Genomic DNA, 115,343 nt, shown 5'->3' with positions numbered 1-115,343 from the left:
CAGTTCCAAATGCATCATTTACATAAGCATCTCCAAGTTTAGAAAGCTTTTCTGCAAAGGCAGCATCTCCTTTCTCTTCTTCATTATGAAAACGTACATTTTCCAATAACAAGATCTCTCCCGGTTTAAGTTCAGCTGCAGCCTGCTCTGCTTTTTCACCGATACATTCATCAACAAACTTTACTTCACGTCCTAAGACATTGGAAACTTCGCTCACTATATGTTTAAGAGAAAATTCATCTTTAACCTCTCCCTTTGGTCTTCCCAGGTGGGTAATTAAGATGACAGAACCACCATCATTAAGGATCTTATCCACTGTAGGTTTTACAGCAACAATTCTTGTATTGTCTGTCACTTTCAGTTGATCATCCTGCGGAACATTGAAGTCCACTCTTACCAGAGCCTTCTTATCTTTAAAATTAAGATCATTGATTGTTTTCATAAATAGATTTATTTTTTTCTAAGCCTCATGAAACTGCCGTGCTCAAATCCGTTTTAGCTTCCTGGAAAGTCTCGCATGAACAATTTCATAAATTTCACTGAATTTTTGTTTCACAAATGTAAGGTTTTAAACTTTTTCAACAGTTTGATTAAAATAAAAGTTTTCAAAAACTTTCCCCGAACCCAATCACCCATTAATCAACAATTTTTTCTCTTTTAAAAAAAAGAATAATGTAGTTGTTGTTGAGTATTGTTAGTTTCGGGGATAAGTTTCAGGCCGAAAGTTGGTAACACTCAACTTTTATTCAATTCATATTTAACTCACAATATAAATCCTTGTAAACCCGCTGTTTCACACACTTATTAACAAATGTTGATAACTTTGAAATAAAGCAATTCTTAGTTATTTTATTATGGAAAAGACTGGGGATAGCTGAAGAAAACATCTGGAAAGTTGTGGTTAAATTTTGCAGAAAGGTTTTCTATTACGAAATAAATTGATCTTTAAAAATAGAAAGTTGATAAAAGTTTTCCACAGTTATTCACAGACCTTTTCACAATTAACTCCCGGTTTACTAACACGAATTGTTATTATTCTTAACTTTGTAAGGAAATAGAATCTAAAAAAGCTTAATAAGAGTATTATGAAAAGAAAAATTGCTGTTGCAGCGGACCATGCAGGCTATGAATATAAGGAGATTGTTAAAAACTACCTTTCAGAACATTTTGAAGTTCAGGATTTTGGAACGTTTTCCACAAACAGTGTGGATTATCCGGACTTTGTGCACCCTGCCGCTACTTCTGTGGAAAACGGAGAAAATGAACTGGGAATTTTGTTCTGCGGAAGCGGAAACGGAGTTCAGATCACTGCCAACAAACATCAGAAAATAAGATGCGCCCTTTGCTGGATGCCGGAGATTGCAACGCTGGCAAGACAGCATAATGATGCCAACATGATTTCGATACCGGCGAGATTTATATCAAAGGAACTGGCCATTGAGATTGTAGATAAATTTCTTTCAACAGACTTTGAAGGTGGAAGACACCAGAACAGAGTTGACAAAATTGCATTTTGCTAACATATAATAAGGCTTGTAAATCGTTTTACAAGCCTTATTTATTTTTTATTCGTACATTTGCAGTGTCCAATAGAAATAATACTCTATTATTCTCTAAAGCCTTTTTTATATTGGAAATATATTTAACAGAAGGTTTTTCTCTTTTCTTCTCCAGAATTGTATTAAATTTATACAAAACTAAAGCTCCCGTTGTTAGCAAACTGAAAGATAATTTCTGATGATATACGGAAAGAATCTATGATGAAATTGAATAACCTTATATAAGGAATAAGGAAGATTTAGAAAAAGGTTTTATTTGAATTGAGATAAGGCCAAACATTTAAAAAAGAAAATTAACATGCCAAAAAAAAGAAAATATATAAGTCATAAAAATGATTTAAAACTGATGGAGATCGGAAGACTGATCCTCCGTTTTATGAATGCAAATTCATCCAAAATTTATAATTACAAACAAATCGCTGATGGTATAGATTACAAAAATCCAAGACAGAGGGAACTTGTTATCCAGGCACTGCATAAACTTCAGGCATCTGAAAAGATCAAAGAAGTGGAGCGCGGAAAATATATTGTTAACCTGAAAATAGCAGGAACACTAACCGGAATTATTGACTTTAACCAAAGCGGAAATGCCTACGTAAGTGTGGAAGGAATGGAAGACGATATCTTCATTCATGCCAAAAATGTGAAGGATGCACTGCAGGGAGATAAGGTTCTTATTATAACTTATCATTATAAAGGAAAGAAACTTGAGGGCTCAGTTCTGGAAGTTTTGGAACGTAACAGAACAGAATTTGTAGGGACATTTCAGAAGGTAGCTCACAAAGATTTCGGGTTTGTAGTTTGTGATAAAAAAACAATCAATACGGATATCTTTATTCCCAAGACCAAGTTCAATAATGCGGAAGATGGAGATAAGGTGATCGTAAAAATGACAGAGTGGAAACCAGGGGATAAAAATCCTGAAGGTGAAATTATCCAGGTACTGGGTGCTCCGGGTGAACATGAGACAGAAATCCACTCTATCCTTGCAGAATATGGTTTACCGTATGAATTTCCACAGGAAGTAGAAGCTGATGCAGATAAAATTGACAGAAGTATTACTGACGAAGAAGTTGCAAAACGCTGGGATATGCGTAAAATATGCACTTTTACAATTGACCCTAAAGATGCCAAGGATTTTGATGATGCCTTATCCATAAGAAAACTGGAAAACGGAAATTGGGAAATCGGGGTTCATATCGCAGATGTATCTCATTATGTGGTTCCGGGAACTATTCTTGATGATGAAGCCTATCAGAGAGCTACTTCGGTATATCTTGTTGACAGGGTTGTACCAATGCTTCCGGAAGTATTGAGCAACGATGTCTGTTCCCTGCGTCCAAACGAAGATAAATATACTTTTTCAGCAGTCTTTGAACTGAATGATCAGGCGGAAATCCAGAAACAGTGGTTTGGAAGAACAGTAATCCACTCAGACAGAAGATTTACCTATGAAGAGGCCCAGGAACGTATAGAAACCGGACAGGGAGATCTGGCGGAAGAGATCAATACTCTTGACAGGCTGGCAAAAATTATGCGTAATGAACGTATCAGAAAAGGAGCTATTACTTTTGACAGAAGTGAAGTAAGATTCAACCTGGATGAAAATAATGAGCCGGTTGGGGTTTATTTTAAAATAAGTAAAGATTCCAATCACCTGATCGAAGAATTCATGCTTTTAGCCAACAAAAAAGTATCGGAATTTGTATCTCTGACAAGGAAAGGTGAAATCACCAATAATACATTTATTTACAGGGTTCATGATGATCCGGACCCTGCAAAACTGGAATCACTGAGAGACTTTGTAGCTACTTTCGGATATAAAATGAATCTTGCCAATACCAAAAAAGTTGCTGAATCCCTGAATAAGCTTCTTCATGATGTAAAAGGTAAAGGTGAAGAAAACATGATCGAAACGCTGGCCATGAGAAGTATGAGTAAAGCGGTATATTCTACAGAACCTATCGGGCATTACGGATTAGGTTTTGAATATTACAGCCATTTTACCTCTCCTATCCGTCGTTATCCGGATTTATTGGCCCATCGTCTTCTTCAGCATTATCTGGATGGAGGAAAATCTCCAAACAAAGGTGAGCTTGAAGAAAAGGCAAAACACTGCAGTGCCATGGAAAGACTGGCAGCAGATGCGGAAAGGGATTCTATCAAATACATGCAGGTGAAATTCATGGAAAAACATTTAGGAGAAACTTTCAAAGGTGTGATTTCCGGAGTGGCAGAATTCGGATTCTGGGTAGAAATTCCGGAAAACGGAGCGGAAGGTCTGATCAAACTGAGAGATCTTGTTGATGATTCGTACATGTTTGACACCAAAACACATGCTGTATATGGAGTAAGACATGGTAATAAATACCAGTTGGGAGACGAAGTTCAGATCAAAGTGGTGAAAGCCAATCTGATTCAGAAACAGCTGGATTTCCAGATTGTGAAGTAAATAATGTCTCCAAAGACAGTAAATAAAAAGGCTGATGGTTCAATAACGATCAGCCTTTTGTTTTTTCATATTAAGAGCTTTTTAATATGCTCCCTCTCCTATTTCTTAAAATTTTTATATTAAACTCTGATTAAAATCCACTTGATATATCACAACTTTATTGAATAATTAAATCATAAAGTCTAACTTTGTATTAAACGAAATGAATTTTTTTTCATTTTAAAACACCACTTAATGCTAGAACTTGTACTATCTGCCATCATATTAGGATTTATGCTGAGCCTGGTTTTCATAGGACCTATTTTTTTCCTGTTAATCGAAACCAGCTTTTCCAGAGGCCCCAGACATGCCCTATCACTGGATCTTGGCGTTATCACAGCAGATTTGTTATGCATTGTAGCGGCGTACTATGCCAGTACAGATATTGTAACTTTAATAGATAAGCATCCCGGATTTTACAGAATTACTTCCATTCTTATTTTCATCTACGGGATTGTGATGCTGGTTACCAAAACCAAAATGCATATGCCTGGTGAAGAAAAGATCATTGGCCAGAATTATATCAAGACATTTTTCAATGGTTTCTTCTTTAATCTTCTCAACGTTGGTGTTATCCTTTTCTGGCTGGTAACGGTAATTTCCGTAAGGAATCAATACCCGGACACCAGCAGTTTTATTTTATACATCAGCATAGTGCTGGCCACTTACCTATCTATAGACCTTGCGAAGATATTTCTTGCCAAGCAGTTTCACGATAAATTGACACAAAAATTAGCCAACCAGATCAGACGGGTGGTTGGCTGTATTCTTATTATCTTCAGTTTCTTTATTTTCCTTCAGAGTTTCAAAAAATTCAACCAGTTTGACAGACAGCTGGAGGAAGCAGAAAAGAAAGAAGTAAAATATCAAAAAACAAAATGAAAAAAATGATCTTTCCAAAGTCTCTTAAAAAAGGAGACAAAATAGCTGTTATTTCCCCTGCAGGTGCCGTAGATGCCTCACAACTGGAAAAAGGGATTGAAATGATTAAAAGTAGAGGTTTTGAACCCGTTCCGGGGGAACATCTTTACACTAAATTTTCAAACGGATACAATTATGCCGGAACAGAAAAGGAAAGAATAAAAGATATCAATTGGGCTTTAAATGATAAAGAAATAAAAGCCGTATGGGCTTCCAGAGGAGGTTATGGATGCCAGCACCTGATTCAGCATCTGAAACTGAAAAACTTTACAGAAAGCCCGAAATGGTATATCGGATATTCCGATAATACTGTAATTCAAAGCTATCTTTTGAAAAAAGGCTTCGCTTCTATCCATGGCCAGACCATTAAAACATCCAGTTTTGGAGTTACGGATAAAAGTTATGATCTTATTTTCGATATCCTGAAAGGGAGAACGCCCAAATACAGCCTTGAATCTCATCAGTTTAATAAGGAAGGGAATATCAAGGGTGAGCTGGTTGGAGGCAATTTAGCCCTTATCTATGCCCTTCTGGGGACCAAATATTCTTTTGATTTTAAGGATAAAATCTTGTTTATTGAAGATATTGGTGAAAATTTCTATGCCCTTGACCGTATGATCATGAGCCTGGAGCTGGCAGGAGTTTTTAACAAAATTAAAGGACTCATTGTTGGGGGTATGACCAATATGGGAGATGAAAAAGAAAACAAAAGCTATGAAGAAAGCTTTGACGAGTTTGCTTACAAGCTGATTTCTGACAGAATTTCAAAATATAAATTCCCTGTGGTATTTGCCTTCCCGAATGGACATATCAAAGACAACCAGCCATTAATTATCGGAAGCGAGGTTAAGCTAAAGGTTGATAATAAAGTAAAAATTGATTTTTAAGTAGGTACCTCCCTCCTATCTCCAGACTCTTAAATACTGAATATGGCAAACCATAACGATTTTGGAAAAATGGCAGAGGATCTCGCTGTTGAGCATCTCAAGAAGTGTGGCTATAAAATCCTGGTCAGAAACTTCCGTTTTCAGAAAGCTGAAATTGATATTATTGCTGAAAAGGATAATCTGATTATCATCGTGGAAGTAAAAGCAAGATCTACTGATGCATTTATGCTCCCACAGGAAGCTGTAACCAAAACAAAGATAAGATCTATTGTTTCTGCTGCCAATCATTATCTGGAACAATTTAATAAAGATAACGAAGTAAGGTTTGATATTATTTCCGCTCTTCCTGACGACAACAAAAATTTAATAATTGAACATATTGAAGACGCCTTTGAGGCGTTTGATGCCAATTAGATATGTCTTATCTTTGAGTATAAATAATTAAAATTTACCATATGCCCTTTGTAAGAATTAGCCTGCCTGAAACGCTGAAACAAGAAGAGAAAGATCAGATTTCCATTTCTGTACATCAGGCTCTTATGAATGAATTTAATATCCCGGCCGATGATTATTTTCATGTTATAGAAGAATTGGAATCACACCAGGTTAAATTTCCTCAAAGCTATCTGGACATCCCTCATACAAAAGAAATCATCTTTATACAGATAACTGCAGGAAAAGGAAGGGATTTTGAAAAGAAAAAAAGGTTATATGCTTCTATTGCTGAAAAAATAGAAGCATCAACTACAATTACAAAAAATAATATCATTATTGTATTAACTGAGAATAACGGTCAGGAAGACTGGTCGTTTGGAAATGGTGGAATACAGGGGGCAAAGCATATCATTTAAGAGAAAAAAAATATGAAGACAATATTGATCACCGGAGCTACTTCCGGTATAGGAAAAGCTACTGCAGAACTTCTTGCAAAACAAGGAAACAGAATAATTATTTGCGGAAGAAGAAGTGAAGTGCTGGAATCTGTAAAGACTGAACTTTCCCAATTTACCGAAATATTTAGTTTAAAGTTTGATGTAAGAAATCTTGAAGAAGTGGAAACAGCCATCAATTCTCTTCCTGAGAACTGGAAAGATATTGATGTTCTGATCAATAATGCGGGGAATGCGCACGGATTAGATCCGCTGTCGGCTGGTAAAACGGATGACTGGGATTCTATGATAGACGGAAATGTTAAGGGATTGCTCTATGTATCCAAAATGGTCATTCCGATCATGAAAACTAAAAATTTAGGTCATATTGTAAATGTCAGTTCCGTAGCAGCAAGACAAACTTATGCGAATGGAGTAGTGTACTGTGCGACGAAAAAAGCAGTAGATGTTATTTCCGAAGGGATGAGGCTGGAGCTTACTGAATTTGGAATCAAGGTAACCAACATTCAGCCAGGCGCTGTAGAAACGGATTTTTCCCTGGTAAGATTCAAAGGAGACAGCGAGAAAGCTTCAACGGTGTATGCAGGCTATGAAGCATTGAAAGCGGAAGATATTGCAGACGCAATTGCTTACTGTGTGAATGCTCCGAAGCATGTTACCATTTCAGATATGACCATCTATCCAAGTGCCCAGGCAGAACCGAGAACAATTTATAGAAAATAGTCCAAAATAATGGAGTAAATTTGCAGAACATTAAAGCGGTTTGCCTTTTTGTAATTTTGCAGTTTAGCTTAAAAGAAAAAAATGAAAATTCTATATCTGGAAACATCATCTAAAAACTGTTCAGTAGCAGTCTCAGATAATGAGAAGCTGTTATGCCTTTGTGAAGAAGTTTCCGAAAACTATAAACAGTCTGAAAGTTTACACACTTATGTTGAATGGGCATTGGAAGGAGCAGGTATTTCTCTGAAAGAGATTGAAGCGGTTTCTTTAGGAAAGGGACCGGGCTCCTACACCGGCTTAAGAATCGGAGCTGCTTCGGCAAAAGGATTTTGTTACGGGCTTAGAGTTCCTCTGGTAGCTGTAAATTCTCTTGAAAGCATGATAGAGCCTTTTTTAGGCGATAACTATGAGCTCATAGTGCCTTTGATCGACGCGAGGAGAATGGAGGTTTATACAGCTGTTTATGACGGTAAGACAGGAAAAGAATTGTCAGCCACTGAAGCCAAAATTTTAGATGAAGCTTCTTTTGAAGAATTCAAAGATAAAAAAGTCCTGTTTGTAGGGGATGGGGCTAAAAAAGCAAAAGATATCCTGAATCTTCCGGATGCAGCTTTTAAAGAAGATGTTTATCCCTCTGCACAATATCTGATCAGGAAGACACTGGAAAAGATAAAGCATAAAGAATTTGAAGACATGGCGTACTTTGAGCCTTTTTATCTCAAAGATTTCCATGGAGTAAAGAAAAAGAAAAGCGAAGAATAAATCTTCGCTTTTTTATTTTATTGAGGTCTTGGCGGGATTTTCGACCCTGATTTTGTTTCGTTTGTTTTCTTAGGATTTTGCTGCCCGGGATTTTGTTGTGGAGCCGTATTATTCATATTCGGATTCTGATCGCTGTCCAGCTTCTGGATTTTCCCGTTATTCATTTGTGGAATACCTGTATTCTGGGCATTGGGCTGTACGGGAGCTCCTGAAGGCTGCTGAGGGATGGTATTTCCTTTATTATCCGTTGCCTGGAAGCTTAGATCACTTTTCAGGTAATTCAGCATTTCTTTCGCTCTTACACCTTCCGGGGTTTTGGAATAGTTCAGCGCAATCTGTTCAAGCTGCAGAATCATTACCTCCTTACCACTGGATTTTCCAGCATTGAAAGCATTCAAAAGATATAGTTTAGGAACCAGTGCATCCTTCGGGAACTTCTGGATGGTCTGATCGATCACCTCTTTACTTTCCGTAAACTTTTCCGATTCAAACAGGGCATATGCCTTTTTATATTCGTTTTCAACTTCCTCAGTTGATTTCACAAATGATTTGTTTTTAGGATTTCTTGCAAACTCAGCATATGAAGTATAAGGATAATCAGCTAACAGAATTTGTTTTGCTCTTTCAGAAGCCTGGGGATTTTTTTCATAATTCATGGCAAAAATCTCATACAATGCCTGTAGCATTACCTTTTCTTCCGGCTTCACATCTACAAGGTCATAAAGCGTTTTAGTCGCCAGGGGAGTGTTGGTAAAATAGTTCTGATACATAATACCAAGTCCCAAAGAAGCGGTATCCCTGTCCTTTTTTAACTGGGACAATTTGCCCTGATCGGTAGGAATCTGTTCAATATAATAAGCAGGTTCAAAACGTCTTGGATTAGGTGCTGAAGTAACTCCCAGAGCTTCATTTTTCATATCTTCAATAGAGGCCATCTTCTTGGAAGAACGCCAGTTGTCGGCAAGAGCACGGTCTCCCCAGATCTGCTTAAATGAAGAGGTTCCTTTGCTTACAGTTCCTGTATTGCTGAAGTAAAAACCTTTTGTAGTTACTCCAAAGTCTTCAAAAGAATTACCACTGTTGGCAAAAATAGAATTGGCGCTGTAATCTCCTGTATCAAAACCTTTACTTCTTTCAGCACGTCTTCTTTCCTGTTCTGCTTTTTCTTCTTTAATCTTTAATTTTGCAATATATTTTGTGAAATAATCAGTCTTCTGGGCATCATCCATCCTTGCCAGAGAAAGAATACTGTCATTCTTTTTGATCAGATAGTAGTTTTTGGAAATCTTTTTAATGTATTCGGATTGGTCTTTCAACAAGACTTTTGACGGTTCATAAGTCATTACGGCAAGTGCAGAATCGTAATAGCTTCCTGCCCCTATATAATCATTCTTATCAAGGTAGCTTTTTCCTATTTCATAATAAGTCAGCCCACGGATCTGAGGGTCAGAAACCTTCTCAAACAGTGATTTTCTGAAGAATTGCTTTGCTTCATCTTTTTTTCCGGCTTTATTAGCCATCAAACCTAAGGCATAGTAAAATTCATTCTTTCTGGAACCATAAGTTCCTTTTTTACTGATTCCCTCCAGGTAATTTTTTGCCCCGGCATAATCTCCTTTACCGTTAAAGGTTTTAGCAATTGCAATCTGGGATTTTACTTCGAATTCGAAATCATTGGCATATTTGTATGCCGCAGCATAGCTTTCTCTTGCCTTATCATTCTGGTTCAGTTCTTCATAAACCTGACCTCTCAGATAAGCGATTCTGCTTTTGACCTTTCTGTTGTTATTCAGTTCAAAAGCATTGTCAAGTTCCTTGGCTGCCTCTTCTTTTTTTCCTGCATCAAGCAGAGATTCAGCATAGTAAATACTCAGCAGCTTTGCGTAGCTTTTATTTATATCTTCTCCTTTCAGTTTGGCAAAAGTCTCATGTGCTCTGTGGTAATCTTTGATTTTATCATAAGCAAGCCCCTGATAAATTCTTGCCAGTGCAATTCTTTTATCATCTTTCATGTGTGTGAAGACATAATTGAGCGCATCCAGAGCTTCCAGGGATTTACCACGGTAAATTCTTGCCTGGGCAAGGATCATATAGGCATCAAAAATCTGCTTGTTTTTCTCTTCACCATTTCTGGTTACCGAATATTTATTAATAGCTTTTAAAGCTTTGGCTTCTGCAATTTCAAGGGTGGTAGCGCCTTTGCTCTCCTCACCGTCCGGTCTTGATGGCCCGCCTCCCGGAGGCCCGCCAGGAATATTCGGAACTCCCGAATTACCTCTTCCGGAGGGTCTGTTGGCTACTTCGGCCATCTTCATAGAATTTTCTGCAAAAGCTTCAGTCTGCCCAAGGTCACTCCCCAAAGGCTGTTCCTCGTATGTCAGAATAGGAATATAAGGAGCATAGAAATTGTCCTTGTGCCCTTTGTCCCTGGCCGTAAATTCACTGTTTAATGCATCTTTCGCATTAAACAGAGTATTGTAATATGTGGAAAATCCTTTCAATACCCTTGAACGCTGCTCCGGCTTTTTGGTTTTGGTAGCACAGGAAGCAACAAGGCATATGACTAAAAGGAATAATATATTCTTTTTCATTATTCAATATAACTCGCTAATCTGCTTTTTATTATCAGCAGTTTGATGATTTTGTAAAAATAATAAAATTTTATAATGAATAATATTTATATTTCCGCAGGAAATATTTTATTTCTTCTTTAACAGATATCCGGAATTCTAAAAATCTTTTAAATCAAAGCGGTTTTTTTCAAAATTTTGTAAACGAGGTGGGTAGGGAGTCCCATAATCGTATAAAAGCTTCCTGTAAGGCTTGTGATCTTTGCCATTCCCAGCCATTCCTGGATGCCATAGCTTCCTGCTTTATCGAAAGGCTTGTAATTTTGCACATAATAGTTAATTTCTTCATCCGTAAGCACATCCAGAGCTACATCGGCTACATCTGTTTCCGTAAAAGACTGATTGGCAGTTCTGATGGTAATTCCTGTATACACCTGATGCTTTCTTCCTGAAAGGCTCTGGAGCATTTTAAAGGCATCTGCTTCATCTTTAGGCTTGCCTAGAATCTGATTATCAATAGCTACCACTGTGTCAGCAGTCAGAAGCACTTCGTCCCCTTCCAGACTTCTGAAAGCATCCGCTTTTAAATCGGAAAGATACGCTGCGGCTTCTTCTATTTTAATGTGCTGAGGAAGTATTTCTTCACAATCTATTTTGACAACCTCAAATTCAAAACCAAGGCTGGAAAGAAGTTCCTTTCTTCTTGGGGATTGTGATGCTAAAAGTAATTTCATGCCGTTAATTATACAGATTGGGTATTATCATCATGCCAGTTACCCTGAACTTTCATCACCTGTTCTATCACGTCACGAACCGCTCCTGTTCCTCCTTTTTTAGGTGAAATATAATCAGAGATTCCTTTTACCTCGGGAACTGCATTTTCAGGGCACGCAGCAATAGCCGAACTTTCCATAATATGAATATCCGGAAGATCATCACCCATCGTCAGAATTTCTTCATTTTTAAGATTGTATTTTTTCTTAAAGTCTTCAAAATCATCTATTTTATTGTGAGATTTCGGATAGTAATCCTGAATTCCAAGGTAGTTGATTCTGTGTTTTACCATTTCATCATTTCCTCCCGTAATAACACCAATCAGATAATTGTTTTTTAATGCTTTCACCACAGCATAGCCGTCCAGGACATTCATTACCCTGCACATATTTCCTCCGGGAAGCAGATATACACTTCCGTCTGTGAAAACACCGTCAACATCAAATACAAATGCCTTAATATCTTTTAATTTCTCTTTATAGCTCATACATTTTCTGAATAGAATGATTCATTGTTTTATAAATGTCAAGGCTCTCGTCCTTTAATAACTGTTCATGCAGCTGTAAAATCCTGACATCATTTCTTACGGCAGGTCCGGTTTGTGCCTCTTTAGGCTCAATTGTATGAATTTTCTGAACTGTTTCATCAATCAATGGTAAGAAATAATCAAACGGAATTTCCTGAGAATCTGAAATTTCCTTGGCCCTTGAAAAAAGATGATTCACAAAATTGCATGCAAAAACAGCCGTCAGGTGAATATACTTTCTTTTTTCATGAGTACTTTCCATCACCCTTTCCGAAATTTTTGAAGCAAGATCCAACAATATTTTCTGGTCTTCATCATTTTCAGCCTCTACAAAAAACGGAATTTTTTCGTATTCCAGTTCTTTGGATTTTGAAAAGGTCTGTAAAGGATAGAAACTGGATTTCCGGTATTCGCCGGCAAGAATTTCTTTAGGAAGTGATCCTGAAGTATGCGCAACCAGAAAGTCTTTTCCGGGTATGATCTTCGAAACTTCTTCTACAGAATGATCACTTACACAGATGATATAAAGATCTGCCTTTTCCAGATGATCTGTGGAGTAGGGAATGTTTAATTCTTCGGAAATTTTACTTAATTCTTTTTCGTTCCTCCCAAATAACTGGGCCACAGGAATGCTTTTCAAAGTGAAAGCCTTTGCCAGATGATAGGCAACGTTTCCGGAACCGATAATTACAATTTGCATATAACAAATATAGGATTTTAAGCCGAGCCGGGAAAGGAAGTCAGCTTTGGAAATCATGTACTTCAATACAGGCACGTTTATTGCGTAAGTGTCTCATAATATTTTTAATATTTAAATTGAAAATTGAATAATTAATTTAACTTTCAGTTATTTTTGTAATCCAAAACAATGTAAGGCATCTTATGAAGATTAAGGACGCGGAAATTATTTCGTTGATGCAGAATCCACGGACCCAGGATAAAGGTGTCCGTGCCTTGATGGATGCCTATCAAAGCAGATTGTACTGGCACATAAGAAGAATTATTGTGGACGGAGATCTTGCACAGGATACTTTGCAGGAAACTTTTATTAAAGCTTATCAGAATTTTCATCAGTTCAAAAATGATAGCCAGCTGTATACCTGGTTGTACAGAATTGCTACCAACGAGGCGCTACAGCAGGTCAACAAAATGAAAAAGATGCAGAAAACTGACGAAGACCCGGATTATCACATGCAGAATCTCGTAGCTGATAATACAGATGATGATGCTGAAGAAATACAGATTTTACTGCAGAACGCTATACAGAGCCTGCCCGAGAAGCAGAAACTGGTATTTATGATGCGGTATTATGATGATTTGCCCTATGAAGAAATATCAAAGATTGTAGATATGTCGGTAGGGACTCTGAAAACGAATTATCATTATGCCAAACAGAAAATAGAAGATTATATTAAAGAAAATTACGAAAAATAATTTTTGATCCAACAAAGATGAAAGAGTTCGATATAGAAAAATTAGAACGTAAAAACATTTACACAGTCCCTGAAAATTTGTTTGAAAATATTCAGGAGAGCGTTATGAATGATATAAAGACAAGTAAAAAAGCACCTGTCTTTAAGCTGAACTGGATGTATGCAGCAGCGGCATCACTGGCTTTGATCTTTGGGGCAACTTATGTTTTCAATTCAGATAACGATTCCACGGAACAAATACTGAACTCTAAAACAACGTATGTGGCCAATAACGGAGAACCAAAAACAGAAAGTGAGTTGGCTTATGAAACTTTAAAATCTGATTTAACTTCTGTTGAAAATAATAATCAAACAGTTGAAAATCAAAAAAATAACAATGTGTACGCTTCAAAAAGCGTCCAGGAAACTGAAAAAACAACAGACACACCAAAACCGGTGAAAACTGTAAATAAAAAAGAAGAAACACGAATGAATGACTATCTGGATTCATTTTCTAATTCTGAAATTGCAGAGTTAGCAAGTAATTCAACTCAGGACGTTTATTTGGATATTTATAATTAAAAGAAGATGAAAAAGATATTATTGACGTTTTTGATTATTTACGGCTTTGGTTTAAATGCCCAAAGAACAGATTATGATTGGAAAAAGATGGATCCTAAACAAAGAAAGGAAGTCATCAATAACCTTTCTCCTGAAGAGAGAAAAGAACTTCTGAAGAAATTCAGAAACAATATGATCATGGATAATCTGAATGTTGATCCGGAGGATAAAGCCGAATTTACACAATTGTATAACGAATATCTGGATAGCCAGAAACAGATAAAAAGTCAGTTCAATTCAAACTTTGATCCGGAAACCTTAACGGATGAGGAAGCTAAGGCCAAATTACAGCAAAGCTTTGAAGTGGGACAAAAGCTGCTGGATAACAGAAAAAAATATGCAGACAAAATGCAGCAGGTGATACCCTGCCAGAAAGTTCTGAAGCTGTTTCAATCAGAAAAAATGATGAAGGATAAAATGGATGAAAGAAGACCTCATGGAAACAACAATAATGCTTCAGGACCAAAACAAAACCCATAATAGTTTATTTTTTTAATGTTGGACGGCTCTTACAGATATTTCTGTGAGAGCCGTTTAATTTTGCTTCAAATTCCTATTTTTGCTGTAGTAATAACATAAATTATGAGAAACCTTTTTTTCCTTTTACTTATGTCAGTTTTTGCATCAGCGCAGAAAATAGAAACCATTGATCTTTCAAAATCTATTAAGGATGGCAAAAATTCTATCAAGAGTCTTACGGTAATAGATCAAAGGGAAAATCAGGAAATTGGAATGGTTATGCACCATAAGGATGAGGTGAAAATTATTTTCGAGAACGGTGCCGGCAAAGACATACAGGATTGGTTTTATAAATACAATCCGGTAAGAGGAAATAATGATATGGTCATTCTGTTGGAGAAGTTAAATATTTCAGAAGACAAAAAAGAAAAGTACTCTATCGGAAAGCTTGAATTAAAGGCAAGTACATTTATTAAGAAAGAAGACGGATATCATTTTATTGACAGAAAAGATACTGTAGCAACAGTCTCATCACGAACAACTCCTTATCTGGCACAAAGTCTGGCAAGAAAAGTAACTTTAATTCTTACTGATCTTTTTAAAGAATCCTATAAAGCAACACCTTGGGAACTTAGTATTTCAGAAAACGAGCTTTCAGACTATGTTCCTATATTAAAAGAAAAACTTAGTATTCTGAAAGCAGATGAATTAAAAGAAGGAGTTTATAAAGACTATTACAGCTTTTTTACTCACAATCCTGAACCCGGATTTACTTTGCAGACTAATGATAAAGGAATCGTTACAAAGGCCGTAAAAGGAGAAGAAAAAACGGCAATAAGGCATTTTTATGGTTTTGTGTATAAAGGCATTGCATACAAAAATATCCCCGTGGGTTACACTGAGATTTTCAAAGATGATAAGGGTGTTTTTATTGAGGTAACAAAAGCAGAATTATTTCCTGAAACGGCAACAACGGGGGTTACAATTGGTGCTGCTGCAGGAGGTCTGATTGGTGGCGTTATTGGTGCAGTGATTGATGTCAGTTTATCAGGCAAAAGAAAGAATACTGTAGGACCCAAAGTTTATCTTGATCCTTTTACCGGAAATTATGTGTTACCGGAAGACTTTGGCAAAACAAAATAATATTTGAAAAGGGGGAAAGTTTTGCCTCTCTTCTTATTGTTATCTGTGTTTCAGTTAAAAGAAAGAATTAAGAATGAAAAATTCTCCTGCATTTTCTTATCTTTGCAAACTACAAGATTCTTAAATGAAAAACATACGAAATTTTTGCATAATCGCCCATATCGACCATGGTAAAAGTACCCTGGCAGACCGTCTGTTGGAGTACACGAATACCGTTACCCAAAGAGAACTACAGTCTCAGACGCTTGATGATATGGATTTGGAGAAAGAACGTGGGATTACGATTAAGTCGCACGCTATCCAGATGGATTATGAATATAAAGGAGAAAAATATATTTTAAACCTTATTGATACACCGGGACACGTTGACTTTTCTTATGAAGTTTCCCGTTCCATTGCTGCCTGTGAAGGAGCACTTCTGATTGTGGATGCTGCACAGAGTATTCAGGCGCAAACCATCAGTAACCTGTATCTGGCACTGGAAAATGATTTGACAATCATTCCGATTCTGAATAAAATTGACCTTCCGTCTGCCAATCCTGAGGAAGTAACCGATGAGATCATGAACCTGATCGGGTGCGACTATGAAGATGTACTGAGAGTTTCCGGAAAAACAGGAGAAGGTGTTCATAACCTTTTAGAGCAGATTGTTGAAAGAATTCCTGCACCGGAAGGAGATCCCGATGGTCCGCTTCAGGCTTTGATCTTCGACTCTGTTTATAACCCTTTCAGAGGTATTGAAGCGTATTTCAAAGTAGTAAACGGAAGCATTACTAAAAATGAAAAGATCAAATTCTTCGCTACAGGAAAAGAATATGGGGCTGATGAAGTAGGAACATTAAAACTGAAGCAGGTACCTAAGAAAACAATCCATTGCGGAGACGTGGGTTACCTGGTGTCCGGGATCAAAGATGCCCGTGAAGTAAAAGTAGGGGATACCATCACTTCTTTTGACAGACCTGCAGCTACTCCGATTGATGGATTTGAGGAAGTAAAGCCAATGGTATTTGCCGGTATTTATCCAATTGATTCTGAGGACTTTGAAGAGCTGAGGTTCTCTCTTGAGAAATTAAGACTGAATGATGCTTCCCTGGTTTTCGAACCGGAAAGTTCTGCCGCTCTTGGTTTCGGTTTCCGCTGCGGATTCCTGGGAATGCTTCACATGGAAATCGTACAGGAACGTCTTGACAGAGAGTTTAATATGAATGTGATCACTACGGTACCGAACGTATCTTATTTTGGATATTCCAAAAAAGAACCTGAAGTTCCGATTCTGATCAACAACCCTTCTGAAATGATGGATCCGTCTATTATGGACAGAGTGGAAGAACCGTTTATCAAGGCTTCTATCATTACCAAGTCTGATTTCGTAGGTCCGGTAATGACTTTATGTATTGAAAAAAGAGGAGAAATAGTTAATCAAAGCTATTTAACTTCTGAAAGAGTGGAATTGGTGTTCAATATGCCGCTTGCTGAGGTTGTTTTCGATTTCTATGACAGGTTAAAATCGATCTCTAAAGGATATGCTTCATTCGATTATCATCCAATTGGATTCAGAGCTTCCAAGCTTGTAAAAATGGATATCCTGATCAATGGTGATATGGTAGATGCACTTTCATCTTTGATTCATGACAGTAATGCGTATCACATTGGTAAAAAAATGTGTGAAAAGCTTCGTGAGCTGATCCCGAGACAACAGTTTGATATTGCTGTTCAGGCTGCTTTGGGTACGAAAGTAATTGCAAGAGAAACCATTAAAGCCTTAAGAAAAGACGTTACCGCAAAATGTTACGGTGGAGATATTTCCAGAAAGCGTAAGTTATTGGAAAAGCAGAAAGAAGGTAAGAAGAAAATGAAGCAGATTGGTAGGGTAGAAGTACCGCAATCAGCGTTCATGGCTGTATTAAAGCTGAATGATTAATTCATTATAAAATAAAAACCGCTTCTGATGAAGCGGTTTTTTGTTGATTATTTCTTACGGGTGTATTTTATTTCCATGGTTTTGTACTCTTTTCCTGTCTTGGAGTCCGGGCCGTACATTTCCAGCCTTTGGGTATTGTCATCTACAAAAGTGAAAACTTCCCTGAAATCACAATCTTTTCCGGGTCTTGAAGGATCTGTCATTTTTCCTTTGAATTCAACCGATTTTGTAGAAGGATTCCATTCTCCTTCACCATGCATAATGCCGGTTCCCATATTGTCGATCCAGGAACTGATAAATTTCTTTTTGGAATTGTCATAACCCACAATGCTCATTCCTTCAAAAGGCATTCCCATAAAATTTCCTTTGTGATTACTGATCTGATAGCGTCCGTCATACATCATTTTATTGGTAGTCTCAGATTTACTCATCATAGGCTTTCCTCCGTCTTCCATCCACATGGTGGTTTCTCCTGTCCATATTCCGTCGGATTTTGCCAGCATTTTATGCATTTCTCCCGGAGTAGAGTACTCCATCCATGCTTTCATGGCTGTCGCAGAATCTACTGGTTTCCATTCAGATTTTGCAGCTGTGGAATCGGCTTTATCAGTACTATTGGCTGCTGTTGTTTTTCCTTTCTCACAAGCCGTTAATAAAAAAGCTGCGACAAGAATAGATAATAAATTTTTCATAATGGTTTAGTTTTAAGATGGTTAGAATGATAACTTAAAGATAAGAACTTTTATTATACCTCTAATTATTTTTTACTATGCGCATAAATTGTAATTTTGTGTATTCGTAACGCAAATCAATTTTATGGAGTCTCCAAAAAAATTACAGGATATAAAAGTGGCTGTAGATGCCGTCATCTTCGGATATTTTGATAAAAAAGATCTTCAGATCCTTCTGATTAAAAGAAATATTGAACCTTTTAAAGGAGGATGGGCACTGCCCGGAGGGCTTGTTCTTGATGATGAAAGTGTGGATGACGCAGTAAAAAGAGAACTATATGAAGAGGCAGGTATAAGACCCGATTTTCTGGAACAACTGTATACATTTGGTGATCTGGGCCGGGATCCGAGAAACAGAGTTGTTTCTGTGGCTTATTTGGGACTTGTGAACCCATCTTATCATGAGCTTTTCGCAGACTCTGATGCTGAAGATGCACAATGGTTCAGCATTAATAAGCTTCCTTCATTGGCTTTCGACCATAAAACGATCATTGATACTGCCTTAAAAAGACTTCGTACAAAAATTCAGTATCAGCCGATCGGATTCAATCTTCTCAACGAAGAATTCCCTTTTTCAGATCTTGAAAACCTTTATAAAACCATTATAGGACAGGAAATCGACAGAAGAAACTTTCGTAAAAAAATTATGAGCTACGGGCTGCTTAATGAAACCAATAACGTTAAAAAAGAAGGCAGCGGAAGACCTGGAAAACTTTTTACTTTCAATAAGGAAAAGTATAAAGAGCTTGAAGAACAGGGGTTTTATTTTGAAATTAAATAGATTTTTAAACACAAATTTCACGAATGTTTTGCAAAAATATCCACTCATATTTATGACATTTTTGAAGCCACAGTATAAATATCAATTGAAAACATTCAACAGGAACGGGCTTTAGCCCGTTTTTTTATGATCAATTCGATCGGCTTTAGCCTAAACATCTTAAAGATGGTACCATTTGTGATACAAATTTATGTTTTATAAAATAAATTTTTATCTCTGTAAATCAATTGGTTACAATTATTAGCGTAAATTTAACACAAATAAATTTGGAAAGGGAAATGATATTGCTTTAAATTTGTGTAAAAATAACGCAATCATGAAATACAATTTGCAGAATATAAAAGAACGCTTTCAGAAAAAAGAAAAGATAAAATTACTCTTTTTCTGGGGCCACACGGCAAAAGATGCCGTTACCAAATCATGTTTCAGTCAGTGGTTTCCCGGAAATTTTGAAGAAAACGGGATCATTTATAAAACGGCAGAACATTATATGATGGCAGGAAAGGCCAGATTATTTAATGATCATGAAACCGAAGAGGGGATTTTAAAAGCAAATACCCCTAACCAGGCAAAAGCTTTAGGCAGAAAAGTAAAAAACTTTGATCCTAAACAGTGGGACAAACATAAATTTGAAATTGTAACGCAGGGAAATCTTTTGAAATTCTCTCAAAATCAGAAATTTAAAGACTTTCTTTTGTCAACCGGGGACAAAGTTTTGGTAGAAGCGAGTCCTTATGACAGAATCTGGGGAATCGGAATGCTGGAAACAGATCACAGAGCAGAAAATCCTTTACTATGGAACGGAGAAAACCTGTTAGGATTTGCTTTGATGGAAGTAAGGGATGAATTAAGAAGGTAAAAACATAACCAGGCACAAAATATTAATTATGGAAAAAATAGAATTACACCCACAGATATTTCTGATTGAAGATTTTCTGACCGAAGCAGAATGTGATCATTATATCAGTCTTTCACTGGAAAAAGTGTTTGAAGAAGCAAAAATCAATGTATTCGGCCGCCAGCAGATGAATAAAGGAATCAGAAATAATGACCGATTGATGATCTTTGATACAACAATTGCTGAGGAGCTTTTTAACAAGGCTGTAGAGTTTTTGCCTCAGGAACAGGATGGATACCAGGTCCTTAACTTTAATGAAATGCTCAGGATTTATAAATATGCGCCCGGACAGCAGTTTAAAATGCACAGGGATGGAAGTTATATCCGGAATGAAAATGAAAAAAGCTTTTACACCTTTATGATCTATCTGAATGATGATTTTGAAGGAGGAGAAACAGAATTTGAGAACTTATTTACTGTAGTTCCAAAGAAAGGATCAGCCCTTATTTTTTATCATCCCCTGAGACACGAAGGAAAGACTTTGATCAGCGGGCAGAAATATGTGTTGAGAACAGATGTAATGTACCTGAAAAAATGATCATGAAAAAAATATATGTTTTTGGAAATGGAAATATATCCTGGGATAATTTTCATCGGTTTTATATAGAACCTATAAAGGAATGTAATCTGTCAGAATGCGAATTTCTGATTGGAGATTTTACTGGAACAGATACCTTAATGATGGAATTTTTAAAAGATAAGACCTCTAATGTGACTATACTTTCATATAGGCGAGAAACCAAGATATTCTGTAAATACATTCAATTGCCAGGCGGAAAACTGGAAAACAATTGGAGGATTTCAAACGGATAAAGAAAGAGATCAATATGGCATGACAATGTGCACTCATTTTTTAGGTATTGATTTCAATTCTGATGAGAGAAGGAAAAGTGGAACCTTGAAGAACATTAAGGCATGCTTTGATTTAGGAAAAATAAAAATATAAAACTATGCCTTCTATTTTTTGCGTAATACAAACACAAATAAAAATATTTGATTATGGAAGATGAATTAAAACCCAGATTTATCGGATCATTACAAAGAAATAATGATCAGATCAGAGAAGACCGGGCAAGGATCATCGGAGCAGATTCCGAACTGATCTACAGACGCAGCGTCGAAGATATCGAACTTAAAATTAAAAGACTCGAGCGTGAACAGGAAGGGCTTATTGATATCAGTCCTTTGGACAGAAACAGTCTGACTTTTGTGGATTTCAATCCGGAAGCATTTGTTCAGAAAGACATGGAATTATCATTAACAATCAGAAATCTGAATATTCAGCTGGAAGTAACCCAGAGAAGATTTGAATATTTATTTGGAAAAACATTATAGTCATGGGAAGTACAAGATATGATTTAGAGGCTCGTTATGACAGAGCAAGAAAAGCAGGTTACGGAACAAAATCCGCGGGAGAAATTTTCACCCAGAATGCCAAAAGAATGGCTCATGAATCCATGAATCCTCACGGGATTTCTTTCAGGGAATCCAGAGACTCGGAAGTTCACCCTAACTCGGTTCCGATTATTTTGGGGCTGGATGTTACCGGAAGTATGGGACATATTCCTCATGAACTGATCAGAGATGGATTGCCTAAGCTGATGGGCGGAATTATCCAGGGAGGCGTTCCTGATCCGGCCTTATTGTTCCTTGGAATCGGAGATCATGAATGTGATGGCTATCCGCTTCAGGTTGGCCAGTTTGAATCGGGTGATGCAGAACTGGATATGTGGCTTACCCGTACTTATATTGAATCGGGTGGAGGAGGAAACGCCGGTGAAAGCTATCTTTTAGCTTGGTATTTTGCTGCATTTCATACGAAAACAGATGCCTTTGAAAAAAGAGGACAGAAAGGATTACTGTTTACTGTAGGTGATGAACCTTGTTTAAAAACACTTTCCGCATCTGCCATCAGGGAAATTATGGGAAAGGGACAGCAAACCTATACCCATTCTGAGCTGCTGGAAGAGGCAAAGAAAAAATATGAAGTATACCACATCAGTGTTTTGCATTCCGATCAGGCATTGAGAGCGGACAGGGACTGGAAAGAATTATTAGGACAAAACTGTGTATCTATAACAGATCACAGGGAAATTCCGAATGTTATTAAAAACATTATCTGTGATAAGTTTAAAAATCAAAGTTTCGGAACAATGGGAACAGGAGGTTTAGATCAGTTTCAAATGCTTTAAAAAACTGTCAATGTCATGAGCAAATAAGAATGACAGTGACAAAATATTAAAAAAATAAAAAGTCATGAAAAAGGCACAAATAGTAATAGGACTTGGTTTTGGTGATGAAGGAAAAGGAATTACCACAGATTTCCTGGCTTCTCAGAATCCGGAGGCTGTTGTAGTTCGGTTTTCAGGCGGTCAGCAGGCTGCTCATACTGTAATGATTGATCATAGAAAGCATGTGCATTCCAGTTTTGGGAGTGGATCTCTTCGCGGATTACCTTCTTACTTCACGGAGCATTGTACCATCCATCCGGTTTTTCTGCTCAATGAAAGAGAAGAATTAAAAGCAAAGAATGGAAATATTGAGGTCCATATTCATCCACTGGCGAAAGTTACGACTCCATTTGATGTCTGGCAGAACAGAAATAATGCGAGAAACCTGGAACACGGAACCTGTGGAAAAGGAATAGGAGCCACGATGAAAAGACACGAAAGCCCTTATAAACTATTTGCTGCAGACCTGATTGCGCCCAGAGAGATGCTGATGGAAAAGCTGAAAGGAATTGCCTATTATTATGGCTTTATAGATGAAAACGAAATTAGTGAACTTTTAGACCCTTTTTTAGAAGCTATTGACTGTATTGATTGGAGAATAAATGATTATACCTGGTTGGCTTCATTCAATCATCTTATTTTTGAAGGAAGCCAGGGTATTTTACTCGATATGGATCATGGCATTTTTCCCAATGTGACCTATGCGCATACCACTTCAAAGAATGCCTGTGAAATCTGCAGGCTTTTGAAAATTGAAGACATTGAAATGTATTATGTGACCAGAATTTATTCAACCCGCCATGGAAACGGCTGGATGAGCAATGAAAAAGAAATGAAACTGAGAAACAATGAAGAGGAAACCTGTACATTTAATGAGTATCAGAAGGAGCTGAGAACAGGAGAAATAGATTATAAACTTCTGGATTATGCCTTAAAACTGGATGGAGCTTATGTATTTCCGGTTAAAAAGAACCTTGTCATTACCTGTCTGGATCAGATTGATGAAGAATTTAAAGTGGAAAATCTCGATATAGAATTTGACGCTGTGTATGGATCTTATTCTCCGTATTCAAAAGATTTTAAACAGATTTTTTAATTTCAAAAAGGAACTCAGGAATAAGATAAAAAAAGCATTAGTTTTATATTGAATGATAGAATAGAAAATGATTAATGATTGAGAAATAATAACCATGAAAATAATACAATATATAAAAGGAGATGCTACCCGTCCCAATGCCGAAGGAAATATAATAATTGCTCATATCTGCAATGATATAGGAGGCTGGGGAAAGGGATTTGTCACTGCCATTTCCAAAAGATGGAAACAACCGGAAAAAGAATACAGAGAGTGGTTTAGAAACAATAAAAATTTTAATCTTGGAGAAATCCAGATCGTTCAGACAGAGAATGATATCTGGGTATGCAATATGATTGCTCAGCATAAAATTATCACTCATTCAGAAGTTCCACCTATCAGATATGATGCTGTAGAAGAGTGTTTATTAAAACTCGCGCATGAAGCTATCCTACAAAAAGCTTCGGTGCATATGCCGAGAATCGGATGTGGACTGGCAGGAGGAAAATGGGAAGAGATAGAACCTATTATTGAAAGAGCACTGCTTGAAAAGAATGTGGAGGTGTATGTATATGATTTTGAATAAATTAACAAGCAATGAAAGAATTTGAAATAAGAGCAGACTATAAAAATGATACTCTCATCGTTTACCAGGCTTATAATAAAGCCATTGCACAATCAGCTGTGGAGCATCAGAAATTTACTCCTCCGTTTTCGTTCAACAGGATGACCTGGATAAAGCCTTCTTTTCTCTGGATGATGGAACGCAGTAACTATGGACAGAAATCTAATCAGGAATGTACTCTGGCAATACATATTAAAAGAGAAGCCTGGGAAAAGGCTTTGGGCAAAGCGATTCTTACTTCACCAGAAAAAAGAGTCTATCCCGATCCTAGAAATTGGGAAAAAGATTTTGAAAATGCAGAGATTTATGTGCAGTGGGATCCTGAAAGGAATATTAAAGGGACAAAACTGAATTACCGCTCCATTCAGGTCGGGATCAGCCGGTCGCTGATTGAGGAATTCAATGAAGAATGGATTGTAAAAATAGAGAATTATACTCCTTTGGTTAAGAAAATCCTGAATCTTACCAAATCGGGAGAATTTGACAAAGCAAAGAAACTGCTGCCTGTAGAAAAAAACTATCCTCTGTCAGAAGAACTGGCTCACAGAATTGGAGCTTCAGTGTAATAAAAAAAGAAAACATCATGAAAACAACAACATTATACAGACCGGTAGGAGAAAAAGAAATGATATTGATTATGGAAAGCGGATTTAAAAAATTTCCTCCAAGACTGGAATGGCAGCCTGTTTTTTATCCTGTTCTTAATGAAGAGTATGCTTCTGAGATTGCTGAAAAATGGAATACCAGAGACGAAACCGGAAACTATCTCGGTTTTGTAACCAGGTTTGAGGTGTTGGAAGAAGTCGCGGATCATTATCCTGCACAGAATGTTGGAGCCAGGAACCATAATGAATTATGGGTCCCTTCTGAAGAGCTGAAAAGCTTTAATGAGGCGATTGTAGGAGATATCAAGGTAACCAAAGTATTTATAGGAGATGATTTTAAGAAAGCCGGAAATACTGGACTGGAAGAGCTGATGTTAAACATAAAAAAACTAACTATGACCAATAAAGGAATGGCAAAAGATACCTTAGATATCCTTGCCAGAAAATATTATATCAACGAACATAACGAGAAAATAAATATAGAAAACGAACTGGAAATCAGTAAAAAAGAAACGGTTCTTTTCACTCCGGAACAGCTTTCAGAAATGGCAGAATCCTCAATGCCGGAAAATACTTTCGAAACACAGTTTGAAACAAGAAACTGCAGTTCTTTAAAAGCAATTTTAGAATTGGCTGAAGAAGAAAACCAGGAAAAACTCATGTGTCTGAACTTTGCTTCGGCAAAAAATCCTGGAGGTGGATTTATCAACGGAGCGGAAGCTCAGGAAGAAAGCCTGGCAAGAACTTCCGGACTATATGAAAGTCTCCTTCAGGCATGGGACTATTACACGATTCACCGGGCAATGGAATCCTGTTTTTATACGGATACAATGATTTACAGTCCTAAAGTTCCGGTGTTCCGAAAAGATAAGGGAGAATTACTGGATAAGCCCGTTCTGTGCAATTTTATTACTTCTCCGGCTGTTAATACAGGCGTGGTAAAGCGCCAGGAACCGGAAAAGGCTCATGAAATACTTGATGTAATGAATCTCCGGATGGATAAAATGCTTTCCCTTGCCTTGCACGAAGGAAATGAGGTATTAATTTTAGGAGCCTGGGGCTGTGGCGTATTTAAAAACGATCCAAAAGAAATTGCAGGATTGTTTAAAAAGCATCTTCAGGGGAAATATAAAAATAAATTTAAAAGAGTGGTTTTTGCAGTGCTTACCAGGAAAGAAGAAATGCTGAAACCGTTTGAAGAAATCCAATGAAAATTAAACTAAAAAAATATAAAGAACAGCTTCTGGAATGGCCTCAACAAGGGTATCATATCATGGCTCAATATGATGATGAAAAAATTGTAGTATATCAATCCTATAGAAACGAGATAGGAGAATTTGCCGTTAAAAACCAATTTTTTGGTGGAGGTTTCAGTTTTGAAAGAATGACCTGGATAAAACCTAATTTTCTTTGGATGATGTATCGCAATGGCTGGGGAAGAAAAGAAGATCAGGAGTGTGTTCTTGCAATTCATTTGAAAAAAGATGCATTCAGAAAATATCTGGAAAATGCAGTATATTCTTCTTACAATAAAAAACTTGGAATCTCAAGAGAAGAATGGCAGGATCAGGTGAAAGAATCCTCAGTAAGGCTCCAGTGGGATCCGGATCATGACCCATTTGGAAATAAACTTGAACGAAGAGCAATCCAAATAGGTTTACGAAATGAATTTACCCGATCTTTTGCCAAAGACGATATTATTTTAATTGAAAATATTTCAGATTTTGTGAAAGAACAATACCAGTTCGTTTTAAATGATGATTTGGATAATCTGATTGTTCCTGAAGAAAAACCATTATTATTTGATGAAGTTTTAAATAAAAAACTCAATTTAAGATAAAAGAATTTTAAAGTGAAAAAATATAATTTCAGATTTGTAGATCAACCTGAAGACCCTAACATAGGACTGACCAATGAAGAAATTGCTTTTCTTCAGAAAGAATTAAATCTGCAGTTTCCTGAAAACTATATTTATTATCTTCAGAAAGCAGGGAAAAGATCAAATGTTTTTCCTGTGGAATATAATATTACAAAGCTGGAAAAATATCAGAAGCAACTGAAAAAGGCTTTAAAAGAAAGGAATCTGTTGAGTACTGAATGTCTTTTTTGTTTCCAGCATCATATTGAGTATGAACCTCTGGTTGGGCAGGATTTTGAAACCTTTTATTTTTTCGATTTATCCGATCCTAAATCTCCTGATTTGTATGTTTTTGGAGATTTTATCACAAATTTTGACTGGAGGGGATATGAAAAGGAGCTTATAAATAAAGAAAATTTTGTAGATTTTATCAACTACAAAACGAAAGAAAAATTTAGAATAAAAGAAAAAATAGGAATAAAGGATATTCTTGTATGGATAATATTAATTCCTGTTTTTATAATCATTTTGATCATTATTATTTTTCAGAATGTAAAAGAAAAAATTAAAAACCAATGAAAAAACTAACCATATTAAGCGGCGCCGGAATCAGTGCCGAAAGCGGAATAAAAACCTTCAGAGACGGAGACGGTCTCTGGGAAAATCATAATGTAACGGATGTGGCAAGTCCGGAAGGATGGAGAAAAGACAGAGCGCTGGTTCTGGAATTTTACAACCAGAGAAGACGCCAGCTGCATGAAGTACAGCCCAACGAGGCTCATCAATTACTGGCAGAACTGGAAAAATATTTTGAGGTTCAGATTATTACCCAGAATATTGATGATCTTCATGAAAGAGCAGGATCTACCAATATTCTTCATATCCATGGAGAACTGTTCAAATCATGCTCATGCAACAATAAAAACCTGGTTTATGAACAAAAAGATGATATTAAAATTGGGGATAAAGCCGAAGATGGGGCACAGTTAAGACCTTTCATCGTCTGGTTCGGAGAAGATGTTCCTTTGTATCAGACTGCACGGGAAATTGTTAAAGATTCGGATATTTTGCTCGTAATAGGAACTTCTCTGCAGGTATATCCGGCAGCCGGACTGATTCATGATATCAAGGATGACTGTCTTCTGATCGTGATCAATCCTAATGAAACAGGATTTGGCTACGGACAGAGAGCCGTAGTCATGAAAGAGCCGGCAACTAAAGGAATGAAATTGTTGTTTGATAAACTGGTCAACCTTGCCTGATGGAAAATAAAGTAAAAGCAGGAATTATGGGCGTGTGCATCGGTGATGCCCTTGGTGTTCCGGTGGAATTTAAAAGTAGAGAAGATTTAAAACGTTTTCCGGTAACAAAAATGCTGGAATATATGTCCTGGAATCAGCCCAAAGGAACCTGGAGTGATGACAGCTCTCTTACACTTTGCCTTGCTGATGAACTTTCCAAAGGATATGATCTGGAAAAAATAGGACAGAGCTTTGTGAAATGGAACAAATATGGGCACTGGACTGCTCATGGAAGGCTTTTTGACATTGGGGGAACAACAAGACATTCCCTGGCGAGATTAATTAAAGGTGAAAGTGCGAAGTTTTCAGGAAATATTTTTGAAGAAGACAACGGAAATGGCTCTTTGATGAGAATTCTTCCCCTTGCTTTTTATCTTGAAAAAGAAGATGATATTCAGAAGCTCTATCTGACGGTAAAAGAGGTTTCAGCAATTACTCACGGGCATTTCCGTTCTGTTTTTGCCTGTTTCATTTATGTCATTTTTGCCGTTCAGCTGCTGAAAGGGAAGAATAAAAGAGAAGCATATGAACAAACACAAAATATCACTCTGAAATACGCTGAAGAGCAAGGTTTTAACCCAAAAGAAATTGAACTTTTCAATAGGGTTTTAAAAAATGATATTTCCGGATATGCTGAAGATGAAATCAGGAGTGGCGGCTATGTCCTTCACACCCTGGAAGCTTCTCTATGGTGTTTTCTCAACTCAGAAAGCTATCCTGAAGCCGTTCTAAAAGCGGTTAATCTCGGAGAAGACACCGATACCACAGGAGCCATTACCGGAGGAATTGCCGGAATTTATTATGGATATGAAAATATTCCTGAAGAATGGATTGCTGAGCTGGTGAGAAAGGACGATATTGAGAAGCTGTGTGAGAAATTACACCAAAAGTTAATGAATTAAAATGCACAAACCATGAACGAAATAGAAAAGAAAAAAATAAGTAAATTTTTAAGCCTGATCCTACGGCATCAGCCAGAAAGTATAGGCCTTACACTGGATGAAAACGGTTGGGCAAACGTGGAAGAGCTGCGGGAAAAATCAGCAAAGAAGAGAATATATTTTACTCCCGAAGAATTGGATGAGGTGGTAGAAACCAATAATAAAAAGCGTTTTGCTTTTAACGAAGATAAAACCATGATCAGAGCCAGCCAGGGACATTCTGTTGATATAGACCTTGCGTTGGAAACAAAACAGCCTCCGGAATTTCTGTACCATGGAACAGCAGAAGCTAATATTGCTTCCATTTTAGAAAAAGGAATCGAAAAAAGGACCCGCCAGCATGTACACTTAAGTGCTGATAAAGAGACGGCTGTAAAGGTAGGGATGAGACATGGCAAACCCGTGATTCTTACGATCAGAACCGGAACAATGTATCAGGAAGGATTGTCTTTCTACCAGTCTGCAAATGGAGTATGGCTTACGGATTTTGTTGATGTAAAATACATTTCTAAGTAAAAATGAGCAGAACATTAGTAATAGGTGACATTCATGGGGGATTTAAAGCTTTACAGCAGGTTCTCGAAAGAGCAACAGTAACACCTGATGATCAACTGATCTTCCTCGGAGATTATGTAGACGGATGGAGCGAATCTTCCAAAATCATACAGTTTTTAATGGATCTCTCCAAAAAGCAGGAATGTATTTTCATCAAAGGAAACCATGATGCCTGGTGCGAAGATTGGCTGGCATCAGGCAAAAGTCCTGATGTATGGCTTTTCAACGGAGGAAAAAGTACCGTAGAAAGTTATAAAAACTATCTCCCGGAAGATCTTGATATTCATCTTGGGTTCTTTCAAAAAATGAAAAACTATTATATCGACGATCAGAACCGCCTGTTTATTCATGCGGGGTATGCTTCTATGCACGGTCCTGAGAGGGAAGTTTATTCCAGTAATTACCGCTGGGACAGAACCCTTTGGGAAACCGCTGTTGCAATGGATAAAAAGCTGCAGAGAAATTCAGCATTATATCCCAAAAGACTACTATTGTACAAAGAAATATTCATCGGACATACGCCCACTCTTGATATTGGAATTAGGGTTCCTGCCAATAAAGCCAATGTCTGGAATATGGATACCGGAGCAGCTTATACCGGAGCTTTATCCATCATGGATATTAATACCAAAGAATTCTGGCAAAGTGATCCGCTTCCCTCCTTATATCCTAAAGAAAAGGGCAGAAATTAATACTGTCGAGAATAAACCTAACAGGTTTTCAAAACCTGTTAGGTTTTTATTTTAAAAGTAATTTTGCATTTTCACTTTTTCGCAATTTTGCCTGCTAACACATTCCCATTTCTCACAAAAGATAACTACTTTTAAAGTCTGAAAATATGACTTCAATGAAACTGAAATACCTTTTATTCACCCTGAGTTCTACCTTATTTTTTGCACAGAAATCATTTCAGACTCCTTTTGAAAAAGGCAATGGTAATCAGACGGTTACCTATGATGAAATGAACAGCTACTATCAGGATCTGGCTAAGAACTTCAATACCATTCAATACCTTAAAAAAGGAGAAGATGACAATGGAAAACCGATATATGTCGTTATTTATAATCCTTTTCCTGAAAAAGACCTTGAAAGATTAAGAAAAGAAAAAGCAATTCTCTTTGTCAACAATGGCATTCACCCGGGAGAACCGGATGGAATAGATGCTACCATGATGCTGATGAGAGATCTTGCCACCCAAAAGATCAAAACCCCGCAGAACTTTATTATTGCTGCCATTTCTGCTTACAACGTCAGTGGAATGCTCAACAGAGGCTCCTATTCCAGAGCCAATCAGAATGGACCGGAACAATACGGTTTCAGAGGAAATGCAAGGAATTATGACCTGAACAGGGACTTCGTTAAGGCAGATTCCAAAAATGCCAGAAGCTTTCAGGAAATCTATCAATGGCTGAAACCGGATGTTTTTATTGATAATCATGTCAGCAACGGAGCGGATTATCAGTATACATTTACCTATATTTCCACTTTTAAAGAACGTCTGGGAACCACTCTCGGAAACTATTTCTACAATGAGTATCAGGCTAAAAATCTTGAAGACATGAAGAAACTGGGGTATGAAAGTACTCCTTATGTAAACATTCACGGAGATGTTCCGGAAGTTGGATTTGCCTCATTTGAAGACTCTCCCCGATATTCCACAGGATATACTTCCCTTTTCAATTCTTTAGGAACTGTTCCTGAAACCCATATGCTGAAGCCTTATGACAAAAGGGTTGATGCTACTTACAAATATATGCTGGTGAATCTGCAGAATTTAGATAAGGACTATCAAAAAATAAAAAAGCTTCGCATTGAAAACTTAAAACAGTATCAGGCTGGGAAACAATACGGAATCCGCTGGAAAATTGATTCTACGAAATTTTCTACGATGGATTTTAAAGGCTATGAAGGAAAATACAAGCCAAGTGAAATTTCAGGTAAGCCCAGACTGTATTATGACCGAAATAAACCTTTTACAAAAAATATAAAACTCTTTACTACTGCTGTCCCAACGGGATATATTACTATTCCTAAATATTATGTGATCCCTCAGTCACAGTACCGGGTTCTTGAAGAGTTCAAAAGAAATCATATTCAGATGAAGCCGATTCAGAAGGACAGTACTTTAGCGGTTCAATCTTATAAAATCAAAGATTTCAAAACCGTTAAAAATCCTTATGAAGGGCATTATCTGCATTTTGAAACGACTGTGGATGCTTCCACTAAAAACATAACATTTTCTGCAGGTGATTATCTGGTTCCTACCAGTCAGCCGGGCGTAAAATACATTATAGAAACGCTTGAGCCTGAGGCATTAGACTCTTTCTTTAACTGGAATTTCTTTGATGGAATATTGGCACAGAAAGAATATTATTCTGCCTATATCTTCGAAGATACAGCCGCTGACCTTCTGAAAAAAGATAAAAAACTGAAAGAGGCTTTCGAAACAGCCAGGGCATCAGATAAAAAATTGTCGGAGGACGGAACTGCACAGCTGGATTGGATTTACAGACACTCTCCTTATTTTGAAGAAAAAACATTCAGGCAATATCCTGTTTACAGAGTGTTGTAAATGTTTGTTAATTAATAAGTAAACTAAAAAAGACGTTTCCGGAGAAACGTCTTTTTTTATTATCTTGGTAAACCTCTTTTCAAGGCTAGCTCAGCTCTTTTAATGGCCATTTTCTCTTTCCAGTCCATGTATTTCTTTTTGAAATTGGACTTCATAATGTCGTCAAATTTACGCTGTACAGTAAGGTTCCACAGAGAGTGTGCTTTTACGGCCCATGATTTGTCCCATGCCCTTAAAGAAATAGAGAAACTTCCGTCCAGATATTTCATCCAGTGCCACCATCCTGTAGGCATAAATAAAGTATCACCATGCTCAAGATAGCACTCAATGCCTTCTACACCATCCAACGCCGGGAATTTGGTGAAATCCGGGTTTTCAATATCATAATCTTCCAGTGCATAGGTTGCATATGGAATCTGGTAAAGCCTTTCTTTCCACTTATAATCAAACAGAAGAATATGTTTTCTGCCGTTGAAGTGAGTATGGAAAATATGAGCCATATCAATATCAAAGTGAAGGAACGTCACTGATCCCTTACCGCCAAAGAACATATTGGGGTACTTATCCAGGAAACCTCCCATTAATTCTTTGGGAGAAATATAATCTTCCAGAAGTTTAGGGGCATATTTTATCGGGTCAAAAAGGAAGATTCTGAGATCAGTCGGCTCTCTTTGTATAAGATCAATATAATCTCCAAACTTCATTTTTGCTGCAGATGCATTGATGGGAGCAGAGGGATCTGCCTTTGAGCTGTCATATAGCGGGACCTCCACATCTCCTACAACCTCCTTCATGTATTCCATCGTCCATTTTTGATAAGCAGGCCATTTTTTTGCCATATTTTTGATGACAACGGGCCTTCTTGGCTTCAGATATTTTTCGTAGAAATCTTCTTTCGAAATATCATCTACAACATCTATAGGCTTTAAAATAATTCCCATTTTATAAATTTTATGTTACAAAATTATTAAATATATATTGATGTACCAGTTTTTAATTTTTTTTTAATCTATGATTCAAATCAGATTTTACTATTTGGAACAGATAAAAATATCAAAATTTCTATTATTGTTAAGAATGTTCCTTTATTGATTTAATAAGACAAAATACATAAAGATTTTGTTACAGGATTTAAAAAAATAATCAGGCTGCGTTTTTATAAAATTGATATGCCAAATATAGTTTTTAAGAAAAATAATCAGTAGTGTAAAGATCTATAAGTTATGATGAATTGATTTTTAAATGCATATTTTATTGAAAAAATCAAAACTTTAATAAATATCACTACATTTGTAGTGATAAATGATTTAACCTTTATCCATAAAATTCATCTTTATAAAAAGTGTAACAAAAACCAATAACCATTAACTAATTGAGCAAATAATAAGTATGAAAAAAAATATTTCCTTATTTCTGATGCTTTTCTTTACGGTGCTTACTTTCGCACAGAAAACGGTTTCAGGAAAGATCACTGATGATGACGGAGTGGCGATACCAAGTGCCAGTGTGACGATAGAAGAGCCTGGAAAAGATGCTATTCTGGCTTACGGAATTACGAATTCCAAGGGGGAATATAAAGTGACCTTTACTTCAGCAGAATCCAATGTGGATCTTAAAGTGAAGGCCTTTAACCAGAAACCCCTTACAAAACAGATCAGCAACAGCGACCAGACCCTGAATTTCAAAATGCAGTCTGAAGCAACAGAAATTAAAGAAGTACAGCTGAAAACGAAAATGATCACCGCAAGAGGAGACACGATCTCTTACGATCTTAAAGCGTTCAACAGCAAAAACGACAGAACCCTGGCAGATGTAATGAAAAAGATTCCGGGGATTGAAGTCAACAATGACGGAACAATCCTGTACCAGGGGAATGCCATCAATAAATTTTATGTCAACGGAAAAGACCTTATGGAAGGAGGTTATGGAACCATCAACAACTCTCTTCCAAAGGATGCGGTACAGAAAGTAGAAGTTCTCGAAAATCACCAGCCGGTAAAAATCCTGCAGGATAAAGTGCCTTCAGATCAGGCAGCCATCAATATCAAGCTGAAAAATTCTGTAACCATGACAGGTAGAGGAGAAGTGGGATCCGGTTTCGGAGATCCATGGCTTTGGAATGTAAAACTGACTCCCATGTTTTTCGGGCAGAAAAGCCAGTGGGTGGTCAATTATAAAACCAATAATATGGGTGAGCAGGTGGAAAATGAAGGAAATATTCTGGCATTCGGAAGCTCATGGGAAGGAAGAAGAAGTAATATTTCTCAGAATAACTGGTTGAGTGTAGAGAATGCAGAGACTCCTAACCTTCCGGTAAAAAGATATTTAATGAACAGTGTTCATTACCTTTCTGCAAATTACCTTACCAATATTGATAAAAAGAAAGAATGGGAGCTTAAGGCCAATGCAAACTATACTAATAACGCAGTAGAAAGAGAATCAAATAGTGTTACCAGAGATATCCAGCAGGGAACACAATACACAACAAGGTTCCTGAATAATTTCTATACGGATAAACTAAAAGGAGAATTGATCTTTACAAAAAATGCTAAAAAAGGTTTTTTTAAAAATACAACTACATTTTCACAGTTTTGGAACGGGGATAGGGCTTTTGCAGAAAGAAATGATAAAAATGGTTACAGGATAGGAAATGAAGCTTTGGAATCACCCACAACATCTTTCCAGAACTCTCTGAGTACCATTATTCCATGGAAGGAAAAAATGGTAAACTTTAAATCTTATATTAATTATCAGAATGACAGGCAGACCTTAGAAATTTCTCCAGCCGATTATTTGCAGTTTCCTTACAAAGAATCAAATAGTACAGACTTAACTACTATTAAATTCACGCCAGGAAGTACTGTTTTGCAATATTTCAGAATTAAATCTTTAGATACTTCGCATTCTGCAAATATCAGTTTTTCTTCTAAGGGTTGGACTTTTACACCGCAAGTAGGACTCGACTTTTCAACAGATAAACTGATAACAAATTTCGATGGAAGTACAGTTAATGATAAACCAGACTTTGCGACATTAAACTACGAAAATGACTTAAAGTTTACGAGAATTAATCCATCTGCTTCAGTGGGAATTAATTATAAATCTGAATCATGGAGCTTATTTTCAAGTTTTCCTGTTAATTTTAATAATATCAAAGCTGAAGATGCTTTCAGAAATGTTTCGAAATCTCTTAGCAAAGTAACATTTACTCCTAATATTTTTGCACAATATTCATTTGCTTCATTCTTCAAAGCCAGTGTGAATGGAGGAATCAGTAACAATTTTGGAGATATTCAGACTGCTTATGCCGGCTATATTTTAATAAGTCCAGGTGGATTTAATAAAATGAATCCTAAAAATCCAATACCTGAAACCAATACAAAAAATGGAGGATTGCGATTGGAGTACAGAAATCCGCTGAATAATCTATTTTTTAATGTAGGCTATAGGCTAAGTGATACAAAAAATAACCTTTTGGCTTCAAGCATAGTTAACGAATCAGGATTTAGTGAAATTGAGTATATAGAAAAAGAAAACAAAAGAACAAACAACAGTTTATATGCAGAAATTGGAAAATATTTTCCGAAGTTTAAAACCAATGCATCATTCAGCTATAATAATAGCATCTCAAAATCTCAATCTATAAGAAACACAGATCTTATTGATACTAAAACTAATGGTAATACATTAGGATTTAAATTCAATAATACCTATTTCTCGTGGATGAGTGTTGATTTCAATATGACCAAATCATGGAATAAGCAAAGTAATGGAATCATTCAGAATGATCTTGGTAAAACGGAGGGATATACTCATAATTTAAATGTATTTTTCTATCCTTTGGAAAATCATACTATTGGTTTTTACTGGGATCAGATCAATTCAAAATTAGGGCAAACAAAATTAAACAATGGGTTTTTTGATGTTTCATACCAATTCAGCTGGTCTAAGAAAAAAGTTGATTTTGAATTAAAATGGATGAATATTGCAGATAGAAAAGTATTTGAAAAAATAAATGTTGGGGATGCAACTATTACCCAGACAACTATGCAACTCCGCCCAAGCCAGGTTATGCTAACCGTAAAATTCAACTTTAAATAAAATAAAAACCAATCCATGCGGATTGGTTTTTTGTTGAGATATACTTAGATAGTAATTAAAAACTTTGCTGGTCTGCTGAAGGCCCATAGCTTCCTGGCAAAGGAATATTATTCAGTCTGTAATATACGCCCAGCTGGGCCCTGTGATGGGTAATCTGGTTTAAAGCGTGGCGTATGGCCCCGTATTTACTCCAGCTTGCCAGCTCATGGCCGTCATTTTTAATGGTCCAGCTTGGTTTCAGATCCTCTTCAGTACTGTTTTCCAATGCTGTCTTTGCTGACTGATAGTCTTCTTCCAGCTTTTTCATAAGATCATCTTTGGTGGAAAGAACTGTTGGTTTGTAGTCTCCTTTGGCAAAATCAAGTTCGGAAGTCTTCAAAATAGTATTCGGCCATTCAAAAACTTCTACAAGGTGTGTGGCAAGAGGCATCATTTTCATGCTTTTTTCATGGGGAGCATAATCATTTTTTCCCTCAGGGAATCGTTCAATAAATTTTTTTGTGGTTTGGAATTCTCCCTCCAGTTCGGATTTTAATTGAGATAAAGTATCCATAATATTTTGTTTTTTAGAAACTTAAAGGTAAGCGTTTTAAAAATGAAAATGTTTTAAGAGAATCATAATTTTTTAAGTTGTAAAGATTGAAACGGAAGAATATTTTTTACTGGAAAATAAAATTTGAAAAAAATTGTAACAAAATAAAACATGCGGTTACTAATTATATAAACTTGCTACAATGAAAAAGTTATTCTCCATATTTCTTATTGCACTTTTTGCTTTTGCAGGAGCTCAGGAATCTAAAGAGACAGCCAACCGTTTCTTTTATGAACTGACTTTTAAGCCTAAGAAAGATTCAGCGAAACTGGATAAGATTATTACCATTCTTGATATTACACCCAAAAAATCAATTTATCAGGATTATACTATGCCGGCTCAGGATTCTATCATTAAAGTACAGATAGAAGAAATGGAGAAGACCAAGTCTTTTAAAGATATGACTAAGCTGATAAAATGGCCGAAATTCTCTTATAAGATTATTAAAAGTTATCCGGACATGAAGGTTCAGTATGTAGACAGAATCAGCAGAAACCTGTTCTCATATGAGGATGATCCGAAATTACAATGGAGCATTTTGCCAGATAAACAAAAAGTAGGAGAATATAATGCTCAGAAAGCAACTACTGAATTTGGTGGCAGAAAATGGACAGCATGGTTCAGCTCAGATATTCCTTTTCAGGATGGACCGTATAAATTTAAAGGTCTTCCAGGTCTGATTGTAAAAATTGAAGATGCTGATAAAAACTATTCTTGGCAACTGAGCGGAAATAAGAAGATCGAAAACTATGATGAATTGTCATATGCAGATAAGATCAATGCTAAAATGGGAATGATGAGCAATACAATAACTCCTACATCTAAAGAAAAGTTCTTGAAATCTTATGAAGGATACAAAGCAGATCCTTTCGCTGAATCTCGTCCATATATGACAGCAGAAAATATGAGCAGGCCAATGCCTGGAACAGATGGAACAGTAGGAGACTTTATGAAAAGACTTGAAAAACAGGTGAAAGATTTCTTCGGATCCAATGACAATCCAATAGAAAAAGAACAACCTTCTGACAAGAAGAAGAAATAGACTTCATATCAACTAAATTATATTTTGAATCACCCCAGATACAGCAATGTGTTTGGGGTGATTTCTTTTATGATAAAACGTTATTTAGATTAAATTTAAATAGCGTATATTTGCAGGACTAAAAATTAGGCTTTGAAAGAGAACGGATTACATAAATTAAGTGGATTCCCTAAAAATAAAATGGGGAAGATATTGGGATATGATAACGACCATCTTAAAATGCCCAATAAAATTATTGAAATGGGACTTCTTCCGGAAACCACTTTCAGGATTTTGTATCAGGCTCCGTTCAGCGGCCCCATGTATGTAGAGTTTGGAGCTGAAAAAAGCCGGATTGCTCTTCGTGAGGAAGAAGGAGATTACATCATTGTTGAAGAATTGAATTAATGCAGGAAAACAAGAAAAAACAGATACTTTTAGTCGGGAATCCTAATGTAGGGAAGTCAACGGTTTTCAATACACTTTGCAACAAAAAGCAGAAAACCGGAAACTACGCCGGCGTTACCGTTGCCAGTCATTCGGGGAACTATGTTTATAAAAACGAAGAAGTGGAGGTGATAGACCTTCCGGGTTCGTACAGCGTATACCCGAGTTCAGAAGATGAAGCTATTTTTTCCAAATACCTGATTGACGAGCAGGAAAACTATGCGGGGGTTGTTTATATTCTTGAAGCATTAAGTTTAAAAAGGGGCCTGCTTCTGTTTCAGCAGATCCAGGACCTCGGAATTCCGATGATTCTGATTGTTAATCAGATTGATCAGGCAGAAAGAAGAGGTATTACTATAGATATTCAAAAGTTTTCAGAAGCACTGGGCATTAAAATTATTCAGACCAATGCCAAAGAGCAAATAGGAATTGATGCAGTAAGGGAAGCCGTTTACAGCAATGAATTTGTAAAAACAGATAAAGTTTCTTTTGAAACACCAAACGAACATAGGGATTTTATTCAGAAGCTGGCAGCCCATAAAGGTTTTGACAATGAATATAAAGCCTGGATGAGCCTCTCATTGGGGACAGATCTCGGAAGAATAGGCTCGGTAATGGAACTGCTCAATGAGCCTGATTCCAAAAGCCTGGTTCCTAAAAGATTACAGGTTCAGGAAACTGTCAGAAGATATCAGAATGTAGACAAAATCCTGGCTGATATTATTTCTAAAAAAGCTCAGTTCAAAGAATTAGTTACTGAAAAGCTGGACAAAGTTTTAGTTCATAAATTCTGGGGATACGTAGTCTTTTTAGCGATTCTCCTGATTATTTTCCAAAGCGTTTTCTTCCTCGCAGAATATCCGATGAGCTGGATTGAAGATACTTTCTCCTGGCTGGCCGCATTTACAAGTGAGCATCTTCCCGAAGGACCAATTAATTCATTGATTTCAAATGGAATCGTTCCCGGAATAGGAGGAATCGTAGTTTTTGCACCACAGATCGGAATCCTGCTGTACTTCCTTTACCTGCTGGAAGATTCCGGATATATGGCAAGGGTTGTATTTCTGATGGACAGACTGCTGCGTCCTTTCGGGCTAAACGGTAAAAGTATCGTTCCGCTTGTATCAGGTACTGCCTGTGCTATCCCGGCAGTGATTTCTACCAGAAACATTGAGAATGTGAAAGAAAGGCTGCTGACGATATTGGTAACACCCTTTATGACATGCTCGGCAAGACTTCCTGTATACAGTATCATCATCGGACTGATTATTTCAGAAGGAACATTTTTAGGAATAAAATATAAAGCACTGGTCTTAATGGGAATGTACCTTCTGGGCTTCCTGGTCGCTTTATTCTCAGCATCAATTCTTAAAAGATTTATTAAAAGTAAAGGAAAAACGTACCTGGTAATGGACCTTCCGGCCTATAAAAAACCACTTTTCGGATATGACTTTAAAATGGTTTTAGGAAAAGTATGGGATTTCATTACCGGAGCCGGAAAAATAATCTTTATTGTCAGTATCATTATCTGGTTCCTGAGTTACTTCGGGCCAAGCCAGAAAGCAGATCAGTTCGTCGCTACCGATGTTCACCTTGATCATTCTTACCTTGCGAAAATGGGTAAAGGAATAGAACCTGTTATTGCTCCGCTCGGCTACGACTGGAAAATGGGGGTAGGAATCCTTACCAGCTTTGTGGCAAGAGAAGTTTTCGTAGGCACAATGTCTACACTTTACAGTCTTGAAGATGATGCCCCGGAAGTAAAAGTAATTGATAAAATGAGAAGAGATGTAAAGCCCAACGGAGAAAAAGTTTTCAGCTTTGCAACCGGAATTTCGGTTCTTCTTTTCTACGCATTTGCAATGCAGTGTGTTTCTACACTGGCAGTAGTCTACAGAGAAACCAAAAGCTGGAAATGGACCGGCTTTCAGGTGGTCATGATGACAGGTTTGGCATATTTTGTGTCGATGATAGTATATCAGATTTTAAAGTAATGGACTCATCATTAATCATTCAGTATGTACTTGTTATACTCATTGTAGCATTCGCCTGCTACTCTCTGTTTAAAGTACTAAAAAAGAACTTTGCTCCTAAGAAATTCAGTTCCAAAAGAACCCACTGCGATAAAGATTGCGGCTGTTCTTAATATTGGGTTCATCGGATAATTAAAAAAAATGTAGTAATTTCATTTTTCTAATGTAAATTATTAATTTGAATTTCTTAAAGACAGGATTACCTATATTATTTTCTTTATTTGTCCTTCAGGTAAAGGCACAGTCAGATACTGTCAATACCAAGTCTTATGCAGACCAGGTAATGATTCGTGTGAATCTTGATACTAATATTGAGAGCTATGTTTTTTCAGCAGGAGAAGGTAAGGATGCGTTCAGGATGGACCTGTCAATCAACAATAAAACGAAAACATCCCTTTCTGTCGATTATAGAATCATAAGTGCGACGGTATCATTTGCGCCCAGGTTTTTAGATGGAAATAATGATGATGAAATGAAAGGAAAAAGTTCTTATACCGATCTAAGCTTCAGATTTTTCCCCGGAAGATTTATCCAGAACGTTTATTATAAAAATGTAAGGGGCTTTTATGTAGAAAATATGAAAGACCTTTCCCCAGGATGGCAGGAAGGACGAGATCCGTACATTCAGTTTCCGGATCTGAGGGTGCAAACCTTTGGCGGTTCAACATCCTATATTCTCAAGGAAAATTTTTCAGCAAGAAGCATCTACACCCAGGGAGAATGGCAGAAGAAAAGCAGTGGCAGCTGGATTCCGTTTGTGGATTATGATCTTACCATTTTCAGAAATACAATTGACGGCGTCAAAAGCAAGGAAATACAGTATAATATCGGAGGAAATATCGGGTATTTCTATAATTGGGTGATTGGAGATAAGGTTAATATTTCACCTTATCTGACCGTCGGGATCGGAGGAAAGTTCTCCAGCTACACGGATATTGAGAACGGAAGTGCTAAAAAAAATGCGCAATATGCAACCATAAGAATGCAGGGAGGCCTTCATATAGGCTATAATACTGACCGGTTTTTATTCGGAGGTAAAATGAATTTTAAAAGCTATGCATACGACCAGAAAGATAACCAGACTGTGGAAAATAATAACCTTTATGGACTGTTATATATAGGCTATCGCTTTGCACCACCGAAAGTTGTAAAAAATACCTACGATAAAATTCAAAAAAAGATTCCCGTTCTATAAGTTCAAAGGTCTTTTAAGTATCTTTGCGATGGAAAATTTAGAAAAACAAAATAAAAAACATCATGTCATTAATAAAATCTATTTCCGGAATTCGCGGAACCATTGGAGGAAGAGTAAATGATAACCTGACACCGCTGGATGTGGTAAAATTCGCATCCGCCTTCGGAACATGGCTTCAGAATAATAAAAACAAAAAAGATCTTACCCTTATCATTGGAAGAGATGCCAGAATTTCTGGACAGATGGTTTCTTCCCTGGTTACTGCTACTTTGCAGGGACTGGGAATAAATGTAATAGATCTTGGTCTTTCTACCACGCCAACTGTTGAAGTAATGGTTCCTGAGCTGAATGCAGACGGAGGAATCATCCTTACTGCTTCCCATAATCCAAAACAATGGAATGCCCTTAAATTATTAAACGAAAAAGGAGAATTCATCAGCGGGGAAAATGGAGCAGAAGTACTGGCTTTGGCAGAAAGTGAAGACTTCAACTATGCAGAAGTAGACGATCTTGGGAAATATGAAACAAGAGATGATGCTTTTGATATTCATATCCAGCAGATTCTGGATCTGCCGATGGTAGATGTGGAAGCAATCAAAGCGAAGAAATTTAAGGTGGTTCTGGATGCTGTGAACTCTACAGGAGGAATCGCGATTCCTATGCTTTTGGATAAATTAGGCTGTGAAACCATCAGATTGTATTGTGAACCAACCGGACACTTTCCACATAATCCTGAACCTTTGAAAGAACATTTGGGAGATATCTGTGAGCTGGTAAAAAAAGAAAATGCAGACTTAGGAGTAGTGGTAGATCCGGATGTAGACCGATTAGCCCTTATTGATGAAAAAGGAGAAATGTTCGGAGAAGAATATACGCTGGTAGCCGTTGCTGATTACTTATTGAAACATAAAAACGGAGTGGCTGTTTCCAACCTTTCTTCAAGCCGAGCTTTGAGAGATGTGGCACATGCACACAACTCAGAATACTTTGCAAGCGCAGTAGGGGAAGTAAATGTAGTTACTCTGATGAAAGAGAAAAACGCAGTGATCGGAGGAGAAGGAAACGGAGGAATTATCTATCCAGATTTACATTACGGAAGAGACTCTTTAGTAGGAGTTGCCCTGTTCCTGACTCATTTAGCCAAAGAAAACAAAACCGTTTCTGAACTAAGAGCAGGCTATCCAAGCTATTTTATGGGTAAAAAGAAAATAGAACTTACGCCGGAGATTGATGTAGACGCTATCTTAAGTAAAATGGAACAGGAATATCAGAATGAAGAAGTTTCTACTGTTGATGGTGTTAAAATAGACTTTGAAAACAATTGGGTTCACCTTAGAAAATCCAATACAGAGCCAATCATCAGAATTTATACTGAAGCTAAATCTCAGGAAGAAGCAGATCAGTTGGGAGATGATATCATTGCAAAAATCAAGAGTTTAATCTAAAAAATATACGAAGAACGGACAATGCGTCCGTTCTTTTTTATATCAGGAATGTTTGAACATATCAAAGACAGGTTTCCTTTCCCCAAAGAAAAATGGAGAAAATTTGTAAGCGGCTTCGAACGTATGGAAGTTCCTGCCAAAACTTTGCTTTTACAGGAAGGGGAGATTTCCTGTAATGCCTATTACATAGAAAAAGGAATGGCAAGAGCCTGGTATAATAATGACGGAAAAGACGTAACATTCCAGTTTTTTCTTGAAAATACGATGTTTTCTTCCCTTGAAAGCTTTAAAAAAGGCTCGCCAAGTATGGTATCGTTCGAGACCATAGAACCTTGTATTTTATATAAAATCAGCAGATCTGATGTGGAAGCTTTCCTGGAAGAAGTTTATGAAAAACCCGAACTCAGAAATCTCTTTATGGATGCTCTTTTTGAAAGAATATTTGATTATATGAAGCATTTCTTTTCATTCATTAAAGACACACCGCAGCAACGATATTTGAATCTGGTAAAGCAAAAACCGGAGATTATCAAAAGAGTCCCCCAGCATTATATTGCCTCCTATCTCGGTATTACCACCGTACATCTCAGCAGGATCAAAAGCAAAATATTGAAAGAAAGACTGGAATAAGCAGGAAGATGGAAGCCGGAAGTTTAAAAAGAAACTGCATAAATTCTGACTCATCTTAAATGCAATGTTCGCAAAGAATAATAGGTATTGTTGAAAATGTTCGCAAAGGCGTTCCTCTCAGTGATGTTAACTGTTATTTGCTGAACGAAGTGCCCTTGCGAACAAATTAATACTTGCTCTTCTATTTCCTGGCGTCCTCTGCGTTTTAATCTATTGCCCGCTTATAAACTTCCAGCCTTCTGCTTCCGGCTTCCTTTCTTAAAATGATAACAAATGTTATCGTTCCATAGCATTCACTCCTCATAATTTTGTTTAAAAATTAAAAGAATGAAAGCAGCAGTAGTATTTGAAAAAGGAAATATTCCTCAATACACCGATTTTCCTGAGCCTGAAGCACAGGAAAATGAAATTATAGTTACAGTGAAAGCCGCGGCTATTAAAAACCTTGACAGAGCCAGAGCTGGTGGAAATCACTATTCAACAGATAATCAGGAACACCAGCCAACAATTATCGGGACAGACGGAGCAGGATATCTGGAAAACGGAAATAAAGTCTATTTTTTCAGTAAAAAAGGAACCGTAGCAGAAAAAGCAGCAGCAGATAAAAAAATGATCATTCCGATTCCTGAAAAACTGGATTTCTCTATAGCAGCTGCATTGCCCAATGCGGTGATGGGCTCTGCAATGGCATTAAAATTCAAGGCGGGATTACGACAGGGTAATACTGTTCTGATCAATGGGGCAACAGGAATTACGGGTAAAATTGCGGTTCAGGTTGCCAGGCTATACGGAGCGGGTAAGATTATCGTTACCGGAAGAAATGAAGAATCGCTTTTAGCTTTACGTGAATTAGGTGCCGATGAGGTGGTTTCTCTCAAACTGGAGGAACATGATTTTAAGCAAAAAATAAAAGAAATTCACAGGGAAAGGCCTATAGATATTATTTTGGATTATATCTGGGGACATTCCGTAGAAATGATATTATCTGCCCTTAAAGGAGATGGCAGCTTTTCCCATAAAACAAGGCTGGTAAACGTAGGAGGAATGAGCGGAGATGCCATTCAGCTGTCTTCACAGGTTCTGCGGGGGACTGATATTCAGATTTCCGGATCGGGATTGGGAAGCTGGACGAAGGAAGAAACAGTACTTTTGTTCTCAGAAATTATTCCCGGAATGTTTCAGGCCGCCGTAGATGGAAAAATAAAAATGGAAACACAGGACATTGATATTAAAAATATCGAAACTGTATGGAACGCTGAGATACAAAGCGGAAAACGCCTGGTCATAAGAATTTAACCCCAATTTCCGTTTTTTTATCCACAATCCTTTTATCGGTTTTCTTTTTTTACTATTTTTATAATAGAAATTTATGAAATGGAAAATTCAAAAAAAAGTTGCAACTTTGCATAAATATTTGAATATCAGTTTCAGATGTATTATTAACTAAACGTTTGCCGAGGTTTGTAAGTAAATTCAGACATCAGGCCGACAAAGAGGACACTATTGGAAGAGTATTTTGGAAATGAACTTGTAAAAAAGTTCGAGGAAATGATGGAAAACAATGACGAATTCTACTTCGATACCGAAGAGCTGGAAGACATTATTGTTTATTATTTGGAGCTTGGTGATTTTAATTACGCAGATATGGCGGTTAATTATGGGCTTAAGCTTCACCCTAATTCGTTGGATATTAAGATCAAAAGACTTGAGATCCTTCTGGAGTGGGAAGAGTATAATACGGCGAAAGAACTTATTGACGAACTGAAAGGTGCTTCTATGGAGAATACAGACTTTTTGGTTTGCTACGCCAAGTATTATTCGAACTTAGGAAATCCCAGAAAATCCATTGAAATCTGCAAAAAAGCTTTGACATTAGAGGAAGAAGAAAACTTTCTCCACAACTTTATTGCGGATGAATATGTGAATCTCGGAGATCCTTTTAACGCTCTTAAGCATTACAGGAAAGCACTGAAAGAAGATCCGGCGGATGAATATGCGCTGGAAAACTGTATGGTATGCTTCAGTGACCTGAATAAGAGTGAGGAGGCAATTGCCTTTCTTAATGAATATTTAGATGAATTCCCTTATTCTGAAACCGCCTGGTTTGAATACGGACAATTCTATTTCAACAGAAAAAATTATGATGAAGCGATAAGAGGGTATGATTATTTATTGGCAATCAACTCCAATTCAGTAGGAGTATATGCTAATAAAGCAGCCTGTTATGAAGCTTTGGGACAATATCAGAAGGCAATCGACACTTATGAAGAAATGCTGGAGCTGGAATATACAAAAGCATTTACCTTCTATAAGATCGGATTATGCAACAAGGCTTTAAAACAGCCTATCCTGGCTTTGAATGCATTCCAGAAATCATTGAGAGAAGACCCTCAGTTTTATCTTGCCATGATGGAACAGTCTTATCTTTATGAAGAAATGGGCGGAATGTCCGAAGCATTGCATTTTGCCAAAGAAGCTACCCAGCTGAATGAAAACAACCTTGATTATCAGAAGAGACTGGCGTTTTTATTCATCGATTCCGGGAAGTTTGAAGAAAGCCTCTCATGTCTTAAAAAGCTGGTAGATGCAGAGCCTTCAAGGTTTTACAACTGGTATGCCTATTCAGAAGTTTTGATGTTGGTAGGAGAATATGAAGATGCGGTGACGGTTTTGAATAAAGCTATTAAAAGGCATCACAGGGCTGAACTGTTTTATCAGTTAAGCAACTGTTATTTCAATCTGAAAGAGCAGGATAAAGGAATGGAATCACTTCAGAAAGCACTGGATCTTGATCCGTCTTTGGTTAAGGATATGCAGAAAAAATATCCTTTCATTAAAGATGAAGTAAAAAAGGTTAAGGCCGGTAAAGTGAAGAAAAAGAACTAGATTTATCTGAAAAATAACAAAAAACCTGCAAAACTGCAGGTTTTTTTATTGATAATTATATTCGTAAAAAAACTTATCTGGTGTACTGCTGTTAGGGTTTCCGTTCGCGTCAAGAGACTGTCTGCTTTCTTCAGATGGATAACCGGCAGTATTAAAAGTTGTTGTATACTTATGCTGAGTTGTTCCGGTGGCTGTTCCCCCTCCGGCTGTGGAGCTGGTAAACTCTCCCTTATAACTGCTTAAGCTGTTTTTTATATTCGAAAATAACATGCTGACACCATCACTGCTCTCATTTCCATTGAATATGATCTTATCAAAACCTTTCACATTTTTAAAAGGATAATTTTTATCCGTGTAAGTATAGGTTTCTTTTTCTGTATAATTAACTGTATTTCCATTTACGGTTCCTGTCCCTGAACCTAGACTGCTTACCATATTTCCGTTGCTGTAGGTAAACACGCTGTTGATGGTCGAAGAACCGGCAGTTCCCGAATTCGTCTGTCTTTTTACATTGATTTCTGTATTACTGGTGTAGGTGTAGGTAAATGAAACAGTGTTTTGTAATGTTCCGGTAGTGGAATATTCCTTAATGACTGCTGACGACATGCGCCCACTGGAATAGCTATACTCAGCAGTACTTTCAAGAACATTATTTTCGTAATTTTTGATACCTGTAATGTAATCGTCAGTATAGGAAAACTCCACTCTCTGACCATGGTTAATGTTATTGATCATGCTGATGATCTTCGTTCCGTTGTAATTGACTTTCATGACAATACCATCTATTGTCATTTTAGTAGGAAGTATCACATTCTGAGCCGAAGGGTCGCTGTTGTCAAAAGAGATGTTGTCTGAATCAGAACAGGATAGGGTAAACAAGGCTATGGAGCCATAAAGTAGAAGTTTTTTCATAGCTATAAGTTAAATCGGCCCAAATATAATTTAATTTATAACATCATATTACTTTTTAGGATTTGTTCTTAAAAATATCAGTCCGCCTATGATGATTCCTGCTCCTGTAAATTGTAAATAAGTCAGCTGTTCGCCATCAATAATCCCCCAGATAATGGCTACAATGGGCATTACCAAAGTTACAGTTGAAGCAAAAAGAGGGCTGGAAACTTTCAGTAAACGGTAATTCATCATCATCGCCAGGCCCGTTCCGAAAATAGATAAAAGGCTGACGAACATCAGCCCCAGCAGATTATCCTTCGAAAAACTGAATTCAGAAAAAAAACCTGTACATGTCAATGCAATAATAGAAGGAAATATCAAAACAAACGAGAAAACAAAAGCAGACAAAACAGTGGAGGAGACTTCCATAAGTTTTGATTTTACAGTTGTTGTACTCAGGGCGTAGCATAAAGTAGCTAATAAAAGCAGAAGAATCGGAATCATTTTAAACTCTCCGCTGTCACCACCTCCAAATGCAAGGATACAGACCCCTGTGAAGCTTATTAACGTTCCGATGATCTGTTTTTTGGTTGTTTCAAACTTCCACACCAGTGCGCCGACAATGATCACGAAAATAGGCATCATGGAATTGATAATCCCTGCAATGCTGCTGCTAATCTCAGTTTCAGCAATCGGAAACAGGAACATTGGAATGAAATTTCCGGTAAAAGCTGCCAGAATCAACCATTTCAGATGTTTTTTAGGGAAAAGCTTATAATTGGAAATGGCAACCGGAAGTAAAATGATCCCGGCAATAAGCACTCGCAAAGACCCTACCTGAAAAGGATTGAAATGTTCCAGTGATTTTTTGATTAAAATAAAGGATGATCCCCAGATAATACTCAGGACAATCAGAAGAACCCATTTTTCTTTATCTGCGTTCATTATTTTCGTGTAAGATTTTTAGAAATTCTTTTTTAGGAATCATTTTTGCCCCTAAGCTTTCAAGGTGCTCTGTATGGGATTGACAATCAATCAATTCAATTGTATTTTTGTTACTTTCTACAAAATGGATAAACCCGGCTTTGGAAGCATTGCTCACCTTGGCAAACATACTTTCTCCACAGAACACATTCCCGATCTGCAATCCGTAAAAACCTCCTACAAGCGCCCCATCCTGCCATACTTCCACGCTTCTGGCCAGCCCATACTCATGAAGCTGGATAAAAGAATCCATCAGCTCATCGGAAAGCCATGTACCTGACTGTCCCTTCCGGGTTGCCTGCTGGCAGTTTCTGATCACCTCCCTGAAATTCTTATTCTCAGAAAAAGTAAAAACATTCCTGTTCAGGATTTTTCTCATGGATTTTGAAACCCTCAATTCTGCAGGAATTAGCACGAATCTTGGATCCGGACACCACCAAAGAATCTCCTCTCCGGGATTGTACCAGGGAAAAATCCCCAATTGATAGGCAAACCAAATACGTTCTACGGAGAGGTCACCTCCAAAGGCAATCACTCCCTCATGACCGTCATACAGTTCAGGGTCTGGAAATGAAATCTCGTTCTCGTCTAATCGGACCATTTTTAGAAAAAAAATCCCACTTCAAAAAGCAGGATTTATATTGATCTTTATTCTTTAATTAAAAAGGCAAATCATCATCGTCATCACCAGCAAACGGATTCTCATTTGAAACTGGAGAAGCAGATTGCTGAGGCATTGCCTGAGTAGGTTCTGAAGCATTATCAAATACTTTCTCTACTCTCCATCCTGTAATAGAGTTGAAATATTTAGTCTCACCCTGAGGAGAAACCCATTCTCTACCTCTGATGTTGATTCCTACTTTTACATTTTCTCCTTCCTTAAGGTTATCTAATAAACTGATTTTATCAGATAAAAATTCTATGTTTATCGGCTGTGGATACTGTTCCTGGGTCAAAATAACCATTTCTCTTTTTTGAAACCCGCTCGCAAATGTTTGAGCATCAAAAAGTTTCTTTACCGTTCCTTGTAATTCCATATCGTAAATATTAACGTTGTAAAAGTAAGAAAATGAAATGTAATAAAAGGTGCCGTGAAAAAAAAATGTGGAAATTTTAATTTTTTTTCCTGAAAAGTTTGGTACTAAAGGAAATTGTCCTATATTTGCACTCACAAAAACGAAGCAAGCTCTTTAAAACTTACAATATAAAAAAACCAGCGGATGTGGTGTAATTGGTAGCCACGCCAGACTTAGGATCTGGTGCCGTGAGGCGTGGGGGTTCGAGTCCCTTCATCCGCACTATGCGAAAATAGCTCAGCTGGTAGAGCACAACCTTGCCAAGGTTGGGGTCGCGGGTTCGAATCCCGTTTTTCGCTCCACACCATGCCCTGGTGGTGGAACTGGTAGACACGCAGGACTTAAAATCCTGTGTCCGCAAGGACGTACGGGTTCAAGTCCCGTCTGGGGTACAAGACCCTCTGTAATATCTTACGGAGGGTTTTTTGTTTTAATAGAGAGTGTTCTTTAAATAAAATTTTTATATTTGTAAGAAATATAGCCTGAATCTGTAAATTCAGATCAGCAAACCAGCGGATGTGGTGTAATTGGTAGCCACGCCAGACTTAGGATCTGGTGCCGTGAGGCGTGGGGGTTCGAGTCCCTTCATCCGCACTATGCGAAAAACTCTTTGGAGTTACCGGAAGATTGGAACTTTTGTTCGAATCTTTTTTTTTCGCCCTTCACCATGCCCTGGTGGTGGAATTGGTAGACACGCAGGACTTAAAATCCTGTGTCCGCAAGGACGTACGGGTTCAAGTCCCGTCTGGGGTACAAGCCCTCCGTATGATAGTACGGAGGGCTTTTCTGTTTTATAATCTTCAAACTTTTTGCAAAGTCCATAAGCTGATGCTTTCTCAGTTGTTGAGCAGATCCGTTTTCTTTTCCAGTTTTTCCAGTCTTTCAAAAATGCTTGTGAAAATATTTTTCTCAGCAGTTGAAACATACCCTACAATCTTATAATATTCCTGATTGTTTATAGACTGATGATCAGTTGCATACTGAAGATTTTTGTTGGTGTACACCAGCAAATTGTTAATGGAGTCCGTTTTCGGATCTGTTTTATTCAGAAATAAAATATCACCGGATTGATATTGAGGAAGTGGAGGTTTTTCAGAAGTAAATTCATAAACGAGATCAACCGATGCTAATATTTTTTGCCATATTGAAGTGTAAAGAGGGGCTTTCTCTGTTTCTACGCTGCTTTGCATCATTAATTCAGGAAAAAGTATATGTTGATCAGTATCAGAAACACTTTTCAGCTGTTTTTCCCGGACAGGTTCAGTCAGCAGTTGATTAAGGGTAAGATTAAAATGATCGGCAACCTTTAGTATAGTTTCAATTTTAGGTTCTGCACGCCCTTCTTCATAAGAACTTATCACACCCCTGTTGAGACCGAACAGATCGGCGAAAGCCTTTTGGCTCAATCCTTTAACCTGTCTTATTTTCTTAATATTAGTTCCGAAAAAGCTCATCCTGTCCAAAATTTTTTGCAAATATAAAAATGCAAAACACCTTATGCTAAATATATTTGCATGAATGCTGTTTCGGATAGAATCAAATTGTTCTGAAAAAAGGAAGATAAGTTCCTTTAAAAAATCTGTACCCATAATATTGTATAGTTCTGTATCTGTATCCAAACTTAAATACTCCATAATTTTGTTTGGCTAAAGAAGAAAATATGGAAACAATGGTTCAACATCAGAAACAGTTTCAATATGTTGAAGCTTATATATCAGACATGCTGGTGCTGAAAAATATTTTTCTGGAAACACAGCATCTGAAGATCGCAGATAAGAATTTCGGACTTCCTTTTCTTTTGGCTAAGAATGGAGGGGAAGTAGTTGCTTTTGCCAGTCTCATCGTAAATGAAAAGAATGAAATTTCCTTTAAAATATATGATAAAAGAAAAATGACTGATGCTGAAAAGCGGAACTTCTTTTCCTGTGCAGAAAGATATTTTAAAAATAATAATACACCTAACTTCAAGGATCCGGAACAATTAAAAAGCAGTATCAGCAGTATGATCAGCTGGCTTAATCCTTAATAAAGATGGGAAAAATTGTACATTTACTTAAAACCCTGATTCTATGTCCAAAGATGTTCTGTACCTTAAAATAGCCAATTCTGTCACAGAGCAGATCAAGAGCGAAACCCTGCAGTTTGGAGACAGGCTGCCTTCGCTGAGAAGCGCCCAAAAGCTATATAATGTAAGCCTGAATACGATAAAACAGGCCTATATGGAGCTTGAAAGCCGTTCTCTGGTAGAATCACGGCCTAAATATGGGTATTATGTAAGCCAGTCTTCCCAACGGAAACTGGCCCTGCCTTCTGTAGCTCAGATGAAACATTCAGAAGGGGAGAATACGCCTCAGGATCTTTTTGACAAGGTATTCGGAACTATTGCCGGTACGGATGTCACACAGTTTGCGTTGGGAATTCCTGGGAAGAGCCTTCTCCCGGTAGCCAAGATGAAGAAATGTATGATTGATGTGGTAAAGAGGAAAAGTGACAGCGGTGTCCATTACGAATCAGTGCAGGGCAGCGAGCAGCTTCGGCGTGAAATTGCCAAATGGTCAATTGTGATGGAGGGAAAAATCACAGAAGATGATCTGGTGATTACTTCAGGGGCGATGAATGGAGTTTATCACGGTCTGATGGCGGTTACGAAACCGGGAGATTGTGTAGCGGTAGAAAGCCCGGTATATTTTGGAATCCTGCAGGCTATCCATCTGTTGGGGCTCAAGGCTGTGGAAATTCCAACCCATCCTATTACAGGGGTTGATCTGGATGCTCTAAAAAAAGTGCTTCCAAAGCTTTCCGCCTGTTGTTTTGTGGTGAATTACAATAATCCGTTAGGGTTCCAGATGCCTGATGAACATAAAAAGGAACTGGTGAAAATGCTTACTGAACAAAATGTGCCCCTTATTGAAGATGATGTCTACGGAAACATCTATTTCGGGGCAGGAAGACCAAAGCCCTGCAAATTTTATGATGAAGCCGGAATTGTGATGTGGGTGGGATCGGTTTCCAAGACCCTTGCTCCCGGTTTCAGGACAGGATGGGTGGCCCCGGGAAAATTTAAAGAAAAAATTATCCGTCAGAAGCTGGTTCAGACGGTTTCCAGCCCGTCGCTATTCTCAGATGTAATTGCGGATTTTCTGGCCCATGGAAGGTATGACCATCATTTGAGAATGTTCCGGAAAAAGCTGTATGCCAATTATCTTCAGATCCAGAAATCGGTAGCCGAATACTTCCCTGACAATACTAAAATCTCAGAACCTAAAGGAGGCTTTATGCTGTGGCTGGAACTGGACAAAAGAATTTGTACCGAAGACCTTTATGATGTGGCTTTTGAGCAGAAAATAAACTTTGCTCCGGGAAGAATGTTTTCACAATATAATCAATACCAGAACTGCATGCGGCTGAATTACGCTTTGGAATGGACCGACAGAGTGGAAAGCGATCTTGAGAAGCTGGGTAAAATGATAAAAAACAGAATTTAATAAACATTACAGCGATGAATGATAACAATAATGAAGTAAAAATCGTAGCGTATAAACCTGAATATAAAGAAGCTTTCAAAGCTTTAAATGAAGAATGGATTAAAACATTCTTTGTCATGGAAGCCGGTGATTATAAACTGCTGGACAATCCTGAAGAGCATATTTTGAATAAAGGAGGACATATTGTTTTTGCTTTGTTAAATGATGAGCCTGTAGGAACCTGCGCATTAGTAAAAACCCAGGATTATCCCCTTACTTTTGAGCTGTCAAAGATGGCGGTGAGTCCAAAGGCCCAAGGGAAAAAGCTTGGATATCTGCTGGGGAAAACTTTGGTGGAAAAAGCGGGAGAATTACATGCAGAAAAAGTCTTTTTAGTAACGAATTCTATACTTGTTCCGGCAATTAAACTCTATGAAAAACTGGGCTTTATCCATACTCCTGTTAGCAATGCCGGATATGATCGTGCAGATGTTCAAATGGAGCTGGTTTTTAACAGATAAGCCATTGTTTCTTGATAAAATATTGATTTTAAAACAATTAATGGTAAGGAGTTCTCATTTTAGGTGAAAATTTTCCGGTTGTACCTTTTTGTCTATCCGAGGAAAATTTCCCTATTTTTGTAAAACTCCTTATTTCATTTATGAAAAAAATTATTCTTATCGAAGACGAGACCAGTGTAGTCTCTTTCATTAAAAAAGGACTTCAGGAAAACGGATATGAAATTTCTGTAGCTTTTGACGGCCGTACAGGAGTGCAGCTGGTGCAGGCTAACGATTTTGACCTGGTCATTTTAGACATCATGCTTCCGGAAATGAACGGACTGGATGTGTGTAAAGAGATAAGAAAAACCAATCAGAGTGTTCCTATTCTGTTTCTGACCGCTTTGGGGACTTCTGAAAATATAGTTCTGGGGCTGGAAAGCGGCGGAGATGACTATCTGGTAAAACCTTTCAAATTTATTGAGCTGGTAGCGCGCGTGAAGTCTTTGCTGAGGAGAAGCAACAACAACGGTCCACAGGAAACCGCTGAACCGGAGCCGGATAACGAACATGTATTTCAGTTTTCGGATCTGACAGTGAATGATTATACGAAGAAAGTAACACGCGGAGGCGAAGAGATTTCACTTACTTCCACAGAATATAAATTACTGCTGTATTTTTTAAATAACCCTGAAAAAGTAATTTCCAGAGCTGAGATTCTTGATGCGGTATGGGGAGTAAACTATGAGCTGGGCACCAATGTAGTGGATGTGTACGTCAACTATTTAAGAAAAAAGCTGGACAATCAGGAAGATAATAAACTGATTCATACCGTGATAGGAATGGGCTATGTATTGAAAAAAGCATAATGAATGTTTAATAAAGTCATTACAAATCAAACCAAAACGATGGTGCTTTTAATGTTGGTTTTTACAGCCATCATTTTGCTGTTCAGTGGTTTGGTGTACTTTTCTATCGTCAATTTTTCACATCAGCGATTCTATGAGCTGCTGAAAATCAGGACAGCAACCATTGTCCAGATTGAAAAAAGTAAAGATCATCTCGATCTTCCGGAAAATTATATTCTCAACAGCCTGAATGATGAGGAGCTTCCGATGGAAAAAGACTATGTTTTTGCGGTTCCCACCGATTCCAATTTCAAAAAAATATCCCAGGAAGTTCATATTCCGGACTATTTCTTTAAAAATATCATTAAAGAAGGTGAATCCAATTATAATGACAAAGAATTTTACTACATCGGGCAGAGTTTCAGGTATGATGATAAGGATTATATAGCGATAGCTTCTGCAAAAAATCACTATGTTGTCTATTATCTCGGGTTTCTGAAAAGAACACTGATTACGTGTATCGTACTTTCCCTGTTCTTCAGTATGATCTTTTCTTTTTATCTGTCTAAAACCTTATTCAGACCTATCTTAAAAATCACAGGAAAGGTAAAGGAAATAAGTTCTGAAAATCTTCATTTAAGACTGGAATCACAACCTGATAATAAAGAGCTTAATGAGCTGGTAGATACCTTCAATGATATGCTCAACCGTATTGAAACTTCCTTTGAAACCCAAAATCACCTCATTGGAAATGTTTCCCACGAGCTGAGAACACCTCTTACTTCTATTATGGGAGAAGCAGATGTTGCGCTATCGATCAGCAGAACAGCCGATGAATACAAAGAAACCCTCGGAATTATTCTGGACGAAGCCGAAAAGCTCGATAAAAAGATCAAAGCTTTGCTAATGATTGCCCAAACCGGATTCGACGGAAAGATCCAGAAAATGGATAAGGTAAGAATTGACCAGCTGCTTTGGGACGTTATTGAAACCCTGCGAAGAATTGATTCCAGAAATAATATCTATCTGGACATCAGCATGCTTCCTGATAATCCGAAAAAACTGAAGGTCCAGGGAAACGAGCAGCTATTACATCTTGCAGTAGCTAATATCATCAGCAATGGCTGTAAATATTCTAATTTCCAGCAGGTTAAAGTTTCTTTGGGAGCCACCAATACCGATGTTTATATCATTGTAAAAGACAATGGTATCGGAATCCCTGAGGAAGAAATGAATAAAATCTATGATCCGTTCTTCAGAGCATCCAATACGAACAACTACGAAGGTTACGGCATCGGGCTTCCGCTGGCCAGAAATATTGTGAGAATGCATCACGGCGAACTGATCGTCAGTTCACACGAAAATCAGGGAACAACCGTACAGATGCGCTTCCCTAATTTCTATAGTATGCAGAAAGAAGAAGAAGTTAAAGGGTAAGCCGGAAACAATAGGTAAAATCGCAAACGGCAAATTTGCGAAAGGCTCTTTTATCTTTTTGCTATTTCACTTTTTCGCCATATTAACTCCTCTTAACAATTTTCTAATCTCATTTTAATCTCTTTAATCACATTTTAATTCCGTTCCAAAGATCTTCTAATACCATCGTTCTAGTTTTGTATCATCAAAAAAGATAAACACAATACAAAATAATAAAGAACATGGCTAAAACAATTTTAATTGCAACAGATTATTCTCTTGAGTCATTGAATATATTGAAAAAGGTACTTAAAGAGAAAGATGCAGCAGAAGATCAGAACCGGTATAATATTCTTCTGACTTCAGGATATGATTCCGGAGATTCTATCAGGGAACTTTTATTCAGCACCAAAACATCGGTTTTCAATAAAATAAGGCCGAAAGAGTTCTGCGATGCCTATGGAATCATCAGTAATAAATACCCCCATCTGATTAATAAAATCATCTGTGACATTTTTACAGGGAGCTTCCAGAGAACATTCAACCAATATGTAAAGGCTGAAAATATTGAAGAGGCTTATTATTCTCCATCTATAAGAAGCAAGGGGAATGGAAAATTTGACCTGATTCCTTACATCAGAAAATGCAAAGAGCTTCAGTCTCATGAAATTACCATTGAAGCAAGAGAAAGGCTCCCGGAAAGAGGCAGGCTGGCAGAGATCTTCGTAGAAGTCTAAAAGTAACAGTAAACACAATTTAAAAAAAATAAAAATGTTAAGAAATTATAGTAACAGCAGGACACTGGGAGACAATATCAGGTTGGGGACGCTGACTGCCTTCACCGCAGGTACTATAAATATTGCTTCCCTGTTGATATTTCTCTCTTTTACATCGAATGTAACGGGACACTATGCTATTCTGGCAGCAGAGATCAGTAAAGGGAACTGGACCCAGGTAGCTGTAGTGGGAGCATGGATCTTCCTGTTCTTCTTTGGAAGCTTTGTATCCAACTTTATTGTCATCAATTTTAATAAGAAAAGCAAATATTTTGCTCATGCCATGCCGATTGTGCTGGAAATCATATGCTTGCTTTTTGTAGGGGTATACGGGCAGTTTTATTATCATAAAACCTTAGAGGAAACAGAATATCTGGTAGCACTGATGCTTTTTGCAACCGGACTGCAAAACGGTTTGACGGCAAGTATTTCTAATTTCTCTGTGAAAACCACCCACCTTACCGGAACAACCACCGACCTGGGAATCCTGGTATCAATGTTTACACAGAAAAAATACAGAAAAAACGGTGAGCTGATCGGCAGGGCTAAACTTCTGATGAGTATTATGCTTGCCTATGTCATGGGAGCTGTATTCTCGGGGCTTACCTATTACTATCTGGAATTCAGGGTGTTTTATGTGATCAGTATATGTCTGCTGATTGTGATCGGTTATGATGCCTATAAAATTCACATCCGTCACTTCAATACAAAATACAGATACAACAGGATCTACAGAAAGCCCAATATTTTTGCCTACCTGTATGAGAAAATCCATGGAGCTCCTAAAAAAGAGAAGAAAAGAAAACTTGTCTTTGAGGATTAAAATATAAAAACACACTATTAATTTTTTGTATAAACTAGCTGTAAGTGCCCTTATTTTATCATAGAATAGGGGCATTTTTCTTAAAAATTAACTTCAATATCTATAATTTGATTGTTTTTTGTCCTGTTTTTTATGGTTGTTCAAATAAAAATTATGGAATCAAATCAATGAACTTGCTAACGCCCTTCATTACAAACATTAAAAAAATCAGTTGGGGATAAATAGGGAAAAATGTTGATAATTAAATATTAAATCACGTTTTTGGTATTTTAATTCCCGTTTTCATTGACTATTTTTGTAAGTTGATTTACGTTTTTATGTCAGATATTATTCAGCTTTTACCGGATCATGTAGCCAACCAGATTGCAGCAGGAGAGGTGGTGCAGAGGCCTGCATCCATCGTGAAGGAACTTTTGGAAAACGCTATTGATGCAGATGCAACGAAAATTGAACTGATCATCAGAGATGCCGGGAAAAACCTTATTCAGGTGGTAGATGATGGAAAAGGAATGTCTGAGACAGATGCCCGTATGGCTTTTGAAAGACATGCAACTTCCAAAATCAAAGGAACAGAAGATATCTTCAGGATTGCCACAAAAGGATTCCGGGGTGAAGCGCTGGCCTCTATTGCAGCGGTTTCACAGGTGGAGCTGAGAACAAAACAGAAAGATACTTCCATTGGAACCAATATTTATATCGAAGGAGGAGTTTTCCAGTTTCAGGATCCTGTTCAGACAGCAGACGGATCAAATTTTTTAGTGAAAAATCTTTTCTACAACGTTCCTGCAAGAAGGAAGTTTTTGAAAAATAACAATATTGAATTCAGACACGTCATTGATGAATTTCAGCGGGTTGCATTGGCTCATGAGAATCTGGAGTTTTCCCTTTTCCATGATGATGAAGCTGTTTTCAGGCTCAGAAAAGGAAGCCAGATGCAGCGTATTGTAGATGTTTTCGGCAGAAAGCTTCAGCCGCTACTGATTCCTATTAAAGAAGATATTATCTGGTGTAAGCTTCATGGATTTGTTGCCAAGCCTGAAGGTGCCAAGAAAGCAAGGGGTGAGCAATTCCTTTTTGTCAATGGAAGATATTTCAGAAGTCCGTACTTTAATAAAGCGGTACAGGAGGCTTTTGAAGGACTTCTGCAGCCCGGATATGTACCTTCGTTTTTCCTTTTCCTGGAGCTGGATCCGGAAAAAATTGATGTAAACATCCATCCGCAGAAAACAGAAGTGAAGTTTGAAGATGAGCATCTCATCTTTGCTTTGCTCCGTTCAACCATCAAAAGATCCCTGGGAATTTACAATGTTTCTCCAAGTCTTGATTTCGACAGAGACCCGGAACTGGATGAAATGATGAATAAACCGATTCCCAGCAAAAGCAACAGCGGCGGAAGCAGCGGCGTTATTAAAATGCCTGAAATTATTGTAGATAAAGATTATAATCCGTTCCTGGAAGAAAAAAATGTAGTACATCCGGAAGAAATCCAGAACCTTACGGAAATGTACCATCAGAATATTACAGCAGAACCTTCAAAAATCAATTTATTTGAAGATGAAGATTTTGATGAAGACCTTATGAGGCTTCCAAACGGCTATTGGCTTTTTAACAAAGGAGATGTGACACTTATGCTTGATCTTGGAAGAATGCACAGGCTATTGGTATCTGAAAGCAATAAATCTGTCAGAAAATCAAGCACAAACAGCCACGCCCTTCTTTTCTCTCTGGAGTATCATATGAATGAGATTGAGAAGACAAAATACAATGCGATTAAAAAATATCTTCCGGAATTAGGGTTTGACATGAAAATTGCTCATGAAAGTGTACTTCGTATAGATTCACTTCCTGAAGGGTTAAAGGAAACCCAGGCGATGAAGTTCCTGGAAAACCTTTTTGAGATCCTGGAATACAAGACAGAAGAGGAATTCATGCAGTATTACCACAACCAATGGAATAAAATGCAGTCGAAGTCAAGATTTGATTTTATTTATAAAAAAGATGCGGAACAGCTTATCAAAGATTTTACAGCATTAGGCTTCCCGGAATTTTTACCGGATGGCAAAAGATGCTTTTATGAAGTTCCGTTTAATGACTTTAAAAACAAATTTTAAAAATTATGTTTAACAATATACCGCCCATTACAAGGAATATTATTATCATCAATGTTGTAATATTTATTTTGACTTACTTCATAGGAAACCAGATGATTGGCTACCTTGCGGGCTTTTATCCTTTCTCACCATTTTTCCATTCATGGCAGATTATTACCCATATGTTCATGCATGGAAGTATCATGCATATTTTATTCAATATGATGACACTCTTTAGTTTTGGGCCAATTCTGGAACAGACATTAGGAGACAAAAAATATTTGCTTTTATATTTTGCAAGTGGCTTAGGTGCATTTTTTCTTTTTAATGCATGGAATTTTGTTGAGGTTCAACAACTTTCCCGTGAACTGGAACAGCTAGGGTTCAATGTGAATGCTTATTTGTCCGGAGCAAGTGTTGAATTTGCAGGAAATACGAGCTCTGTTCTTAAACAGAAAGAATTACTGGAAAGCTTAAAAGCTATTGTTGCTACACCAATGGTAGGCGCTTCCGGAGCAATTTTCGGAGTAGTAGCCGCTTTTGCCACATTATATCCGGATGCAAAAATTGGAATCATGTTTATTCCTGTTCCTATAAAAGTAAAATATCTGTTACCTATTATTGTTGTGATTTCAATATATCTTGGGGTTTCAGGAAACGGCGGAGGCATTGCCCATCTGGCTCACGTAGGGGGTGCTCTGGTAGGATGGCTCTTGGCTCTCAACTGGAAAAAACACCTGTACCGGTTCAATTAAAATAATGTTGTGAAGATTTTCCGACTCATAGTATTGATTATCCACCTGGGAATTTTATTTCTATTGTTGGGTACCTTGTTGAATGCCTATGTACCGCCAAAGATGTTTCCGTGGTTTAATCTGCTTTCTTTAGGGTTTCCGGTACTTATTATCTTGTATCTCATTCTGACCGTATTCTGGGTATTCAGCTGGAAAAAAAGAGCGTTTGTATTTATGTTTGCCGGCTTGGCATTTATAAATCCCGTAAAAAGATGGGTTAATTATTCTGATCAGAAAGGAACACCGGAGATAAAGGTTGTTTCTTTCAATACAAGGGCAGGCAGCAGAGGAAACAAAGAAATTGCACCCTACCTGAAATCTCAGGATGCAGATGTTTTTCTTCTGCAGGAGGATGTAGGTAATGAATATCAGTTTGAAGGTTATCAGAAAGCCAATCCCGGAGGAGGCTTAACCATTCTGACCAGACATAAAATCATTAAGCAGCAGATTATAGATCCAAAGGATGAAGGGGTAAGAATTCCCGGTTTGCTGGCTGATATAGAAATTAATGGCAGGACCTATAGGTTCATTGACGTCTATCTCAACCCTTTTCGCTTTGACAAAGAGATGGTGAAACTTAATGGAAATACCGATACCAACGAACAAAAAATAAAAGATGTTATTAAAAGGCTGATTCCCACCTTTAAAAAGCATCAGGAACAAATTGATCTGATTCATGAAGCTATTGAAAATTCACCTTACCCTGTTATTCTTGCAGGTGATTTCAATTCTGTACCTAATTCTTATGAATATTACCATTTATCAGACGGGCTTGAAGATACGTTTTTAACGGCCGGAAAAGGAAGTGCAACAAGCTTTCATGACTATAAATTTCCTATCAGAATCGACTATATTTTTTCTTCAAAATCTTTAAAGGCAATATCTTACAAAGTTGACCGTTCTGTAAGTATTTCAGATCATTATCCTGTCATGGTAAAATTTTCTTCGGAAAGCAAATAATCATAAAAATAGTTAAAATTTTTATGCTTGGTAGGATTTTTGTTGAAAGAAAACCGTACCAAGACCTTTTTTTCATGAAGTCGAATCAGATATTACTATTTATACATATCGTTGTTGCTGTTTTGCTCTTATGCACATTGGGGAATGCATGGATTCCACCCAATATTCTGGGCAATCTGAATCTTCTGTCTCTTGGTTTTCCTTATCTGATTCTTGCCCATGTGATGCTTACCCTGATCTGGATCTTTAAAAAAGAAAAAATTGCAATAGCTTTTGCTTTAGGTACACTTATCTTCTATAACCCTATCAGAAGATGGATCAACTTTTCCCCAAAAACAGAGAATTTAAAAACAATACGGGATATCAAGGTATTAACTTTTAATGTGAAATACGGAGAATATGGCTGGGATAAAGTAAAAGACTATATCAAGGCGCAGGATGCCGATATTATTCTTGTGCAGGAAAAAGATACAAACCGTGTTATAAAACGTGATCTTATAAAGTATCCGTCAGTCATTCTTAAAACAAAGCATAAAATTGTAAGACAGGCAGAATTAATTGATGAGAAAGCGCGTGGAAATTCATTCTACGCTGATATAGATATCAATGGAAAAGTAGTCAGAATTATTAATGTGTACCTTGAGCCCTTCAGACTTAATAAATCGATGTTTACAAAACTGGATGCATTAGGGCTGGGAAATGTTTCAACATTACTTTCTCATATGACTCCTACATTCCAGGCTCATGAAGATCAGGTGAAAAGAATCAGAAAAATGGTTGACTTGTCGCCGTATCCTGTTATTCTGGCAGGAGATTTTAATTCAGTTCCCAATTCATATGAATATTATAACCTTGGCAAAGACCTTCAGGACGCATTCTTGGTAGCCGGAAAGGGTAGTGCAAGCAGTTTCCATGATTATAAAGTACCTTTGAGAATTGATTATATTTTCAGTTCGAAATCAATCATTCCGCTGAGCTATAAAGTAGATCAGTCTGTGAAATTATCGGATCATTATCCTGTAATTGCAGAATTTCTGTTAAATTAGTTCCATGAAAAATTTACCGGCTGCAATTTTTATTTTTGCCCTCTTTTTTACTGCCTGCTCCAAGAAAGAATCACCGGGATTCGGGGCCGAGCAGGATGTTAAAATAAGTTATGATACTACTGCTGTTGACTCCTTTTCTACGGGTGCTGTTTCAGTGGATATTGCACGCAAAATAAGGATGTCTTCTCCCCAGTATATTGATTCGGTAAAACAGGCTAAAAAACTTCAGGACGAAGAAAATAAAATTAAAGCCGAGCTGGAAAAAGAAAATAAAGCAAAGCTGGAGGAGGAAAAGAAAAAGGCAGAAACAGAAAAGAAGCAGAAGGTAGCGGAAAAACCGGCTGCCCAGGAAACTAAATCAGAATAAATTCAAAAAACATTAAACAAATAAATAATATGAAAAAACAAATTTTCGCTGCAGTAGTGATCTCAGTATTCACGGTAGCATGTACAAAATCAACAACAAAAACGGAACAGGTAGAAAATCCTGACGGATCAGTTACTACTACAACCACTACCACTACAGAAACACCGAACGTTGTGGATACAGCAAAGATTAACAATGCTAAAGAAGATGTAAAGACTAAAGTAGATGCAGCTGGGAATAAAATTGACGAAGCTGCTCAAAAGGCGAAAGATAAAATTGATGCTACTGCAGACAAGACAAAACAGGATCTTAACAAAGCCGGTCAGGACATTAAAGCTGAAGCTGATAAAGTAGGAAAAGATGCAAAAGAAGCTGCCAAAAAAGGAGCTTCGAAAGTTGAGGAAGCTGCCAAAAAAGTGCAGCAAGATCTAAGCAAATAAATAATAAAAAAGCCGTAGTTCAACAGAATTACGGCTTTTTAATATGCAATGAGAGTCAGGACTCGCTTATTTATTCATCTCCAGCAACGGATCGATATATTCTCTGTCATTGCTCAGTCTCGGCACCTTATTCTGGCCGCCAAGCTTTCCTTTAGCCTCCAGCCACTGATAGAAAAGGTTTTCTTTGGCGATATGTACAATAGGCCTTTTCAAAGTCATGTTATTGTACCTTTTTGCCTCATAATCTGAATTAATAGCTTTCAGATGTTTGTCGAAAGCATCTATAAAGTTGTCCAGATTATCCGGATGCTGGCTGAATTCAAAGATCCACTCGTGGGCACCGCCTTCATTTCCTTTCATAAAGACAGGAGCTCCTGTGAAATCGGTGATTTGTGCACCTGTAGCTTCACAGGCTTTGGAAAGAGCAGATTCTACATTGGTAATCATGAGTTCCTCGCCAAAAGCATTGATGTAGTGCTTTGTTCTTCCTGTTATTTTTATTCTGAAAGGATTGGTTGAGGTAAAGACAACAGTGTCACCAATCAGGTATCTCCAGAGCCCTCCGTTGGTTGTAATGACCATGGCATAATTTTTCCCTACTTCCACATCTTCCAGGCTTACGACCTTTGGATTTGAAAAATGGAACTGGTCCATCGGGATAAATTCATAAAATATACCATAATCCAGCATCAGAAGCATCTCATCACTGTCTGATCTGTCCTGGATCCCAAAGAACCCTTCGGAAGCATTGTAAATTTCGTAGTAATTGATGTTTTTTCCGATGATCTGTCTGTATTGCTCTCTGTAGGGCTTAAAGCTGATTCCACCGTGAAAAAACACCTCCAGATTAGGCCATAGCTCGGAAATGCTTCCTACATTGGTTTCCTTCAGTACTCTTTGCAAAAGAACCATCATCCAGCTTGGTACGCCAAGGATACTTCCAACGTCCTCATTTTTTACCTCAGAAGTGATTGCTTTCAGCTTACTTTCCCATTCTCCCATCAGAGAAACCTTCTTGCTGGGAGTTGTGGTAATCTCTACCCAGAACGGAAGGTTATCAATTAAAATAGCCGATAAATCTCCAAATTTGGTGTTGAAATCTGCATACAGTTCAGAGCTGCCGCCTAAACGTAAATTTTTATAGTTAAAAAGCTGGTTTTCCGGATGATTGTTGGCATACATGGAAACCATGTCCTTTCCTGCCTTCATGTGGCAGTACTCAAGGCTTTCAGCAGAGATAGGGATAAACTTGCTCCTGGCATTGGTAGTGCCGGATGATTTGGCAAAATGCTTGATGAGGCCTGGCCAGCTTACGTCCTTATGCCCTTGTCTTGCTTTTTCAATATAAGGCTCCATTTCCTCATAAGTGACAATGGGAACTTTATTTTTAAAATCCTGATAGCTTGATATAGAATTGAATCCGTATAATTTACCATATTCCGTGTCCTCTGCATGAAACAGCTGGGAGAAGAGTATCCCTTTTTGTGTTTCAATGGGATGGTCCATGAAATTCTGTATCTGATCAATCCTTTGACGGATAAACCAGTTGACTACGGTGTTGAAAAGTGCTTTGGTTGCCATTCCAACAAATATAATGATATTTGAATTTTCAGAAAATTTTTTACGTGATTAAATAAAAAAACCGTTACAAAATTTGTAACGGTTTGATATTTAGTTGATTGTTTGTTAGCAGTACTCATCGTATGCAGCCTGAAGGTTAGCAGCAATAGCACCTGCAGGGTTTCCTTCAATGTGGTGTCTTTCCAGCATGTGAACCAATTCACCATCTTTGAAAAGCGCTACACATGGAGAACTTGGAGGGAATGGTGCAAGGTGTTTTCTTGCTTCTACCACCGCCTCAGTATCATATCCTGCGAATACGGTTGTTAAATGATCTGGTTTTTTATCTCCTGTTAAAGAGTATACTACTCCTGGTCTTGCCGCACCTGCCGCACAGCCACATACGGAGTTGATTACCAATAATGTGGTTCCGGATTGCTTCAAAGCTTCTTCTACCTGAGCCGGAGTTGTTAAATCCTGGAAACCTTTATCTGTAAGCTCTGCCTTCATAGGCATTACTAAATCTGTTGGATACATATATTTTGTTTTTTATCTGTACAAAGTTAAGCAATTCTTTGCGTTTGTTCAATATATAAAAACTATCAATCGTTTAGTCATATAAAATTAATAGAATATTAATAATGTAATAATATTCAAAAAAAAGTGAATTAAGATTAGGAATAATGAAATATTATTATTAAATTTGAAATGATTCTGAAAAACAAACGACCGTGAAAAAACATTTACAAGCTTTCCCTCAAGCAATCAACAACTTAAACACTGTCTGAAATATGGTAGTATTTTGACGCTTTTTTCAGTTTAGAATCCAACTGACTGATAAACTTTAATATCCAAAGAAATGAAGCCCTGAACCGAACAGTTCAGGGCTTCTTTAATCAAATCGATATGCAAAGGTTGTATATCCTATAGTTATGGTGTGAACTGTGCTGTTTGGTTTCAGAATGACTCTGAATCAAACGCGCAGATCACGGTTTAAGAAAGGAGCTTTTTAGCCATCTCGGAAATACTTTTTCCGTCAGATTTTCCGGCTAGCGTTTTTGACGCCACTCCCATTACCTTCCCTAAATCTTTAACAGATTCAGCTCCGGTTTCAGAAATAATGTTTTTCATTTCTGTTTCCAGCTCCTCAGCAGAAAGCTGTTTTGGTAAAAACTGCTCAATAACTTTCATTTGAGCATCTTCTACTTCAGCAAGGTCATTTCTTCCCTGTGCCGTAAACTGGTCATAAGAATCCTTACGTTGTTTTACCATTCTCTGGAGAATAGCAATTTCCTGTTCTGCTGTTACTTCAGCCCCTACAGCCTCAGTTTTAAGCAGTAATATCTGAGATTTTACAGCACGCAGAGAATCTAAAGCCACTTTGTCTTTAGCTCTCATTGCTGTTTTTATAGCTTCGTTTATTGTATTTTCTAAACTCATGGTTTCAAATTTAACAATGTATCAATGTAGCAGTTTACCAATGATTGATTAATACATACTGTTACATCGGTACATTTCTACATTGTTATATATTAATTAGTCTACATCTTTATTTAAGAACCTGTTTTCTCTGATCTGCATGGAACCGTTGTTATCAGACAGGTATGTATTGATATTCTGGTCCGATGCGTTGTTTCCGTCGATCGAAATATTTTTTCTTTTGAAAGCAGGAACAGATTCAAATTCACTGGTGCTGTCAAAGCTTTGATAGCGGGAGTTGAATTCTTTTAATTTATTTCTTCTTTCGATAACTCTTTCCTGATCGATCGTTTTATTCACAAAAGTGAATTCTGATTCTTCAGTTTTCGGAGTTTCAGTTTTGTTTTCAAAAGCTGGTCTTGTTTCAGCCTTAGGCTCTTCCTGTTTCTGATAGAATGTTTCAATCTTTTGAGCTGGTTCAGCTACAGCAGCGTTTGTTGGGGCATTAAATTCTGCTTTTGGCTGTCCGAAATCCGTATTCGGTTCGTTTCTGACAGGCTCATTTACAAAGAAACTGAATTCAACAGGTTTTTCCTCTGAAAAAGAGCTTGTAAGGGGAGCTCCGGATTGTGGCTCATCTTTTTTATTTTCAAAATCAAATGAGAAAGACTGGATCTCAAGATCGTTAGGATCATCATGCTCCTCATCAATGGAAAATAAGCTGTATTCTTCTTCTCCGCCTTCTTCATTTCTCCAGTTCTGTTCAGGAGTATTGACCGTATCTTCTTCTTTATCAAAGAATTTTATTTCAGTTCTTGGCTGTTCTTCTTCAATGATCATTTTTTTTTCAGTAGACTTCACATTGAAAGAGATGTCGTGGTCTTCGTCATCCAGCCTGAAAAGGTTTTTTCCTCCAAAATCGTGTGTCGTTTCTGTTGCAGATTCTCTTTCTTCTCTTGTTTTGAAAGGAGAATTTTTCGGAGCTTCGAAACTGTCATTAAGACTGATTCTGATTTTCTCTGTAGGACCAGCAAATTTTTTATTATCGTTAGAGAATCCTGTAGCAATAACAAGGACGCTTACCGCATCTCCCAATTCTTCATCAGCACCTACCCCGAAAATAATATCCGCGGTATTCCCGGCCTCTTTCTGGATATGGTCCATGATCACACCGATTTCATCCATGGTAACTTCTTCAGCACCGCTTCTGATCAATAAAAGAACGTTTTTCGCTCCTGTGATCTTATTGTCGTTCAGCAATGGAGAGTCTAATGCCTTTCTTACTGCTTCTTCCGCTTTATTTTCACCTGAAGCAATCCCTGTAGACATCAATGCCGTACCTGAATTCTGAAGTACAGATTTAGCATCTCTGAAGTCAATGTTTACATCAAAGTAACCTGTAATAACTTCTGCCATCCCTTTTGCAGCATTGGTTAATACTTCATCGGCTTTTGAGAATCCCTGCTTGAATCCAAGATTTCCGAACTGCTGTCTCAGTTTATCATTGTTGATCACGATCAGCGAGTCAACATTGTTTCTTAGTTTATCAAGCCCGTTTTCTGCCTGCTCCAATCTTCTTTTTCCTTCAAAACTGAAAGGGACGGTAACAATACCTACCGTCAGAATTCCCATGTCTTTTGCTACTTTAGCAATGACAGGAGCAGCTCCGGTACCTGTACCACCACCCATTCCGGCAGTGATGAACACCATTTTTGTGTTCTGGCCCATAGCGGCTTTGATATCTTCAATACTTTCAATGGCTGATTTCTCACCAACTTCAGGATCGGCACCTGCTCCAAGACCTTCTGTGATAGAAGTTCCCAGCTGAACTTTATTGGCTACCGGGTTATTATCTAAAGTCTGGGCATCTGTATTACAGATCACGAAATCAACGCCGTGAATACCTTTCTCGTACATGTGCTTCAGAGCGTTGTTTCCGCCACCCCCTACACCGATTACTTTTATAATGGATGAATTTCCTTTTGGTAAATCAAATGAAAATCCTTGTGAACCTATATTTTCCATAACTATACTTTTTACAATTATAATTGGTCATTGATTAATGATAATGAATAAGGAAAAGATCGTTTATCGCTTATCACTCATCATTTATAATTTACTCTACTTCTTCAAAGAATTTTTTTACTTTTTCCATCAGCGACTGCCCGAAGGTTAATTTCGCTTTTCTGTTCTCCTGTCTTTCATTTTCAACAGAATGCTGCTCCATGACCGGAGCGGCCTGCTGAACAGGTTGAACGGTTTCTGTCTGTGCTGCAGCAACTTCCGGTTTTGGCTGTTCAGTGACAACTTCTGTTACTTCATCAATACTCTGCTTTTTGTCCCTGATCTTCAAGCTTTCCATCAGCAATCCGATAGATGTAGCAAATTCAGGGCCTTTCAGATACTGATTTTTATCGTTGGCGATATATTCATTCGCAAAACCGATTCTGCTGTCAAAACCTGTAGTATAATTGGCCAGCTGACGAAGGTGTTTTAAATTTGAACCCCCGCCGGTAAGCACGATTCCTGCAATAAGCTTTTTCTTTTGTTCAAAAGCGCCATATGCTTTCAACTCGGTATTTACCATTTCAAGAACTTCTTCTACTCTTGCATTGATGATCTGGGCAAGCGTTTTTAAAGAAATTTCTTTGTCCGGTCTTCCGTGAAGCCCCGGAATTGTTACAAAAGTACTGTCTTTTTCCAATTCGGGAACAGCCGAACCAAATTTTACTTTCAGTTGTTCTGCATGTTTCTCTATGATGGAGCAGCCTTCTTTGATATCTTCGGTAATAATTCCGCCTCCGTATGGAATCACGCAGGTATGACGGATGATATTATCTTTGAAGATCGCGATATCGGTTGTACCACCACCAATGTCAACAATCGCCACACCGGCTTCTTTTTCTTCTTTTGTAAGGACAGCTTCTGAAGAGGCCAATGGTTCTAAAGTAAGGGCTTCCATTTCTAATCCGGCTTCACGAACGCATCTTGCAATGTTTCTGATGCTACCCATCTGGCCCACTACAACGTGGAAGTTGGCTTCTAAACGCTTACCATGCATTCCGACAGGTTCCTGAATCTCCCCCTCGGAATCCACTTTATATTCTTGAGGAAGTACGTGGATAATTTCTTCTCCGGGAAGCATAACCAGCTTTTTTACCTGATCTTTTAATGCTTCGATGTCGTCGTCTGTAATAAATTTATCAGGATGTTCACGCATAATATAATCGGAGTGCTGCAGAGAACGGATGTGTTTTCCTGCAATACCTACCGTGACTTTGCGGATAGGAACTCCGGCACTGGATTGTGCTTCGGATACTGCAGCCTTGATTGAATTAATGGTCTGCGAAATATTATTCACAATACCTTTATGAACACCAAGACTTTTAGCTTTTCCTACACCGAGAACTTCTATTTTCCCGTGTGCATTCCTTCTTCCGACAATCGCGACTATCTTCGTTGTCCCGATGTCCAGACCTACTGAATACTCTTGATTTTCCATTTTATATCGATTTGATTTTTTCTACTTTTCCCTTTTTTTCTATAAGGATATTCTCCTATTTGTGTATAAATGTCCTTTCGGATTTATTCTATTTTTACTTTTGGCTTAGACTTGGTCTGTGCCTTGACGGGGGGCTTTTTTTCTGCTTTTTTCGTTTCTTTTGTATGGTTTTTCGGTTTTGTACTCTCTTGCGGTTTTGCCGTGTTTGAGCTGGCTTTTTTTGATTCCGTTGTTTTGGGCTTAACCTCCGTCTTTTTGGCTGCAGCTGCGGTAGGCGCTTTTGCCAGTTCCATTTTTCCTGCTTTTAAAATACTGTCATTTTCTTTAAAATACGGGTTTAAAGTGGTGACAATCTGATTCTGGTATTTCACAGAAACCATGCTGTACTTCTGAGGATCCTGATATACCAGGTATTTCTCCACAAAGGTTTTGAATCCTTTTACTTTAAAATCAATATTATCAAGATCTCCGATTTCTACTCTGTAGTTCCCTTCACTTGTAAGCAGGCTGTAGCTGTCTTTATTTTTTGAGATTCCGATAAAATATTTCTTGCTGAAATCATCTTTGTCAATCTTTTCTACCAGCTCCGCCAGCTTTTCATATTCATCCGGCTGTACATTTCCTGTGACCAGCATACAAGGATGCGAATAGGTTCTTGAGATCGGGAATTCAACACCTTTTTCATCCACATAAAAGTCTTTTCCATCTTTATTCAATCTGAAAACCGGGACTCTCTGTTTGATATCCAGGTTCAGTTTTCCGTTCAGGTTCAGATAAACATTGGCACTGTCTACTGCCGGTAAAGAGTTGATCTTTTTTTCTAAAGCAGGGATATTAAGATCTCCAACTTTTCCTGACGGGTTTTCTTTTTTTACAATCTCCCTGATGTCTTTTTCATCCACAAAATACACCGGCGTTTTTTCGCTCATCTTTACAGAAATCTTATTGTCCGTAATCTGCTCACGGCTGAATCTCCTCAATGAGAAGCTCAGTAAAAATCCTAAGATAATTACAGTGACAACAATTTTTAATATTCTGTATTTATTTTTCATATTTTTTGTACAATGTAAAAAGTACAGTGTACCTTATATATTTTTCTTAATTATTTTTTCACCGCAATACATTGTACATCTTACATTGTACTTTGTACAGCACTTATCCATTCACAAATAGGATCATACAGGGTGTCTATATTTCCTGCCCCTACCGTAAGGAGGATATCAAAATCTTTTTCTTTTATTTTTTCAAAAGCATCGGATAAAGCCGATACCTCTTTTTTATCTAATGTTACTTTTTCCAACAGCCAGTCTGAAGTAATTCCTTCAAAATTTTCCTGCAGTTCTCTTGCAGGATAAATATCAAGAAGGATAAGTTCATCTGCCTTGCTTAAGCTTTCCGCAAAGCCGTCTGCGAAATCTCGTGTTCTGCTGAAAAGATGAGGCTGGAAGGCTACCAGAAGTTTTTTATCAGGATAAAATGTTCTGATTGAGCTCATTACAGCATTGATTTCTGTAGGATGGTGAGCATAATCATCAATATAAATTTTACCGTTCTGATAAATATGTTTGGTATATCTTCTTTTAATTCCCTTAAAATTGGCAATTGCTTTTTTCAGCGTATCAAAATCTGCGCCTAAATTATGCAGAATAGCCAGTGCTGCAGTAGCATTTTCCACATTATGAATTCCCGGAATTTCCCAGACAAAATCTTTTACTGTTTCAGTTGGGGTATGGAAATCAAAATAAATTTTATCATGATCCATACGCAGGTTGTCTGAGTAATAATCTGCAGGCTCATTGACTGCATAAGTCTGATGTCCTCTGCCGATTTCCAATCCTTTTCTTACAAAAAGCTGTTTATCCTGAGGGACTAAAGCGGCAAACTGTCTGAATCCTTCTTCAATGTGGTTCTTATCTCCATAGATATCCAGGTGGTCGGCGTCTGTAGAGGTAACCACTGCCCAGTCCGGAGAAAGGTTCAGGAAGCTTCTGTCATATTCGTCGGCTTCAACTACAGAATAAGTAGAACCATTGTACAGGAAGTTGGATTTAAAGTTTTCAGAAATGCCCCCTAAAAAACATGAGAAAGGAAGGTTTGCTTCTTTGCATAAATGAGCAACAAGGGTAGACGTTGTTGTCTTCCCGTGGGTTCCTGCAATGGCAATACAGTCTGTATTTTCTGTAATTAATCCCAGGACTTTGGCTCTTTTTAAAACTTCAAACTGATTTTGGTTGAAGTAATCCAATATGCCAAGTGTTTTGATGGCCGGAGTATAGATCACCAATGTATCTTCTTTCTGAAGGGAAGCTATCCTTTCATCAATGAGGTCTTCAAAAACAATATCAATGCCTTCATTCATCAGGTTCCGGGTAAGTTTGGTATTGGTTTTATCATATCCCAATACTTTTTTCCCGGAAGCGTTGAAATAACGTGCCAGTGCGCTCATTCCGATCCCTCCGATCCCGACGAAGTAAAAAGTCTGATATGTTTGTAAAATGTTCATTCTCTTGTTTTGTATTATTGTATTCATGTATAATGTATTCATGAGTTTTTTGTCATTCATACATTTTACAATGGTACTTTTTACAGTTTATTAAATATTTCATCCACAATCTCTTTTGCCGCATTTGGCTTGGCAAAATATTTCAGATTGTCAGACATTTCTTTTCTTATATTTTCATTTTCGCAGATTTCTGATAATGTATTCCAGAACTTTTCCTGCATTTCAGGGTCTTTTACCATTCTGGCCGCGTTCTTTTCTACCAGATTCATGGCATTTTTGGTTTGATGGTCTTCCGCGGCAAAAGGGAAAGGCACCAAAAGTACCGGTTTCTGTGCTACAGCCAGCTCTGAAATGGCAATAGCTCCGGCTCTGGAAACGATGATATCAGCTGCAGAATAAGCCAGTTCCATGTCTTTAATAAATTCTTTCAAATGAATTGAAGCCGGAAGCTGAAGACTGGTTGACAATTCGTTGTAATCCAGCTTTCCTGTTTGCCAAATTAACTGATACCCTTTTTCTTTCAGATTTTCAAGGTTATTTTTCCAGGCATTATTCAATGTTCTGGATCCTAAAGAACCTCCTACTGAAAGAATGGTAAGTTTGTCTTTATCCAGTCCCATTTTCTCTTTTGCCTGAGCGGTTTCCTGCATTCCTGAAATAATAGCTGAACGAATCGGATTTCCCAGAAATTTTATTTTCTCTGTGGGAAAGCCGTCTACTTTCGGATAAGCCGTGAAGACCGCTTTAGCTTTCTTGCTGAGGATTTTATTGGTAACCCCTGCGTGGGCATTCTGTTCCTGAATGAAAATCGGAATTCCCATTTTACTGGCTTCATAAAGAGCGGGGCCGCTGGCAAACCCTCCTGTTCCTACAGCAAAGTCAGGAGCGAAGTTTTTGATAATCCTTTTAGATTTGGACAAGCTTTTCAAAATCTTGAAAGGGAGTCCCAGGTTGGACAGCAGATTTCCTCTATTGATTCCGGCAATATCAATTCCCTCAATTTTATAGCCTGCCTGAGGAACTTTTTCCATTTCCATTTTCCCGTTGGCACCAATGAACAAAAACTCTGCATCAGGAAATCTTTTTCTGATCTCATCAGCAATAGCGATGGCCGGGAAGATATGTCCTCCGGTTCCTCCGCCCGATAATAATATTCTTAATTTTTTGTCCATTTTAAGCGATATCGTTTATTTCTGCTATACTTTGTTTTTTGCCCATTCCTTCTTCGTCATAAATCTGGATCCTTGAGCTTATATTTAAAATAATACCTAACTGTAAATAGGTTACCAGCATTGAGGTTCCCCCATAACTGATCAATGGCAGCGGCTGTCCTGTTACAGGGATCAGATTTACCGCAACAGCTATGTTTACCGATAGCTGAATAAAGATCATTACCCCGAGACTGAGCACGAGCAACGATCCGAAAAATGCCGGCATCTTGCTGGCAATCATGACGATCCTTATTATCATAATGAGGTACAAGCTGATCAGAAAAGCTGCACCGATAACTCCATATTCTTCTACAATAACCGCGAAAATAAAGTCGGAAGCAGATTGCGGAAGCATTTGTTTCAATGCACTTTTTCCTGGTCCCATTCCGGTAATTCCGCCATGTACGATGGCTGCTTTGGCCTGCATTACCTGGTAATTTTTCGCTTTTATGCTTTCATCATCCACATCGGCTGTTTTGGCTTTGCTGGATGTAAATGTTTCAATACGGCTCATCCATGTGTGGACACGGTTGCCTCCGATCAGATTAGTGTTCAGAGCAATCAGAAGAAAGAATACGATGGCTACAAATGATGCGGAAATAAATCCTGCAATGTATTTCCAGTGAAGCTGTCCTATCACAAGAACAATCACAGAAACCATTAAAATCATTAACGCCGTGGAACCGTTATCTTTAGCTACTAAAACAAAAACAAGCAGGATAGGGCCGAAGATATACATTATATTCTCTATCGGAAGCCTTTCTCTTGTAATTTTTTTGGTTAAATATCTGCACAGATAGATAATTAACATTAAAAAAGCAAATGATGAAGGCTGGAAGGAGATCGGTGTTCCGGGAATTTTCAGCCATCTGGAAGCACTGGCTCCGTCAATGGTCTGTCCTGTAAACATCGTAACCACTAATAGGACAATCATCAGGCCGAGCAGGATGCTGCTGAGCTTTCCGATGTATTCATATTTTACGGTTCCTACCAGTCTCATAATACCTAAACCTAAGACTACAAAGAACATATGTTTGATAACGTGGCCTGTTGTGGTTCCGTTATTAACAATGTATTCGAGATTTGAACTCGCAGAGTATACAGGGAAAATAGAGAAGATGGAGATCACAAGGATGACCATCCAAAGTACTTTATCGCCCTTTAGAAATTCAAATCTGCTTTCTGTGTTCTGTTCGTCCATAATTATTGTATTCATGTACTGATGTAAAATGTATTGATGAAATTGATGATCATTAATACGTTAATACATTAATACTTTTACATTTTTACTTTAATACCTGTTGTTTAAACTGGCGTCCTCTGTCTTCGTAGCTTTTGAACAAGTCAAAGCTTGCACAGCATGGAGACAGTAAAACGGTATCACCTTTTTTAGCCAGTGATTTTGAAATTCTCACTGCTTCTTCCATACTTGAAGTGTCATAAATAAATTCTTTTTTATCTTTAAAGAAATCTATGATCTTCCTGTTGTCAACTCCAAGGCAGACAATTGCCTTTACTTTTCTTTTGACTAAATCCTCAATTTCAGTGTAGTCATTTCCTTTATCCAACCCGCCAACAATCCATACGGTTGGTGTTTTCATGCTTTCCAACGCATAATAAGTAGCATTTACGTTGGTTGCTTTGCTGTCATTGATGTATTTTACGCCCTCAATTTCAGTAACAAACTCCAGTCTGTGTTCAACTGCCTGAAAGGTCATCAATGAATGTCTGATGCTTTCATTGTTGATTTCCAGGATCTTACCGGCAATTGATGCCGCCAGGCTATTGGCCACATTATGGTTTCCTAACAAAGACAATTCATCAACTTTCATTGAGAATTCGTCTTTCATTTTTACCACAATTTCATCTTCATTCACAAAACCTCCTTCCGGTAATTTCTCTTTTGTTGAGAAAGGAATCATCTTGGCCTTTATTTCAAGCTTTTCAAGGAGATTTTTACTCATTTCATCATCTTTGTTATAGATGAAGAAATTATCATTTTCCTGATTTTCAGTGATTCTGAATTTTGCCAGTGCATACTCTTCATAGTTGTAGTTGTACTGGTCCAGGTGATCCTGGGACAGATTCAGCAATAAAGAGATATAAGGTCTGAAATTCTGAATGTCATCCAGCTGGAAAGAGCTTACTTCCAGTACATAATACTCATGGTTTTCATCTGCAACCTGCTTGGCAAAGCTATAGCCGATATTTCCTCCTAAACCTACATTTAATCCGTCATTTTTAAGGATGTAATAGATCAGGGAAGTTGTAGTTGTTTTTCCGTTGCTTCCGGTAATGGCAATTATTTTTGCATCTGTAAATTCAGAAGCAAATTCAATTTCAGAGGAAAGTCTGATTCCTTTTTCATGAATTTTATTAATAATTTCTGCCTTTTTCGGAATCCCCGGGCTTTTTACGATCCAGTCAGCATTTAAAATTCTTTCCTCGTCGTGATTTCCTTCTTCAAATTCAATTTCATTCTCGGTAAGGAACTGCTTATAGTTATCCTTAATGGCTCCTTTATCTGAAAGAAATACTTCCAGACCTTTCTTTTTAGCCAAATAAGCAGCGCCGCATCCGCTTTCTCCACCTCCTAAAACAACTATTTTCATATTTATTCTTTTGTAAAATGTAAAATGTAAAACGTACAATGTATCTGGTGTCTTTTTACATTAATACTTTTTACTTTTTACAAAATTTATCTCATTTTTAATGTGATCAGACATACAATAGCCAATATTACTCCGATGATGATCATTCTGTTCACGATTTTGCTTTCGTGGAATCCTTCTTTCTGATAATGATGGTGTAATGGTGACATCTTGAAGAGTCTGTTATTTTGAGCATATTCCAGCCCGTATTTTCTTTTTCTGTATTTGAAAACAACTACCTGAAGCATTACAGACAGGTTTTCAATTAAGAATATTCCGCATAATACCGGAATCAATAATTCTTTTCTTAAAATAATGGCTAAAACGGCAATGACTCCTCCCAACATCAAACTTCCCGTATCCCCCATGAAAACCTGTGCAGGATAGGTATTGTACCAGAAAAAACCAATTACAGCACCTACCATTGCCACGGTAAAGATGGTGGTTTCCCCCATGTTCGGCAGGAACATAATATTGAGGTAATCTGCAAAGATGATGTTCCCGGAAAGGTAAGCGAAAAGAGCCAGTGTGAGCAGGATAATAGTACTTGTCCCTGCGGCAAGGCCATCAATTCCGTCTGTGATGTTGGCTCCGTTCGAAACGGCTGTTACAATGAAGATTACGATAGGAATAAAGACAACCCATGCCCACTCATGGGCATCTTTGTCATTCATCCAAAATAAAATTCCGCTGTAGTCGAATTCATTATTTTTTGCAAAAGGAACGGTGGAAACGGTAATTTTTTCTGTAGGCATAAAGTTTTGCTCTACGTTGTTTCTGTTGACCACCTTAGCATCTGCGTATTTTCTTTTAACGGTAATGTCCGGGTGAAAATACATTGTAATTCCGACAATTAATCCTAATCCGACCTGGCCTACAATTTTAAATTTACCACTTAAGCCGTCTTTATTTTTTTTAATTTTCTTTAAATAATCATCAAGGAAACCAATTGCTCCCATCCATAACATTGAAACCAGCAGCAGGACAATATAAACATTGGTAATCCTTGTAAACAGCAATACCGGAATAATGGTTGCCAGAATAATGATAAGCCCTCCCATGGTAGGAGTTCCTTCTTTCTGTTTCTGCCCATCCAGTCCAAGATCACGTACCAATTCACCCATTTGTTTTGTTCTCAGGTAATTAATAACTCTTTTTCCGTAGACAAGAGCAATAATCAGAGAGAATAATACAGCCATTCCGGCACGGAAGGAAATGTATTTCAGCATTCCTAATCCCGGAACGTGAATTCCATGGTTGGTTAGATATTCGTATAGATAGTATAGCATAGTTTCAATTGTTAATAAATAATCATTGATAATTGATGAGCGTTACGTACCAATTATCATTTGTAATTTACTTGCTCATTAATTTCCAGAGCTCATTAATTACTTCTTTGTCATCAAAATGATGTTTCACACCATTGATCTCCTGATAGGTTTCGTGGCCTTTCCCGGCAACCAAAACGATATCTTTGGGCTCTGCAAATTTTATCGCCATTTTTATGGCTTCTTTTCTGTCCGGGATTGAAGTGTATTTGCTGAAGTTCTGAGGTTCCACGCCTGCTTCAATTTCTTTGATGATCTGTGCCGGATCTTCCGTTCTCGGATTGTCTGAAGTGATGATTGCCAAGGTTGATTTTTTAGTGGCAATATTTCCCATCTCAGGTCTTTTGGAATGATCTCTGTCTCCTCCGCAGCCGAACACGGTGATTAATCTTTCATTTTTCGTTCTGATATCGTTGATGCTGTCCAGGATGTTTTCCAATGCATCCGGAGTATGTGCATAATCTACGATAAAGAAAATTCCTCCATCAGATTTGAGGGTTTCAAATCTTCCGGAAACTCTTTTTAACTTGCTGATAGCTTGAAGAATTTCATCCTGTTCAAAACCTAGTTCAGCAGCAATTCCAAAGACAAGAAGCAAGTTGTATACATTGAATTTCCCGGTTAATGTCGTCCAGAATTCTTTTCCGTTGAAGTTCAGCAGCATTCCGTTGAAATCCACTTCTAAAAGTTTTCCGTGATAATCTGCCATGGTTTTCAGGGCGTAAGACTTCTTTTTAGCCTTTGTATTCTGAAGCATGACATTGCCATTCTTATCATCCACATTGGTGATAGCAATAGCTGTATCTTCTAATTCGTCAAAGAATCTTTTTTTCGTTTTTAAATATTCTTCGAATGTTTTATGATAGTCTAAATGATCATGGGTAAGATTGGTGAAACCCGCTATTTTGAAATGGAGCCCTTCAATCCTGTTCTGGGCAATTCCGTGTGAGCTTACTTCCATGAAAGCAAATTCGCATCCTTTTTCTACGGCTTCAGCTAAAATCCTGTTGATGGTAATCACATCAGGCGTAGTGTGGGTTGCCGGTATAATTTCTTCACCGATTCTGATTTCAACAGTAGAAAGTAACGCAGCAGGATAGCCCAGGTTTTTAAAAACATCAAAAAGAAGGGTAGAAACAGAAGTTTTTCCATTGGTTCCTGTAACTCCTATCAGTTTGAGTTTCTGAGAAGGGTTCCCGTAAAAGTTAGAAGCAAGGTGTCCTAAGGCTTTAGAGGGATCTTTTACCAGGATATACGTTACATTTTCTGCCAATGTTTCAGAGAGTTCTTCGCAAACAATTGCTGCAGCTCCTTTTTCAATAGCGGATGCGATGAATGAGTGACCATCCACTACTGTTCCTCTTATTGCAACATAAAGAGACCCTTCTGTAACTTTTCTGCTGTCGATCACCAATTCAGTAACTTCACGGGTGTTATCTCCGTGAATTTCCAGTACTGGGATTCTGTTTACTAATTCTGTTATAATCATCTTTATCAATAAAGCTTTGCCTTATTTTGTTTTAAATTGCCTTTCCGGGCTTGTTTTTAATTCTGCAGAGATAAATAAATCCTCTGGTTTTTACTGATCGTTGTGCCTTCCAGAGGGAATTGTTCTTTAATTCTTCCTACTCCTTTATAGTCGACACGGTAGCCTAAGTTTTCCAATTGCGGGATTACGTTTTTTCCGATTAATCCTACTACGTTAGGCATCTGTTTATCGTTTACTGCTATTTTGACATTAGGTTCCACCATTTTGCTCAGGTTTACCTTTTTGTCTACCAGCATTTCTTTTTCAATATTCTGAGGCGTCTTCAGGAATGTTTTTCCCGCAATTTCTTTAAACACCGGTGCTGAAACAGAACCTCCGTAAAACCCTTTTGCCGTATTCGGTTCACTGATCATTACATAACAGGTGTATTTGGGTGCGTCTGCCGGATAAAAGCCTGCGAATGATGCGCGGTACTTCATAGGGCCGGGCAGCCAGTACTCAAACCTTGCAGTTCCTGTTTTCCCTGCCATTTTCAGGTTAGGTGTAAAAATGCTTCGTCCTGTTCCTTTTTCTACAGCTTTGGTTAAAGCACTGGTCATCATTTTAATGGCTTTTTCAGAGGCCATTTTGTTGACCATTACCTCCGGTTTTGCCTGATACATCACTTTGCCGTCTTTCATGATTTTATCAATGAATAGAGGCTTAAGCATTTTCCCTCCGTTCGCTACCCCATTATAAAATGTTGTCAATTGAAGCAGGTTGATATTGGAAGAATACCCGTACGAAATGGAGGCAAGGGTTGCTGCGTTCCATCTTTTGTTTTCCGGAGTAACAATTTTTGGTTTTGTAATACCGGGAAGTTCGATGTCCATTTTGTCGAATAATTTCCAGCGTTTCAGGTGATCAAGGAAAATCTGTGGTTTATCCGCATAATATTTTGTGATCAGCTTCGAAGTTCCTACGTTGCTTGATTTGGCTAAAACATCACTGATATCATATGTTCCTCCGCCATGGCCGTCAGAGATTCTCTGCTTTGCATACACCCATACTCCGTTTCCTACATTTACCGTTGTGTTTTCATCAATAAATCCGTCATCCATTGCTGCCAGCAGGGAAATGGTTTTAAAGGTAGATCCGGGTTCAATATTATCTTTCAGGGCATAGTTGTAAGAGTCTTCGTATTCTCCTGATTCCGTTCTTCTTAAATTAACAAGAGCACGTACTTTTCCGGTTTCAACTTCCATCACGATAACGGTACCGTGTTTTGCTTCAAAATTAATTAACTGCTTCTCAAGAGCTGAGTGCGCAATATCCTGAATTCTAAGGTCTAAAGTGGTATAAACATCTTCACCATCTACAGGTTCCTGAACTTTCCAGAAATCAATCGGTTTCCACTGGGAAGAGTTGATTCTTTGTTCCAGTCTTTTTCCGTCAGTACCTGTCAGATATTTTGAAAAAGCGCCTTCCAGTCCGGATTTAAGCTCGCCGTTATCCATACCGATGGTGCCGGCTCCGATTTCTGATGTCGCCAATTCTCTTTTATAGTTCCGGTCAACGATAAATCCTCCTTTATTTTTACCTCTTTTGAAGATCGGGAACTTTCTGATCCTGTCATACTGGTCAAAATCAAGCCCTTTTACCAAGGTGTAATACTGATTTTTCTTTTTCTTCTGTTCGTCAAACTTCTGTCTGAATTCACTTCTTGGTTTCCCGAACATTTTACTCAGGGAATCAGTCAGCGCTCCGATGTTATTGGAATACACCGTATCTTTCATCGTCTTGAAGTCAAGATAGATGTCATACCGCATCACAGTTGTGGCGAGAATAGAGCCGTCGGAAGCAAAAAGATTACCGCGGGCAGCTTTTAAAGTGGCTTCACGGTAGTTTTTATTGATGTAATCATCTTTAATTTCCTGGACATTGGTATTCTGAAGGATCACAATCCTTGCCAAGAACATAACAAACACGCACAAAGCTACCACTGCAAAGAGGTAGCCCCATCGTAACGTTTTTTTACGTTTATTGTCGTATTCATTTTGCTTTTGCATCTGTACTATCCAGTTTTATTAGCAATTTGTGAGGATGGTTTTCCAGGGTCATTAATGAATCCCGTGCTACCTCTTTCCCCAGCTCTGATTCCATTTTTACTTTGATCAGCTTACTTTGAGCGTAAGCATTTCTCGATTTATATTCTTCTGTTTCTTCCTTTAAGGCGTTTACAATTTTAATTTTTTTATTGACGAGATGGTTTGTATAAATCATGGCCATCATCAGAACAAACAGCAGGAGAAAATACTTGTAATGTATTTTGATCTCATCACGGTTCAGAAAGTTTCCTTTTATAATGTCTATAAAAGTGAGTCTTTTCTGGGGGCGATTTGTTGTTCTTTTTGCCAATTTATTATGTCAATTTGCTTTGCAGTGAATTTACTTCGTGTCAATAGTCAATTTATTTTGCGTAATGATTCACTATTGACGATTCATTCATTCACATTTTATACTTTAATTCCTGTTCTCATCTTGGCGCTTCTGGCTCTTGAGTTTTCTTCGATCTCTTTGTCATCAGGGATGATCGCTTTACTCTTGACCAATTCGAATGCCTTTTTATAATTTCCGTAGATATCTCTTTCCGGTTCTCCCTCGAACATTCCGTTTTTCAGGAATCTTTTCACCAGGCGGTCTTCCAGGGAATGGTAAGAAATAACGACTAATCTTCCTTCCGGTTTCAACACATTGTAAGCCTGAACCAGCATTTCTTTCAATACTTCAAGCTCCTGGTTCACCTCAATTCTTATCGCCTGAAAAAGCTGTGCATAGAATTTATTGACCTTGTGAGGAGGAATGTAGCTGAATAATTTTTTCAGATCTTCCGTAGTTTCTATACTTTTTGTTTTTCTGTGATGAACAATTTCTCTCGCCAGCTTTCTTGCTTCCCTTAATTCTCCATAGTGATAAAAAAGATCGGCAAGCTCTTCTTCTTCATATTCATTGATTACTCTTTTGGCATCAAGATTCTGCATCACATTCATTCTCATGTCCAATGGAGCATTGCTTCTTGTTGAAAAGCCTCTGTCTGCCTCATCAAACTGATGGGAAGACACCCCTAAGTCTGCCAGAACACCGTCTACCTGTGAAACACCATACATCAGCAATGAGTTTTCCAGGAATCTGAAATTCTGATTAACCAATGTAAAACGCGGATCATCAATTGTATTTTTAAGTGCATCCAGATCCTGATCAAAACTGAACAATCTTCCTTTATCGGAAAGCCGGCTCAGGATTTCTCTTGAATGGCCTCCTCCTCCAAAGGTGCAGTCCACGTATATTCCGTCAGGATTCGTCACCAAATCATCAACACTCTGCTTCAACAAAACGGGGTTATGATACATGCTTAATTGTGTTTTTTATTTAATACTATCAATTAATAATCTCTGCAGTTATTCTTCATCGAAAGAACCCATCACATCTTCAGCAAGGCTTGCAAAATCAGCTTCGTTGGTAGCAATCACCTTTTCGTAGGCATCCTTATCCCAAATCTCAAAGAGTTCTCCTGCACTGGTAATCACAATATCTTTCTGAAGATTTGCGAAAACCGTAAGGTCTTTGGAGATCTGTAGTCTTCCTGCATTATCCAGTTCCACTGTTTTTACTCCTGCCGTAAACATTCGTATGAAATCAGCATTCTTTTTTATGAACCTGTTCAGTTTATTAATTTTGCCCATCAGCTTGTCCCATGCATTCATAGGATAAACTTCCAGACAAGGTTGGAACACAGATCTTTTGACTACAAACGCCTTATCGTCGAAGTTTTCCATCTGTTTGATTAAAGATGAAGGAACTTTTAAGCGGCCTTTGTCGTCAATTTTACACTCATATGTCCCAATGAAATTTTTCATTTGGGACAAATTTATATAATAATTTCCAAAATTTCCCACTTTTTCCCACTTTTTGACTCAATGTTAATAAGTTTTATTAAAGATTGAATTTCAATAATGTAAAATACTGATATGAAGAGACTTGTTGAAAGTGTTATTTAGACCATAATAAAGCGGTTTTGAAAAAAAAAGTTAAAAAGGAGAATATTATATTATTTTTATCTTAAATTAGGATAATCAAAATTTTTTTGAGGTTTAATTTGTATTTTTGCAGGGCTTTATTAAGGCGTTTTATGATATTTAGTACAAAAAAAGAAAAGAAATATTCCTATATAGAAGCAGGAGAAGGACATCCATTAGTGCTGTTGCACGGGTTAATGGGTGGTTTGAGTAATTTCGATAAAATGGTAGATTTTTTTTCGGAAAAAGGGTTTAAGGTGTATGTGCCTCAGTTACCCATCTATGATCTGCCGGTACTCAATACGAATCTTACCACTATCGCAAAATATATTATCAAGTTTATAGAAAGTCATATTTCAGGACCTGTAACCATTGTTGGGAACTCAATGGGAGGCCATGTAGGACTTATTCTTACCCTGGCAAGACCTGATCTGGTAAAAAACCTGGTTCTTACAGGAAGCTCCGGATTGTATGAAAGAACTTTCGGAGACAGCTTTCCAAGGAAAAATGACCGTTCTTATATAAGAAAGAAAACGGAAGAAGTATTCTATGATCCAAAGATTGCAACAGAGGACCTTGTAGATGAAGTTTTTGGAGTGGTCAATGACAGAATGAAGGGAATAAAAACAGTAATGCTGGCAAGAAGTGCCATCAAACATAACATGCTGAATGACCTTCCGAAAATTATGACACCAACCTGTCTGATCTGGGGTAAACAGGATAATGTAACTCCGCCGGAAGTAGCAGAAGATATGCACAAGTTTATTCCTAATTCAGATTTGTTCTGGATAGATAAATGCGGTCATGCTGCCATGATGGAAAAGCCGGATGAGTTCAATGAAATCCTGTACAACTGGATAAAAGATAAAGTTTAAAAACATATAAATGACCATTAAGAGCTTTTCTTAATGGTTTATTTTTCTAAAATATATTCAAGAAATGATTATCAAGACAGCAGAGTTTGTAAAGAGTAGCGGAAAATGGCAGGAATGCCCTGAACCCAATATTCCCGAGTATGCTTTTATCGGAAGGTCAAATGTAGGAAAGTCATCACTGATCAATGCGATGATGAATCATAAAGATCTTGCCAAAACATCACAGACACCGGGAAAAACCCAGCTGATCAATCATTTTTTAGTGAATGAAAGCTGGTTTCTTACCGATTTACCCGGATATGGATATGCAAAGGTTTCAAAAGTACAGCGAAAGGATTTTGAAAAACTGATCACTAATTATATTCTGAACAGAAGAAACCTGGTGAATCTTTTTGTTCTGGTAGATGTAAGACATACCCCGCAGAAAATTGATCTGGAATTTATCCAGTGGTGTGGCGAAAGCGGAATACCATTCTCAATTGTGTTTACAAAAGCTGACAAGCTGAAACCGAATGCAGTGATCAAAAATGTTGAGGACTATAAGGCTGAGCTTCATAAAACGTGGGAAGATCTTCCTGAGTTGTATATTACCTCAGCAGAAAAGAAAGAAGGTGGCGATAAGATTCTTGATTTTATTCAAAAGACCAATGAGTTTTTAACCCATAATAATATAAGCTTCGATGAGTAATAGTAATATTGTCTGGAAGATCAAAACATTTGATGAGTTTACTGTTCCGGAGCTGTATGCGGTACTGAAAGCACGTATTGATGTTTTCGTTATTGAACAGAACTGCCCTTATCCTGATCTGGATAATTATGACCAGAAAGCAGTCCATATCTGGGCAGAAGAAGACGGGCAGGTTTTAGCCTACTGCCGTATTTTTGACAAAGGAATAAAGTATGATGAAACTTCTATTGGCAGAGTTCTTACCACTGAACTGGCAAGGGGAAAAAGTCTTGGAAAACAGTTGATTCAGTATGCGGTAGAAACCATAGAAAACCGTTTCCATACTTCTGAAATCAGAATTTCAGCACAGGATTATCTGTTAAAATTTTACAGCGGATTCGGATTTGTAGATACAGGAAATAAATATCTGGAAGATGATATTCCGCATACGGAAATGGTAAGAAAATAAAGAAAAAGCGAGGAAATGTATTCTTCGCTTTTTTTAATAGTTAAATATGTTGAGTGTGTTTTTATTTCCCTGAAATCGCTTTTAAGATAATGGGCTCCAGGTTGGAAGGCAGATCTGCAGATTTAATCTGATAATTTTTAATTTTCATTTCTTTGAACCATTTTTCCCAGTATTCTTTAATAACAGCTTCTTCGAAAGGGTTTCCTTTTTCCGGGTTAATTCCTAAAACGATAACTTCAAGGTTACTCAGATTTTCATTTGCTTTTACAAAACCATAGCCATTTTTTTCAATGGTATCTTTAAAACCGGATGTTGTCAGGTTATTGGCTTTTATAAGTTTGGTTGTTAAATAGGAGGTTCTGTATGAATTTTCATTTTTTTCTTCAAACTTGGTGTTTTGATGATACATATACCCGTCGGTTAAAATGAAAAGGATGTTTCTGCGATCATCTTTTATACAGTAATCTTTGACTTTGTTTTTAAAGAATTCCCAGATGTCGGACCCGACATATTTTCCATCTTTAATTGCTGAATTATAAATTTTTAAAGGTAACTCAGAATATTTTTTATCAACAGAATCAAAATAATTTCTTGGAGTATCTTTATTGAAAGAAACTTTTAATTCTTTGGTAAGCTCATTCATTTTAGGGTCTGAAGGTTCCGGATTGAAGAAAACCTGCATCTGATCGTCATAGGTGATGATTCTTTTTGATTTAATATGGTTTAAAAATCCTTTTTCAATGGCTTTGATATACTCTGTGTCCCGTTGATAATATTCCATTGTAGGATTTGGGTTTGTATTAGGATCAATTCTGTCGGATAAATCAATCAAAATGCTGACATTGATATTGTTTGGGTCAGCCACCGCAGAATCTATCTTTCCAGTGTTTGTTCCATCGTCTTTGTTTTTACAGCAAGAAGCCAAAGAAATGAACAATAATAAATAAAGTATCTTTTTCATAATCTGCGCGTTATAAAGATGATAAATACACTAAATTTTGGTTGTCGGAATTAGCGCCTACAGCTTCCAGGCTGGTATTGTAGGTGGCAATGCAGTCGTCAATCATTGTTTGTTTTTCCGTTCTCGACACTGCTATTTTTTCACCGATAAAAGTGATCCAGCCCTGCACGTATTCCGAGGCGTAAAGTTTGTAATCTTTGGTCGGAATAATTACGCCGTCAATAATATTCTGAAGCTCTTCGATTCTACCCCGGGTTTTGATAACAGTTTCTTTTATCATTCCGATGTTGGAAAGGATTTCTTCTATTTCTTTTTTTAAAATATTGACTTTATCCTGAAAGAATTCAATTCTCTTCAGCCTTATTTCCTGTTCATTTTTAATCTTATCTTTTTCACGGTGTTCTTTCATTACAAAGTCAAAGACCAATCCCCAAATAATGTATACAATGAATCCCGCGAAAATTATTCCCCAAAACTGAATTTTGGTAAAAGCAATTTTAATATCAAAGGGCGGAGATTCAAAAGTTTTGTTTAATTCATACAATTTTGACTCAATTTCGTAGGCTAAAATGCAGTCGAAAATAAATGTCACGATAAATAATAAACCAAGCTTGATATAGTTGGCTCTCGTTTTATTCTCCCAGAACATGTGAATCAAGTAACCCAATCCTAGGAATACAAAGGGAATCAGGGTGACAAATGCTCCTTCAATAACTCCTTCGTTCCATGCTTTGCTGAAAGCCTGTGCATCTAAAACACTTTGGATAATCGTACTTTTTGCATCAAAACTTTTAAAAAATGCCGAATAGGAAGTAGAGATATAGAATGTTCCTAAATATAAGGTGATGGGAATCAAAAGAAAAAGTCCGATCCAGAATTTTGCAGAAGCTCCTCTTGTCGCTTTTATATTATATTTTTCCGGGTTTCTGGGAAGATCAAGGATCTCAGCTTTTAATGTTTCAATGGTATGCTGATGATTCTCAATTTCAGTGCTCTTGCTTTGTAATTGTTCTTCTTTGGTCTCCTGTGAAACGAATAAAGCTTTGATTTCAGTTTCCCGGTTTTTCTGTTCGTTTACATAAGATTCTTTAAGATTTTTCTGCTTTTCAACCATTTCTTTTTCTTCATTCTGAAATTTTGAATAAACGGCATCCAAACATATAGATAGGGTCGAGTGATTTCCGTTGGTTCGCGAGCTGTCTCTGTAACCCGATTCGTGGTAGGTCCTTTTTCGGGTTTCTTCGAAAGATTCATCACCCGGAATGACATCACTTTCAGGAAGCTGTTCCTGCTGAGGTTCTATCGGAACGGATTTTAGTTTAAATAAATTTTTTATACTGGTGGTATCCATGATGATTAGTTTTTTAATTCATATAAAATTTCGCTTTTGTTCTTGCCGATTTTTATGGCTTCAATGAGGTAATCTACAATAGCTGTTGTATTTTCTTCCAGAAAACCAAACATCAGAACATACTTTTGCATGGCAGAGTATTCATTCGGAGAAACGACTCCATCAGCCCAGATCATGACAGTGAGATCATATAAATAATCTACTTTTTCTTCGATCGTTTGGGGTACCAATGACTTTAAATTGATCGGATTTAAAAGGATCTCATCTAAATTTTTTGATGAAATCCCTCTTTCTTCTGCACATTTGTAGAGCATTTTTAATTCTAAAGCACTGAAATCGTCATCACAGATTGCCATTTGATAGAGTCTTAGAAAATGGGCTTTGAGGCTTTCTGTTATTTGATTGTTTTCCATGATGGTTATTCTTGTTTTGTTTTTTTGGGATTAATAATTCTGTCTCTGGAAACAGTTCTTTGGTGTATAGGAGGCGGGTGCTCTGAGGTTTCTTCGACAGTTTCGTCTTCTTTTTTTGTGAGCTCTTTTCTTTCTATGAAGTTAATGAGTAAGAATAAAGCTCCTGTTATCGTATCTATCGGGATCCAAATGCTTTTCCGGTACAGATACATAGGAAAAACGGGATTGAAAAGAATCAGGATAACCAGAAAAATTATACTAAAATAGTGCTGCCCGGAACTCAACGTATTGTATAAAACCAGCAAGGCTCCAAGAGAAACAAGAATTCTGAGGAAAGTATAATATTCTATGGGAAGTCTGAAAATGCCGATGAAACAACATAACGCACAAAAGGTGAGAAATGGTTTCATAATTTTGATTATTTTATGTCTTTATTGGAAACATATCCTTTTTTACCGGTTGATTTCACTTGTACTTCATACCATGATCCTTCCTTTGAAAGCTTTATCAGTTTGGCTCCCTTAGGTACCGTTGTTATTACTTTTGATGCAGTGGAAGGTCTCTCATAAATATTTATTGCTGCAATGCCTGCAATGTATCTGTTGTTGGTATTAACATTAACCGTTACCTCATCGATAAAAACTTTTGGAGGTTTACCGGAGTGAGGTTTTGAAGATCGATAAGAATCTGAAGGTTTGTGTTTTTTAGACTTGCTTTTAGCAGAGGTTTTCCCGGAAGAACTGCCCCGGCAAACTCCGCAGCTCCCTCCGCTGCTGCAGTGTCCACATCCTGAGCAATTTGAACAGGCCGTGCAGTATGCAGAACCTGTACATCTTCCGCCATGTCCTACATTGTCATTGGCTTTAAAACAGGAGTTTAAGATAAATATGCTGAAGGTAAGTATGATAAATGGGATTAGTTTTTTCATGTTTTGAATATTAATGGTGAATTGATTTTGGACTTCAGATGAAATTCTCATTCATAGAGATTTCTCTTATAGCCTGTATTTTTACATGATCATTGGCATTTCTGTACTGTCGGAGAGAACTTGATAATGCAAGCACAAATATTTCAGCTTCTTTATAACTTACACGGAGTGAGTAGCTTTTGTTTTGGACTGTCAGTTCAAGACTTCCCCCTCTTGCGTTGTGTGAAATCAATTTGCAGAAAGGGATTTGGAAACTTTTTCCTCCGGCATTGAAAACAATTCTTGAGTTGGTAAGATATAGTGTTCCGGGATGGGTCTCCCTTACATTTTCTTTTACGGGACGGTACCTTCCGCCGCCAATTCTTGCATTGACTCCTTTCATAACCCTGAAAGAAACACCGGTACTTGAGCGTGAATATCCTGCATGAACAAGTTTGTTTTCAATGAGGGTTGCATGAACATTCAAATAACATTGTTCATCTCTGCTTAAAGCTATGGAAGGATTGTAAACAACCGGAAAAATACCATGATCAAGATTCCATAGTAACTTGGCATGCCGTAAGCTTCTAATTTTTCGGTCAGAAAGAAAGGCTGTAATACTCTGCTGGTCAATTTTCAGATTTCTTGTCGCCTGCTTCAGCTCTGTTTCTTTTATTGGAGAAAGGCGGTTATCTGATATCTTTTCTTCAAGTATTCTGTTGAATAATGAAAAAGCGATTTTATTTTTGATCTCTCCTGCTTTATCTAGCGGAAATTGAAGAAAGTTAGCCATGTTTGTAATTTGCTGTTCTTCTGAATCAGTCAGTACATGGTCTGCGTAACATTTCTGCACCAGGTTTTTAACCGTTTTTTCTGAAATCCTGTTTTTCTCAAAGAATATTTGCTGATCAGATAAGTTAAAATAAACCTTAATCTCATTAAGTTTGGCTATTTTGCTCTGGGTGAGATGAAAATCTGCAATGGCAGTACATAAGGTATTATAGTAAATTTTTCTTCCGAATTTTATTTTTTGCTTATCACTTATTACTTTTTTGTGGTTCAATACATTTTGCTGATAGGTGGGTAAAATAGTATGAAGTTCAGAGTAATTGATAGACTGCAAAACTTTATGGGTTCCTGAAAGATTGATCTTCATTATTTTTCTTACAATATAATCCCCAGTTAATGGAACTATAAATGCCGTCAAAATTAAAAGTATAATTGAAGCGCCAAAACTTTGCTCTATTAATAAACTCAACGAGGCAAAAAAGAATACAGCACCCAGCATCCATCGCACAACTTTCAGAATGATAAAAAAAGTTTTCATGATGAGTAATTTTTATGCATAATTTTCCAGTGTCAGATGAAGCTGATCCCTGTAATTATAGATCTCATCAAGGGTATTCAATAAAATCTTTTCTCCTGCTTCTTTTCCGTTGTGGAAGGTTTCCAGATATTTATTTGTTGTATTGAAGTGTAATCTGCAAAGTGGCTTTCTGTTGTTATCATCCAATAAAATCCCGAAATAGGATAAAGTATCCCGATAGGCAATTCTCGAAGAAGGAATTTTCTCTCTCAGAATTGCTTTTACAATCTGAAATCCTTCCAGCTCTTCCTCTGTGGTGATAATCTTAGAATCATTATTTTGATCAATAGACTGTGATGATTTTACATCATCTTCTTTTTTCTCTATCTGTTCATTAATACTCAATGCGGACTTTAACCGGAAACTGATCGATTCATTAATAGAAGTAGTTAATGCTTTTTTAGCATACTCTTTAAAAGAAACCATTCTGTTGGCTGTTAAAGGCTTCTCAAAGAAGCGGTTCACCAGAAGTTTTACCAATTCATCAGATGGATTTTCAATTTCCTTTTCGAATTCCTTTCTGATGGCTTTGATATACTTTAATGCTTCTGCAGAATCAAGTATACTTTCCAGATTATAATCTTTTTTGGTGAAACTTTCCAGAATTTTGATGGAACTGTCTTTTAAATCTTCAATATTGATGGTGAAAAACGGTTTTTCATCCATAATATTGGGCTTTTCCAGATCTGTATAAAAGTTGTACACAATTCCATTGGTCAAAACTCCGAATCTTGTTTTGGAAACATGATAATATCTGTGAAGCTGTGAATTGTGAGCATCGGCGCTTTCTTTCCAATGCTTACATTCAATAATGAAGATGGGCTCATCATTATTTTTGATCACATAATCTACCTTTTCTCCTTTTTTTGTTCCGATATCACAGACATGCTCCGGAACCACTTCCGTAGGGTTGAAAATATCATAGCCCAGGATTTGTATGAAAGGCATTACAAAAGCATTCTTTGTGGCTTCTTCTGTTCCGATCTGGTCTTTAAGGCCTATTACTTTCTGGTGCAGCTGCTCAAGTTTAATTTTAAGTTCCATAGTTTTTAATTTTTTAAAGTTTCATCAACGATTTCTGCTGCCGGAGCATTTGATTTTACAGAAGCTATACCATTCTCCATTCCGGATTTTGAACTGTACATCTGGCTGTTTCCGATAATTTCACCGTTCCTAGCTTTTAACACGAAATAGTCTTTTCCATTTTTTGCAAGTCTTCTGTCGTACCTTGAAAGATCCTGAGAATTGACTTTTACAGATTCAATGCCTTTCTGGCAGGATGCTTTCTGAACATATCCTTCACTGGTTAAAATAATTTCACCGTTTCCGGCTTTCAGATTAAACTGATACTCTTTGTTGATTCTTTGTGTGATTACGAATTTTCCCATGATTAATTTTTTATTTAACTTGTATGACATGCATTTGAGCAGTAATAGCATCCGTTGATGTTGTTTCTTTGAGCTGTAAATAATTTTTTCGCTTCATTTACCGCTTCCTGGCAAGTATAAAAACTGCCTAAATAAATTCTATTTTCAGAAGATGGTAAGTATCTGCATGAGCTTTCATGCACTTCATAATCTCCATTAGACTGCTGTTTCTTATTGAGGTAATATTCCTTTTTCATAATAAAAATTGTTTATTGTTTAACAGTCCAAAAATATGAGCATTAGATTTCAGTCTGTTACGGAAAACCGTAAAACGGGCAAAAAATAAAAAACCTTTCAAAAAATTTGAAAGGCTGTATGTAAGATGAATTGTATACTATATAATCCCGATGTCCTTGCAGAAGGCTACCAGCTGCTCATTGCTGTTTATTTCAAGGTCTTCCTTCAGACTGTTTAATCTCTTCTCAACGCTGCTCAGGCTGGAGGGTTTAATATTTCTTTCTTCGAGGTGGGCAGGAATGTTTTTTTGCAAGATTCCCTTAGAAAGGAGAGAGACAAGGGTGATATCAAATGTAGAAAACTCATAGCTGTTGAACTTTTTCATATCCTGTTTCAGATCAAAAGATAAATAGTTTTCGCCGATATATACAGATGCAATGGCCTTTTTCAGTTCTTTTGAATCATTTCTGGCTTTACGGATATATCCGTTGATTTCATAATCTGAAAAAAGATTTTCTATTACACCCGTTTTATGTTCTGCCGAAAATACAATGATTTTTAAATCAGGCTGTATCTCTTTTGCTTTTCTGATGAGTTCTTTTCCGTCTTTCAGGTTTTGCTCATGATGATCTTCTTCATAATACAGATCTGTAATCAACATGTCATAAGGATATTCCTCCCGTAACGCTTTCTGAATTTTTCCAATAGCATCATCACAGTAATACACATAATCTACTGTGGGAATATTCAGCTCCTCAAGGGTTTTCTGAACAGAAATATTGATGCTTTCATGATCTTCGGCAATTAAAATTTTTTTGAACATGGTTATACGGTTTAATTAAAAAAATTGGTTAAGTCCTCAAAAGTATATTCATTTAATTTTTCGTCATTACGGTTTCACGTAAAAGGGACGAAAAAATGATATTTCAGCAAGCCTGATCAGATGAGGCCAATATCTTTGCAGATGACGATCATCTCAATATTATTTTTTGCGCCGAGACTGTCCCTGAGTTCGCTCAGTCTCCTTTCGATAGACCTGATGCCATATGGGATCATTCTGTGTTGTTTCAGAGAAGTGCTTATTTCACTTTGCTTATAGCCTTTGGCTAACAGCTCAAGCAATTTGATATCATACGCATCAAACTCAGAAGAAATATGACGCATTGTATTCAGAATTTCCTGGGGAATTACGGTTTCTCCGTTAAAGATTTTCCGTATTGTGCTTTTCAGGTCTTGTCCGTCACGCCTTGCCTTGCTTACAAATCCGTCAATCTGATAGATTTTGTAAAGGTCGTCAATTGTTTTTGCTTTCTTTTCAACAGAAAATACCACTACTTTTAAAGCCGGCTGAACTTTTTTTGCTTCAAGAATAAGTTCCTGCCCGGAACGAAGCTTCTGGGGAATATGGTCTTTGTCAAATGACAGATCAGCAATAAGCAGATCATATGGATTTTTCTTTTCCAAAGCTGTTCTGATTCTGCTTAGGGCTTCATCACAATAGGTTACATAATCAAAATCAGGGATATTTAATTCTTTTATTGTATTCAGGATTCCCCGGTTCATGATTTCCTGATCTTCAACGATTAAAACTTTTTTGAACATGGCTGGATGGTTAGGAAACAGGGAATGAAAGATTGACCTTCAGCCCTTTTTCAATTTTCGTGTCAAAAGTAATGGTTCCTTTAATCGCTTCAATGCGGGATGCCGTATTTCGTAAGCCATTTTTATACACAAGGTCTCCCGGAATTCCTATTCCATTGTCTTTGTATTGAATTTCAATAAGATTGTTTATTTTTTCAAATTTAACGCCAACGTGGCTGGCCCGGCTGTGCTTTTTCATATTCACCATCAGCTCACGGACCATTTGGTAAACCTCCTCTTTTACTGTGGGAGAAACGGACTCCCAGATCGCAGGACTGTTTCCTGCGGTAAAGGTTTTTACGGTATCATTATTAAATGAAGCAATAAGCTCTGAGATGACTTTGCTGAACTCTTTTTCTTCTCCAATTTTATCATAGGAAATGTCCCTGGATTTTTCATATACAAATTCCAGTTCGTCAAGCGCTTTATCCCGGTCGAAGTCTTCCTGGTTTTCAATCTTTGTCATCACCTGGTAGATTCCATTGGCAACCACATCATGAACTTTCTTCGACATTTTGAGCTGCGTGTTTTTTACCTCGATTTCTTTTTCTTGTTTTAATTTTAATTGTCTTCTTCTGTAACCAATTATAATAAATATGATTGCAACAATTAATATCACTACTCCAATCAAAAGTTTTAGGATACTATTATCCTTTTCTACATTTTCTCTTTTGAGTTTTTCAGAATCATATCTTTCTAAAGCAAATTGATTTTTAGACTTATTTCTGGCTGTTTCTAAGCTATCCTTCAGATTTTGATATTGCTTGAATGTTTTTTTTATATTTTCAGGCTTTTCTAGTTGTATTATTTTTTGGAGGGCTTCTAATTTATCATCAGGACTATTGTTAATTGAAGCGGTCTCGAACATTTTGTTTGCATAAAAAAGAGCTTTTGTGGGATTGCGATTTTCAAAGTATTCAGTTAAGTGAGAGAAACTGGCATTTAGTCCATCAGTATCTTTTATGCTTTCTCGTATATGTAGGGCTTTGTTCAGTTCATATTCGGCATTATATTTAGGATTTTGTTGAAATTTTGCAAAGGCAAGGTTATCATAAACTTTAGAGAAAATAATAGAGTCAACCTTGGAAGAATTTAAAATACTATTAAAAATATTGATTGCCTTATTATATTCTTTTAAATACACATATGAAACGGCTTTATTATTAAGGAGTGTAAATTGATAGATTGAGTCTTGATTATATATTGCAGCTTGATTATAAAAATGTGCAGCTCTTTTATAATCTTTTAGCTTTTGACATGAAATACCAAGATTATTATAATTGGATACTAATTCTGTTAAATCCTTTTTTGTATCTAAAAATTTAATGGCTGATAAAGCCGTTTCTTGAGCTCCGTAGAAATCTCCTGCGTCACATTGGATTACTCCCATAAGTACTAAGCAATTTCCAGCATAAGAAGGGTATCCTTTTTGGATAAAATCATCTTTTGCTTTATTTAAATATTTAAATGCACTGTCTTTTTTTGATGCCTCTAAATAATCATAACCTTTATCATAATTTATTCGATCGGTTACTGATGGCTTTTTTCTTGAGCAAGAAAGTAGGAGGGATAATATTAATAGAAAAGTTATATGAGCTTTCAATGGTTTTTTTTCAAATTTAATAAAAAAAGCGAAAGATAATTCTTCCGCTTTCTTTGTTATTTTCTTGGAGGTATTATTTGTCCAGTTTCTCCTCCCGTATCGCTTCCCCCACTTTCCCCTGTAGATCCTCCAGGATCCGTAGCCCCACTTTGAGTTTGAGTAGTTTCAGTAGTTGGGTTGTTATCATTTGCAGTTGTTGTATTGGCATTATTGTTTGAGAATGCTAAACCGATTAGCATTAATATGATCTCTATCATTTCCGTAAAATTTTAGAAGTTTTTTGACTGTTTTTCTTCCTCCTGAGAAGTATTTATCTCAGGCTGTACACAATTAAAATTTCGAAGCGCTTCTTAATTTTTTAGGGAAGTGAACCTTCAAAAACGGAGGAGAAACATCTGCTTCCCAATCCGGAGTTTTCCTCCGTTTTATCTGGTGATTTTTGAAATCAGAGTTTTTAGATTTTATTTTTAATGTTTGTAATTTGTCCCTGATTTCTTTTACAAATATCCGATAGTACGTTGTCTTATGTAAGACAGTGAGTAGACAGATAAAGCCATGTAAAATGCTGTGTATTACGGAAAACCGCAATTGTATTGTCTAAAATGTGTCTAATTTGGACAGCAAATTAATCCATTATCGAAATTGTATGTTTGAGAAAAGAAAATTGCTCATAAAAGCAGCATATGAAACCGCAAAAAAAGAACTTAAACTTGAAACAGATGTTTATAGTACTGTATTTGATTTTTTAAGTCAGAAACTAGAAGAGAAATTTGGTTATTCTAAAGATGGAAGAACTTTTGTACGATACTACAATAGATTGATACATGAAAACCGAGACTATTCTATTGACGATCTAACTTTAGATCAATTAAGTTGGTATGTGGGGTATGATAATTTTAAAGATTTTTCTGAGAATTATACAATTAGGAGAGATCATGGAGAGACTCAGATAGAAATGAAAATTGGAAATGATGAAGATTCTTTGTCAGAAAGACTTTCTAAAATAATTATAAACATTACGAATACGCCTGTTTTTAATATTCCACATATGGCAAAAAACGGAATGGGAATAGGAGCTCTCATTCTGATTTTATTTGCAGGTTTTTCTTATGGAGGAAATGGAGTCAAAGAAAATCAATGTATGTACTGGGATGGGGATGAATATAAGCTAACATCCTGCGATGATAAAAACCCCAAACACAAGTTAATACCCGTTGATACTGTCAAGTTGAAGTATTTTAGGAAAATTACGAGACCAGATACTTTAACGGTAGAAAATGGATTGGGTAGTTCTTGGTACACAAAATATGATAATGTGGTAGAGTTTTTTACAATGGATGGAATAAATCCAGATAATGGCAAAAGTTTAAAAAATGCAACGAGCCATATGATCACAAAATACGCCGGGAAAAATTCAGAACCTTTCCTGATTGAAAAATAAATTTCCTTCACAATAATTTTGAACCCAATTAAAGCAAGTCCTCACTCATTTTATGGTAAACAAAAAAGCGAAGAGATTTTCTCTTCGCTTCTGTATTTTATATTAGCTTATAAATGTCAGGATTCCATTTTCTGGAATAATATTAAATATCAGTAGGAGCGGACTTTAGTCCGTTTAAACTGAAATTATACCATCAGATCCGGCTTTAACCAAAACTTAAAAATGTAAGACTTTATTCTGCATTCAGCATTCCCAGTTCTCCGAAATGTTTTTTAAACTTCTGTATTTTAGGACCTACTACAGCACTGCAATATGGCTGTGTAGGATTTTCATTGTAATATCCCTGATGATATTGTTCTGCCGGCCAGAATTTGTCGAATTTCGTTAATTCCGTTACATAAGTACCAGCCCATCTTCCCGATTCCTGAGATACTTTAATGGCTTCTTCGGCTTTTGCCTTCTCTGCATCATCTTTATAGTAAATCACAGAACGGTACTGGGTTCCGATGTCATTTCCCTGTCTGTTCAGTTGGGTGGGATCATGAAGGAAGAAAAATACATCCATTAATTGTTCGTAGGAAATAACAGCCGGATCATAAGTAATCTGTACCACTTCTGCATGTCCGGTTTCACCTGTACATACCTCCTGATAAGTCGGATTATCCTTATGACCTCCCGAATATCCTGAAATAGCAGATTGTACTCCTTTCAGCATATTGAAACAGCTTTCTACGCACCAGAAACATCCGCCCCCGAAAGTAATCTGTTCTAAATTATTGTTGTCCATTGTTGGTAATTATATTGTTTTATTTCTCTTCCTTTACCCGGAAAAAGCTGATCAAAAATAGGAAAAACTTTTTCATTTGAACACGATTTTACGTCTGAAACGTAAATTACAATGATAGATGTGACAAATAGTTCCCAAACACAAATACCACCAATGTTTTCACAAATAAACACTATAAAAATACAAACCCAAATCCGTCGGGAAAACAAAAAAGCACCCTAAAGGATGCTCTTAATTATTTAAAATAGCGTTCAGTTATTTTTCCCAAACCAAAGCACTTGCTCCAAGAATGGCAGCATCTGCTTCGTCAAGCTCACTGAATACCAGTTTTACCTTATTTCTGAAAATAGGAAGAAGGTTTCTTTCCATATGAAGCTTAGCCGGTTTTAAAATAAAATCACCTGCTTTAATCACCCCTCCAAATAAAAGAATAGCTTCAGGTGAAGAGAACATAACGAAATTAGCTAATGCCTCTCCCAGCTTCTGACCCGTATATCGGAAAACCTCAATAGCAATTGGGTCTTCTTTGATAGCACATTCATATACTGTTTTAGAATTGATGGCATCTTCGGGATATTGGTTCAGCATAGATTCCGGGAACTCTGCTCTCATTTTTTTTGCTGTAATAGTAATTCCTGTTGCGGAGGCGTATGCTTCCAGACTTCCTTCAGAACCTGTGCTCCAGTGCTTTCTACCGCCGGGTTTCACTATTGTATGTCCTAATTCTCCGGCAAACCCGTCATGTCCATAGATTAAGCTTCCGTTGGCAATGATTCCGCTTCCTACTCCTGTTCCCAGTGTAATCATGATAAAATCCTTCATTCCTCTGGCTGCTCCGAAGAGCATTTCTCCAAGGGCTGCAGCATTGGCATCATTGGTAACCGTACAAGGCAGACCGAATTTTGCTTTCATCAGCTCAGCAAAAGGAATTACACCTTTCCAGGGAAGGTTGGGAGCCAGTTCAATGGTTCCTTTGTAGTAGTTGGCATTGGGTGCTCCTACCCCGATTCCGTCAAAATGCTTTTCAGCACCATGTTTTTCCATCATAGGATGAACATGTTCATATAAAGCATCGATGAAATCCTCAACTTTGTCATAAGCATCGGTTCTCAGGTTTCCTTTATCCAGAACTTCTCCACGGTGGTTTACGATTCCGAATTTAGTATTGGTTCCGCCGATGTCAACTCCAAGGGCAACTTGTTTTGATAAATCTATTAATGACATTTCTATGATTAAATTCTAAGGGCTAAAATTATAAAAAAGATTGTATTAATGGATTATTAACTGGATTTTATTTAATTCTTTATGCTGTTTTTATTGATTTTTTCTTTTTTCTTCCCCACCAGATCATAAATCCGGTAACCGGGAGAGAAGCACAGATGAGGCTTACAATAAAGGCAATAATCTTGGTTGGAAGTCCTAAGATAGCTCCTACGTGAATGTCATAATTAGCATTTACCACCTTCTCTCCAAAGTTTTTGTCCTTCGGATCATGAGTATGGAGAAGTTCTCCTGAGTTTTCATCAAAGATTAAGCTGCTGCTTTTATGATAAGAATAGGAGAGATGTTTCACATACACTTCAAAGTTAGGATGCTCATGATCATCCATGTGAGGATGACCGAGGTCTACAGCAAAACCATAGGCATCGGGATATTTTGTCTGTACAGTATTAATAATTTTATCAAGCGTTCCTTCTGTTCTCAGTTCAATGGGGGCCTTTGTCCTGATATGTGAGAAGTCAGGATACTTTGTTTCTCCACCGGAAAAGATCACATAAATCATCGCCTGAACGACAAAGAATGCATAGAAAAGCCCTGTAATGGAAAAGATTAAAGCAAAAATGGATGCATAAAACCCTAATACATTATGAAGGTCATAGTTCTTTCGTTTCCAGCTTTTGATATTTTTCCATTTGAAGGAAAAACGCTGTTTTCTGGCTGCTTTGTTTTTGGGCCACCAAAGAATGATCCCGGAAATCAGCATGATGATAAAGATAATAACAGGAATTCCTACCACATACGTTCCCCAGTCCTGTTTCAGCAGATAACTCCAGTGGATCATTTTTACAATATTGAAGAATCCGTTTTTTTCATCATAAACTCTCAGTACCTTTCCGGTGTATGGATTTACGTAAGCCTGTTTGTAAACAGGAAATTCATCAAAATAATTCCAGGCATCCGTATTATGCTCATACCAGAAGAACATGTAGGACATCTTTTTATCGATAGGAACATTGACCCAATGGATCGGATATTTCTCTTTTACCTGTTCTGCAACAGCCTTTTCCATTACCCGGATAGGAAGTACCTGCTTCTGGTCAATATTCTGCTCATGATGGTAGATGACATCTTTTCGGGTGATATTTTCCACTTCATCCTTGAAAACATATAAGGCTCCGGTAATAGAGATAATAAAGATCAGGAAACCTATACCCAATCCAAACCAGAGATGGAGCTTTGCAGACCATTTTTTAATGAATCCCGGTTTCTTTTTATGATGATGTTTTTTCTTCATATCGCAATAAAAGTAAAGCAAATATAAGCCTTGCTCTTTATTTAGTTTAATTAAAATCTGTATTCAACCATGAATGTTCCTCTCAATCCAAGAGCATTGGTAAAATCACTGTCTCTTGCAGTCCACCATGAAATAGCAGGCTGGTACAGTTTATTGAAAAGGTTTTCAATTCCTAATGATACGCTCCAGTTGTTATTAACCTCATAACTTGATTTGAAATTGAAGACAGTATACTCAGGTACATATCCTTCACCATACGCATATAATCCCGTCTTGGCATTAGGCTCAAATCTCTTTTGCTGGAAAGAGTGAAGCATATCAAGCCCCAAGGATAGAGCAGGGATTGGTCTGGCCTGAACATATGCCAAAACCTTAGGGGCAGAAATTCTGCTGTTGTTGATTTTTGTTGAATAATCACCATCATCTTTTACAGAAGTAATTCCTTCCATCCAGCTGTAGCTTCCACCAAACCGGATCCATTTTACCGGGGTAAAGTGTAAAAAACCTTCAACACCGTACACAATTTCAGGAGAGCGCTGGATCATTAATGCTCTGTCCGGACTTTGTACGAATGATGCTCCCAGCTTTGAGGTACTTACATAAGACGTTAATTCATAGTTCATCCAGCTGGAAAGCTGTCCTGTAGTGCCCAATTCGTAATTATTAACGATGATTGGTTTTGTTTCCAGGCTTTTGATCGTTTCAGAAGTTGAGGTTCTTAAAATTCTTCCCAGCTCATTGATAGAGTAGGCCTGAGAAAAGCTTCCGAAAAGGTTGATATAAGGTTCAATATTGTAACGGACACCGATATTTCCTACCAGCGCATTATAATTCAGCTTTCCGCCGGCCACAGGAATGCTTTTGGTGAAAGTTCCGTCACTTTTAAGGGTAGAAAGGGTATTGAAATCATCAACATTTACCCTGATGTTTTCGTAGCGAAGCCCTCCTTTGATGGTGAGCTTCTTAAACAGATCAATTTTTGCCAATACAAAAGGTGCAATATTGGTCATGTTCATATTAGGAGTCCAGAAGCGTCCGTCTTCCAGCTTTTGTACAGTCTCATCATTCAGAATATCAGCTCCGTAGATAATTTCTCCCTGGGAATTGGCAGAATTCCATAGTTGGGTATCAAAATTGAATCTTGCTCCTTTTTTCCGGGAAATAACATTCGACTGGCCACCATTGAAAAAGGTGTCACTGTAGCCATAAACGGTTTTAAAATCCTGATAATAAAGATTCACATTTAAGGAAGTTCCGGCAAACAAATTCTTATTGTCATAGCTCACTCTGATGTTGTGATTCTTCGGAGTTCCCTGTGGGGTTGTTTCCAACCCTTTTCCGATTCCTTCCCCAATGGTAGGCGTAATGCCGTATTTTCCTGTTTTTAAGCCTACGTTCAGATCTGATCTTGAAGAATAACCAATGTAAGAAGCTTCAATCCTTTGATTTTCATTGATATCATACCCTATTTTCAGCAATCCATTGTAATTGTCCATCTTGGCAATGCTGTAAGTCGGACTTATCAAAACGCCGTCACCGTCTTTTGTATAACCTGTTCTTTCGTAAGCTAATGAAAGGGTATAGTCAAATTTGTTGATCTTTCCTGTTAACAGCTGGCTGGCTCTTACTCCCAAAGTGCCACCGTAAGGTTGTCCGGTAATACCAATCTGTGAAATTCCGGAGATTTTTTTATCTGTTTTGTTTCTTTTGGTAATATAATTGATGATTCCTCCGTCTGCTCCGTTACCATAAATGGAAGATGCTCCTTTGATTACCTCTATTCTTTCGATCGCTGAAGGGTCAATGGTCCTTAAATCTCTTGCTCCGTTTCGAAGCGGTGTAGACTGCGGAATTCCATCAATCAAAACAAGAACCTGGCGTCCTCTTAACGTCTGTCCTGTATTGGAAGTCTGCCCGGAATTGGTTCCCAGACTGGGAACGGTGTACTGAAGAATACTTGTAATATCAGAGTTAACAGTCAGCTGAGACTGAATCTGTTTTTCTCCTACCACCGTGATGGAGCTTGGAACTTCTTTGATATTTTCCTTTTTTCTGGAAGCAGTCATTACCACCTCGTCTACATTTTTAGTTTGTAAACTGTCTTTTACCTGGGCAAAAATGGCAGTAGTTCCTAAGCAGGCAGCTGATAAAAGCACTTTTTTCATTATATTTTCTTTCCTTTTTTCTTTCTTTTTCCCCACCAGACCAGGAATCCGGTTACAGGGAGTGACGTACACGTAAGGCCGGCAATAAACCAGATGATTTTTCCAATAATTCCGAAATAGGATCCGGTATGGATGTCATAATTAGCATTGGAGTACTTCTCGGCAGTATTAAGTTTGTGATGAGGTTTGTTGGCAAGTAGTTTACCTGAATATTTGTCGAATGTCAGGCTGTTTCTTTCACTGTATCTTCCGTCCATTCCGTAAACTGTTACCGGAAGATTTTTCAGCTCTTTTCCTTTTTTATTCTTTCCGTTCAGCGTGATTCTGAAGCTTGATGACTTTGCATACAACTTTTCAGTCTGTGCCGCAGCCAGATCAAAAACAGCTTCATTCTTTATCATCAGAGAGTCCGGAGATTTTCTTTCTTTTTCTTTTGGAAGTTCCCATGATCCGGACAAGGCAAATGTGAATGTATTTTTCACGTAAGGATAAGCAAAATAGAGTCCGGTAATGCTTAAAAGCAAAGCAATAAATGATGCATAAAACCCTAGTATGTTATGAAGATCATAGTTTTTACGCTTCCAGTTTTTTACGTTTTCCCAATTGAACCAGAAACGTCCTTTTCTTGCATTTTTATTTTTGGGCCACCATAAAATGATTCCTGTAATCAGCATAATCATAAAAATAACGGTAGGGATTCCTACAGTGTACGGCCCCCATTCAGAATTGAGTAAAAGTCCCCAGTGGATATATTTCAAGATACTGAATACATCATATTTTTCATCATAAACAGCAAGGATTTGGCCTGTATATTGGTTCACATACACTTGCTTATTGATAAGTACCTGCTGAAAATAGTTCCATCCTTTTTTACTTTTTTCATAGTACTGGAACTGATAGGATTTGCTTTTATCCAAAGGGATTTCTACAGCACTTACAGGATACTTTTCATTAAGCTCCAGTGTTATTTTTTCACGAAGCAGACTGATAGGCAGCGGTTTTGTCCCTACATCTTCTTTTTTAAGATCAATGGCTTCTTTTCTAAAGCTATTCTGTATTTCATCCTTAAAAACATATAAAGTCCCTGAAAGAGAGACTATAAATACAATGATTCCAACAGATAAACCCAGCCACAAATGCAGTTTTGCGGACCATTTTTTTGTTGAAGAAACCTTCTTTTTATGATGATGCTTTTTTCTCATAGCAAAAAGTTAACCCCATAAGGGGCTAACCTTTGAATTTTTAAAATTTATAAGTGAAGCTTCCTAATACGTTGGCAAGAGCTTGCGCATTGGCTGTTGTATATCCGCTCCAGTAATGTTCGTTGGTAAAATTGTCTACCTTCACTCCGATTCTGAATTTTTTTGTATCATAAAAGGCATTAGCATTCAGTACCAGATATTTTGGAAGTATGAAAGTTCCCATTGTGGTTGAGTTGACGATCTTATTATCGCTGGCATAATTTCCTCCTACACCAAAACCAAGTCCTTTTAAGTTTCCATCAAGGAACTGGTAGCTCGCATTGAAATTAACCAGCCACGGAGAAGAAGCTGTAGCAGGCCTTCTTCCAATTACAGTTTCATCCGCTTCCGTATATTTCATATCATTATAGCTTACACCGGCAATTACAGAAAATCCTTTGATCAGATAAGCATTTGCTTCCAATTCAACACCCTGACTCGTTAGGGAGCCAGCCTGTCTTTGAATTGCTCTCCCTTGATCAGTATATCCAGCATTCAGAAGTGTATTTTTTACTTTGATATTGTAATAACTTAATGTTGTACTGATTCTTCCTTTGATAAGACTGGCTTTAAATCCGCCTTCGAATTGATTAGCTCGTTCAGGATCAGAAAGGGTTACATTAGAATTTGCATCGGAAACATAATATCCGTTGCTTGTGAAACTATTTTGATAATTTCCAAATACAGATACTTTATCCTGAACAATCTGATAAACAATTCCCAGTTTCGGAGACCATGCTCCCTGGGTATATGCTGCAGTTACATTTTGCCCCGTTTGACCTCCTTTAAAGTCTACACTTTCATATCGCAAAGAGGTAAGGATATTAAGCCCTGCTACAGGAGTTATTACATTGGAAATGTATCCACTGTAAACATCTTTTTTCCCTGTACTGATATAGGTGTTATTTTTTTCAAAATCAGGCTGGTTTCTCAGATTATCATACATGGCTCCCAATGTCTGGCTATTCATATTAGAATAGTCTGTACCTTTAAAAGGAACCCAGTCAAAATTGGTGAACATAAAGTATTGGTTGTCATTTAATCTCATATAATCGAAACCAGCTACAGTTCTGTTTCTTATACTTCCAATATTGAAATCAAAATTAAAATTCTGCTGAAGCTGGAAATAAGTCCTTTTACTGTCTTTGGTTGACTGATCGGCTCTTGCTATTCCAACTTCAGAACTATTTGTAGGATTGGGGGCGAAATAAAAATATGGGCTAAATCCGTCTGAATAAGAATAGGCCGTACTTACATTAGTGGAAGATTTAATATGTTCATTAATCTTATAGTTAACCTGCCCAAAGAAATTTCTTGCTTTACCTACAGTTTTAAGGCCTTCCCCGGTATAAGACTGTTTGTAGTTGTAACCAAGTTTTTCCATTTTGTCCATGCTGTCTGCACCAAGTTGTGAGCTTGGGAAATAAAAGAAAAATGCTGTTTCAGGATATGAATTGGTTTCAAACATTTCCAGCTCTGCATTGATTTCCAAATTATCGGTAGGACGGTAAGTGATGGAAGGTGTAAATGCATAGAATGAATTCTTTGCATTAGTTCTTTGGAAAGTCCCTTGATTTGTATAAGCTGTATTTAATCTGAATAATAACTTCTTATCGTTGGTCAACGGTGCGTTTACATCCGCCTGTACCCTGTAGTAGTTGTAACTTCCTCCTGCAAGAGATATTGCTCCTCCGAAAGTTTCATAAGGCTTTTTGGTAATTCTGTTGACAACTCCACCATAAGAAGTAACATTACTTCCAAATAGCGTTGCGGAAGGTCCTTTTAAAACTTCAATTCTTTCAATATTAATGGCATCCATAGAAGTGGTAATAGGGGCTACCATACCGTTTCTGATAGAGTTTCCTGCTACGAAACCTCTGAGGTTAAGATAAATTCCCCCATCTCCGGATCTGTTGGTTGCACTCCACATCTTTTGTGCGCCCGCCACATTCCTGAAAGCATCATCTACAGTGAATAATAATTGATTTTCCAAGACACCCTTGTCAATAGAAGAATATACCTGTGGATCCTCTATGGCTTTAAGAGGCATTTTATTGGAATAATCACTGTCTTTCTTGACATATGTATTGATAACTACTTCATCTATGTTTTTTGTGGTTAATGAATCTTTTTTTTGGGCAGAAACCATCATTGTCCCCAGTGCGGAAGCACAAATCAGTACATTTTTCATGAAAGCAAAATTTTCTGCAAATATATTATTTTTAACTGTTCTAAATAAATAATAAGATTGATATTTATCATAAATTTATTATATACTGAATAACAAAAAACCGCTATGGTCAATGCCATAACGGTTTTTGAATATTATTATTAAATTTTTCTTAAGAAGGAATTTCTCCTTTGTATAAGAATGAAATAATTTCTTTGTTTAATTTATCGATCATTTCACTGAATAGGTGGAAAGACTCCTGCTTATAGATTACAAGCGGATCTTTCTGCTCATATACTGCTCCCTGTGATGATCTTCTTAAGTCGTCCATCTCACGAAGGTGAAGCTTCCAGTTTTCATCAATAATTGATAAAGTAATGTTCTTTTCGAAATCGTTTACCAGACTTTCACAGTGCGTTTCGTAAGCTTCTTTAAGATCAGCTACAATAGTCATTGTTTTGTGTCCGTCTGTGAAAGGAACCTGGATCATTTTGAACATTGAACCCTGATTCTGGTATACATTCTCAATAATCGGGAATGATTTTTCTTTCAACAGGTCCAGCTTCATTTTGTAATCTTCCTGAGCAGCTTTGAATAGGATATTCGTCAGATCCTGAACGTTTTTGTTATTAAAGTCATTTTGGGAAACCGGAGATTCCATCGTAAATGTTTTAATGATTTCATATTCAAAATCTTTATAATTTCCAGAAGCCTTTCCTTTCGCAACGATAGAATTGGCAACATCGAAAATCATATTCGTGATATCATATTTCAGGTGATCTCCGAATAAAGCATTCTTTCTTCTCTTATAGATAACGTCACGCTGTTTGTTCATTACGTCGTCGTATTCAAGAAGTCTCTTTCTGGTTCCGAAGTTATTTTCTTCCACCTTCTTCTGAGCTCTTTCAATAGACTTGCTGATCATAGAGTGCTGAATTACTTCTCCCTCTTTATGACCCATTCTGTCCATCATTTTAGCAATTCTTTCAGAACCGAACAAACGCATTAAGTTATCTTCAAGAGATACATAGAACTGAGAACTTCCCGGATCTCCCTGACGTCCCGCTCTACCTCTTAACTGTCTGTCAACACGTCTTGAATCGTGCCTTTCTGTACCAATAATTGCCAGACCTCCTGCGTCTTTTACTTCTTTGGTAAGCTTAATGTCGGTACCACGTCCCGCCATGTTCGTTGCAATGGTTACAACTCCCGGACGTCCTGCTTCCGCAACGATCTCTGCTTCTTTTTTGTGAAGCTTCGCGTTCAATACCTGGTGCGGAATTTTTCTTAACTGAAGTGCTTTTGAAAGCAACTGTGAAATTTCAACAGAAGTGGTTCCTACCAATACAGGTCTTCCTGCTGCTGTTAATTTTTCTACCTCTTCAATTACGGCGTTATATTTTTCTCTGTTAGTCTTATAAACCAGATCCTGCTTGTCATGTCTCAGAATAGGACGGTTGGTAGGAATTACCACAACGTCTAATTTGTAGATCTCCCAAAGCTCTCCGGCCTCTGTCTCAGCAGTACCGGTCATTCCCGCAAGTTTGTTGTACATACGGAAATAGTTCTGAAGCGTAATGGTTGCAAAAGTTTGGGTTGCTGCCTCAATTTTTACATTCTCTTTTGCTTCGATTGCCTGGTGAAGACCATCTGAATAACGACGGCCCTCCATGATACGGCCTGTCTGTTCATCAACGATTTTTACTTCACCATCAATTACGACATACTCATCATCTTTTTCAAATAATGTGTAAGCTTTCAACAGCTGGCTCATCGTGTGAACACGCTCAGATTTTTCAGCAAATTCAGCGAAAAGTTTTTCTTTTGCTTCAAACTCTTCTTCTTTAGATAAGTTTTTAGCTTCTACTTCAGCAATCTCAGTTCCGATATCAGGAAGTACGAAGAAATTCGGATCAGAGTTTCCTTGAGACATGTATTCAACACCTTTGTCTGTAAGGTCTACCTGATTGTTTTTCTCCTCGATAACGAAGTAAAGATCTTTATCTACGATCGGCATATCACGGTTGTTGTCCTGCATGTATTGCGCTTCAACTTTCTGAAGCAATGCTCTGTTTCCGCTTTCCGATAAGAATTTGATAAGTTGTCTGTTTTTTGGAAGACCTCTGTAAGCCTGAAGTAATTTGAATCCGCCTTCCTTTGTATTTCCGGCAGCGATTAATTTTTTCGCTTCATTGAAAATAGTAGAAACCGTTTTCTTTTGTACTTCAACGATTCTGTCGATAGAAGGTTTAAGGACGTCAAACTCCTGTCTGTCTCCCTGAGGAACCGGGCCGGAAATGATCAATGGCGTCCTGGCATCATCTACCAATACAGAATCCACCTCATCCACGATAGCAAAGTTCAGTTCTCTTTGTACCAGTTCTGAAGGTGAGGTCACCATGTTGTCTCTCAGGTAATCGAAACCGAATTCGTTGTTGGTTCCGTAAGTAATATCTGAGTTGTATGCTTTTCTTCTTCCGTCTGAGTTCGGCTGGTGGTTATCGATACAATCGATAGACATTCCATGGAACTGATAAAGAGGGCCCATCCATGCGGAGTCTCTTTTCGCAAGATAATCGTTCACGGTTACAACGTGTACTCCTCTTCCCGGAAGTGAATTTAAATAAATAGGTAATGTTCCTACCAAAGTCTTACCTTCACCGGTAGCCATCTCGGCAATTTTACCGCTGTGAAGAATAACCCCTCCGATAAACTGAACATCATAGTGGACCATATCCCAAACTACAGGAGTTCCGGCAGCATCCCATGAGTTTTTCCAAACAGCTGTGTCTCCCTGAATACTGATGAAATCTTTCCCTGCAGCAGCCAACTCTCTGTCCCAGTCAGTTGCTGTTACACGGATTTCTCCATTCTGAGCCCATCTTCTTGCTGTTTCTTTTACCAATGCAAAAGCTTCAGGAAGGATCTGAGTCAGAACTTTCTCTTCAATTTCGTATGATTCTTTTTTTAGAGACTCAATTTTTGAGAAAAGAGCTTCTTTCTCATCAACATTTGTTGAATTTTTTATCTGCTCTTTTATCTGTTCTATTTGAGCTGTGATCTTGCTGGTTGCAGATTTTATATTCTCTTTAAACTCAGCCGTCTTTTGTCTCAACCCGTCATCCGTCAGTTGCTGGATGCTGGGCTCTACAGCCTTGATTTTTGTTACAACTTTTTTTACTTCTTTTAGGTCCTGCGCTTTTTTGTCTCCCAAAAACCCTTTAAGAACTTTGTTTAAAAAACTCATAAATTTTTTGCTTTATGCTTAATGCAAAATGCTTTAAGCGTTTTAAATAACACTTATCGTGTAAATTATATATAAAAAGGGCAAAAAAGCTCTAAGCACGCAGCCTAAAGCTCATCGCTTTATTAATATTCGTCTTCGTTCCAAAGGAAATCCTCGTCAGTAGGATAATCACTCCATACTTCTTCGATAGATTCATAAATTTCTCCTTCGTCTTCAATTGCCTGAAGGTTTTCTACTACTTCCATAGGTGCACCAGTTCTGATTGCGTAGTCGATAAGCTCTGCTTTTGTCATTGGCCAAGGTGCGTCACTTAAATATGAAGCTAATTCTAATGTCCAGTACATAATTTTCTAATTTTTTGCAAAAGTATAAAAATAGGTTGTATAATAAACTTTTTTATACTTGATTTTCAATTCTTTTTATAATTTTTTCTTATAAATGGCTGTCACAAACTGGCTGTCAGCGATGTCAGCAATTTACTTAATGTCGTTTTCTCAAAAACCATTCCACAAATTTTTTTATGCCATTTTGGAAGTCTGTGGCAGGTTTATAGCCTATTAATTCCTTTGCTTTTGTGATATCTGCATTGGTTTTTGTGACATCTCCCGGCTGCATTGGCAGAAATTTTTTAGTGGCAGATTTTTCAAGCGCCATTTCTATAGTAGCTACCATCTCCGATAAAGTCACAACCTGATTTTCTCCCAGATTAAGGATCTCATATACCCCGGTATTATTTTCCAGGTAAAGGATTGATTTAGTAATTCCATCAATGATATCATCTATATAAGTATAATCCCTGGCTGTATTTCCATCACCATAGAAAGGGATTTCCTGATTTTCCGAAATAAGCTTTGTAAACTTATGTATCGCAAGATCGGGTCTCTGTCTTGGCCCATATACCGTGAAGAACCTAAGCTGGATCATATCTATATGGTATAGGTTATGATAAACATGACCTATAACTTCGCCGCTTTTTTTGGTCGCTGCATAAGGAGAGATAGGCCTGTCTACATTATCTGTTTCTGCAAAAGGAATTTTTTCATTATTTCCGTAAACACTTGAAGAGGAAGCACAAATGAATTTTTCTATATGATATTCTTTGCACAATTCCCAGAGGTTCATAGTGCCTCTTACATTCACTTCCTCATATTCCAGAGGGCGTTCAATAGAAGGGCGTACCCCTGCAAGTGCTGCCAGATGGATCACCATGTCAATAGGATGATTTTTAAAGATAGCTTCAAGACCCTTATAATCCCGGATATCCTGCCAATAGAGGGAATATTGATCAGAATGGGAGAGGGAAGCCAAACGACGGATGTCAGTCTCTTTATCCGAGAACTCAAAATCCGAAATTTTACCAATTGACTCTAAAGTATTTTTAATTTTTACCTGATAGTCGTAAAAATCATCAAAATTGTCAATGTTTATGACAGAATGTCCATTTCTTAATAATCGCTCAATTAAATGAGAGCCGATGAACCCGCTGCCGCCTGTTACAAGATAAACCATTTGTATTTTTTATGGGTACAAAAATATAAATTTTACTTTTTGAAAAATATAATCATTAAATTTACTTAAAAAAGTAATATAAATATAATATGCAGTTTCAAGGGCAAATTTTAAAGATGACAAGCTACGACGCCAGGCCAATCCAGTACTATCTCAATCTTTCAGGAGATCTGATTCACATGAATGAGCTGTTTGGAAAGGAGTTAAGCATAAAACATATCGGATTCCAGTGTGTAAATTGTGGTGAGAATAAACCGATTTACAGAATGGGATTCTGCAAAAACTGTTTTTTTGAAAGCCCTTATGCAAGTGATACCATTATCCGTCCGGAACTTTCCACCGCGCACCTGGATATCGCAGAACGTGATCTTGAAATTGAAAAACAAATTCAGCTTCAGCCGCATACTGTTTATCTGGCCTATACAGGAGATGTGAAAGTAGGAGTGACCAGAAATACTCAGATTCCAACAAGATGGATTGATCAGGGGGCAACTTTTGCTTTACCTATTGCAAGAACAGAAAACCGCTATGAAGCAGGAATGATAGAAGTTGCTCTAAAAGAGCATTTACCGGACAAAACCAACTGGAGAAAAATGCTGCAGGATGATTTCGAAGGTGAAGTGGATCTTGCAGATTTCAGACAGAAGATCAAGGAATATTTCCCTGAAGATTTTCAGAAATTCTATAGTGAAGGAGAAGAATTGTGGATGCTGGATTATCCGTTTGAAAAGCCGGAAAAGGTAACTTCATTTACATTAGATAAAAAACCTGAATTCACAGGAAGGCTTACCGGAATCAAAGGACAGTATCTTGGCTTTGAAGGAGGAAATTTCATCAATGTAAGAGGCCATGAAGGATATGTAATCGATCTGGAAATCAGGAATTGATCCGGGGTAAAATAAAATCAAATCACAAAATATGGGAAAATGGGTAAAAAAACTATTGATAAGTTTCGGGATTCTGGCAGGTATCCTTCTTGCCGCAAATTTCGGAGTTAACATATGGCTTAAAACCCGGCTTCCGGATTATATAAAAAAGAATACTGATTATAAAGTATCCTATAAAACCCTTGATGTAGATTTAGGATCAGGAAATATATTCGCAACAGGAATTTCCGTCAACAGTAAAGATCCGCAGAATACTGATGTCATTGGCCTGCAGGGAACAATTGATACCCTGAAAATAAGCCGTTTCGGAATTTATGATGCTGTTTTCAATAAAAGAATCAGCTCTTCGGACCTTTTGTTGGCTAAGCCCAGTTTAAATGTTATTCTTGCAAAACCGGTTGATCGTAAAACCGGCAAAAAGAGAAATCCCGTGCTTTTTGAAAATATCAGGATCAGTGATGGAAAAATTGCTGTTTTCAGACATACCAAACAAAAATTTTTATCTGTAGAGAAGCTCGATCTGTTTGTAGAAAATTTACAGATGACAGAAGAATCCGTAGAGGATAAATTACCGGTCGTTTTTGACAGGTACAGCATTAAAGGAGAAAGATTCTTTTTCCGTCCGGATAATATCTATGCTATTACTATCAGTAAAATCAATACGGAGAACGGACAAATGTCGGTAGATAACTTCAGATTGATCCCACTGCTTTCTTTGACCCGTTTTAAAAAGTTTTATCCTGAAAAGGTTCAGCTATTTGAATTTTCCATTCCTACAATGGAATTTAAAGATGTTGTTTTAAATAAAAACAAAGTATCACTTGCTAATGCGGATTTTAAAAATCCTGTTTTGGCAGTGTACAATACAGGAATAAAGGGGAAAAAAAATGAAAAAAAATCAAATTTTGAAGTTGATTTAAAAAATATTAAACTCAATAATGCCATTGTTCGGATCAATAAACCGGATGGCAATAAACTTTTATCTGTCGGAAATCTTAATTTGAATATCAATCAGCTGATGTTTAATAAAGAAACTTCAGAACAGATCATTCCTGTAGGATATAAAGACTTTACTGTTGCCGGAAGAGACATTGAATACTCAAATCATCAGAATATCACTGTAAGAAGCCTTGCGCTTAAACCTTCCAGCGGTGAAATCCGGGATGTGGTATTATCAGCCGGCACTCCAGAAACAGGAAAACCAATAGAAGGATTAAGAACCGGCCATATTGCTTTTAATATCAATAAGCTGGAATTTATAGATAAAAAACTAAATCTTGACCTTAAAGATCTTCTGATAGAAAATGTAAACGGAACTTTTACGGCAGGTGAAAAAAAGCAGAGCAATGCTGGCGGGCCTGATATTGTAAAATCCATTACCATAAGAAAAGCTTCCTTAAAAAATTCAAATATTATTTATGATAAAGGAAAACAGCCTTTAGCTTTTCATGATCTGAATGCTACCTTTAATGGGATTGAGCTGTCTCCTAAAGCTGATCATAAAGGCCTTTCCTTTACCGTGAAGGATTACTATCTGACAACCAGAAATTTTGCCTACAAAACACAGTTCTATAATATGAGCCTGGGTCTTCTTAAGCTGAATAAAAACAGAATCCAGGTCAATAACTTTGCGATGAAGCCTCTCGTTTCGAGGGCACAGTTTATCAAAATGATACCCGTTGAAAGAGATCTGTATGACCTGAAGGCAAACCGGATAACTGCAGAAGGAACCTGGGAGCTTTTTTCTCAAAATAAAACGGTAAATGCTTCCCACGTGGTTATTCAGTCGGCAGATGCCAATATTTTCAGAAGTAAAATTCCGAAAGACGACCCCAAAATAAAAGCTTTGTACTCCAAGATGCTGAGATCTATTAAAATTCCAATGACGGTCAATAACCTTGATCTGAAAAACTCTGTATTGGTGTATGAAGAAGATACGCCAGAAAGTATGGGACCGGGAAAACTGACTTTCAGCAATTTTAATATGAATGTAAAGAACCTGAATTCAGCCAAAATAAAAGGAAAACCAACCCGGGTAGATATTAAAATCAATTGCTCCTTTATGAACCTGTCGCCGCTTTCCGTAAACTGGAACTTCGATGTAGCCGATCAGAGTGATAAATTTGCAATTTCCGGGAAAACATCCAATCTTCCGGCCAGCGGAATCAATCCGTTTATCAGGCCTTATCTTCATGTAACGGCTACCGCAGGGACGATTCAGGAAATGCTTTTTAATTTTAAAGGAAATCCTGCAGGATTGCATGGAACCTTTAATCTTAAACATAAAGACTTGAAAATTGCCGTTTTAAATAAAAACAACCATGAGAAAAAAGGTTTTCTGACTGCTGTTGCCAATGTATTTCTGAAATCAGATTCAGGACGTTTTCCTGAAGCCGTTACGGTGGAAGATGTGGAACGTGATCCTACAAAGTCTTTCTTTAATCTTTTCTGGCGCGGAATAGAACAAGGATTAAAGAAAACCCTGATTGGTAAAAATGTAGAAAAAACAGAAAAGAAAGTAAAAGATGCTGTCGCTTCAGTAAAAGATATGAAGCAGTCTGTAAAAGAAATTAAACAGGAAATAAAAAATAAAAAAGAAGCCTCCCCGGCGGAAGGAGAGAAAAAAGAAAAGAAAGGTTTTCTTAAAGGAATATTCAGGAAAAAAGAAAATACCCAGGAATAATTCCTTAAACCATTAAGATAGAATGATCATCTGCTCATAGAAACGATATGTAATGATAACAACCTTAATGGTTTAAGGATTAATATAAGAAAGATTCAGTTAAAAATTGAATTCATCGCTTTCCTGAATAGGAATGTCTCGTAAAAATTTATCAAACTCTTCACCCGGATAATTACTGTCTGCTCCATATGAGTCTATGATCATTCCACGGTTTCCGCTATTGTCTTTTACCACATAAAGAACTGCATTATCATCAGGATTACTGTCTCCTTCAAAGCGGTAGGTTTTCAAAATGGTCAGCTCCGAAGGCTGATAAATTTTGTCAGAATTTTCAAATTTCATTTCGCATTTTTCATTCATTCTGAACTCTCTGTGTATTCCTCTTTCAGAAAGCGTTTTCATGACTTGGCTCAATGTCGTCATTCTGTCGATGTTTTCTGGATTTTCCATAATAATATTTTTGGTAATAAGTGCAATAATTAAACCATTGCAATTTCTAAATATAAGAAAAATAACAGATTATAACTTTCTTAAAAATAAAGTTTAATGTTAACAAAATTTATAATCTGAAAAAATAAATTGGGTATACTTTTTGCAATGGTATCAGTAATAAATCAAAGAAAATATGAAAAAAGAAGTTGGAGTTTTACTGGCAGGGGGAGTTGGTCTTTTGGCAGTATTAAGTTTAATAAGCATAAAAAAAATATTGACTAAAAAAGATAAAAAATATAGTGATACCTACTCGGATTATCACAGACACTTTGATGAAAAGAATCATGAAGATGAATATCATGGAGTTGAATTTTACGCAGTGAAGTAGTAAAAAAATATATTTAATTATGTTTAAATCCAACGCTTTTGAAAGTGTTGGATTTTTTTGTGGAAAACTTTAATGTTAAAACTCATTATTTTATGAAAATTCCACTCTAATTTTACACCGGAATGCAAAACGAAAATTTCATAAAAGGTCAGGGAGCTCAGCGAAACGTTATCAACCGTTTCGACAGGTATACCTTTGAACCTGAAGATGAAGATTTCGAACCCATAAAGACCTCTTTTACCGAAGTCTTTCCCAAAACAATTGTCAATCAGGTGAAAAGCGAGGATCTTCCCATGGAGTATTCAATGAATCCTTATCAGGGATGTGAACACGGCTGCTCCTACTGCTTTGCAAGACCCACTCATGAATATTGGGGGTATAGCGCCGGAATTGATTTTGAAAGAAAAATCATGGTAAAGAAAAATGCTCCTGAACTACTGGAGAAATTTTTTCAGAAAAGAGGTTACAAGGCAGCTCCTATTCTCCTGTCCGGAAATACAGATTGCTATCAGCCGGCAGAAAGACAATTTGAAATCACACGAAAACTACTGCAGGTTTGTCTCGATTACAGACATCCTGTCAATATTCTGACAAAAAATGCATTGGTATTAAGAGATCTGGATATTTTAAAGCCAATGGCAGAACAGAATCTTGTTTCCGTTTCCCTGAGTATTCCGACAATCAATGAAGAGCTCAGAAGAAAGATGGAACCGAGAACCAGCTCCGCAAAAAATAAATTAAAAGCTGTTGAAATCCTTTCCGGAAACAACATTCCCGTACATGTAATGGTCGCTCCTATCATTCCCGGACTCAATAGCGATGAGCCGCTGAATATATTGAAAGCCGTCTCGGATGCGGGTGCTTCCAGTTTCGGATATACGCTTGTAAGGTTAAATGATACTGTTGAACCTGTTTTTGTAAATTGGATAGAAGTACATTTTCCGGATAGGGCTCAGAAAGTATTGAATCTTATCCGGTCTATGAGAGGAGGAAAGCTTGGAGATAAAAGATATTTTGAACGACAAAGGGGAGAAGGTAACATTGCGGAAATGATTCACACTACCTTTAAAATCGGAAGAAAGAAATTTTTTGAAGGTAAAGAATTCCCGAAACTTTCAACCGCAAACTTCACCGGAACCCGCGATCAGCAACTGAGATTGTTTGATTAGTCATAACTTCGAAGAAATCATATCATATATAGTATAGGATTTTACAATAGGTTTCGCAATATTGTGCATCATTATAAATAGTATAGATTTTTTCAGGAGCTTCATCCTGCTATCCATTTCTACTCCTCGCGCCGGGGCTTCCCGTCCTCAAGCCCTCTCGCTCCGGCTTCTGCTGCGGGGTAACCATTGCTATCAGGGCTAGGGAAGGAGTTGTTAATGATGAATGATGAATGATGAATGATGAATGATGAATTTCATGGTAGGAGGATATAGTGGTCCGGGTTATTGTGTTGCGAGCTTCGGGTTAGTGAATCCAAGCCTTTATTTCCATTGTGTCATTCCGTAGAAATCCAAACCTCTTGACCAGAGTAAAGGATGTAAGTTAGCAGGATAATGTCTAAAATCTTTTTTAACAGTTGGTATTATCCGTGTCATGCTACGGACAAGTTTTGTCCGGACTCCTGTGGATTGACA

The 115,343-nt window shown here is 37.3% G+C and carries 112 protein-coding genes and 5 tRNA genes (1 of these 117 running past the window's edge); 65 read left to right on the top strand and 52 right to left on the bottom strand.

The features are described from left to right. Positions 1–442, bottom strand: partial view of a phosphoglycerate kinase gene (locus tag ACR1PO_RS09240; RefSeq protein WP_433986580.1) — the beginning only. It extends 749 nt beyond the left edge of the window; 442 of the gene's 1,191 nt are visible here — the first part of the coding sequence; the start codon lies at positions 440–442; its stop codon lies off the left edge, out of view. A gap of 643 nt (positions 443–1,085) precedes the next feature. Between ACR1PO_RS09240 and rpiB the strand changes: the two genes are divergently transcribed. The 8 genes from rpiB to tsaB all read left to right on the top strand — a co-directional run bounded on the left by rpiB (position 1,086) and on the right by tsaB (position 8,233). Continuing rightward, positions 1,086–1,520, top strand: coding sequence for a ribose 5-phosphate isomerase B (rpiB, locus tag ACR1PO_RS09235; RefSeq protein ID WP_002982040.1), 435 nt, complete (start codon positions 1,086–1,088; stop codon positions 1,518–1,520). Positions 1,521–1,857: 337 nt separating this feature from the next. Beyond that, positions 1,858–4,011 (top strand): ribonuclease R, encoded by a 2,154-nt coding sequence (gene rnr / locus ACR1PO_RS09230; protein ID WP_433986579.1) that lies wholly within the window; start codon positions 1,858–1,860, stop codon positions 4,009–4,011. A gap of 234 nt (positions 4,012–4,245) precedes the next feature. Further along, positions 4,246–4,932 carry a LysE family translocator gene (locus tag ACR1PO_RS09225; RefSeq protein WP_002982035.1) on the top strand — a complete coding sequence of 229 codons (687 nt, stop codon included), beginning with the start codon at positions 4,246–4,248 and terminating at the stop codon, positions 4,930–4,932. Further along, positions 4,929–5,858 carry a S66 peptidase family protein gene (locus ACR1PO_RS09220; RefSeq protein WP_433986578.1) on the top strand — a complete coding sequence of 310 codons (930 nt, stop codon included), beginning with the start codon at positions 4,929–4,931 and terminating at the stop codon, positions 5,856–5,858. The genes ACR1PO_RS09225 and ACR1PO_RS09220 overlap by 4 nt, the downstream gene beginning before the upstream one ends. 42 nt (positions 5,859–5,900) lie before the next feature. Next, entirely contained in the window at positions 5,901–6,272 is a 372-nt protein-coding gene (locus tag ACR1PO_RS09215) for a YraN family protein (RefSeq protein WP_433986577.1), read from the top strand. 41 nt (positions 6,273–6,313) lie between these two features. After that, complete coding sequence (locus ACR1PO_RS09210; RefSeq protein WP_433986576.1) at positions 6,314–6,709, top strand: tautomerase family protein; 396 nt, start codon at positions 6,314–6,316, stop codon at positions 6,707–6,709. Between the two features lie 12 nt (positions 6,710–6,721). Beyond that, entirely contained in the window at positions 6,722–7,471 is a 750-nt protein-coding gene (locus tag ACR1PO_RS09205; protein ID WP_433986575.1) for an SDR family NAD(P)-dependent oxidoreductase, read from the top strand. An 81-nt stretch (positions 7,472–7,552) separates the two neighbouring features. After that, positions 7,553–8,233 (top strand): tRNA (adenosine(37)-N6)-threonylcarbamoyltransferase complex dimerization subunit type 1 TsaB, encoded by a 681-nt coding sequence (tsaB, locus tag ACR1PO_RS09200; RefSeq protein WP_433986574.1) that lies wholly within the window; start codon positions 7,553–7,555, stop codon positions 8,231–8,233. 17 nt (positions 8,234–8,250) lie between these two features. Here the strand turns inward: tsaB and porW are convergent, their stop codons facing one another. The 4 genes from porW to ACR1PO_RS09180 all read right to left on the bottom strand — a co-directional run bounded on the left by porW (position 8,251) and on the right by ACR1PO_RS09180 (position 12,803). Beyond that, complete coding sequence (porW, locus tag ACR1PO_RS09195) at positions 8,251–10,824, bottom strand: type IX secretion system periplasmic lipoprotein PorW/SprE (RefSeq protein WP_433986573.1); 2,574 nt, start codon at positions 10,822–10,824, stop codon at positions 8,251–8,253. A 149-nt stretch (positions 10,825–10,973) separates the two neighbouring features. Further along, on the bottom strand, positions 10,974–11,537 hold the full coding sequence (locus ACR1PO_RS09190; RefSeq protein ID WP_433986572.1) for a Maf family protein: 564 nt from the start codon (positions 11,535–11,537) through the stop codon (positions 10,974–10,976). 8 nt (positions 11,538–11,545) lie between these two features. Next, complete coding sequence (locus tag ACR1PO_RS09185) at positions 11,546–12,064, bottom strand: KdsC family phosphatase (protein ID WP_034694018.1); 519 nt, start codon at positions 12,062–12,064, stop codon at positions 11,546–11,548. After that, positions 12,054–12,803 (bottom strand): Rossmann-like and DUF2520 domain-containing protein, encoded by a 750-nt coding sequence (locus ACR1PO_RS09180; RefSeq protein WP_332388777.1) that lies wholly within the window; start codon positions 12,801–12,803, stop codon positions 12,054–12,056. Before ACR1PO_RS09180 ends, ACR1PO_RS09185 begins: the two co-directional genes overlap by 11 nt. Before the next feature lie 182 nt (positions 12,804–12,985). Between ACR1PO_RS09180 and ACR1PO_RS09175 the strand changes: the two genes are divergently transcribed. From ACR1PO_RS09175 to lepA, 5 genes are all read left to right on the top strand, one after another. Continuing rightward, positions 12,986–13,537 (top strand): RNA polymerase sigma factor, encoded by a 552-nt coding sequence (locus tag ACR1PO_RS09175; protein WP_002982020.1) that lies wholly within the window; start codon positions 12,986–12,988, stop codon positions 13,535–13,537. Positions 13,538–13,554: 17 nt separating this feature from the next. Then, complete coding sequence (locus tag ACR1PO_RS09170; protein WP_433986571.1) at positions 13,555–14,097, top strand: hypothetical protein; 543 nt, start codon at positions 13,555–13,557, stop codon at positions 14,095–14,097. A gap of 6 nt (positions 14,098–14,103) precedes the next feature. Then, complete coding sequence (locus ACR1PO_RS09165; RefSeq protein ID WP_002982012.1) at positions 14,104–14,616, top strand: hypothetical protein; 513 nt, start codon at positions 14,104–14,106, stop codon at positions 14,614–14,616. 102 nt (positions 14,617–14,718) lie between these two features. Beyond that, the gene (locus tag ACR1PO_RS09160) at positions 14,719–15,738 is read left to right on the top strand and encodes a hypothetical protein (RefSeq protein WP_433986570.1); all 1,020 of its coding nucleotides are present in this window, start codon (positions 14,719–14,721) and stop codon (positions 15,736–15,738) included. A gap of 124 nt (positions 15,739–15,862) precedes the next feature. After that, on the top strand, positions 15,863–17,659 hold the full coding sequence (gene lepA, locus ACR1PO_RS09155) for a translation elongation factor 4 (protein ID WP_433986569.1): 1,797 nt from the start codon (positions 15,863–15,865) through the stop codon (positions 17,657–17,659). A gap of 47 nt (positions 17,660–17,706) precedes the next feature. Here the strand turns inward: lepA and ACR1PO_RS09150 are convergent, their stop codons facing one another. Continuing rightward, positions 17,707–18,351, bottom strand: a complete 645-nt coding sequence (locus tag ACR1PO_RS09150; protein ID WP_433986568.1) for a DUF1579 domain-containing protein — start codon at positions 18,349–18,351, stop codon at positions 17,707–17,709. Between the two features lie 124 nt (positions 18,352–18,475). Between ACR1PO_RS09150 and ACR1PO_RS09145 the strand changes: the two genes are divergently transcribed. The 17 genes from ACR1PO_RS09145 to ACR1PO_RS09065 all read left to right on the top strand — a co-directional run bounded on the left by ACR1PO_RS09145 (position 18,476) and on the right by ACR1PO_RS09065 (position 31,832). Continuing rightward, entirely contained in the window at positions 18,476–19,171 is a 696-nt protein-coding gene (locus tag ACR1PO_RS09145; protein WP_332388784.1) for an NUDIX hydrolase, read from the top strand. 316 nt (positions 19,172–19,487) lie between these two features. Then, a complete protein-coding gene (ybiA, locus tag ACR1PO_RS09140; protein ID WP_433986567.1) occupies positions 19,488–20,030 on the top strand; it encodes a riboflavin biosynthesis intermediates N-glycosidase in 543 nt (180 codons plus the stop codon). A 28-nt stretch (positions 20,031–20,058) separates the two neighbouring features. Further along, positions 20,059–20,607 (top strand): 2OG-Fe(II) oxygenase, encoded by a 549-nt coding sequence (locus ACR1PO_RS09135; RefSeq protein ID WP_433986566.1) that lies wholly within the window; start codon positions 20,059–20,061, stop codon positions 20,605–20,607. Positions 20,608–20,609: 2 nt separating this feature from the next. After that, positions 20,610–20,882: a hypothetical protein gene (locus tag ACR1PO_RS09130; protein ID WP_433986565.1), complete on the top strand. Its 273-nt coding sequence runs from the start codon at positions 20,610–20,612 to the stop codon at positions 20,880–20,882. 186 nt (positions 20,883–21,068) lie between these two features. Continuing rightward, positions 21,069–21,404 carry a hypothetical protein gene (locus ACR1PO_RS09125; protein WP_332388789.1) on the top strand — a complete coding sequence of 112 codons (336 nt, stop codon included), beginning with the start codon at positions 21,069–21,071 and terminating at the stop codon, positions 21,402–21,404. 2 nt (positions 21,405–21,406) lie between these two features. Next, entirely contained in the window at positions 21,407–22,261 is an 855-nt protein-coding gene (locus tag ACR1PO_RS09120) for a hypothetical protein (RefSeq protein ID WP_433986564.1), read from the top strand. Between the two features lie 64 nt (positions 22,262–22,325). After that, on the top strand, positions 22,326–23,396 hold the full coding sequence (locus ACR1PO_RS09115) for an adenylosuccinate synthetase (protein ID WP_433986563.1): 1,071 nt from the start codon (positions 22,326–22,328) through the stop codon (positions 23,394–23,396). A 94-nt stretch (positions 23,397–23,490) separates the two neighbouring features. Further along, positions 23,491–23,961, top strand: coding sequence for a macro domain-containing protein (locus tag ACR1PO_RS09110; protein WP_433986562.1), 471 nt, complete (start codon positions 23,491–23,493; stop codon positions 23,959–23,961). Positions 23,962–23,972: 11 nt separating this feature from the next. Further along, positions 23,973–24,566, top strand: coding sequence for a DUF4291 domain-containing protein (locus ACR1PO_RS09105; RefSeq protein WP_433986561.1), 594 nt, complete (start codon positions 23,973–23,975; stop codon positions 24,564–24,566). Between the two features lie 17 nt (positions 24,567–24,583). Further along, positions 24,584–25,816: a TIGR02452 family protein gene (locus ACR1PO_RS09100; RefSeq protein ID WP_433986560.1), complete on the top strand. Its 1,233-nt coding sequence runs from the start codon at positions 24,584–24,586 to the stop codon at positions 25,814–25,816. Continuing rightward, positions 25,813–26,445 (top strand): DUF4291 domain-containing protein, encoded by a 633-nt coding sequence (locus ACR1PO_RS09095; protein WP_433986559.1) that lies wholly within the window; start codon positions 25,813–25,815, stop codon positions 26,443–26,445. The genes ACR1PO_RS09100 and ACR1PO_RS09095 overlap by 4 nt, the downstream gene beginning before the upstream one ends. A gap of 12 nt (positions 26,446–26,457) precedes the next feature. Continuing rightward, a complete protein-coding gene (locus tag ACR1PO_RS09090; RefSeq protein ID WP_433986558.1) occupies positions 26,458–27,042 on the top strand; it encodes an SMI1/KNR4 family protein in 585 nt (194 codons plus the stop codon). Next, positions 27,039–27,725, top strand: coding sequence for an SIR2 family NAD-dependent protein deacylase (locus tag ACR1PO_RS09085; RefSeq protein WP_332389000.1), 687 nt, complete (start codon positions 27,039–27,041; stop codon positions 27,723–27,725). The genes ACR1PO_RS09090 and ACR1PO_RS09085 overlap by 4 nt, the downstream gene beginning before the upstream one ends. Continuing rightward, entirely contained in the window at positions 27,725–28,666 is a 942-nt protein-coding gene (locus ACR1PO_RS09080; protein ID WP_433986557.1) for an ADP-ribosylglycohydrolase family protein, read from the top strand. The genes ACR1PO_RS09085 and ACR1PO_RS09080 overlap by 1 nt, the downstream gene beginning before the upstream one ends. A 12-nt stretch (positions 28,667–28,678) precedes the next feature. Next, a complete protein-coding gene (locus ACR1PO_RS09075; RefSeq protein ID WP_291900570.1) occupies positions 28,679–29,221 on the top strand; it encodes an RNA 2'-phosphotransferase in 543 nt (180 codons plus the stop codon). 2 nt (positions 29,222–29,223) lie between these two features. Continuing rightward, positions 29,224–29,952, top strand: coding sequence for a metallophosphoesterase family protein (locus ACR1PO_RS09070; protein WP_433986556.1), 729 nt, complete (start codon positions 29,224–29,226; stop codon positions 29,950–29,952). A 155-nt stretch (positions 29,953–30,107) separates the two neighbouring features. After that, positions 30,108–31,832, top strand: a complete 1,725-nt coding sequence (locus ACR1PO_RS09065) for a M14 family metallopeptidase (RefSeq protein ID WP_433986555.1) — start codon at positions 30,108–30,110, stop codon at positions 31,830–31,832. Positions 31,833–31,891: 59 nt separating this feature from the next. Here the strand turns inward: ACR1PO_RS09065 and ACR1PO_RS09060 are convergent, their stop codons facing one another. Then, positions 31,892–32,773 carry a cupin-like domain-containing protein gene (locus tag ACR1PO_RS09060; protein WP_232722697.1) on the bottom strand — a complete coding sequence of 294 codons (882 nt, stop codon included), beginning with the start codon at positions 32,771–32,773 and terminating at the stop codon, positions 31,892–31,894. Positions 32,774–33,221: 448 nt separating this feature from the next. On the opposite strand from ACR1PO_RS09060, the gene ACR1PO_RS09055 reads away from it, so the two are divergent. After that, positions 33,222–35,933 carry a hypothetical protein gene (locus ACR1PO_RS09055; RefSeq protein ID WP_433986554.1) on the top strand — a complete coding sequence of 904 codons (2,712 nt, stop codon included), beginning with the start codon at positions 33,222–33,224 and terminating at the stop codon, positions 35,931–35,933. 55 nt (positions 35,934–35,988) lie between these two features. On the opposite strand, the gene ACR1PO_RS09050 is transcribed toward ACR1PO_RS09055, so the two are convergent. Next, positions 35,989–36,486, bottom strand: coding sequence for a DinB family protein (locus ACR1PO_RS09050; protein WP_374463554.1), 498 nt, complete (start codon positions 36,484–36,486; stop codon positions 35,989–35,991). 181 nt (positions 36,487–36,667) lie between these two features. Here ACR1PO_RS09050 and ACR1PO_RS09045 point away from each other — a divergent pair, with 181 nt between their 5' ends. From ACR1PO_RS09045 to ACR1PO_RS09010, 8 genes are all read left to right on the top strand, one after another. After that, a complete protein-coding gene (locus tag ACR1PO_RS09045; RefSeq protein WP_332388797.1) occupies positions 36,668–37,567 on the top strand; it encodes a GLPGLI family protein in 900 nt (299 codons plus the stop codon). A 132-nt stretch (positions 37,568–37,699) separates the two neighbouring features. Then, on the top strand, positions 37,700–37,954 hold the full coding sequence (locus tag ACR1PO_RS09040; RefSeq protein ID WP_332388798.1) for a FeoA family protein: 255 nt from the start codon (positions 37,700–37,702) through the stop codon (positions 37,952–37,954). Next, positions 37,954–39,987 (top strand): ferrous iron transport protein B, encoded by a 2,034-nt coding sequence (gene feoB, locus ACR1PO_RS09035; RefSeq protein WP_433986553.1) that lies wholly within the window; start codon positions 37,954–37,956, stop codon positions 39,985–39,987. Before ACR1PO_RS09040 ends, feoB begins: the two co-directional genes overlap by 1 nt. 217 nt (positions 39,988–40,204) lie before the next feature. Beyond that, the gene (locus ACR1PO_RS09030; protein WP_332388799.1) at positions 40,205–41,221 is read left to right on the top strand and encodes a DUF4421 family protein; all 1,017 of its coding nucleotides are present in this window, start codon (positions 40,205–40,207) and stop codon (positions 41,219–41,221) included. 62 nt (positions 41,222–41,283) lie between these two features. Further along, positions 41,284–42,666, top strand: coding sequence for a phosphoglucosamine mutase (glmM, locus tag ACR1PO_RS09025; RefSeq protein WP_332388800.1), 1,383 nt, complete (start codon positions 41,284–41,286; stop codon positions 42,664–42,666). Positions 42,667–42,687: 21 nt separating this feature from the next. Then, positions 42,688–43,296 carry a Crp/Fnr family transcriptional regulator gene (locus tag ACR1PO_RS09020; RefSeq protein ID WP_433986552.1) on the top strand — a complete coding sequence of 203 codons (609 nt, stop codon included), beginning with the start codon at positions 42,688–42,690 and terminating at the stop codon, positions 43,294–43,296. A gap of 327 nt (positions 43,297–43,623) precedes the next feature. Beyond that, positions 43,624–44,592: a quinone oxidoreductase family protein gene (locus ACR1PO_RS09015; protein WP_433986551.1), complete on the top strand. Its 969-nt coding sequence runs from the start codon at positions 43,624–43,626 to the stop codon at positions 44,590–44,592. Positions 44,593–44,799: 207 nt separating this feature from the next. Continuing rightward, positions 44,800–46,182 (top strand): tetratricopeptide repeat protein, encoded by a 1,383-nt coding sequence (locus tag ACR1PO_RS09010; protein ID WP_332388804.1) that lies wholly within the window; start codon positions 44,800–44,802, stop codon positions 46,180–46,182. Between the two features lie 45 nt (positions 46,183–46,227). On the opposite strand, the gene ACR1PO_RS09005 is transcribed toward ACR1PO_RS09010, so the two are convergent. From ACR1PO_RS09005 to ACR1PO_RS08990, 4 genes are read right to left on the bottom strand one after another with little or no spacing between them, the layout of a single operon-like run. Beyond that, positions 46,228–47,094, bottom strand: a complete 867-nt coding sequence (locus tag ACR1PO_RS09005; protein WP_433986550.1) for a hypothetical protein — start codon at positions 47,092–47,094, stop codon at positions 46,228–46,230. Between the two features lie 48 nt (positions 47,095–47,142). After that, positions 47,143–48,021: a DMT family transporter gene (locus ACR1PO_RS09000; protein WP_433986549.1), complete on the bottom strand. Its 879-nt coding sequence runs from the start codon at positions 48,019–48,021 to the stop codon at positions 47,143–47,145. After that, positions 48,008–48,661 (bottom strand): leucyl/phenylalanyl-tRNA--protein transferase, encoded by a 654-nt coding sequence (gene aat, locus ACR1PO_RS08995; protein WP_332388807.1) that lies wholly within the window; start codon positions 48,659–48,661, stop codon positions 48,008–48,010. Before aat ends, ACR1PO_RS09000 begins: the two co-directional genes overlap by 14 nt. Positions 48,662–48,719: 58 nt before the next feature. Next, positions 48,720–49,097, bottom strand: coding sequence for a DUF3127 domain-containing protein (locus ACR1PO_RS08990; RefSeq protein ID WP_041461994.1), 378 nt, complete (start codon positions 49,095–49,097; stop codon positions 48,720–48,722). Positions 49,098–49,276: 179 nt separating this feature from the next. Here ACR1PO_RS08990 and ACR1PO_RS08985 point away from each other — a divergent pair. The 5 genes from ACR1PO_RS08985 to ACR1PO_RS08965 all read left to right on the top strand — a co-directional run bounded on the left by ACR1PO_RS08985 (position 49,277) and on the right by ACR1PO_RS08965 (position 49,889). Beyond that, positions 49,277–49,358, top strand: a tRNA-Leu gene (locus ACR1PO_RS08985). A 4-nt stretch (positions 49,359–49,362) separates the two neighbouring features. Next, a tRNA-Gly gene (locus tag ACR1PO_RS08980) sits at positions 49,363–49,438 on the top strand. 6 nt (positions 49,439–49,444) lie between these two features. Beyond that, positions 49,445–49,528: transfer RNA gene (locus tag ACR1PO_RS08975), tRNA-Leu, on the top strand. Positions 49,529–49,648: 120 nt separating this feature from the next. Beyond that, a tRNA-Leu gene (locus ACR1PO_RS08970) sits at positions 49,649–49,730 on the top strand. Positions 49,731–49,805: 75 nt separating this feature from the next. Then, positions 49,806–49,889, top strand: a tRNA-Leu gene (locus ACR1PO_RS08965). A gap of 83 nt (positions 49,890–49,972) precedes the next feature. Here the strand turns inward: ACR1PO_RS08965 and ACR1PO_RS08960 are convergent. Further along, positions 49,973–50,590 carry a helix-turn-helix domain-containing protein gene (locus ACR1PO_RS08960; protein ID WP_433986548.1) on the bottom strand — a complete coding sequence of 206 codons (618 nt, stop codon included), beginning with the start codon at positions 50,588–50,590 and terminating at the stop codon, positions 49,973–49,975. A 206-nt stretch (positions 50,591–50,796) separates the two neighbouring features. Between ACR1PO_RS08960 and ACR1PO_RS08955 the strand changes: the two genes are divergently transcribed. From ACR1PO_RS08955 to ACR1PO_RS08895, 13 genes are all read left to right on the top strand, one after another. Beyond that, the gene (locus ACR1PO_RS08955; protein WP_332388810.1) at positions 50,797–51,162 is read left to right on the top strand and encodes a hypothetical protein; all 366 of its coding nucleotides are present in this window, start codon (positions 50,797–50,799) and stop codon (positions 51,160–51,162) included. A gap of 43 nt (positions 51,163–51,205) precedes the next feature. After that, the gene (locus ACR1PO_RS08950) at positions 51,206–52,621 is read left to right on the top strand and encodes an aminotransferase-like domain-containing protein (protein WP_433986547.1); all 1,416 of its coding nucleotides are present in this window, start codon (positions 51,206–51,208) and stop codon (positions 52,619–52,621) included. 14 nt (positions 52,622–52,635) lie between these two features. After that, a complete protein-coding gene (locus ACR1PO_RS08945) occupies positions 52,636–53,121 on the top strand; it encodes a GNAT family N-acetyltransferase (RefSeq protein ID WP_433986546.1) in 486 nt (161 codons plus the stop codon). Between the two features lie 140 nt (positions 53,122–53,261). Further along, a complete protein-coding gene (locus ACR1PO_RS08940) occupies positions 53,262–53,969 on the top strand; it encodes a response regulator transcription factor (RefSeq protein WP_332388814.1) in 708 nt (235 codons plus the stop codon). Between the two features lie 3 nt (positions 53,970–53,972). Continuing rightward, positions 53,973–55,385, top strand: a complete 1,413-nt coding sequence (locus tag ACR1PO_RS08935) for a sensor histidine kinase (protein ID WP_433986545.1) — start codon at positions 53,973–53,975, stop codon at positions 55,383–55,385. Positions 55,386–55,606: 221 nt separating this feature from the next. Beyond that, the gene (locus tag ACR1PO_RS08930; RefSeq protein ID WP_332388817.1) at positions 55,607–56,101 is read left to right on the top strand and encodes a hypothetical protein; all 495 of its coding nucleotides are present in this window, start codon (positions 55,607–55,609) and stop codon (positions 56,099–56,101) included. Positions 56,102–56,135: 34 nt separating this feature from the next. Beyond that, complete coding sequence (locus ACR1PO_RS08925; protein WP_433986544.1) at positions 56,136–56,963, top strand: YoaK family protein; 828 nt, start codon at positions 56,136–56,138, stop codon at positions 56,961–56,963. A 317-nt stretch (positions 56,964–57,280) separates the two neighbouring features. Continuing rightward, on the top strand, positions 57,281–59,074 hold the full coding sequence (mutL, locus tag ACR1PO_RS08920; RefSeq protein WP_433986543.1) for a DNA mismatch repair endonuclease MutL: 1,794 nt from the start codon (positions 57,281–57,283) through the stop codon (positions 59,072–59,074). Positions 59,075–59,079: 5 nt separating this feature from the next. Then, positions 59,080–59,808, top strand: coding sequence for a rhomboid family intramembrane serine protease (locus tag ACR1PO_RS08915; RefSeq protein WP_433986542.1), 729 nt, complete (start codon positions 59,080–59,082; stop codon positions 59,806–59,808). 9 nt (positions 59,809–59,817) lie between these two features. After that, positions 59,818–60,807: an endonuclease/exonuclease/phosphatase family protein gene (locus tag ACR1PO_RS08910; protein ID WP_433986541.1), complete on the top strand. Its 990-nt coding sequence runs from the start codon at positions 59,818–59,820 to the stop codon at positions 60,805–60,807. Positions 60,808–60,881: 74 nt separating this feature from the next. Next, complete coding sequence (locus tag ACR1PO_RS08905; protein WP_433986540.1) at positions 60,882–61,853, top strand: endonuclease/exonuclease/phosphatase family protein; 972 nt, start codon at positions 60,882–60,884, stop codon at positions 61,851–61,853. A 4-nt stretch (positions 61,854–61,857) separates the two neighbouring features. Continuing rightward, positions 61,858–62,220, top strand: coding sequence for a hypothetical protein (locus ACR1PO_RS08900; protein ID WP_433986539.1), 363 nt, complete (start codon positions 61,858–61,860; stop codon positions 62,218–62,220). 29 nt (positions 62,221–62,249) lie between these two features. Then, the gene (locus ACR1PO_RS08895; RefSeq protein ID WP_332388823.1) at positions 62,250–62,660 is read left to right on the top strand and encodes a hypothetical protein; all 411 of its coding nucleotides are present in this window, start codon (positions 62,250–62,252) and stop codon (positions 62,658–62,660) included. A gap of 66 nt (positions 62,661–62,726) precedes the next feature. Here ACR1PO_RS08895 and ACR1PO_RS08890 read toward each other — a convergent pair whose 3' ends face one another. The 16 genes from ACR1PO_RS08890 to mraZ form a co-directional block, all read right to left on the bottom strand. Then, the gene (locus tag ACR1PO_RS08890) at positions 62,727–64,241 is read right to left on the bottom strand and encodes a GH3 auxin-responsive promoter family protein (RefSeq protein ID WP_332388824.1); all 1,515 of its coding nucleotides are present in this window, start codon (positions 64,239–64,241) and stop codon (positions 62,727–62,729) included. 105 nt (positions 64,242–64,346) lie between these two features. Then, positions 64,347–64,757, bottom strand: a complete 411-nt coding sequence (locus ACR1PO_RS08885; protein WP_002981903.1) for a BrxA/BrxB family bacilliredoxin — start codon at positions 64,755–64,757, stop codon at positions 64,347–64,349. Between the two features lie 456 nt (positions 64,758–65,213). Next, positions 65,214–65,660, bottom strand: a complete 447-nt coding sequence (locus ACR1PO_RS08880; protein WP_332388825.1) for a GatB/YqeY domain-containing protein — start codon at positions 65,658–65,660, stop codon at positions 65,214–65,216. Between the two features lie 96 nt (positions 65,661–65,756). Then, a complete protein-coding gene (gene ftsZ, locus ACR1PO_RS08875; protein ID WP_433986538.1) occupies positions 65,757–67,664 on the bottom strand; it encodes a cell division protein FtsZ in 1,908 nt (635 codons plus the stop codon). 91 nt (positions 67,665–67,755) lie between these two features. Continuing rightward, a complete protein-coding gene (ftsA, locus tag ACR1PO_RS08870) occupies positions 67,756–69,141 on the bottom strand; it encodes a cell division protein FtsA (protein WP_433986537.1) in 1,386 nt (461 codons plus the stop codon). A gap of 83 nt (positions 69,142–69,224) precedes the next feature. Beyond that, positions 69,225–70,193 (bottom strand): cell division protein FtsQ/DivIB, encoded by a 969-nt coding sequence (locus ACR1PO_RS08865; protein WP_433986536.1) that lies wholly within the window; start codon positions 70,191–70,193, stop codon positions 69,225–69,227. 80 nt (positions 70,194–70,273) lie between these two features. Beyond that, positions 70,274–71,644 carry a UDP-N-acetylmuramate--L-alanine ligase gene (murC, locus tag ACR1PO_RS08860; protein ID WP_433986535.1) on the bottom strand — a complete coding sequence of 457 codons (1,371 nt, stop codon included), beginning with the start codon at positions 71,642–71,644 and terminating at the stop codon, positions 70,274–70,276. Between the two features lie 80 nt (positions 71,645–71,724). Then, positions 71,725–72,816, bottom strand: a complete 1,092-nt coding sequence (murG, locus tag ACR1PO_RS08855) for an undecaprenyldiphospho-muramoylpentapeptide beta-N-acetylglucosaminyltransferase (protein WP_433986534.1) — start codon at positions 72,814–72,816, stop codon at positions 71,725–71,727. 1 nt (position 72,817) lies between these two features. After that, positions 72,818–74,071 carry an FtsW/RodA/SpoVE family cell cycle protein gene (locus ACR1PO_RS08850; protein ID WP_332388830.1) on the bottom strand — a complete coding sequence of 418 codons (1,254 nt, stop codon included), beginning with the start codon at positions 74,069–74,071 and terminating at the stop codon, positions 72,818–72,820. A gap of 70 nt (positions 74,072–74,141) precedes the next feature. Further along, on the bottom strand, positions 74,142–75,467 hold the full coding sequence (gene murD / locus ACR1PO_RS08845) for a UDP-N-acetylmuramoyl-L-alanine--D-glutamate ligase (RefSeq protein WP_433986533.1): 1,326 nt from the start codon (positions 75,465–75,467) through the stop codon (positions 74,142–74,144). An 86-nt stretch (positions 75,468–75,553) separates the two neighbouring features. After that, positions 75,554–76,795 carry a phospho-N-acetylmuramoyl-pentapeptide-transferase gene (gene mraY, locus ACR1PO_RS08840; RefSeq protein ID WP_433986532.1) on the bottom strand — a complete coding sequence of 414 codons (1,242 nt, stop codon included), beginning with the start codon at positions 76,793–76,795 and terminating at the stop codon, positions 75,554–75,556. Positions 76,796–76,862: 67 nt separating this feature from the next. Beyond that, positions 76,863–78,323, bottom strand: coding sequence for a UDP-N-acetylmuramoyl-L-alanyl-D-glutamate--2,6-diaminopimelate ligase (locus ACR1PO_RS08835; protein WP_433986531.1), 1,461 nt, complete (start codon positions 78,321–78,323; stop codon positions 76,863–76,865). Positions 78,324–78,379: 56 nt separating this feature from the next. After that, positions 78,380–80,371 carry a penicillin-binding transpeptidase domain-containing protein gene (locus ACR1PO_RS08830; protein WP_332388831.1) on the bottom strand — a complete coding sequence of 664 codons (1,992 nt, stop codon included), beginning with the start codon at positions 80,369–80,371 and terminating at the stop codon, positions 78,380–78,382. Further along, positions 80,355–80,720 (bottom strand): FtsL-like putative cell division protein, encoded by a 366-nt coding sequence (locus ACR1PO_RS08825; RefSeq protein WP_002981890.1) that lies wholly within the window; start codon positions 80,718–80,720, stop codon positions 80,355–80,357. The genes ACR1PO_RS08830 and ACR1PO_RS08825 overlap by 17 nt, the downstream gene beginning before the upstream one ends. A gap of 98 nt (positions 80,721–80,818) precedes the next feature. Continuing rightward, positions 80,819–81,712, bottom strand: coding sequence for a 16S rRNA (cytosine(1402)-N(4))-methyltransferase RsmH (rsmH, locus tag ACR1PO_RS08820; protein WP_131436731.1), 894 nt, complete (start codon positions 81,710–81,712; stop codon positions 80,819–80,821). Between the two features lie 48 nt (positions 81,713–81,760). Further along, on the bottom strand, positions 81,761–82,219 hold the full coding sequence (gene mraZ, locus ACR1PO_RS08815; RefSeq protein ID WP_041461948.1) for a division/cell wall cluster transcriptional repressor MraZ: 459 nt from the start codon (positions 82,217–82,219) through the stop codon (positions 81,761–81,763). A 272-nt stretch (positions 82,220–82,491) separates the two neighbouring features. Between mraZ and ACR1PO_RS08810 the strand changes: the two genes are divergently transcribed. The 3 genes from ACR1PO_RS08810 to ACR1PO_RS08800 all read left to right on the top strand — a co-directional run bounded on the left by ACR1PO_RS08810 (position 82,492) and on the right by ACR1PO_RS08800 (position 84,389). Then, entirely contained in the window at positions 82,492–83,253 is a 762-nt protein-coding gene (locus tag ACR1PO_RS08810) for an alpha/beta fold hydrolase (RefSeq protein ID WP_002981887.1), read from the top strand. 64 nt (positions 83,254–83,317) lie between these two features. Next, complete coding sequence (yihA, locus tag ACR1PO_RS08805) at positions 83,318–83,941, top strand: ribosome biogenesis GTP-binding protein YihA/YsxC (protein WP_131436727.1); 624 nt, start codon at positions 83,318–83,320, stop codon at positions 83,939–83,941. After that, positions 83,934–84,389: a GNAT family N-acetyltransferase gene (locus ACR1PO_RS08800; protein ID WP_433986530.1), complete on the top strand. Its 456-nt coding sequence runs from the start codon at positions 83,934–83,936 to the stop codon at positions 84,387–84,389. The genes yihA and ACR1PO_RS08800 overlap by 8 nt, the downstream gene beginning before the upstream one ends. Positions 84,390–84,450: 61 nt before the next feature. Here ACR1PO_RS08800 and ACR1PO_RS08795 read toward each other — a convergent pair whose 3' ends face one another. The 13 genes from ACR1PO_RS08795 to ACR1PO_RS08735 form a co-directional block, all read right to left on the bottom strand. Continuing rightward, a complete protein-coding gene (locus ACR1PO_RS08795) occupies positions 84,451–85,350 on the bottom strand; it encodes a hypothetical protein (RefSeq protein WP_332388835.1) in 900 nt (299 codons plus the stop codon). Positions 85,351–85,360: 10 nt separating this feature from the next. Further along, positions 85,361–86,701 (bottom strand): beta-carotene 15,15'-monooxygenase, encoded by a 1,341-nt coding sequence (locus ACR1PO_RS08790; RefSeq protein WP_433986529.1) that lies wholly within the window; start codon positions 86,699–86,701, stop codon positions 85,361–85,363. Between the two features lie 5 nt (positions 86,702–86,706). Continuing rightward, entirely contained in the window at positions 86,707–87,114 is a 408-nt protein-coding gene (locus ACR1PO_RS08785) for a hypothetical protein (protein ID WP_332388838.1), read from the bottom strand. 5 nt (positions 87,115–87,119) lie between these two features. After that, the gene (locus ACR1PO_RS08780) at positions 87,120–87,524 is read right to left on the bottom strand and encodes a DUF6804 family protein (protein ID WP_433986528.1); all 405 of its coding nucleotides are present in this window, start codon (positions 87,522–87,524) and stop codon (positions 87,120–87,122) included. A gap of 8 nt (positions 87,525–87,532) precedes the next feature. Next, the gene (locus ACR1PO_RS08775; protein ID WP_433986527.1) at positions 87,533–88,042 is read right to left on the bottom strand and encodes an SH3 domain-containing protein; all 510 of its coding nucleotides are present in this window, start codon (positions 88,040–88,042) and stop codon (positions 87,533–87,535) included. A 34-nt stretch (positions 88,043–88,076) separates the two neighbouring features. After that, positions 88,077–89,348 carry a PH domain-containing protein gene (locus tag ACR1PO_RS08770; protein WP_433986526.1) on the bottom strand — a complete coding sequence of 424 codons (1,272 nt, stop codon included), beginning with the start codon at positions 89,346–89,348 and terminating at the stop codon, positions 88,077–88,079. A 12-nt stretch (positions 89,349–89,360) separates the two neighbouring features. Next, the gene (locus ACR1PO_RS08765) at positions 89,361–90,431 is read right to left on the bottom strand and encodes a type I restriction endonuclease (RefSeq protein WP_332388842.1); all 1,071 of its coding nucleotides are present in this window, start codon (positions 90,429–90,431) and stop codon (positions 89,361–89,363) included. A 5-nt stretch (positions 90,432–90,436) separates the two neighbouring features. After that, the gene (locus tag ACR1PO_RS08760) at positions 90,437–90,775 is read right to left on the bottom strand and encodes a YegP family protein (RefSeq protein WP_332388843.1); all 339 of its coding nucleotides are present in this window, start codon (positions 90,773–90,775) and stop codon (positions 90,437–90,439) included. Between the two features lie 14 nt (positions 90,776–90,789). Further along, positions 90,790–91,011 (bottom strand): hypothetical protein, encoded by a 222-nt coding sequence (locus ACR1PO_RS08755; RefSeq protein ID WP_433986525.1) that lies wholly within the window; start codon positions 91,009–91,011, stop codon positions 90,790–90,792. 137 nt (positions 91,012–91,148) lie between these two features. Next, complete coding sequence (locus ACR1PO_RS08750) at positions 91,149–91,814, bottom strand: response regulator (protein WP_433986524.1); 666 nt, start codon at positions 91,812–91,814, stop codon at positions 91,149–91,151. Between the two features lie 116 nt (positions 91,815–91,930). Beyond that, positions 91,931–92,593, bottom strand: coding sequence for a DUF5932 domain-containing protein (locus ACR1PO_RS08745; RefSeq protein WP_433986523.1), 663 nt, complete (start codon positions 92,591–92,593; stop codon positions 91,931–91,933). Between the two features lie 10 nt (positions 92,594–92,603). Further along, positions 92,604–94,235: a tetratricopeptide repeat-containing sensor histidine kinase gene (locus ACR1PO_RS08740; RefSeq protein ID WP_433986522.1), complete on the bottom strand. Its 1,632-nt coding sequence runs from the start codon at positions 94,233–94,235 to the stop codon at positions 92,604–92,606. 56 nt (positions 94,236–94,291) lie between these two features. Then, positions 94,292–94,492: a hypothetical protein gene (locus tag ACR1PO_RS08735; protein ID WP_433986521.1), complete on the bottom strand. Its 201-nt coding sequence runs from the start codon at positions 94,490–94,492 to the stop codon at positions 94,292–94,294. Positions 94,493–94,848: 356 nt separating this feature from the next. Between ACR1PO_RS08735 and ACR1PO_RS08730 the strand changes: the two genes are divergently transcribed. Continuing rightward, positions 94,849–95,676, top strand: a complete 828-nt coding sequence (locus ACR1PO_RS08730; RefSeq protein ID WP_433986520.1) for a hypothetical protein — start codon at positions 94,849–94,851, stop codon at positions 95,674–95,676. Positions 95,677–95,908: 232 nt separating this feature from the next. Here ACR1PO_RS08730 and msrA read toward each other — a convergent pair whose 3' ends face one another. From msrA to ACR1PO_RS08685, 9 genes are all read right to left on the bottom strand, one after another. Further along, positions 95,909–96,463, bottom strand: coding sequence for a peptide-methionine (S)-S-oxide reductase MsrA (gene msrA, locus ACR1PO_RS08725; RefSeq protein ID WP_002981858.1), 555 nt, complete (start codon positions 96,461–96,463; stop codon positions 95,909–95,911). Between the two features lie 255 nt (positions 96,464–96,718). Then, positions 96,719–97,687 (bottom strand): ROK family protein, encoded by a 969-nt coding sequence (locus ACR1PO_RS08720; protein ID WP_131436707.1) that lies wholly within the window; start codon positions 97,685–97,687, stop codon positions 96,719–96,721. Positions 97,688–97,766: 79 nt separating this feature from the next. After that, positions 97,767–98,978 carry a PepSY-associated TM helix domain-containing protein gene (locus ACR1PO_RS08715; protein ID WP_433986519.1) on the bottom strand — a complete coding sequence of 404 codons (1,212 nt, stop codon included), beginning with the start codon at positions 98,976–98,978 and terminating at the stop codon, positions 97,767–97,769. A gap of 50 nt (positions 98,979–99,028) precedes the next feature. Beyond that, positions 99,029–101,143 (bottom strand): TonB-dependent receptor, encoded by a 2,115-nt coding sequence (locus ACR1PO_RS08710; protein ID WP_433986518.1) that lies wholly within the window; start codon positions 101,141–101,143, stop codon positions 99,029–99,031. Continuing rightward, on the bottom strand, positions 101,143–102,345 hold the full coding sequence (locus ACR1PO_RS08705) for a PepSY-associated TM helix domain-containing protein (protein WP_433986517.1): 1,203 nt from the start codon (positions 102,343–102,345) through the stop codon (positions 101,143–101,145). The genes ACR1PO_RS08710 and ACR1PO_RS08705 overlap by 1 nt, the downstream gene beginning before the upstream one ends. A gap of 40 nt (positions 102,346–102,385) precedes the next feature. Continuing rightward, on the bottom strand, positions 102,386–104,575 hold the full coding sequence (locus ACR1PO_RS08700; protein WP_433986516.1) for a TonB-dependent siderophore receptor: 2,190 nt from the start codon (positions 104,573–104,575) through the stop codon (positions 102,386–102,388). A gap of 151 nt (positions 104,576–104,726) precedes the next feature. After that, positions 104,727–107,801 carry a preprotein translocase subunit SecA gene (secA, locus tag ACR1PO_RS08695; protein WP_433986515.1) on the bottom strand — a complete coding sequence of 1,025 codons (3,075 nt, stop codon included), beginning with the start codon at positions 107,799–107,801 and terminating at the stop codon, positions 104,727–104,729. A 122-nt stretch (positions 107,802–107,923) separates the two neighbouring features. Beyond that, positions 107,924–108,145, bottom strand: coding sequence for a DUF2795 domain-containing protein (locus ACR1PO_RS08690; RefSeq protein WP_002662059.1), 222 nt, complete (start codon positions 108,143–108,145; stop codon positions 107,924–107,926). A 136-nt stretch (positions 108,146–108,281) separates the two neighbouring features. Beyond that, on the bottom strand, positions 108,282–109,310 hold the full coding sequence (locus ACR1PO_RS08685) for a GDP-mannose 4,6-dehydratase (RefSeq protein WP_332388859.1): 1,029 nt from the start codon (positions 109,308–109,310) through the stop codon (positions 108,282–108,284). 89 nt (positions 109,311–109,399) lie between these two features. Here ACR1PO_RS08685 and ACR1PO_RS08680 point away from each other — a divergent pair, with 89 nt between their 5' ends. Both ACR1PO_RS08680 and ACR1PO_RS08675 read left to right on the top strand, forming a co-directional pair. Further along, positions 109,400–110,197 (top strand): DUF2797 domain-containing protein, encoded by a 798-nt coding sequence (locus tag ACR1PO_RS08680; protein WP_332388860.1) that lies wholly within the window; start codon positions 109,400–109,402, stop codon positions 110,195–110,197. A gap of 31 nt (positions 110,198–110,228) precedes the next feature. After that, positions 110,229–112,880: an AsmA family protein gene (locus tag ACR1PO_RS08675; protein ID WP_433986514.1), complete on the top strand. Its 2,652-nt coding sequence runs from the start codon at positions 110,229–110,231 to the stop codon at positions 112,878–112,880. Positions 112,881–112,979: 99 nt separating this feature from the next. Here ACR1PO_RS08675 and ACR1PO_RS08670 read toward each other — a convergent pair whose 3' ends face one another. Next, on the bottom strand, positions 112,980–113,330 hold the full coding sequence (locus ACR1PO_RS08670) for a hypothetical protein (protein ID WP_332388864.1): 351 nt from the start codon (positions 113,328–113,330) through the stop codon (positions 112,980–112,982). Positions 113,331–113,505: 175 nt separating this feature from the next. Between ACR1PO_RS08670 and ACR1PO_RS08665 the strand changes: the two genes are divergently transcribed. Further along, positions 113,506–113,700: a hypothetical protein gene (locus tag ACR1PO_RS08665; protein ID WP_002981846.1), complete on the top strand. Its 195-nt coding sequence runs from the start codon at positions 113,506–113,508 to the stop codon at positions 113,698–113,700. Positions 113,701–113,822: 122 nt separating this feature from the next. Next, positions 113,823–114,869 (top strand): PA0069 family radical SAM protein, encoded by a 1,047-nt coding sequence (locus ACR1PO_RS08660; RefSeq protein ID WP_433986513.1) that lies wholly within the window; start codon positions 113,823–113,825, stop codon positions 114,867–114,869. Positions 114,870–115,343 lie beyond the last annotated feature (474 nt).

It is taken from the genome of Chryseobacterium amylolyticum, assembly GCF_051011775.1.
GTDB lineage: Bacteria > Bacteroidota > Bacteroidia > Flavobacteriales > Weeksellaceae > Chryseobacterium.
Note: the sequence above shows the minus strand (reverse complement) of the source record. Positions and strands in the feature narration are given on the sequence as shown.

Bases quoted from the DNA above. Each gene is read 5' to 3' on its own strand.
- rpiB (WP_002982040.1), top strand. From the start codon at position 1,086: ATGAAAAGAAAAATTGCTGTTGCAGCGGACCATGCAGGCTATGAATAT.
- rnr (WP_433986579.1), top strand. From the start codon at position 1,858: ATGCCAAAAAAAAGAAAATATATAAGTCATAAAAATGATTTAAAACTG.
- ACR1PO_RS09225 (WP_002982035.1), top strand. From the start codon at position 4,246: ATGCTAGAACTTGTACTATCTGCCATCATATTAGGATTTATGCTGAGC.
- ACR1PO_RS09220 (WP_433986578.1), top strand. From the start codon at position 4,929: ATGAAAAAAATGATCTTTCCAAAGTCTCTTAAAAAAGGAGACAAAATA.
- ACR1PO_RS09215 (WP_433986577.1), top strand. From the start codon at position 5,901: ATGGCAAACCATAACGATTTTGGAAAAATGGCAGAGGATCTCGCTGTT.
- ACR1PO_RS09210 (WP_433986576.1), top strand. From the start codon at position 6,314: ATGCCCTTTGTAAGAATTAGCCTGCCTGAAACGCTGAAACAAGAAGAG.
- ACR1PO_RS09205 (WP_433986575.1), top strand. From the start codon at position 6,722: ATGAAGACAATATTGATCACCGGAGCTACTTCCGGTATAGGAAAAGCT.
- tsaB (WP_433986574.1), top strand. From the start codon at position 7,553: ATGAAAATTCTATATCTGGAAACATCATCTAAAAACTGTTCAGTAGCA.
- porW (WP_433986573.1), bottom strand. From the start codon at position 10,824: ATGAAAAAGAATATATTATTCCTTTTAGTCATATGCCTTGTTGCTTCC.
- ACR1PO_RS09190 (WP_433986572.1), bottom strand. From the start codon at position 11,537: ATGAAATTACTTTTAGCATCACAATCCCCAAGAAGAAAGGAACTTCTT.
- ACR1PO_RS09185 (WP_034694018.1), bottom strand. From the start codon at position 12,064: ATGAGCTATAAAGAGAAATTAAAAGATATTAAGGCATTTGTATTTGAT.
- ACR1PO_RS09180 (WP_332388777.1), bottom strand. From the start codon at position 12,803: ATGCAAATTGTAATTATCGGTTCCGGAAACGTTGCCTATCATCTGGCA.
- ACR1PO_RS09175 (WP_002982020.1), top strand. From the start codon at position 12,986: ATGAAGATTAAGGACGCGGAAATTATTTCGTTGATGCAGAATCCACGG.
- ACR1PO_RS09170 (WP_433986571.1), top strand. From the start codon at position 13,555: ATGAAAGAGTTCGATATAGAAAAATTAGAACGTAAAAACATTTACACA.
- ACR1PO_RS09165 (WP_002982012.1), top strand. From the start codon at position 14,104: ATGAAAAAGATATTATTGACGTTTTTGATTATTTACGGCTTTGGTTTA.
- ACR1PO_RS09160 (WP_433986570.1), top strand. From the start codon at position 14,719: ATGAGAAACCTTTTTTTCCTTTTACTTATGTCAGTTTTTGCATCAGCG.
- lepA (WP_433986569.1), top strand. From the start codon at position 15,863: ATGAAAAACATACGAAATTTTTGCATAATCGCCCATATCGACCATGGT.
- ACR1PO_RS09150 (WP_433986568.1), bottom strand. From the start codon at position 18,351: ATGAAAAATTTATTATCTATTCTTGTCGCAGCTTTTTTATTAACGGCT.
- ACR1PO_RS09145 (WP_332388784.1), top strand. From the start codon at position 18,476: ATGGAGTCTCCAAAAAAATTACAGGATATAAAAGTGGCTGTAGATGCC.
- ybiA (WP_433986567.1), top strand. From the start codon at position 19,488: ATGAAATACAATTTGCAGAATATAAAAGAACGCTTTCAGAAAAAAGAA.
- ACR1PO_RS09135 (WP_433986566.1), top strand. From the start codon at position 20,059: ATGGAAAAAATAGAATTACACCCACAGATATTTCTGATTGAAGATTTT.
- ACR1PO_RS09130 (WP_433986565.1), top strand. From the start codon at position 20,610: ATGAAAAAAATATATGTTTTTGGAAATGGAAATATATCCTGGGATAAT.
- ACR1PO_RS09125 (WP_332388789.1), top strand. From the start codon at position 21,069: ATGGAAGATGAATTAAAACCCAGATTTATCGGATCATTACAAAGAAAT.
- ACR1PO_RS09120 (WP_433986564.1), top strand. From the start codon at position 21,407: ATGGGAAGTACAAGATATGATTTAGAGGCTCGTTATGACAGAGCAAGA.
- ACR1PO_RS09115 (WP_433986563.1), top strand. From the start codon at position 22,326: ATGAAAAAGGCACAAATAGTAATAGGACTTGGTTTTGGTGATGAAGGA.
- ACR1PO_RS09110 (WP_433986562.1), top strand. From the start codon at position 23,491: ATGAAAATAATACAATATATAAAAGGAGATGCTACCCGTCCCAATGCC.
- ACR1PO_RS09105 (WP_433986561.1), top strand. From the start codon at position 23,973: ATGAAAGAATTTGAAATAAGAGCAGACTATAAAAATGATACTCTCATC.
- ACR1PO_RS09100 (WP_433986560.1), top strand. From the start codon at position 24,584: ATGAAAACAACAACATTATACAGACCGGTAGGAGAAAAAGAAATGATA.
- ACR1PO_RS09095 (WP_433986559.1), top strand. From the start codon at position 25,813: ATGAAAATTAAACTAAAAAAATATAAAGAACAGCTTCTGGAATGGCCT.
- ACR1PO_RS09085 (WP_332389000.1), top strand. From the start codon at position 27,039: ATGAAAAAACTAACCATATTAAGCGGCGCCGGAATCAGTGCCGAAAGC.
- ACR1PO_RS09080 (WP_433986557.1), top strand. From the start codon at position 27,725: ATGGAAAATAAAGTAAAAGCAGGAATTATGGGCGTGTGCATCGGTGAT.
- ACR1PO_RS09075 (WP_291900570.1), top strand. From the start codon at position 28,679: ATGAACGAAATAGAAAAGAAAAAAATAAGTAAATTTTTAAGCCTGATC.
- ACR1PO_RS09070 (WP_433986556.1), top strand. From the start codon at position 29,224: ATGAGCAGAACATTAGTAATAGGTGACATTCATGGGGGATTTAAAGCT.
- ACR1PO_RS09065 (WP_433986555.1), top strand. From the start codon at position 30,108: ATGAAACTGAAATACCTTTTATTCACCCTGAGTTCTACCTTATTTTTT.
- ACR1PO_RS09060 (WP_232722697.1), bottom strand. From the start codon at position 32,773: ATGGGAATTATTTTAAAGCCTATAGATGTTGTAGATGATATTTCGAAA.
- ACR1PO_RS09055 (WP_433986554.1), top strand. From the start codon at position 33,222: ATGAAAAAAAATATTTCCTTATTTCTGATGCTTTTCTTTACGGTGCTT.
- ACR1PO_RS09050 (WP_374463554.1), bottom strand. From the start codon at position 36,486: ATGGATACTTTATCTCAATTAAAATCCGAACTGGAGGGAGAATTCCAA.
- ACR1PO_RS09045 (WP_332388797.1), top strand. From the start codon at position 36,668: ATGAAAAAGTTATTCTCCATATTTCTTATTGCACTTTTTGCTTTTGCA.
- feoB (WP_433986553.1), top strand. From the start codon at position 37,954: ATGCAGGAAAACAAGAAAAAACAGATACTTTTAGTCGGGAATCCTAAT.
- glmM (WP_332388800.1), top strand. From the start codon at position 41,284: ATGTCATTAATAAAATCTATTTCCGGAATTCGCGGAACCATTGGAGGA.
- ACR1PO_RS09020 (WP_433986552.1), top strand. From the start codon at position 42,688: ATGCGTCCGTTCTTTTTTATATCAGGAATGTTTGAACATATCAAAGAC.
- ACR1PO_RS09015 (WP_433986551.1), top strand. From the start codon at position 43,624: ATGAAAGCAGCAGTAGTATTTGAAAAAGGAAATATTCCTCAATACACC.
- ACR1PO_RS09005 (WP_433986550.1), bottom strand. From the start codon at position 47,094: ATGAAAAAACTTCTACTTTATGGCTCCATAGCCTTGTTTACCCTATCC.
- ACR1PO_RS09000 (WP_433986549.1), bottom strand. From the start codon at position 48,021: ATGAACGCAGATAAAGAAAAATGGGTTCTTCTGATTGTCCTGAGTATT.
- aat (WP_332388807.1), bottom strand. From the start codon at position 48,661: ATGGTCCGATTAGACGAGAACGAGATTTCATTTCCAGACCCTGAACTG.
- ACR1PO_RS08990 (WP_041461994.1), bottom strand. From the start codon at position 49,097: ATGGAATTACAAGGAACGGTAAAGAAACTTTTTGATGCTCAAACATTT.
- ACR1PO_RS08960 (WP_433986548.1), bottom strand. From the start codon at position 50,590: ATGAGCTTTTTCGGAACTAATATTAAGAAAATAAGACAGGTTAAAGGA.
- ACR1PO_RS08955 (WP_332388810.1), top strand. From the start codon at position 50,797: ATGGAAACAATGGTTCAACATCAGAAACAGTTTCAATATGTTGAAGCT.
- ACR1PO_RS08950 (WP_433986547.1), top strand. From the start codon at position 51,206: ATGTCCAAAGATGTTCTGTACCTTAAAATAGCCAATTCTGTCACAGAG.
- ACR1PO_RS08945 (WP_433986546.1), top strand. From the start codon at position 52,636: ATGAATGATAACAATAATGAAGTAAAAATCGTAGCGTATAAACCTGAA.
- ACR1PO_RS08940 (WP_332388814.1), top strand. From the start codon at position 53,262: ATGAAAAAAATTATTCTTATCGAAGACGAGACCAGTGTAGTCTCTTTC.
- ACR1PO_RS08935 (WP_433986545.1), top strand. From the start codon at position 53,973: ATGTTTAATAAAGTCATTACAAATCAAACCAAAACGATGGTGCTTTTA.
- ACR1PO_RS08930 (WP_332388817.1), top strand. From the start codon at position 55,607: ATGGCTAAAACAATTTTAATTGCAACAGATTATTCTCTTGAGTCATTG.
- ACR1PO_RS08925 (WP_433986544.1), top strand. From the start codon at position 56,136: ATGTTAAGAAATTATAGTAACAGCAGGACACTGGGAGACAATATCAGG.
- mutL (WP_433986543.1), top strand. From the start codon at position 57,281: ATGTCAGATATTATTCAGCTTTTACCGGATCATGTAGCCAACCAGATT.
- ACR1PO_RS08915 (WP_433986542.1), top strand. From the start codon at position 59,080: ATGTTTAACAATATACCGCCCATTACAAGGAATATTATTATCATCAAT.
- ACR1PO_RS08905 (WP_433986540.1), top strand. From the start codon at position 60,882: ATGAAGTCGAATCAGATATTACTATTTATACATATCGTTGTTGCTGTT.
- ACR1PO_RS08900 (WP_433986539.1), top strand. From the start codon at position 61,858: ATGAAAAATTTACCGGCTGCAATTTTTATTTTTGCCCTCTTTTTTACT.
- ACR1PO_RS08895 (WP_332388823.1), top strand. From the start codon at position 62,250: ATGAAAAAACAAATTTTCGCTGCAGTAGTGATCTCAGTATTCACGGTA.
- ACR1PO_RS08890 (WP_332388824.1), bottom strand. From the start codon at position 64,241: ATGGCAACCAAAGCACTTTTCAACACCGTAGTCAACTGGTTTATCCGT.
- ACR1PO_RS08885 (WP_002981903.1), bottom strand. From the start codon at position 64,757: ATGTATCCAACAGATTTAGTAATGCCTATGAAGGCAGAGCTTACAGAT.
- ACR1PO_RS08880 (WP_332388825.1), bottom strand. From the start codon at position 65,660: ATGAGTTTAGAAAATACAATAAACGAAGCTATAAAAACAGCAATGAGA.
- ftsZ (WP_433986538.1), bottom strand. From the start codon at position 67,664: ATGGAAAATATAGGTTCACAAGGATTTTCATTTGATTTACCAAAAGGA.
- ftsA (WP_433986537.1), bottom strand. From the start codon at position 69,141: ATGGAAAATCAAGAGTATTCAGTAGGTCTGGACATCGGGACAACGAAG.
- ACR1PO_RS08865 (WP_433986536.1), bottom strand. From the start codon at position 70,193: ATGAAAAATAAATACAGAATATTAAAAATTGTTGTCACTGTAATTATC.
- murC (WP_433986535.1), bottom strand. From the start codon at position 71,644: ATGAACATTTTACAAACATATCAGACTTTTTACTTCGTCGGGATCGGA.
- murG (WP_433986534.1), bottom strand. From the start codon at position 72,816: ATGGACAAAAAATTAAGAATATTATTATCGGGCGGAGGAACCGGAGGA.
- ACR1PO_RS08850 (WP_332388830.1), bottom strand. From the start codon at position 74,071: ATGAATACAATAATTATGGACGAACAGAACACAGAAAGCAGATTTGAA.
- murD (WP_433986533.1), bottom strand. From the start codon at position 75,467: ATGAAAATAGTTGTTTTAGGAGGTGGAGAAAGCGGATGCGGCGCTGCT.
- mraY (WP_433986532.1), bottom strand. From the start codon at position 76,795: ATGCTATACTATCTATACGAATATCTAACCAACCATGGAATTCACGTT.
- ACR1PO_RS08835 (WP_433986531.1), bottom strand. From the start codon at position 78,323: ATGATTATAACAGAATTAGTAAACAGAATCCCAGTACTGGAAATTCAC.
- ACR1PO_RS08830 (WP_332388831.1), bottom strand. From the start codon at position 80,371: ATGCAAAAGCAAAATGAATACGACAATAAACGTAAAAAAACGTTACGA.
- rsmH (WP_131436731.1), bottom strand. From the start codon at position 81,712: ATGTATCATAACCCCGTTTTGTTGAAGCAGAGTGTTGATGATTTGGTG.
- mraZ (WP_041461948.1), bottom strand. From the start codon at position 82,219: ATGAAAAATTTCATTGGGACATATGAGTGTAAAATTGACGACAAAGGC.
- ACR1PO_RS08810 (WP_002981887.1), top strand. From the start codon at position 82,492: ATGATATTTAGTACAAAAAAAGAAAAGAAATATTCCTATATAGAAGCA.
- yihA (WP_131436727.1), top strand. From the start codon at position 83,318: ATGATTATCAAGACAGCAGAGTTTGTAAAGAGTAGCGGAAAATGGCAG.
- ACR1PO_RS08800 (WP_433986530.1), top strand. From the start codon at position 83,934: ATGAGTAATAGTAATATTGTCTGGAAGATCAAAACATTTGATGAGTTT.
- ACR1PO_RS08795 (WP_332388835.1), bottom strand. From the start codon at position 85,350: ATGAAAAAGATACTTTATTTATTATTGTTCATTTCTTTGGCTTCTTGC.
- ACR1PO_RS08790 (WP_433986529.1), bottom strand. From the start codon at position 86,701: ATGGATACCACCAGTATAAAAAATTTATTTAAACTAAAATCCGTTCCG.
- ACR1PO_RS08785 (WP_332388838.1), bottom strand. From the start codon at position 87,114: ATGGAAAACAATCAAATAACAGAAAGCCTCAAAGCCCATTTTCTAAGA.
- ACR1PO_RS08780 (WP_433986528.1), bottom strand. From the start codon at position 87,524: ATGAAACCATTTCTCACCTTTTGTGCGTTATGTTGTTTCATCGGCATT.
- ACR1PO_RS08775 (WP_433986527.1), bottom strand. From the start codon at position 88,042: ATGAAAAAACTAATCCCATTTATCATACTTACCTTCAGCATATTTATC.
- ACR1PO_RS08770 (WP_433986526.1), bottom strand. From the start codon at position 89,348: ATGAAAACTTTTTTTATCATTCTGAAAGTTGTGCGATGGATGCTGGGT.
- ACR1PO_RS08765 (WP_332388842.1), bottom strand. From the start codon at position 90,431: ATGGAACTTAAAATTAAACTTGAGCAGCTGCACCAGAAAGTAATAGGC.
- ACR1PO_RS08760 (WP_332388843.1), bottom strand. From the start codon at position 90,775: ATGGGAAAATTCGTAATCACACAAAGAATCAACAAAGAGTATCAGTTT.
- ACR1PO_RS08755 (WP_433986525.1), bottom strand. From the start codon at position 91,011: ATGAAAAAGGAATATTACCTCAATAAGAAACAGCAGTCTAATGGAGAT.
- ACR1PO_RS08750 (WP_433986524.1), bottom strand. From the start codon at position 91,814: ATGTTCAAAAAAATTTTAATTGCCGAAGATCATGAAAGCATCAATATT.
- ACR1PO_RS08745 (WP_433986523.1), bottom strand. From the start codon at position 92,593: ATGTTCAAAAAAGTTTTAATCGTTGAAGATCAGGAAATCATGAACCGG.
- ACR1PO_RS08735 (WP_433986521.1), bottom strand. From the start codon at position 94,492: ATGATAGAGATCATATTAATGCTAATCGGTTTAGCATTCTCAAACAAT.
- msrA (WP_002981858.1), bottom strand. From the start codon at position 96,463: ATGGACAACAATAATTTAGAACAGATTACTTTCGGGGGCGGATGTTTC.
- ACR1PO_RS08720 (WP_131436707.1), bottom strand. From the start codon at position 97,687: ATGTCATTAATAGATTTATCAAAACAAGTTGCCCTTGGAGTTGACATC.
- ACR1PO_RS08715 (WP_433986519.1), bottom strand. From the start codon at position 98,978: ATGAAGAAAAAACATCATCATAAAAAGAAACCGGGATTCATTAAAAAA.
- ACR1PO_RS08710 (WP_433986518.1), bottom strand. From the start codon at position 101,143: ATGAAAAAAGTGCTTTTATCAGCTGCCTGCTTAGGAACTACTGCCATT.
- ACR1PO_RS08705 (WP_433986517.1), bottom strand. From the start codon at position 102,345: ATGAGAAAAAAGCATCATCATAAAAAGAAGGTTTCTTCAACAAAAAAA.
- ACR1PO_RS08700 (WP_433986516.1), bottom strand. From the start codon at position 104,575: ATGAAAAATGTACTGATTTGTGCTTCCGCACTGGGGACAATGATGGTT.
- secA (WP_433986515.1), bottom strand. From the start codon at position 107,801: ATGAGTTTTTTAAACAAAGTTCTTAAAGGGTTTTTGGGAGACAAAAAA.
- ACR1PO_RS08690 (WP_002662059.1), bottom strand. From the start codon at position 108,145: ATGTACTGGACATTAGAATTAGCTTCATATTTAAGTGACGCACCTTGG.
- ACR1PO_RS08685 (WP_332388859.1), bottom strand. From the start codon at position 109,310: ATGGTTTATCTTGTAACAGGCGGCAGCGGGTTCATCGGCTCTCATTTA.
- ACR1PO_RS08680 (WP_332388860.1), top strand. From the start codon at position 109,400: ATGCAGTTTCAAGGGCAAATTTTAAAGATGACAAGCTACGACGCCAGG.
- ACR1PO_RS08675 (WP_433986514.1), top strand. From the start codon at position 110,229: ATGGGAAAATGGGTAAAAAAACTATTGATAAGTTTCGGGATTCTGGCA.
- ACR1PO_RS08670 (WP_332388864.1), bottom strand. From the start codon at position 113,330: ATGGAAAATCCAGAAAACATCGACAGAATGACGACATTGAGCCAAGTC.
- ACR1PO_RS08665 (WP_002981846.1), top strand. From the start codon at position 113,506: ATGAAAAAAGAAGTTGGAGTTTTACTGGCAGGGGGAGTTGGTCTTTTG.
- ACR1PO_RS08660 (WP_433986513.1), top strand. From the start codon at position 113,823: ATGCAAAACGAAAATTTCATAAAAGGTCAGGGAGCTCAGCGAAACGTT.